Below are 115,343 nucleotides of genomic sequence, written 5' to 3' on the forward strand. Positions count from 1 at the left end.
CTCCCGGCACCTCCACTCGGCTTCATTTGAGTTTACGAAAATGAAGCCTAACACGGCGAAGTTCAGTTTACTGAACGAAGCCGGAATTTCTAATAATTCTAATCCCCCAAATTTCGGCGAAGTACAACTCATTAATGTTTTATTATGTTTATATATTACAAAGTATCAAATACCCCGAACATTATTATGTCGGTTGTACTTTAGATATTAATCGCCGCCTAAAGAAACATAACGAAGGCGGATCGGTATACACTTCCAATTACAAGCCATGGAAATTGAACACTGCTATTGCATTTAATGATAAACATAAAGCCTATCGTTTTGAGAAATATCTAAAGAGTCATTCAGGTAGAGCTTTTTCAAAAAAACATTTTTAGAACAGTCTTGCAACAATAAAGGTTTTGTTTCTATATGTAGAGCAGTTTCAAGATTCTTCTTCCCGCTTTGCTGGATTCAGATTAACAAACCGCCTGTCATTCTGATGAAAATCAGAATCTGCGTATCATAGCACATCACACAATTAAATTCCGGCATTCACCCGAACGACAAGGGCCCTGTCATCCCGATGTAAATCGGGATCTGCGCAGAAAAGAAATGAATGCAGAAAAGAAATGAATTAAGTTCAGATTCCGGATCCACGCAAGGCGGGGTCCGGAATGACAAGCGCAATGTCATTCTGAGAAGTTCCGATAGTTAATTGAAGCATAACCTTCAAGGTTGATGAGCCGTCTGATTAATCATAATTAATAACACAGGGATTTTTAATCTTGAGTCGATTAGAATTCATTTAAAGCTATATAAAGCTCGCTGCCGCTTAATTAATCATGCTGATTCAAAACAGTCGAATATTCTGTCGGCTTGTTCTTACTTAGCAGATTCCTTATTAAAATTTATATTACAATCATTGTTTAAAAATATTTTCAATATCAGGATAATAAGAAAAAATGTGGCTTTTGATTTTTCTTGAATAATCTCTAATTCTTAAATAGCTTTGAGTGTAATGCGTTCAACCTTGAGCGAAGCGTTCAGTTTGACAATGAACGCTCCTCTGGTCTATCACCGTAAGCTTCCCCCAAGGTTTTCTCTTTCTATTTACTATTCCTGATCTGCTTCTGTTAATATTCTTATGCTCCATCGATTTGTTTCTAAACAAGGAGTAATGCCATGAAAAAACTAAAACTGATTATGCTTAAATTTTTAATCGCAATTATGTCCTTTGTTATTTGTTGTTCTGATGATTGTTATGCTCAGCCAAGGATCGGTGATTGGACAATCCCGTGCGGATTCGGACAATTCGTAATTAAAGTGGGATGCAATGGAACTTGTATTACCGATATCATCTATACCTGGTCAAATTTTCACTGCGATGGAATTACTTTGGTCTCTGGCTCAATTCATAGCATAAGAACTGGAGGTTGGACCATCACAAATAATTCATTTACTATTCAGACTTCTGTTAATCCCGGTACTATGACAATTAATGGTACTTTTAATCAGAATGGAAATGAGGTATCAGGTAATTATAGTTTTAATGTATTTGGTACAATTTGTTCCGGTAACTGGGGCCCAATTGCATCAGAAGTCGAAGATACCAATTATGATATCCCTGCTTATTTTATCCTGTCTCAAAATTATCCGAATCCTTTTAATACTATTACGTCAATTAAATACGCTTTACCGGTTGAAAGTAGTGTCAGAATTTCTATCTATAATATTTTGGGAGAGAATCTGATAACTTTGATTGACGGAATTCAACCGTCAGGCAACTATAAAGTTAGCTGGGATGCGTCTAAAATATCTTCCGGAATTTATTTTTATAGAATTGCGGCTATACCACTAAACGGCAGGAATTCTTTTACTGAGGTAAAAAAAATGATTTTGCTTAAATAGAATTCAAAAAGAATAAGAACGGTAGTTTTTGCCGTCTTAACCAAATTCTATTTCATAACTATCAGCCCCTGGGCTGTAACCCGGATCAGTCCACTGGTGACAAATAATCCCTATTCGCCGCAGTACAATATCACATCCGATTGCTAATTTCTTACCATACTCCCCGCAATCTCTTCAATCAGTGTCCGCTTTGCCAATCCAAACTCTTTTACTTGGTGAGTGAGATATTCAAGAGTTCATACTTTGTCGGATTGTGCAAGGATGCCTCAATTATTTCTTATAAAAACTCGATTGCGTCTTTTTATTAATTGCGTTATTTTCAATTTGAAACTCGCTGGCTTTCACTAAATATTGAGGGCTCGCCCCTTGAAAGACCTTAAAGTTAAGATCAAACGCCAGACGGAAATACTCGGACTGGTCCTCGCCAATCATAACGGAACGGTAAAACAGTTTTTACTCAACAATATAAAATCGGTTGAACAGTTAGATAAGAAGTTTAAGCCGGTTACTCAGAAGCAGATTGATCAGATATTCAGCACGTCGTTTAAGTACTGGCTGGGAGATGAAAGGTATAAAGTGAAACTTAAGTTTTCCCCCCTGGCCCGACAGAATAAAACCGAAAAAGCTTATGGAGATGGAGAAAGTAACCGAAGAACCTGATGGCTCGATGATCTATGAAACAGTAGTGAACTCGCTTAACGAAATCGCTTCGTGGATTGTAAGCAGGGGAGAATGTGTCGTTGTGCTAGAACCAGAGAAACTAAAAACGATGGTAATTAAAATTGCTAAGGACGTTCTTAAAAATTATTTTAATAGTGATTTATAATTTATGGTAGGGAAAAATATTTAGATATGAATTATGATAGATAAAGAGAACTATCTGAAAGGGATATTTGCACAAAATTCATTACTCCGGCACTGAAGAATTCGGGCTGGAATGTCAAAACACAAATTCGTGAAGAAGTCTCTTATACTGCCGGGAAAATTCATTTCCAAGGCAAAATCATCCAGAGGGGAAAACAAAAACGGGTAGATTATTTACTCTATATTAAACCGCACCTTCCCATTGCAATAATTGAAGCAAAAGATAATAATCATTCCATCTCTGCAGGAATCCAGCAGGCACTCGATTATTCGAATGATCTGGACATCCCGTTTGTTTACTCATCAAACGGCGACGGCTTCATCGAACACGATAAAACACGGCCTGACAATATTGAGACCGAATTAAGCCTAGATAATTTCCCCTCCCCCGACCTTCTATGGGAAAGATATTGTAAATGGAAAAACATTGATTCGAAAGCCGAAGAAGTCATTTCACTCGACTATCATTATGTCTCTGATAAAAAACCCAGGTATTATCAGCAGGTTGCCATTAACAGAACAGTTAATGCAATACTCAACGGAGAGAATAGAATTCTTCTTGTCATGGCTACCGGAACGGGGAAAACGTTTACGGCATTTCAAATAATCTGGAAACTCTGGAAATCAGGAATTAAAAAAAGAATTCTTTTCCTTGCCGACAGAAATATTCTGGTAGATCAAACGATGACGAATGATTTTAAGTCATTCGGCGATAAGATGAAGAAGATAACTAACAGATCTATCGACAAATCTTATGAAATCTACTTAGCTCTTTATCAGGCTGTAACAGGCACAGAAGAATGGAAAAACATTTACCGCCAGTTCTCAAAAGATTTTTTCGATTTAATTGTAGTTGACGAATGCCATCGCGGGAGCGCCGCCGAAGATTCACAATGGAGAGAAGTATTAGATTATTTTGAGAGCGCAACTCATATCGGTATGACGGCAACTCCTAAAGAAACCAAATACGTCTCTAACATAGATTACTTTGGAAAGCCGGTTTATATTTATTCACTAAAGCAGGGAATAGAGGACGGATTCCTAGCACCTTATAAAGTAATCAGGACATATATTGATAAAGATCTTTCAGGATGGAAACCGCCTGAAGGTAAATTGGATAAGTACGGCAAGGAAATAGAACAGAGACTATTTAATCTAAAAGATTATGACAGAAATCTTGTTATTGATCCCCGAACCGAACTAGTTGCAATGCGTATAACGGAATATCTTAAAGCAACCGACAGGTTCAATAAAACGATTGTGTTCTGCGAGGATATAGATCACGCTGATAGAATGAGGCACGCACTTGTTAAGGAGAATCCTGATCTTGTAATAGAAAACTCAAAATATGTTATGAAAATTACCGGGGACGACCAGATTGGCAAAGCCGAACTGGATAATTTCATAGACCCTGCCGAAAAGTACCCTGTAATTGCGACAACATCCAAACTAATGAGTACCGGCGTTGATGCGCAGACCTGCAAACTAATTGTGCTTGATAAAAGAATAAACTCCTTAACCGAGTTCAAACAGATCATCGGGAGGGGGACACGAGTAAGAGAGGATTTTGACAAATTCTATTTCACCATAATCGATTTTAGGGACGCTACCAGATTATTTTATGACCCAAAATTCGATGGCGAACCAGTCCAGATTTATGAACCAAAGCCTGAGGAGCCGATTACTCCGTCCGATGGAACAACGCCCGGTGGTGGTTCCGGAATTATAATCCCGGGCGGTGAAACTCCGCCAAGGATTAGAACTACCAAGTATTATGTTAATGATGTTCCGGTTAGCATTGTTGGCGAAAGAGTTCAATATTACGATAAGGAGAAAGGTTTAGTCACTCTCTCATTAAAGGATTTCAGCGGAGACATTTTAAGAAAAAAATTCAGATCCCTCGATGAATTCTTAAATATCTGGACGAAAGCTGACCGTAAGGAAGTATTAATTGCTGAATTAGTTGAACAGGGTGTTTTCATTGAACATTTGAGAGAGCAAGTAGGAAGGGAGATGGATGAGTTCGATTTGATTTGTCATGTCGCATTCAGCGCGCCTCCATTATCCAGAAAAGAAAGAGCTAACAATGTTAAAAAGCGGAATTATTTTTCAAAATATGGCGAGCAGGCAAGAAAGGTCCTGGAAGCCATTCTTGAAAAATACTCTGAAGAAGGAATAACCGTTGTTGATGACGCCAGGGACAACAGCAGAATTGTTGACTTTTTGAAACTTCCCCCAATCTCACAGATCGCTTTGCCTTTGCAGATTATAAATGAGTTTGGCGGTAAAGAAAATTATCTTTATGCAATTAAAGAACTTGAAAACCAGATTTACCAATAGTTGAGATCATTGAATCAATTTCCAACTTGAGTATTGATTATAAATGAATTACCGTGTAAGAGAATATCTAATTGATTTAGCTGCCAAAGAGAAGATAATTTATTATCAGCAGCTTTCAGATGCCTGCGGATTAGGGCTTGATATGCAAGCATCAGAGTGGGACAGAGCCGAGATAGGAAGAATACTTGGTGAAGTTTCGATTTATGAACACGAAAATGGAAGACCATTGATTAGCGCCATAGTTTTAAGTAAGGGCTCGCTGTATGAAGGGGATGGATTCTATAAGTTAGGTGAGGAATTAGGCTTTGGTCCGTGGAAATATTTGCGAGATGGCGACTTCGCTATAAAGCAAATGAAAGCTTGCTATGAATTCTGGAAAAACAAAGAAAATTATTCAAAATATAGAAACATAACCTATGTCTAACCTAACCACACTCGTTAAATCGATCCAGGATATTATGCGGCAGGATGCCGGTGTTGATGGGGATGCACAGCGTATCTCTCAGCTTGCCTGGATGATCTTCCTTAAAATATTTGATGATAAAGAAAAGGAATATGAATTAGCTGATGAAAACTATGAATCACCAATCCCAAATAAACTTCGTTGGAGAAATTGGGCTGCTGATGAAGAAGGTATCACAGGCGATGAGCTTCTTGAGTTTATCAATAACAAGTTATTCAAATCACTAAAGGATCTTAAAGTTACTCCCGATTCTGACCCAAAAGGTTTTATGGTTAAGGCATTGTTTGAGGATTCATACAACTATATGAAATCCGGAACGCTGATAAGGCAGGTTGTAAACAAAATAAACCAGGTTGATTTTAATAATCTTAAAGAACGGCACATCTTTAATGAGATATACGAGCAGATATTAAAAGATTTGCAAAGTGCGGGTAACGCAGGCGAATATTACACTCCTCGTGCTGTAACTCAGTTTATGGCTGATATGATAAATCCGCAGCTTGGCGAAGTTGTGTTTGATCCTGCCTGCGGAACAGGCGGATTCTTAACTTCTGCTCTTGAGAATATGCGTAAGCAAATGAAAACTCCTGAAGACTGGCAGACAATTCAAAACTCAATAAGAGGAGTTGAGAAAAAACCACTCCCTCACTTGCTGGGAGTTACAAATCTCATTCTGCACGATATTGAAGTTCCTGCAATCACTCACGGAAATTCTCTTACACGTCCTTTAAGAGATTACACCGATGCGGATAGAGTTGATATTGTTCTGACAAACCCTCCTTTTGGAGGAACTGAGGAGCCGGGAATTGAAAATAACTTTCCTGCAAATTACAGGACAAGAGAAACAGCGGATTTATTTCTATTGCTTATCACCCAGTTGTTAAAAGAAAATGGAAGAGCAGCATTAGTATTGCCCGATGGTTTTCTTTTTGGTGAAGGTGCAAAAACAAGAATTAAAGAACGTCTCTTTGAAAAATGTAATCTTCATACAATTGTGCGTTTGCCGAATGGCGTGTTTAATCCCTATACAGGTATAAGAACAAATCTTTTGTTTTTTACTAAAGGAGAACCCACCGAAGAAGTCTGGTATTATGAAATGCAGTATCCTCCCGGAGTAAAAAGCTATAACAAAACCAAACCGATACACATAAGAGAGTTTGATGTTGTTAAAAAATGGTGGGGTAAGGATACCAAAGCAGGAAGAAAGAAAAGAGAAGAAAACCAGTTTGCCTGGAAGGTTAGTGCTGAGGATATAATTGCAAACAACTATAACCTTGATATAAAAAATCCGAATACAGTTGAAGAAGATCACGGCGATCCGGAAGAGATTTTGCAGAAGTATAATGCTGTTGAAAATGAGATAGCTGAATTAAGAGAGAAGTTAAAGAACGAACTTAAGGAAGCATTATCCTGATATGAATTTACTTTTTGAAAATCTTGAAAAACTGATTGATGCACCAAACGGAATTGAAAAAGCCCGTGAATTGATTTTACAACTTGCAGTTCAAGGAAAACTTGTTAGGCAAGATCCAAGCGATGAACCTGCCTCAGAATTATTAAAGAAGATAAGGAAAGAAAAAGAAAAACTCATTGCTGAAGGTAAGATTAAAAAGCAAAATGGTCTTTCTTCAATTGATATAGAAGAATATCCCTTCAAATTACCTAAAGGATGGTTGTTTGAGAGAATTGGTAATATTTTCTTTACAACAAGTGGAGGAACTCCAAGTCGAGGTAATTTTTCATACTGGAATGGAGATATTCCCTGGTTAAAGTCTGGCGAACTTGAAGATAATATGAATATATCAAAGACAGAAGAGTTCATTACTGAGGAAGGATTAAAAAATTCATCAGCTAAGTTATTTGAAAAAGGAAGTGTAGTTATTGCTCTATATGGAGCAACTGCTGGAAAGGTTGGTATACTGGGAATTGACACCACTACTAACCAAGCAGTTTGTAATTTTTATAGAACTTCTTATGTCCTAAATACATATCTGTTTTATTTTCTAAAAGCCAATCGCTCTAAAATTATTGCTGAATGTTTTGGAGGAGCACAACCGAATATCAGTCAGGATTATGTTAAGAAAATAATCTTTTCACTTCCACCACTCAACGAACAAAAACGCATAGTAGAAAAAGTAAATAGCTTAATGACTCTGCTGGCTGAGCTTGAAGAAAAAAGAGAACGCAGAAACCAGAAAAGAATAAAACTAAACAATGCCTCACTCGAAAAACTACTAACTTCCAAAGATGATAAAGAACTTAAAACAAACTGGAAACGAATAGAAGAAAACTTCAGCACACTTTACTCAGTCCCTGAGAATGTAGAAAAACTAAAGCAGGCAATACTCCAGCTTGCAGTTCAAGGTAAGTTAGTTAAACAAGATCCAAACGATGAATCCGCCTCAGAATTATTAAAGAAGATAAAAAAAGAAAAAGAAAAACTCATTGCTGAAGGCAAAATCAAAAAACAGAAAGAACTTCCTCCAATTAAAGATGAGGAAAAACCATTTGATTTGTCGAAAGGATGGGAGTGGGTAAGGCTTGGTGAAGCAACTAATTATGGCATTAGTTTGAAAGCTGAAGGTTATGAATTAAATGATAAAACTTGGGTGTTAGAACTTGAGGACATTGAGAAAATCACGTCAAGAATTTTACAAAAGGTGAGATTCAGTGATAAAAAGTTTAAGAGCACAAAAAATTATTTTCAAAAAGGCGATGTAATTTATGCCAAACTAAGACCATATCTTGATAAAGTAATTGTAGCTGATGAAGATGGTGTTTGCACTACTGAGATGATACCAATTCGAGGGTATAGTGATATTGATCCTTACTATTTAAGACTTGTATTAAAATCATCCTACTTTGTTGAGTATGCAACAAACTCAACCCACGGAATGAATTTGCCAAGATTAGGCACTGATAAAGCAAGAATGGCTCTGATACCAATTACATCATTGAAAGAACAAAAACGAATCGTAGAAAAAGTAAATGAATTAATGAGTTTGTGTAACGCCCTCGAAGAAAAACTAACTAAAAAGGAAGCAGAAGCAGAGAGGTTGGTTGGTGCGGTGGTGAATAGTATTTTTAATAATTAGGCAAAATATGACCGATGAAGAACTCATATTATTGTTAAAAGAGCTCACTGCATATCCTGAAGAATTAACCTGGCTTGAGTTCAAGAAAAATAAAGGCAGCATTTCGAACGATGAAATTGGAGAATACATTTCCGGAATATCTAACAGTGCGACGATAGCTGGTAAATCATTTGGCTTTCTAATATGGGGTATTGAAAATGAGACTCAAAAATGGATTGGGACAAATTATTATTTTTCTAAGGCTAAACAAGGCAATCAAAACTTAGAACTATGGCTTAAAAATTTATTAAGGCCAAAATTAAACTTTGAGGCGTTTGAATTAGACTATGATAAAAGGCATTTCGTAATTATAAGAATACCAGCCGCTGTTGGAGAGCCGACAAACTTTAAGAACATACCTTATATACGAATTGGCAACAATAAAACTGATTTAAGAAATCATACTCAGTTACTAAAACAAATATATAATTCAGGGGAGGATTGGTCTTCTAAAATAATTGATAGAGCAACTATTGACGATCTTGATTATGTTGCTCTTAAATTAGCAAGGCAAAAATTTATTGAGAAACATAAAAACACCACTTTAGAACGAGAAATAATTTCGTGGGATAATACAACATTTTTGAATAAAGCTAAACTCACAATTGATAGTAAAATTACTAGAACCGCACTGTTGCTTCTTGGTAAACCAGAAAGTTCGCATTATTTGTTGCCAGCACTTACACAAATTACCTGGAGGCTGGAGACAGAAGAAAAGGCATATCAACATTTTGAGATTCCATTTTTGATTTCCACTACTCAAGTACTAAATAGAATTAGGAATATTAAATACAAGTTTTTCCCTGATAATGAGCTATTAGCAACTGAAGTTAATAAATATGAAACAAGAGTAATATTAGAAGCACTTCATAATTGTATCGCTCATCAGGACTATTCATTAAATCAGAGAATAATTGTAACCGAAAAAATTGATCGGCTCGTATTTAAAAATGGGGGTAATTTTTTTGAGGGTAGACCGGAGGATTATACGAGCGGAGATAAAACTCCAGCTAAATATCGAAATCCTTGGCTTTCTCATGCTATGGTAAATCTAAACATGATTGACACTTTAGGTTATGGTATTTACACCATGTATTTGGAACAGCGCAAAAGATTTTTTCCTTTACCTGATTATGATTTATCGAATCCAGACGCAGTTAAGCTCACTGTTTATGGACACGTAATTGAGGAAAATTATTCCAAGCTACTTATGCAAAGAAACGATCTCAGCCTGGAAAAAATTATATTATTAGACAGACTACAAAAAAAATATCCTATTACAGAAGATGCATTAACTCAATTAAAAAGAGATGGACTAGTTGAAGGTCGTAAACCAAACTATTTTATTTCCTCCTTCCTTGCATCATCATCAGAAGAAAAAGTCTCATATATAAAGCATAAAGCTTTCGATGACGAGCATTATCGAAAAATGATAATTGCTTATCTTGGAAAATTCAAAAAGGGAAAAAGAAAAGATTTTGAGGATCTTTTACTTGATAAACTTTCTGATGTTTTGACTTATCAACAAAAAAAGGACAAAGTGAAGAATTTGTTGCAATCATTAAGGCTTTCAGGTCAAATTTCTCTTGATGGTTCAAACTGGAAATTGAAATAGACGTTTTTAGACATTCTTAGACGTTTTTTAGACGTTTTTTAGACGTTTATTTAGACATCTACGAATAGGATTAAACCATGAAAAACCAACAAAAATTAGTTTTACAGCATTTAGAAAACATTTCCTGGAAAGTTTTAGAAGAATACCCAGGTATTATACGAACTATGATAAAAGGGAAGTGGGGAGTCTATGCACTATACAGAAAAGATAAACTCTATTATGTTGGTCTTGCAAATAATCTTATGGGCAGATTGAAAAACCATCTAAAAGATCGCCACCATAACCGCTGGGACCGCTTTAGTGTTTACTTAACTATAAAATCCTCGCACATCAAAGAATTGGAATCCTTGCTTATTCGCGTAACAAATCCACCGGGTAATAGATTAAAAGGCAAGTTCATAAAATCAATTGGATTGAGATCCGAACTTAATTCAAAAATGATCGCTTTTGATGCAAATAGAAGAGCTGGTTTAATCGGGGGTCTTGTTGAACAAAAATGGCAGAAGACCGTTGCAAAGAAAGCCGGGGGTAATAGATCTCTAGCCGGTGTATTCACAAAGCGTATCAAATTAAAAGCTAGGTATAAAGATGTAACTTATTTTGCCACTCTCCGCAAAGATGGAAAAATCAGTCATAAAAACCGAGTTTACGAATCTCCAACTATGGCAGCAAAAATAGTAACCAGAAGAAAAACAATTAGTGGTTGGCATTTTTGGAAATATAAAGACGCAAAAGGTAAATGGGTAAGATTAATAAGTTTGAAGAAGTAATAGGTTTTAGAGGACGGCCTTTATGAAAGTTAAGTACTTTTTGACTTTTAATTAATGATGTGCCTTTCTAAAAATAAAATATTCTCAAGAGGGCCAAATGAAACTCTTCTTTATAAGCGGGAATATTGGTTCAATATTATCATTTCTTTTTTCCATCTATCAATTTAGCAGCCCGGAAAGTAAAAACTGGTTAATGGTTAGTTTATTAATATGGGCTCTCTTAACAATTCTTTTCTGGGTCTATTTCTATTTCCGCCCTAATAATCCAATGGCCAAAAAGTTGAATGAAAATTTAGACTTTTCCGGTTCATACATAGATAAATCCGGGAATTCAATGGATATTGTTGAGGGTTATGTTAAAGTTGATACTGTAGGCTGGGGCGCTACTGTTACACTTCCTCCGTTTCAAGAGGCCCCTAATGTTTCTATTCTCTCTAAGAAAGGTAGTGCTGTGAGAGAGAAACCGAAGGTATTTGATGTTACATCTGATTCCTTTAGAGTATCAATAAACAGTTCTGAACAAAGCGGCGAATGGCGGTGGAGAGTGAGAGGAATTTTATTGGAATCTAACAACAAAAATAAATAGTAATAATAAAGTTTTATAAGGTGAAGGATTTAGTTGCGCGGCGGAACGAAACATCATTATTGCCGTATAATATTCCCAGCCCTACCGCAAAACTCTATTTAATTGAACCCTCATTAATAAATAACCTTATAAGCTGCGATCTGCTCTTTACACCGGTCTTCTGGAAAATATTATAGATATGGTTTTTTACCGTATGCCCGGAAATAAATAATTGTTCTTCAATCTCCTTATTGCTCTTCCCGTTTATTATCATCTCAATTACTTCTTTCTCTCTTAGAGATATATTATATCTATTAAAAATCTCCTCGGATGACCTTGTAATTATTCCCGTATTACTTTTATCGCCGGAATAAAGGATCAGGAACCGCTTAAGGCAGACTAGAAAAACCAGATTCAGGTAGAATCCGTTCAGTACAGATATTAAATGTCCTCCCTCCCCCGGAAGAAAGATTGTTATTGTATCAATAAATGCAAAAGAGAAAAAGAGAATGCCGAATTTGAAGACCGGATTGCTTTTCCCGTCAACCTGTCTTTTCGATTCCGCAAGAAGATAAATTGATAAACAAAGAAATATTACCGTAACTGTTTTATTTGTCGCCGAAAACAAATCAAGAAGAAATCTCTTATTCCCGTTCTCAAAAAAAGAATAAGTGCCGGCTGAGTAGAAAAGAATCCAGAGGATTACAATTAACCCGAATGAGTATTTAATAAATTTATTGACCTCTTTTTTAATCAGCCGGTGTATTACATCTGTTATTAAAAATAATTCCGTAAAATAGATTGTGTATCCGGCAAGACCCATAAGCACTATTACAGCCAAATAAGTATTCCAGTCGGCTAAAGAGCTTACATTTTTTAATATGTATTGAGATATAAAACTCAAAAGCATTGCGGAATTGTAGAGAATAATAAAGAGGATGAATCCTTTTAATTCCGGCAGGGGGTAGGTCCTGTAGGCGGAAACTGAATGTATAATTGCTGCTGACCCGGCTGCAACGCAAATTACCAATGCAATTACTGTTAAATGATCCACATCAATCCGTCCGGTTTCAATAGTTATCTTTAATTCAAAAGCGGGGTTAATTTCCCCTTCCTTTTATTTACCGCATTTTTATTCTAAAAACATGCATCTGATAACCAGCTCTGTAAAATTAGGACTTTTTTCCTATATGAAATGAAGCAACATTAATTTTTTTCCCTTCGTCAAATAACCCGGAACAATAAAAATTTTTATTCACCCAGAATGGAGGAATCATTATGCGCAGAACTTATCTATCCATTGCAGTTATTGTGTTTGCGTTTCTAAGTCTCTATTGTCAGAAGAAAGAGGTGTCTCCGGCTGCACCGCAGCCCCTTATTATTGAAGAAAGTCAGCAGGTTACGGATTACGACGGAAATGTTTATAAAACAGTTAAAATCGGGAATCAAGTATGGATGGCTGAAAATCTGAAGAGTAAACATTATAGCGACGGTTCACCTATTGAGTGGTTCGCCTATAATAATGACACAGCCAACGTTCCGGTTTATGGAAGATTATATGCCTGGGCCGCAGCTATGAGGAGTGCGTCAAGTTCAAATACTAATCCAAGCCGGGTTCAGGGCGCTGCGCCATCCGGATGGCATATCCCCAGCGATGCCGAATGGCAGGTATTAATTGATAATCTTGGGGGAAATTCCGCCGCAGGAGGAAAACTCAAAGAGAGCGGTACAGCTCATTGGAAAGATCCGAATACCGGCGCTACTAACGAAAGTAAACTTTCTATTCTTCCCTCCGGCTGGTTCGATTTCACAGGTGAATTCAGAAAACTTGGCGAGTGGGTCTTTATGAGAACTTCAACCTCGCCCGGTTCTTTTTCGGTTTACTGCAGAGTTTTTAAGTTCGATCTCGCCTCTGCAAATAGGGGTGATCTCCACCCAAATGATGCAATTCCAATACGATGCGTGAAAGACTGAAGACAAGAAGAAATTTTTTTGCAAAGCGGTATTAAAGATATGCCCAATGTTATTCGGTATTTCTATTAGATAGATTAAAAAAAGCGGGGAAAAAATGAAGTTAATTAAATCAATTTTAATGGTGTTTGCATTTGTTGCATTTCAAATCACTGTTCTTTCTCAGAACAAAGAGGGAATAATTGCTTTTAGAAATGTCAACCTCATTACAATGACTTCTGAGAAAGTAATTGCTAACCAAACTGTTCTGGTTAACGGAAATAAAATTTATAAGATTGGCGGCAGCAAAGAAATCTCCATTCCGGAAGGTTCAGTTATTATTGATGGAACCGGAAAGTATTTATTACCTGGTTTGGCAGATATGCACATTCATTTTGGGGCAAGTGAATGGGAAAGCTCTGATGCAAATCTTTATCTGGCAAATGGAGTAACAACTGTCAGGGATCTTACTCAGGGTTCTACCGTAAGCAGTATCAAAAAATGGTCTGAAGAATTTAATTCGAAAAAAAGAATAGGTCCTGCTATTTATAATGCCTGGACAATTTGGGGTTTTGAATCAAATATTTTTGAAACCATACCTCTAATAAAATCTAACGGATATAATTGCTTAAAGGTAAATAGCTTTTTATCGCTAAAAGATTTTTTTGATGTAATTAAAAAAGCAAGAGAAATGGGTATATATACACTTGGACATATTGCGCTGCCTGTTAGCATTGACGATGTTATTTCATCTGGTTTGAATGAGTTATCGCATGTGGAGGTACTTCCTCTAGCGCTGGTGAATAACAATCGTTACGATAGCATTCCTAAGAATGAACGGGGCTCCGAAATGGTTAAGGCAATGTTCGCGTTGTTAGAACCTGCGTATAATGATAAATCGGGAAGAGAGCTTGATAAGATAAAGAATATGCTCGGTAATGAAATTGCCAAATTCAAAGGAAAGGATGTTACTATAACTACAACACTTGTCTGCGATGAATCTGTCGCTCTTCAATATACCAATCTTCAAAAAATTGAATCACGGCCGGACAGCAAGTATATCCCAATTAAATTTTGGGATGATTTGAAAAATGGAAGAGAGAAAAACTCATTTTTCAGAGGGAAAGAATGGGCCGCGCAAATGTTTTATGATCTTGTCAAATATTCTATCGGAGAGATTAAAAGAAACGGAATAAAAATTGTTGCGGGTACAGATGCCGGTCCCTTCTTTATGGGTATTGTTCCCGGCTTTTCATTACTCGATGAATTAAAACTCATTGTAGAATCCGGTTATACCCCTTTTGAAGCATTATCTGCATCTACAAAAGATGCTTCCAAAGTAATTGAAAGGATGACCGGCAGGGATGAGTTTGGAACTGTTGAAGCGGGTAAAAGAGCGGATCTTATTCTGCTTCAAAATAATCCGCTCGAAAATATCGATAACATCCGTAATCCGCTGGGAGTTATGACTGCGGGCGTCTGGCTTGATAAAAATGAGTTGGCACGGCTGCTGGATGTTAAGAAAAAATCTATTGTAACGGTATTAAGGGATGTCTGGAAAAATTATGGCAGTGTCGATTCTGTTATTGCAGCCTATAAAAAATTGCGCGACGGGAATAAATATAATGAATACTTTATAAGCGCAAACTCTTTAACATCTATTGGATATGATCTGAAAAAACTTGGTAGAAATGAAGATGCGTTAATAATATTCAAATTGAACGCAGAGGAATATCCTTACAATCCAAATTCATTTGATTGTCTCGGCGAAATTTATTTGGAGATGGGCGACAGGCAGAAAGCAGTTGAATATTATCAACAGGCTCTTAAGAAGGATCCCTCTTTCGATAGCTCTATTAAAGCACTAAAGGAGTTAGGCAGATAGACTAACCACCTTCAAGGCTGCTGTTACATTCAAGATTCCGGAACCCCGCAAGGCGGGGTCCGGAATGACAAACCGCCTGTCATTCTGATGCAATTATGTAACTGATTGCAAGTGAACAGATATTATTCCTCAATTAATTTAATATCAATATTATTTACTTTCTTATTTAATATTTTTAATTTGTTTGCCGTATAGTATAGTTAAACAAAACTGCCGACAAATAATAAGCTTTACTAATGCAGAATCGTATTAAAGCTATTCTCATTCCTTTCTATTTAATTATAAGCATAACGATTGAAGCCCAGCAGCAAAGAGCGATTGATCCAAGTATTTACATAGATCAGCTTCACAAAAAAAATAATATAAATGTTGAAAGTCCTCCCCCCGGAGTAAATTCATTAAAAAAAGCGGGAGGATGGAATTTTAGGATGGGAGATAAAAAAAACCTGTGGACCGCGGATTTATCGACCGGGCAATATTACCAGGTAGAAACAACTTGCCGGGGAATTGGAAATTATTGTTATGTATTTGTAGAAGATGCGGTATGGGGTATAAGGGTTGATCAGGCATCAATCGAAAATATAATTGCAACGTTTGAAAAATCAACACCGGCAAATAGCAACAAAGGAATTTATCAGACCAATGTTGAAGCATTCGGCAGTCCGCCGGATGTAGATAATGATCCTAAGATAATAATTTGTATTCTGGATATAAGAGATAACTATTCACCGGGTAATGCTTATATAGCAGGTTACTATGATTCGGCAAATCAATTTAATTATTCCACAAGCAATAATTGTGAAATGTATTATATGGATTGCGACCCGGCAATTTTAACCAATCAGAACAGCTTCAGAACTATCTGCAGCACTATGGCGCATGAATTCCAGCACATGATAATGTTTAATTACCATGGAATAATAAATCAGGGTAGGCAGCAGACATTTTTTAATGAAGGTTCATCGCTTGCTGCAGAGGTTATTAATGGATATCCTGTTTATGAACAGAATTCATTATTCAATCTCAATTCAAACCGTTCACTTCTTTTATGGAATCCGAATAATAATCTGAATGATGTTTTATTCGATTACTCCAGAGCTGCGAGATTTTTTCTTTACTTAAAAGAACAATTCGGTATATCGCTATTCAAACACTTTGTACAGGCACCGGTTACCGGGATTGATGCTTTTGATCAATATGCGCTACCGGCTATCGCGACAAACAGACGGTTTAATGATATTGTTGAGGACTGGTACATTGCAAATTATCTTAATGACAGGAGTATAAATTCACGCTGGGGTTATAACAGCGATAACAGTTTTTCTAATGTAAGTTCTTCTATAATCCAATTTGATCCAAATATCCAGACTGCTGCGGGCTCAGTTTACAAATTAGCAGCGCAATATATTACTTATACTCAGGCAAACAATTTTAATATTACTTTTTCAAATACGGCAAATCCTTCGATTAGAATTAAAGTAATAAAAAAAGGAAAAGCGGGTAAGGAGGTTAACGATGTTGCCTTGAACGGGCCGGTCAGCTTTCCGGATTTCGGCGAGGATTATTCGTCATTAACTTTTGTAGTATATCATAATAACGGATCAGAAAATTCATCAGGACCATTTACTTACAACTACTCCTCGAGCGGAACTTTAATAAGTGCCGGTACATTCTCCAAAATAAGTAATATGACAATTAACAGACAGAATTTTGGTCTAACGGTTCTTAATAATTTTGAAGTATTACTTTCCGGCGGAGTTGAGATGAAGGGGAGTCCGCCCAATATGACATCCCAGTATACATATACTGGTGAGTTATTCAACCAGGAGACAAATACATTTTCATCTTTAGCCGGACAGATGATCACTACTCATGGTACTCAAGCAACAAAACTATTTAATGGAAAGGTTTATTTAATCGGGGGACAAAGAAAAGAAGAACTTTATGATCCTGTTAAGAGAACATTTGAGGAATTACCGCAGCCAAACAGCAGAAATCTTAATATCGGTTCCGATGCATTGTTATTGCCGGACGGAGATGTACTTATCCTCGGTTCAAAGTCATATTTCGTTTCAGGAAATCCTACAGATGATTCACTAAGATTGGTAAATAATTATATTTATTCAACTGCGAATAACAGTCTGGAATTAACCGGCGATTTTATAACTGGTGGTTCGGGTTTTTCTTCCGTATTACTTCCTAATGGTGAAGTATTAATTACAGGTGGACAAATTGATACGTGGTATTTCAATGGAAGCTACTGGTTAACTAGGACTGTCTGGCTTGATGATGCAGAAATCTATAATCCGGAGAAAAAGGAATTCAGAAGTGCAGGAAAAATGAATTCGAAAAGGAGCAGTCATACTTCCAGTCTATTACCGAATGGGAAAGTGCTTATTACCGGCGGTTATTATGGTAATACACTGACACGAATAGCAGAAATCTATGATCCGGAGACTAATACGTTTACTAGGACGGGCGACATTAATACAGGAAGATACGGTCATGAATCAGTTTTATTACCAAGCGGTGGTATAATGATAATTGGCGGCGACAGGGGAAATGGAAATCCGACCAATATAAATGAAATATTCGATCCGGCTGCTAATACATTCACAATAAGTTCATCACTTTCGGAACAGAGGGCTTTTCCTCAAGCTGTGACTCTTCCAAATGGAAATGTGCTTGTAGCTTCGGGATATACCGACAGAAATAGCTCAACAGTTCAATACGCGGAATTATTCATACCGAACAATTTTTTATTGGGTAAACCTGGTCAACCGAATTTAAATTTACCGATTGATAATGCTGCCGGACAAGAGAATAATCTATTATTCACCTGGAATATTTGTCCTGGTGCAGTTTATTACAGGTTGCAGATATCGAGAAGTGAGGATTTTTCACAGGTTGTTTTAGATACTACAGAGATTCCCATAATCGGAATAAAAATAAAAAATCTGCCTTCGGGAGAAAGATTATTCTGGCGGGTAAAATCAATTAACAGTAACGGTGAAAGCAACTGGTCGCCATTGCGAAGTGTTTTAATTAAAGATGTAATCCCGCAGATTGTTACGCTCAGCTATCCTAAGAATAATTCAACCAAAAATAAAACCGGAATTGAATTGAGCTGGGGATTGCAGATAAATTCAACATATCATTTACAGGTTTCGACTGATATTTCATTTAGTAGCCTAATAATAAATGATTCATCCTTAACTAAATCGGTTTACAACGGATTATTTTCCGAAGGAACAAAATATTTCTGGCGAGTAAGAGGATGGAGCAGAGCAGGATACGGAATTTGGAGCAGCATATGGAATTTTACAACTGACCTAAATGCCCCATCAAATTTATTGCTTCAAAGATCCGGAATAAGGGAATTAAAATTGACCTGGTTAAATAACTCGTCTAATTGCGAAGGATTTATTATTGAAAGAAAAACCGGGAATTCATCGAGCTTCCAGATAATAGCAGGAAGTGTTAATGCGGCGACTTTAATCTATTATGATAATAATGTTGAGCAGGGGAACAGTTATACATACCGGATAAAAGCATACCGGCTTTCAGTTGAATCGGACTATTGTAAGGAAGAATCGATCTTGCTCGTTGGAGTTGAGAATAAAAATATTCCTCTGGAGTATTGCTTATTTCAGAATTATCCCAATCCATTTAATCCCTCTACAACATTAAAGTTTGAGCTGCCTGCAGAAAGTAGGATTGTGATAACAATTTACAATTTATTAGGAGAAAAAACTGCAGAGCTTATTGATGAAATTAAACCTCCCGGTTATTATTCAATTTTCTGGAATGCAGATAATTTTTCTTCGGGAATTTATTTCTATCAAATTAAAGCGGTGCCTACAAACGGTGAGAAATTATTTCAACAAACTAGAAAGATGATTTTGATCAGGTAATGTTCCTGAAATTCCCGGGTCATTTTAAAACCGAAAGGGATTTAAAAATATATTATAGTATTTCCTGTTGCTACACAGCTTACTAAAACGCAGTGCTTATGGCAGAGTATCTGAACTTTTTCGGGATCAGTCTAACCTGGACGTTATTAGATGCAATTCTTGTCCTGGTCGGTTTTACATTTCTATTCAACAAGCAAAGTTTTCTTCAGACGTTTATCGGTCTTTTAAGAATCATGGCGTCAATTTTCTACAGTCCCATTATTTACTTTAAAAAACTATATTAAATCTTTTAGTACTACTTGCCGAATAATTTCTTAGCGGCTACCTAACATTGTCCTGATCAGGATGATTGACTACCCGTCATTCTTAGAGATTTAGTCCGGGGTAAAAGGTTGAAGAATCTAAAAAGTATCAATTCTTAATTCTCTTTTAAAAGAGGATTCTTCATCCCGCTTTGCGGGATTCAGAATTACAAACCGCCTGTCATTCTGAGGAGTCCCGATAGAATCGGGACGGCGAAGAATCTAATAATGGAATTATTTATACTCCTTTAATTACCGCAACAAAAGGTCCATCAAAGCATCTTATATGTTAGAAATTTGCAATTCTTTGGAAGAAAGGATTGAGAAAACCTGATCTTAGAATTGATCTACATATAGTTTCTGCTGCTCCGCTCTTGTTACTTTTAATCTTCAGCAATCTATCATTTGCCTGCGCAGATAATAGAATTGACTCCTTAAACCAGCTTATTACTTATAAAAGACTAAATCCCGGAACAATGCTGGTTGCTCTCGGCTACGATGCGGTAACCGCTGTATCAACCGGTAAGGGAATCGTTCTAATTGATTCCGGAATATCATCCTCCCTTGCAAAGGAATACCGGAAAATAATCCGGAAAGAATTCGGACCCGTTAACTTTGTATACCTGATTAATACACATTCTCATCCCGATCACACCGGCGGAAACTCTGCTTTCCCTGAATCTGTAATTATTGCCCACATAAACTGTGAATCCGAAATGCTGGAATACCGGAAAGAACCTGAAAAAGTAAAGAATGGGTTGTTAAGGACTATTGATCAGTTCAATAAACAGCTTAAATCTTCCGGCTTGAATAAAGATGAACTGGATGAGGCTAAAAAACAATTGATCCGTTATCAATCCGCGCTGGATGATTTCAATCGGCACTCCGGAATTATTTATCCCCACAAAACTTTTAGTGATCAAATCAACTTAAGTGTGGACGATTTATCCTTCAGCTTGATCTATTTCGGCGAAGCACATTCTAAAAGTGACATAATCATACATCTGCCGGAATTGAAGCTTCTCTTTACGGGGGATCTCTTCTCGCGTTATGGAAGACCCCACTTCGATTTTGATAAAGTGAAAAAATCTGAACGGTGGGAAAAAGTAAAAAAGTGGCTGCTGGATAGGAAATCCGGAATAGAGCAGATTATCACCGGACACGGCGAAGTTTTATCCGTTGATGATCTCATTGCGTTTATCAATTACTGAAAAAGATTTGAGGGAAAAATGCCGGGAAAAATTATTTCTCTTTTCATCTTCATTATCGTATCTCCATTCTCTGTTCTGGCACAGAATGGAACAGCAGATTCGAAAACAGATCTCATTCCTTTCCAGCTTATCAACAATAAAACAATTCTCCCCGTAAAAGTGGGGGACTCAAGGGAATTAAGAATTATTCTCGATAGCGGAATGGGCTGGGATGGTTTAATAATTATGAATCCGGGATTGAGAGATTCCATTAAATTAATCAATCCTCAGGAGGCAAATCTGGGGGGTGCCGGCTCCGGAAATTCTCAGCCGGCTTTTGTCTCCGATTCAATGAGTTTCATCATAAGTAAAACGGAATTTCAGAACCAGCGGATTGTTGTGCTGACAAGTGATCATTACAAAGGATTTAAGAATGACGGCGTGATCGGATATTCATTATTAGGGCATTACTTGATGGAGATCGACTATGATAATATGACAATTTCTCTATATCCTCCGGGCCGTAAAACAATTGACAATTCATGGACTGAAATTCCGGTTACTTTCAATGAAAGGAATATTCCGTGTATTGACGTTCTAGTATCGATTGAAGGTGAAACTCCGGTTCCTCTTAACTGCTATATCGACTATGCTTCTTCGGAATCAATTGAATTGCTTATGAAACCCGGTCAGAAATTTACGCTCCCGTTTTCAACGGAGGAATATTATCTGGGGAGGGGTCTTAGCGGGGATATTTATGGCAGGCGCGGTAAAATATCTAAGGTTGTTTTAGGCCCGTATGAAATAAAGAATCTCTTTGCCGCCTTCGCTCCGGCTGAAGTCCGTTCCAAACAAAGAGGAGCCGATGCGGTCGTAGCCAATAATCTTCTTCGCAGGTTTAACCTGATATTTGATTACTCTAATAAAAAATTCTTCATAAAACCGAACAGTCACTTTAACGGGCAATTTTAAATGCGGGGATTAAAATGAAAAAATTATTATTTCTCTTGGTTATTGCTTTATCATTATCTGCGGTAACACGCATTAAAGCTCAGGAAATATTCGATGCTGTTAAAAACAAAGATCTGAATCTTGTTAAACAGATTATTGATAAAGAATCTTCAGTTGTAAATCAAAAAGATAAAACCGGCAATACACCTTTGCACGGTGCGGCAATAATTGGTTCAGTTCCAATTTCAGAATTTCTGCTTTCAAGGGGTGCTGATATAAATGCAACCAACACAATGCAAAGCACTCCTCTCCATACGGCAATTGAGAATAAACAGGATGATGTCGCTAAGTTTTTGATAGAAAAAGGAGCCAACCTTAATATTAAAGGGAGGGGAGGTAATACACCGCTCCATGCAGCGGCATATAGTAACCGGAAAGAATTAGCTGAGTTGTTAATATATAGAGGCGCCGATCTTGAAATTAGAAATGAACAAAACTATACTCCGCTTGCTGCTTTAACCCGTTCAACCCGTAATTATGAGGTCGCTGAGGTCTTTGTGAGAAGAGGCGCAAATATAAATGCTCCATGGACAGATGGAGCTACTCCTTTAAATTATGCCGCAATGTACAGTGATGATAGGGTGATTAATCTGCTGTTGGACAATAATGCGGATCTGGATACAACTGACGATAATTTAAAATACACTCTTTTCTCAACAGCAAGTAAAGGCCACGTTCGTTTGCTGAAAAAAATTCTTGATAAATGCGGTGATCGGATATTTGCAAATGAGGCAATAAATAAAACTATTATGCGGAATGCAATTGTAAGCGGATCCTTAGAGTTTGTTAAACTGCTCCTGTCAAAAAATATTCCATTGGATATTTCTGCAAGCATTACAGGTGCAACACCACTCCACAGCATTGCTTCTAATTCAAACGCCCTGGAGATGATGGAGTATCTGGCACAGAATGGAGCCGATATCAATGCAAGAACTAATGATGGACGCTCTGCTTATAATATTGCTGAAGCAAATGGTAATAAAGCGGCATTATCACTTATTCTTAAACTTGGGGGAAATTCTGATCCGCAACAATTTCCTGTTCTATCCGGACCTTATCTTGGCCAGACTCCGCCCGGTAATCAGCTTAAACAATTTGCACCTGGAATTGTCTATGCGAACCATTCAACTGTTTCTGTATCGCCGGATGGAACTGAACTCTACTGGGGAAATGGTTACTCGATTCTATTCTCTAAACTTGAAAATGGTTTTTGGACTAAACCCGATTATGTCTCTTTCAGTGGAAAAAATGAAGCGATGTTTTATGATGATGTCCCGTTCGTTTCTCCTGATAATAAAAAATTATTCTTTACTTCTAAGAGGCCGGTAGATTCTCAAAGGGCCAATTCTAATAAAGAGAATATCTGGTTTGTTGAAAGAACTCCTTCAGGATGGTCTCAACCAAATCCGGTTGGTCCTGAGGTCAATGCTCTTGGGTTGCATTGGCAGGTTTCAGTTTCAAACTCGGGTACGCTGTTTTTCAGCGGATCAGATCAGACAAGTTTCGGCAACAGTGATATTTATTACTCCAGGTTTCAGAATGGTCAATACACAAAACCTGTCAATCTCGGATCTGTAATAAATACCGTAGAAGGCGAATCTATGCCTTACATCGCACCGGATGAATCGTATCTGATTTTTTACAGAGTGGTGCTTCAAAGACCATATCTTTATATAAGCTTCAAATCGAAAACTGGAGAATGGCTGCAGCCTAAGAAAGTTGAATTGCCCGCTTATAATTGTGGAATTGTTTCTCCGGATGGAAAATATTTTTTCTGTGATAATAGATGGGTCTCTGCAATATTTATTGATCAGCTTAGACCGAAAGAGTAGTATCCGGTAAATAAAAAAGGGGGATTCAAATGAAGTATATTTTTAGCCGTTTATGTCTGTTGTGCTTTTATTTTACTTTTTTACCTGATTCCAAAGTTTCAGGAATCCCGATAAATGTGTTTGATGTAATCAAAGTCCATTCATCGTTATCATCAGAAAAGTTATGGCCCGGATTTGATATTAAGAAGATTCCCGTTGCAATTTATGATAGTGCTGATACATACCTTTTCTTCGCCGAAAACCCGCCGGAAGGTTTTTTACAATCTGATACTAACCCGGGCGTATTTATTTATAAAGGACAACATCCCCTGGTAAGAGGTAACTCAATTGTTAAATTTGGTGCAACTTGGGTCGCTACTAGTGTGCTTAGTCAGTTTTCCCGAAGGACGCAGGAAAAGTATTCTGCCAGGGATCTGGCCGGAATTATCATTCATGAACAGTTTCATATTTTCCAGCGGACAAGGCATAACACTTGGCGGGCAAATGACGGTGTACTTTTATTTTATCCGCAGGAGTCAAGCGAATCATTATTCCTTCGCCGGATTGAAAAAGAAGCCTTCAAACGAGCTGTAACCTCTAATTCAGAATCAGAAATGGTTGCCTGGGCTCTCCTTGGTCTTGAACATAGAAAAAAACGTCTTGAAATCCTCGGTCATCAATATGTAATCTATGAGAAAGAACTGCAGCGGACTGAAGGGCTCTCAGATTATATTGAGAAAAAAGCCCGTGACCTCGATCCGCTCAATGCATCGAATATCACCAATGGCATTGCTCCGGCTGGTGTTAGAGATCTGGGTTATGTCGAAGGTCGGTGGATTGCCTTTATACTTGATAGGCTTAACGATGAATGGAAAATAAAATTGGAGGAAAAAGAGAATCTCTTTCTTGAAGAAATATTAAGTGATGAAATTGCAAAATTTTCACCGCACCCAATAAATTTTACCCCCGCTGAAATAGAGCAGATAAAAAACAAGGCAGAAAAAGACCTTTTGGAATGGGGAAAGAAAACAAATGATGAAATCAACGGGTACAAGAATTCCCCGGGATATTCTTTTACCATTATTTCGAATCAAGACCCTTTCGCCATCAGGATATTTGAGCCTCTTGAAATTGTAATTCTGCCTGATGGTTCTGTTTATCACCGGCTTATCTTCTCGGCTCAAAATGGTTCCGGTAGTTTTAGATTTATGAATCACTCATGTATAACCTTTTTCGACAATTCATACAGGTTAACTAAAGTTGAATTGAAGGGTCTTAATACATTGCCGCAAATTCTGGAAGACCAGAAGAAATTAATTCTTAAGTCTGAAAACATAACGTTAGAGTTGAAGTACCTGGATATCAAATTAATAAATAACAATTATAATGTTTTGTTGTGATGAAGAAATCATGAAATTATTATCAATAAGTAAATGGAATTGTTCCCGCTTCAGTCAAATATTATTATTAATTAATATTTCGGTTCTTGAGCGGACTAAGCAAAAAACTTAAAAGAAAAATGAAAGAAACATAGAATTGAAAAAAATAATATTAATCGGCTCTTTGATAATGGCAATGACTATGGCGGTCCATCCTCAGGATATTTTTGATGCTGTTATTATGAATGACTCTGTTGCCATTGAAAATATCCTCGCATCGAAACCGTTCTCTATAAACCAGAAAAACAATATGGGACTAACTCCGCTTGCCTACTCAGTATTAGTGAGAAACAATAGAGCTGCTGAAATTCTGTTAAAGAAAGGAGCGTTAGTTAATACCGGTGAAAATAATCTGCGCTTTCCGGTTCATTATGCAAATTGGAACAGCGATACAGAATTATTTGAACTACTTCTTAAGTATGGAGCAATTATTGATACACGGGCAATTGGAGGCGCAACACCTCTTATCCATTCTTCTCTTAATAACAACTTTGAGATGTCTAAATTCTTGATTGAAAAAGGGGCAGTTATAAATATTCAATGCAACGCACTTACGTCTCCTCTTTATTTTGCAACGTTCAATAACAATCTCGCCTATATGGAATATCTTATTAAAGCCGGAACAGAAATTGACATGCCCGATTTCCTTTACAGAACGCCTCTGTATATTGCTGTAAGAGATGGATATAAAAAATCCGCTGAATTATTATTGAGTAACGGCGCCGATATAAGCTGGAGAGACAATTTTAAAAAACGGTCACTGCTTCATTTAGCCGCTATTGAAGGCCATGCTGAAATTGTTTCAATGTTGATTGAAAAAGGAATGAATGTTAATGAAAAAGATGAAAGCGGTTTTACTCCAATTGATTACGCTTATAAATATGGCAATATGAATACTGTTCAATTATTACAAAGTAAAGGCGGAAAAACTAATAAAATATCCGCAGCATCTTCTGTCGATAAATTGTTCTCGATGGAATACCAAAATGGTTGTGCGGAGCTTGTCAAACTCCAAAATGGTTCGTGGGGTATAATCACAAATTCTTCCTTCTTCATTTTAGGTTATTCGGAAATTGGATTTGAAGCTGATGATAAATCAATATTAAATGGTTATATAAGCGATGATCTTTTCAAGTATAATAAAAAGATTTATAGCATCGATCACAGCTATCACCCTCAAATAGCAAGATATTCGTTTGAAGCCTCAAATCCATTATATTCTTTTCAGAAAGCCGGAAAAGAGATCTCCTTCATTTTTAACTTGCGCAATGATAGAAAATATGAAGTGTTGGATATAAAAAACGTTTTCTTCCCTAAACCAAATAATACTGTAAATGTGAACGGAGCAGTCGTAACTTCGCTCTCTTCTTTTGGTGGAAATATGTGTTATATAATTGAAGTTGACGGATTAACTATAGTATGGCTTACCGGAATTTGCGATAATTATCAAACTGCTAAAAAGGATAATCAAATTATCAAGGAATTGGTTTCGAGAAAAATTCAACCGGATATTTTGCTTCTTGGAAGTCCGGAAGGATTGGGTCCCGAAATAGCTCACGGAATTCGAGAGACATACATCGAAGCCGCAAATCTTGAACCCCTTGCGGTCGTAGCTTTTGGGCACGAAGGACTTGAACGGAAAATAAAATATCAATTACAGCGCAAGAAAGTCGGAACGGATAATTTTATTTGTGCTGAATACCCGGGCGATAGATTTAAGATTGGCATTAAGTGATAAAAGATGGTTTTATAAATCCAAGGAAAGATCAAAATGAAAAAATTATTTTCTGCTGTAATTGTTGCTTTTTTATTATCTGCAATAACAAACATTAAAGCTCAGGAAATATTTGATGCTGTTAAGAACAACGATCTCAACAAGGTTAAATTATTAATCGAAAAAGAACCTGATCTTCTTAATGCAAGAGATCCGAATGAGCAAACTCCTTTACATTATGCTGCCCAAAAATCAAACCTCGCCGTAATTAAACTACTGGTCGAGCACGGGGCGGCAGTTGATATTAAAAATAAAATGGGATTAACTCCTTTCTATTATGCCGCCTCTTCAGGAAAAAAAGAAATAATTAACTATCTCCTGGCTAATGGAGCCAACAAGAAAGATCTGGAATTAAAAAATCCCTGGGGCAGAACACCCCTCTGCGCCGTTTCTAGAGACGGTGGAAATGCTGAAACAATTAAAACCTTGATCGAACTAGGTGCCGATATCAATACGAAGGATAATTCAGGGTGGTCTCCAATTCAGCTTGCCGCTTGGCGCCCGTATGAAGATATAGTCAATATTCTTCTTGAGGCAGGAGCCGACCTGGAAATCGGTAAGGATGAAGGGAAGCGGCTTTTCAGTAATGCGGTAGCGTTTGGATTGGAAAATTTATTTGAGAATATGATCAGTCTCGGTTTCCCGATTGATATTAATAATTCTGATACAAAACCGTTAATTCTTTCTGCGGCCGGTGGAGGCTCCAAAAGAATTACAGAATTCTTAATCAATAAAGGTCTCGATGTTAATTATAGGAATATTTATGGATGGGCTCCCATTCATCGGGCCGCTGAACAGGGACATAAAGAAATAATTTCATTGTTGATTCAAAATGGTGCCGGTATAAATATCAGAAATATGCTCGGACAATCGGCATATAATATCGCTGTTGAAAGAGAAGACCCGGAATTAGCCGATTACTTGAAATCTTTGAATGCGGTAACTTCAGAACCGGAATTTCCGGTTATCGAAGGTAAATACCTTGGACATGCGCCTCCTGGAAATATACCTGCACCATTCGGATCAGGAATTATTTTTCACCGGTATAATCCGCATTCTACTGTAGCCGTTTCTCCGGATGGTGACGAAATATTCTGGAATCCGATGATTAATCCACGTGGCGGCGGTTATTCTTTTGGGTATTTGGTTTCGACAAAACTGGAAAATGGCGTCTGGACTTATCCTGAAAAAGTTCCTTTTTCGGAAAAAGAGTACAGAGACGATCATCCTGTCTTCTCTTATGACGGCAATAAATTATTTTTTGCCTCTATCAGACCGGTTGATAAATCAAATTCTCCCGAAAATCAAAAACGAATCTGGTATGTTGAAAAAAATCAAAACGGGTGGAGCAGTCCCAAACTTTTCAAAGAACAGCCCTTGCCGGAATCGGCTTCGGAAATGTTTTTCACTTTCTCGTTTGATAGAGAGGGGAACTATTATTCAATGGACGGTCGCGATATTTTTTGCGCCAGGTTTAAAAACGGTAAATATCTCCCTCCCGAAAAGCTGGGTAAGAATATTAATACCGGTGAGTTGATTGGCGCGCCTTATATCTCCCCGGATGGTACGTACCTCCTCTATTACAAAGGAAAACCATTTGTGAGTTTTAAGAAAAAAGATGGCAGTTGGTCAGACGGTATTGAAATCGAGAAAAAATTTGGAAGGAGTCTAAATTATTCATTCAGCGGAGAATACATTTTCATGGGATTTGGAAATAATTCGTGGGTGAGTAATAAGATCATAGAAGAGTTGAGACCGATTAAATAATAATTATCTCATAGGAAATTTTACAATGAAAAAACTAATCATCGTTAGCTTAATGTTGATTATAGCAACTGTAAATAATGCACAGCAAATTGATTTCTCTAAACTAGTTGGGAAGTATTTAGGCCAGCAAGAACCTGGTGCTGCTCCTGAATTGTTTGCATCTGGATTGGTAAGCACCCCCGGTGGTGTTCATGGTAATATTGTTTTTACATCTGATTTTTCAGAAGCTGCCTGGAATCCAAATTACAAGGTGAATGGAAAAGAATTAATATATATTATGAAATATCAGAATGGCAGATGGGAACAGCCCGTTGAATTTTATCTAAAGGAGGGTTTTAATTACTCTGAACCTTTCTACTCTTATGATGGGAAAAAGCTCTACTTTCTTTCCGGAGAAATTGGATCATCGGGAAATGCTGTAAATGAAAAAATATATTTTGTTGAAAGAAAAGGTGAAGGATGGAGTGACCCGGAACTTTTAAGTCATAACATTCCCGCTCTCCATTGGCAATTCTCCTTTGATACAGAGAATAATCTATACTTTGGTGGCAAGAGCGATGACAAAAAGGGAGAAATTTTCTTTTCTAAATACAATAATGGAGATTACTCTTTACCTGAAAAACTTTCTTCAGCAGTTAATTCCGGTGCTTCTGAATTCTCACCATTTATTTATCCCGATAATTCATATTTAGTTTTCACTAGAATGCTTGAAAAAGAAAAGGCTCCACCTCAGATGAACCTCTTTGTCAGTTTTAGAAATGCAAATGGAACCTGGACTGCAGCACAAAACTTAACTGAAAAAATTGGATCTCCTGTTCAATCTCCCATTGTTATGATGTCGGCAGCTCGTATAACCCCCGATGGCAAATATTTGTTTTTCTGTTTCTTTAATGGTAAAGGTCATATGGTTTATTGGGTCTCATCAAAAATAATTCAAGAATTGAGACCGAAAGAATAAAAATTATATCATGGGAAATCTTAAAATGAAAAAACTAATTCTTTCCGGATTGTTACTAGCTTCAACTGGATTGTTTAATGCACAGGAAAATGATTTTCCAAAACTCACCGGTCCGTATTTGGGACAGAAACCGCCAGGGTTAACACCTGAAATTTTTGCTCCAGGTATTATTTCAACACCAAGTGCATGGGAGGCAGCAATAACTTTTTCACCCGACGGGAAAGAAATTTTCTTTACCCGCCGAGAGGATATTCAAGGTAACGAGAATCGAATAATGTATATTGCTTACACAGATGGTAAGTGGACAACTCCCAAGCCACCATCGTTTGCAAAGAATATCATTGAGTACGAAACCTTCATTTCACCTGATAGAAAAAAAATATTCTACAATTCAGATAGGGCAAAGCCTTCTGGCAGTAACTCCGTTGGAGAAATCTGGTACTCGGAAAAAACACCAAGTGGATGGAGTGAAGGGAAATACCTCACAGAAACTATTAATAAGGGTTGGATTATGTTTGTAACTGCATCAATGAACAATAATTTATACTTCACCGCAGGATTTAATAGAAAATTCGGAATTTATAAATCCGTATTTAAAGATGGAAAATACCAGGAACCGGAATATCTCCCGGACGAAATAAATTATTTGCGCGGGGCCCATCCGTTTATTTCGCCTGATGAAAGTTATTTAATATTTGATGCCCAGCCTGAAGGGATGGGTAAATCTGAATTATTTATCAGCTTTAAGGATAAAAATGGAAAATGGATGAAAGCTGAAAAATTTGATAAATCTATCAATCAAACATTCTCAGAGAATATACCGAATGTATCGCCGGATGGTAAATACTTTTTCTTTCACAGGAATAATGATATCTACTGGGTATCTGCTAAAATTATTGAAGATCTGAAACCGAAGGAATAATATGAAAAACTTTATAAGAATATTTTTTTTCATTCTTAATAGTGCTGCTGTCATTTATTCTCAAACTGCGGCAGCCGCTAATATGAGTAAAAGTGATAGCTTGCGTAACGAAGGTGAAATTCTTCAAGCCATCGCAGAATGCAGAAAAGTCTATCTGCAGAATCCCGGCAATCAGCCTAATATTTATAACTATGCCCGATTTTTATCTATCAATAAGCAAATTGATAGCTGCTTCAAGTACTTAAATATTGCGGTAGATATTGATACTTCAATTTCACCTTTGATTGAGCCCGACTTCCTGTCTGCTAGAGAAAGTGAACAATGGAATGATTTTGAAAATAGATTGATCTCAAATCTGAATATTAAATTCAGAAATGCGGTTAAAGATATCGATTACGCAAAATTACTCTGGAAATTGAGAGCTTTTGACCAGGCTTATTTTCTTGAGACTGAAATTGCCGGTAGAAAACTGGGTTTCAAATCTTCAGTTGTTGAAGCATTATGGAAATTGAAATTCATGATCCAGGAAAAAAGCCAGAAAGAACTTGTAGAATGGATTGATAAAAAAGGCTGGCCAAGAATAATAAATGTTGGTAGAGAGGCTGCATTTACCGCCTGGCTTGTTATTATGCATTCCAATAGCAAACTTCAGAAAAAATATTTGCCGGTAATAAAAAAAATATGCGAAGAGAACGAACTCCCCTGGGCAAGATATGCTTCAATTTATGATAGATCCCAATTCAATGACAATAAACCTCAAAAGTATGGAACACATATCTCCTATAATGAAAAAACCGGAAGTATGGAGCTTTATAAACTCGAAAATGAATCGATGGTCAATGTCTGGAGAAAAGAAGTTGGTTTGCAGCCTCTGGAGGAATATCTGAAACAGAATAATATTCCTTATACGCCCGGAACTATTAATCGTTAATAAATGGAAAATTCTCTTTTACCCGAACTTTAAATATTCTGCCGAGGATCGATCAATTGCTGGCTGATCAATAATGATTAAAATTGTTTGTTGATTCTCCGGCTATTAAGCCAAACTCCAAGATTTATTCTACGCGCATTCAATTTAACACGGTTCTCGAATTTTTTTCCCGTTAAGTATCCGGCTCAAAACCACTCGTAAAAGTCAAATTACAAAACATCAGAACTGATAAGAAATAAGCGCAATTTTGATATTATCGGCCAAATTAAAGGCTTTACTAATTTGTAAAAACCGTGCCAATCTATAATTTTCATTGCTTTCAGAACTATATTAAGTTAAATTTGAAACCGAAATGAGGCAGATTTACTTCACAAAACTGAGCGGCGCAGGGAACGATTTTATCCTTATCGATTCGAAATTAAACTCTGATTTTAGCCTAAATTCTCAATTAATTGCCCGGTTTTGCGATCGCAGGAACGGTATCGGAGCCGACGGACTTATTGTTATCTCGGATCCGCCCGGCAAAAGCTTCGGTATGACTTATTACAATGCGGACGGCACAACAGGAAGTCTCTGTGCTAACGGTGCCAGATGTTCTTTACAGTATGCTTTCATTACCGGCAGGACTACGATAGGGCCCGCTGATTTTAATTCCAATGGAATTGATTATTCAGGAGAGGTCTTTCCGGACGGGAATGTCAGGTTTTACCTGAAAAATCCGGTTGGTTTTAAAAGTAGATTTAAAATTAAGGCGGGCGGACAGTTAATAAACGCGTCCTATATTAATACCGGTTCGCCGCACGTAGTGATTAAGATTTCTGATGTTCTCCGGGATCCCGGAAATCCGGCGTCAAATAATTATACGATTCAGGATTTCCCTGTATTTCAGTTGGGAAGGGAGATCAGGTTTTCTAAAGATTTTGCGCCTGATGGTACTAATGTTAATTTTATTGCGCGCGACGGTAACCTGATAAGGATCCGTAGTTATGAAAGAGGTGTTGAAGATGAAACTCTTTCTTGCGGAACCGGTGCCGTAGCATCTGCGCTGATTTCTTTTTTTAATGATAATGTTATGCCGCCTGTAAACCTGATCCCGCAAAGCGGTGATCTTCTAAAGGTGGAGTTTGAACCGTTAGGAAATGAATTCAAAAATATTTCACTAACCGGTCCGGCGAAAATTGTGTACAAAGGTGAAATTACAATTTAATTGAGGAGATAAATGAGTAGAGTAATTTTTTCGATTCGTTACCATGTCTTTCCGGAAAGAAGACAGGAATACCTTGATGTTATAAGAGAGTTGAAAAATATCATTAAAGCCGATGGATTGGAAAGCTATTCCGTTTATGAACAGAAAAATAAACCGAATAATTTTGAGGAAATCTATCTGTTTAAATCCGAAGAGGCATTCGAGAATTTTGACGATAATCAGGACGAAAGAATTGATATCCTTATGACAAAACTTTCTGATATGATAAAAGAGCAGACAACTCAATATACAACTTCGCTCGAGGTAAATAACTGAATATCTGTTCGCTAATATTCGAAATATTATCCCGCCCATTTACGACGGTGTAAAATGTACGAATTAGTCGGCGCTATTCACATCCATTCCCTCTTTTCAGATGGTTCTGGTGAAATTAAGGAGATTACCGGCTTTGCTAACGAAGCCGGCCTCGATTATATCATCTTGACCGATCATAATACTCTGCGTGCACTTCACGAAGGGTACGAAGGATGGCACGGCAAAACTCTTCTCCTTGTCGGCTGCGAAATAAATGATAAGGAAAATAAGAACCACCTCCTTGCTCTCAATGTAAATGAAGCTTATTCCACACGACTGCCAGCAAAAGAATATACCCGGCTTGTTAAAGAGAGCGGCGGACTCGGATTTCTTGCTCACCCGCATGAAGTAAGAAACTCTATGAAAGAACATCCCCCTTATCCATGGATTGAATGGGATACAGAGGATTTCACCGGCATGGAAATCTGGAACCATATGTCCGAATGGATGGAAGGACTTACCGAACAGAATAAGTATAACTATTTCATTCATCCGTTAAGATCAATTATTACTCCGCCGGCAGAAACGTTACGTGTATGGGATCAATTGAATCAGACTAGAAGAGTCGTCGGTATCGGCGGTGTGGACGCGCACGCTCATAAAATCAACCTGCTCGGCTTTTTCGAAGTTGAGGTTTTCCCTTACAAAGTTCTTTTCAAATCGATTAGAACCCACCTTCTGGTCGATAGCAAATTGGAACCTTCGGATAATCCCGATGATTTTTTAAGAGCTAAAAAGGAAGTCTATAGTGCGTTAAAAAACGGCAGATGCTATTTCTCTAATTACTATCACGGCGACGCAACCGGATTCCGCTTTTTTGCGGAGGACGGATCCAGAATTTATCAGATGGGGGATGCTCCTCCTCTTTCCGGTAAACTGAAATTAAGAGTTATTCTGCCGGATACGAGCGCTACTATCAGATTGATTAAAAACGGGGAGACAGTTTCTACTACCGACGGATTTGACATGGAATATCAGGTAAAGGAAAAAGGCGCTTACAGGGTGGAAATGCACCTGAACGGAAACGCCTGGATTTTTTCAAATCATATTAGAATTGGACTGTAATATTTACTAAATTTCGCCCCTAATTTTAGAGGAAAATCCAAAAGAGGTTATTGTGTTAACTAAGAAAAAAAGAATTTCTAAGAAAGAAATGAAAGAGGATAAACTGGTTACCTCCTACTACAGCGCTTATAATTACTTTGTAGAAAACCAGGCTAAAATTTTAATTGGTCTTGGTGCCATTGCACTTGTTGTTGTTGCGGTTATTCTTTTCTCGAATAAAAAATCGAATGATAATTTAACCGCTGCCGCTCAGCTCTCCAAAATTATTCCGGTATTCGAAGCGGGTCAGTATCAGGAAGCCGTAGACGGGCAGCCTTCTTCAAATATTGCCGGTCTGAAGACTATTGTTGATGATTTTGGTAGTACCGAAAACGGTGAAGTTGCTAAAATCTATCTAGCTCATGCATATACATTCCTTAATAAATGGGAAGAAGCTTACAATTACTACAGCGACTACAGCGGATCGAACACTATATTCAAATCGACCGCGCAAGCCGGCGAAGCTGCTTATTACGAAACTAAAGAGGATTATAAAGAAGCTGCAAACCTTTACAAAAAAGCAGCTCAGAATTCCGAAACTAATCCTTCCAATGCCGAGTATCTTCTTAAAGCGGGAATCAATTTTATTAAACTTGGTAATAAGGCAGAAGCCGAATCTATATTCAAAGAGATTAAAGAAAAATATAAAACCTCTCCTGTTGTTCAGGAAATTGAACGGTATCTTATTCAGCTGAATGGTTAATTAAAAAGTAATTTTCCGGTATATGTTTTATTGCCGTCTACATTATTATTAATATGATAGGAATTTGAATTAATGGCAGATACTTCCGATTTAAGAAATGGATTAATAATCAGATTCAAGAACGAACCTTTCCTCGTCACTGAGTTCCAGCACGTAAAACCCGGTAAGGGAGGCGCTTTCGTTAGAACTACTCTTAAAAATATGAAAACCGGTAAAGTGCTCGATAATACTTTCCGCTCCGGTGAGTCCCTCGACGTTATTCAAATTGAAAGAAGAAAATACCAGTACCTATATAAAGACGCTGAATTTTTTGTCCTTATGGATAATGAAACTTTCGACCAGATCAATGTTCCCGCTGAAGTACTGGGCGATGGACAGATCTATCTGAAAGAAGGGGACGAAATTCAGATTATCTACGACGATACGGAAAAAATTATTTCGGCCGAAATCCCGATGTTTGTTAATCTAAAAGTAGTTGAAACCGAACCGGGATATAAAGGGGATACCGCAACAAACGTTCTAAAACCGGCACGGCTCGAAACCGGTGCCCAGATAAGTGTTCCTCTTTTTGTCAATGAAGGAGATTTATTAAAAGTGGATACCAGAACCGGTGTCTACGTCGAACGAGTTAAAAACTAATTTCAGAAGAGCATGGATATAAACCTACTTAAAAAGCTCATCAAAATGGTTGAGCAAAGCGAAGTCACCGAATTTACTGTTCAGGAAGGTGATCTTAAAGTAAAAATTTCCAAAAACTCAAAAGGTTCTTCTCATGTAAATCTTCAGCCGGTTGTTGAATATTCCCGTCCGGTTTCTCCTTCTCTGCCGCAGCCGTCTGAACCTGCCCCCGCTTCAACTGCGGTTGAATCTAAATCGAATTTACATGAGGTTAAATCGCCGATTGTAGGTACCTTCTACAGGGCTCCCGCTCCGGATGCCGATCCTTATGTTCAGGTTGGCGACGTTGTCTCGCCCGGCACTGTCCTCTGTATTGTTGAGGCTATGAAATTGATGAATGAGATTGAATGCGACATGAGCGGCAGAATTGTTAAGATCCTTGTTGAGAATGCCACTCCGGTCGAATATAATCAGCCCTTGTTCCTTATTGAAAGAACCTAGTGATATCCAACTTTTGAGAGGTTATTTTGTTCAAAAAAATTCTTATCGCCAATCGGGGTGAGATAGCACTTAGAATAATCCGGACCTGCAAAGAACTCGGTATCAAAACCGTTGCTGTCTATTCGGAAGCCGATCGCGATTCGCTACATGCGGTCTTTGCCGACGAGGCAGTCTGTATTGGACCCGCTAAAAGCTCCGATAGTTATCTTAAAATTCCGAGCATCCTTTCTGCTGCAATGATTACAGGTGCAGATGCAATTCATCCAGGGTACGGATTCCTTGCGGAAAATGCCGACTTCAGTGAAATATGCGCGGACTCTAATATTAAGTTCATCGGCCCTTCTCCGGATTCGATCAGGAAGATGGGGGATAAGTCCTTTGCTAAAGACACAATGAGAAAAGTCGGCGTACCTGTTGTTCCCGGTAGCGAGGGCATTATTAAAAGTATTGATGAAGCAAAAAAGATCGCTTCAGAAGTCGGGTATCCCGTTATGCTTAAAGCTTCCGCAGGCGGCGGCGGTAAAGGTATGAGGATTGTCTGGGAGGAAAAAGACCTCGAAAAATTATTCCAGACCGCCTCTAACGAAGCCGATGCCGCGTTTGGTGTGCCTGACCTTTACCTCGAAAAATTTATTGAGAATCCGCGTCACGTCGAAATTCAGGTGGTAGGCGATCAGTTCGGAAATGTTTATCATTACGGTGAACGCGATTGCACAATTCAGAGAAGACACCAGAAACTTATAGAAGAATCACCGTCCCCGGTTGCATCGGCCGATCTTAGGAACAAGATGGGTGATGCCGCTCTGCTCGGTGCCAAAGCCGTTAATTATGAGGGCGCCGGCACGATTGAATTCCTGGTCGATAAATACCTCAATTTTTATTTTATTGAAATGAATACTCGTATTCAGGTTGAACATCCCGTTACGGAAATGGTTCAGAATCTCGATCTTATTAAGCAGCAGATTCTCGTTGCCGCCGGCCAGAGGATTCAGAATCTTCCGCAGGAACCGCGCGGTCACGCTATTGAATTCAGAATCAATGCCGAGGATCCTGATAATAATTTCAGACCCTCACCAGGTAAAATTGAATATCTCCATTTCCCCGGAGGTTTCGGAGTACGTGTCGATTCACATGCTTATAACGATTATATTATACCGCCCAATTATGATTCTTTGATTGCTAAACTGATTGTATGGGGTACCGACAGGCCTCATGCTATTGTAAGGGCAAGAAGAGCATTCGAGGAATTTAAAATTGAAGGGATTAAAACTACGATTCCGTTCCATAGAAAAGTTCTTGATCATCCGATATTCATCGACGGTAATTTTGATACCGCGTTTATAGATCAACATTTAAATAAATTGTAGAGGACATATGAATATTCCAGCAAATTTGAAGTACACCAAAGATCATGAGTGGATCAAGGTTGAAGGAAATACCGGATTCATCGGTATTACGGATTTTGCACAGGGTGAACTGGGCGATATAGTTTATATCGATATTAATCCCGACCTCTCTGAAATTAAATCCGGAGAATCCTTCGGCACTATTGAAGCCGTTAAAACAGTTAGCGATATGTATGCGCCTGTGGACGGAAAAGTTTTGGAAGTGAATAAAAGCCTTAATGAAAATCCCCAGCTTCTTAATTCGGATCCTTACGGCGAAGGATGGATCATCAAAATTGAATTATCTAATCCCGGTCAGTTGAATGATCTCCTTACACCCGAAGCTTATCAGACTCAGCTCGGGCAGTAATACTAAAATTGTAAACATTGAGCAAAACCCTTTTAAGGGTTTTGCTCTTTTAAACCGATCCTTTTAGAATGAAACATCCGCAGAAAATTTTAATTCTCGATTTCGGCTCACAGTATACTCAGCTTATTGCGCGCAGAATCCGTGAAAGCAAAGTCTATTCTGAAATCCACCCTCATAATTATCCGGTTTCAAAAATAATAGATGAAAAACCCGCCGGCATAATCCTCTCTGGCGGTCCGATGAGCGTTTATGATCCCGGTTCACCCCGTATTCCGGATCAGCTCTTTGAACTCGGTATTCCGGTTCTCGGACTCTGCTACGGATTACAATTGATAGCTCAAACAAATAACGGGAAAGTTGAACCGGCCGCTAATAGGGAGTATGGAAAAGCCCATATCGAACTACTTGGCAGCGACCCGCTTCTTGATTCCGTAGAAAATAATTCAATCGTCTGGATGAGTCACGGGGATTACATTACAAAACTTCCCGATGGTTTCAGGGTCTCGGCTAAAACCGAAAATTCTCCTATCTGCGCTATTTCCAACCCGGATAAAAAAATATTTGGATTGCAGTTTCATCCCGAGGTTGCTCATACGGCCGATGGGGCAATAATTATTAATAATTTCCTCTTTAATATTTGTAATTGCAAAGCCGACTGGACCTCAGAAAATTTTATTCATTCGGCAATTGATGAGATAAAAAATAAAGTTGGAAATAAAAAGGCAATCTGTGCCCTCAGCGGAGGAGTCGATTCCTCTGTTGCTGCTATACTTGTTCATAAAGCCCTCGCAGGTAATCTGATATGTATTCATGTTGACACAGGAATGATGCGAAAAAATGAAAGCTCCAATATCATTCAAATGTTCAAGGATCATTATCACCTCAATTTGATTCACATAGATTCTTCAGATCTTTTTTTATCACGCCTTAAAGGTATTTCCGATCCGGAAAAGAAAAGAAAAATAATAGGCAATACATTTATTGAAGTATTTGAAAAAGAAGCTGCGGAATTTAAAGATGCTGAGTATTTAATCCAGGGCACTCTATACCCGGATGTTATTGAATCAGTCTCCGTGAAGGGAGCTTCGGCTACTATTAAGACTCACCACAACGTTGGCGGTCTGCCGGAAAAGATGAACCTTAAATTGATTGAACCGTTCCGCGAGCTTTTTAAAGATGAGGTGAGGGAAATTGGTAAAGAACTTGGGCTTCCCGGCCGTTTTTTACAGAGGCATCCTTTCCCGGGTCCCGGACTTGCTGTTAGGGTACTTGGAGAGATTACTCCGGAAAGACTTAATATTCTCCGTGAGGCAGACGATATCTTTATTAATGAACTCCTTGCTTTTGGTGTCTATGATAAGATCTGGCAGGCCTTCGCTGTTCTTCTTCCGGTTCAATCCGTCGGTGTTATGGGCGATGCCCGTACCTATGAAAATGTATTAGCATTAAGAGCTGTTACTTCTAGCGACGGTATGACAGCAGATTGGTACCGTTTCGATCATTCTTTATTAGAAAATATATCAAATAAAATTACCCGTTCAGTTAGGGGAATTAACAGAGTTGTATACGATATAAGTTCTAAACCGCCCTCCACTATCGAATGGGAATAAAATATTTGATGGGAGGTAATTATCCTGAAGGTAAAAGAACTTCCTTTAGACGACAGGCCGCGTGAAAAGCTTGCCCTGCGTGGTCCGCAGAGTTTATCCGATGCTGAACTTATTGCCATCCTTTTAAGAACCGGAATTAAAGGGAGGAATGTTCTTCAATTAGCACAGGACCTTATAAAAAAATATGGTAACCTGAGTCTGCTGGCAACTCAGAATGTCTCTTCGCTTAAAACAAATCCAGGTATTAAAAAGGATAAAGCCGTTACTCTTGTTGCCGCTTTTGAACTGAGCAGAAGAGCCGATTCGGAAAAAAAATGGCTCTCAAATAAAAAAATCTCCTCTCCCTCCGATATCGCTGAAATATTTATTCCTTTGTTGAGAGACGAGGTTAAAGAAACTTTTATTGTAGTCTGCCTTAATTCCGCCAATAAAATAATCAGATACGAAAAAATCAGCGTTGGAAGTCTTAGTTCCAGCATCGTTCACCCAAGAGAGGTTTTTAAAGTTGCAATAGAAAATAATTCTGCTAATATAATTCTGATTCATAATCATCCGAGCGGTAATCCGGAACCGAGCAGCGAGGATATCAATTTAACAAAGAAAATGACTGATGCCGGTAAACTGATGGATATACAGGTCTTCGACCATATTATTATTGCCGGGAACAATTTTACGAGCATGGTTGAAAAAAGGGTAATTTAATTGGCAATATGAACGATTTCTTCGGTTTTTAATTCATTTACATAAAAAAATTATTATATTTTGCAGCAATAAATTGAATTCACCTAATTATAAAGGAGGTCGATTATGGTAAAAGTAAAGAGAATGCTTGGCACCGGGCTCGCGGTCGCTTTATTTATTGGTATGCTTGGTGTTACAGGTTGCAGCGGCATCTCCAAAGAACAGGTTGCCGAATTGGAAGCCCTGCGTTCCGAAGTTAAAGCTTTGGAAAAAGAAGTAAATTCTTTGAAGAGTGAAAAAGCTGCTCTTGAAAGAGAAATTGCAGAAAAAAATGCAAAACTTGATGAATGTGCAAAACAAAAAGCAGAAACCAAAAAAAATCTTGAAAAATTAGGCTTATAATCAGCCGGTTTAATCCAAAGGAGGAAATAATGAAAGTTTACAAATATCTTTATGCTTTAACTTTGGTTCTGCTTCTATCTGTTATTACTGTCGCTCAGGAGAATAGAACCGAAGATATGACAAAAGAAGAATGGCAGAATGAGATCAATCGTTTAACGGATCAGAAAGTTGCCCTTACTACCGAACTGAATACATTGAAAACCGAAATCGCTGGCCTTAAAGCTACTCGCGATAAAATGCAGACTTACGATGATTGCATGAACGAACTCTATGCTATGGTTGGCGCTACTAAAGCTGATGTGGATAATTTCAGAAATCAGCTGAATGCCCTTACTAAGAAAATTGACGGCAGAGAAGCTCCTAAAGCCGATCGTCAGGCCGAACTCGATGCCATGAAGAAAAATAAAATCTCCGCTCTGCCTGAATTCTTCGATAAAGTTCATAACCAGCTGCAGAGAAAATTAGATGCCTGGGAAGAAGCTCCTAAAGAAATTAATTACACTGTGGTTAAAGGAGACCATCTCTGGGGTATCTCTAAGAAAAAAGAACATTACGATAATCCCTTCGCATGGCCTATTATTTATAGAGCTAACAGGGACCAGATTAAGAATCCTGACCTGATCTATCCGAAACAGATCTTCAAGATTCCTAATCTGACTGAAGAGGAAAAATCCAAATACGATAAAATCAGAAGAAATTATAAACCGGCTCCACCTGCACAGACTGCTCAATAATCTGCCGGCGTTTTGCAATTATGAATTTGTTTAATTGAATAAAGCCCTTTTCATAAATCGAAAAGGGCTTTTTCTATCCGGAGGATCTTACGCAAACTGAAAAACTTGTTAGACTGGAAAATGTTAATCTGCTACTACTGCTTGGTTACAACGATTCCAATCTGAAACCTCTTACAGATCGCTTCTCTGCTAATGTTACTGTTCGGGGCGATAATGTTATAATCCAGGGTGTTAAAGAGGAAGTGGAATCTGTCGAGAAGGTTTTGAAGGAAATGGTCTACGTCCTCAACACTACCGGCAAACTTCAATCCAAGGATGTTGAAACTATTATTGACCTGACCGTTCAGGGAAAAGAGATTATTAATAATGATGAATATGAGAATATAGTATTATACTCCAAGAAAGATGCGATAAAAGCTAAAACATCAAATCAGATTGAATATATAAAAGAGGTCAGGGAGAACGATATCTGCTTTGCTATCGGTCCTGCCGGAACAGGAAAAACCTTTCTCGCTGTCGCATTCGCTGTCGCTGCATTGAAAAAAAATATAGTTAAGAAGATTGTCCTCGCACGTCCTGCTGTTGAGGCGGGGGAGAGTCTCGGATTCCTTCCCGGCGATTTCAGGGAGAAAATTGATCCCTATCTGCGCCCTCTATACGATGCTCTCGAGGAAATGCTCCCGTCCGAACAGCTCCGGAATTATATTGAAAAGGGAATTATAGAAATAGTGCCGCTTGCGTATATGCGCGGCAGAACACTTAATAATGCATATGTAATTCTGGATGAGGCTCAAAACGCCACCGGGATGCAGATGAAAATGTTCCTTACCCGACTCGGTCCCAATTCTAAAGCAATTATTACCGGCGATATTACACAGATCGATCTCCCTACTTATTCACAGAGCGGATTGGTTCAGGTAAAGGAAATTCTGAAGCACGTTGACGGTGTCGGATTTGTCTACTTCGATAAAGGCGATGTCGTAAGGCATAAACTCGTCAAAGATATTATTGATGCTTACGAGAAACATTATAATGATAACGGTGCGGTTAAGGAGAAGAAAAAATCGACCTGAAATAATCTGTTATTGAACGGACTTCCTTCCTTTACTCTCTTCCCAGAATTTATCCATCTCTTCCAATGTACTCTCGGTCATTTTCCTGCCAGATTCTTTTATCTTCTTTTCAACATATGAAAACCTGGAAATGAATTTCTCGTTTGTGAATCGAAGTGCGTTCTCGGGATTTATTCCCAGAAATCTTGCGTAATTTGTCAGTGCGAAGAAAAGATCCCCGAGCTCCTCTTCCAATTTCACTTTATCTCCGCTCCTTTCCATCTCGTGCATCTCATCCATCTCTTCAATTACTTTTTTCCATACGTCCGATTTATTATCCCAGTCGAATCCGACTTTTGATGCTTTCTCCTGAAGGCGGTAGGCTCTTGCCAGACTCGGTAAATTCTTCGGGACTCCTTCAAGAACGGATTCTCTTCCCTCAGATAACTTTATCTCCTCCCAGTTCTTTACAATTTCATCTGTCCCGTTTACTTTTACGTCACCGAATACATGCGGATGCCTTCTTATCAGTTTATCTTTAATCGAATCAATAACATCATTTATTTCGAATTTATTCATTTCTTCCGCCATTACTGAATGGAACAGTATGTGAAGAAGTAGATCTCCGAGTTCGGATTTCATCTCGTCATAATTTTTAAGATCTATTGCTTCTATCAATTCGTAAGTCTCTTCTATTGTAGCGCCTTTGATTGAATCGTGCGTCTGTTCCCTGTCCCAGGGGCAATCTTTTCTAAGTCTTTTCATTATATCCGCGAGTTCCTGAAACTTCTGGCCTGTCATCTCTTATCCTTTTTTTTGTTTGTAAAAATAGCAGAATGATGTCGCAATACAAATAGAGATCCGGCTCAAATTTGGTATATTTGCATCAAACAATTGCGGAGAATTTATGATCGAAGAAAAAATTAAAGGATTAATCGGTCACGACCTTCCGAACGCTCCAAAACCTCTTGCTGCTTATGTCCCGGCAATTCAGTCGGGTAATCTGGTTATGACAGCAGGACAGCTGCCGTTCAAGGAAGGGAAACTTATTCATGAAGGTAAAGTAGGTTATGACGTTTCTGAAGAGAAGGGGATTGAGTGTGCGAGGCAGTCGGCTATTAATTGTCTCTCGGCTGTTAAATCCGTTATCCATGATCTCGATAAAATTGAAAAAATAGTTAAACTCACTGTATTTGTCAGTTCTGCAATCGGATTTCACGCCCAGCCCAAAATAGCTAACGGTGCTTCCGAATTGATGGTCGAGATTTTCGGCGATGCTGGTAAACATGCCCGTAGTGCCGTCGGTGTGAGCGAATTACCGATGAATGCACCTGTTGAAATTGAAATGACGGTTCAGCTTAAATAGAATGCTGATTTGACTTGATACTTGTTTCAGGAAGTTCTAAAATTGCACAGGTCTATCGGGAGAAACCTTTTCTCCCGGTAGATTGTTAAACCGGAAAAATCGGATTGGACATGAAAAAACTGACTTTAATATTTCTTCTTACCGTCACTACTTCTATGGTTGCCCAGTTCAGGGAGGACCTTAATAAGCCGGTCGATGTTAAAAGCGGAATATTGAGTAATGAATCGGGAAATTTTCTGGGTATCTTCAATCCGAATAATTTTAAGATGAGTCATACTTTCGATCTCTCATTCCAGTCATTCGGTGCCGGAAATCTGGCTCTTACTACCTATACCAACAGCATGTTCTATAAATTCAACGATCAGCTGAATATTCAGGCCGATGTCAGCCTTGTAAATTCACCTCATAATTCTTTTGATAAGAACTTCGCAAAACAGATAAACGGATTTTACCTGAGCCGCGCTCAGCTCAATTATAAACCTTCGGAAAACATGAATATCATTCTCCAGTACAGAAATATTCCGGCCGGTTATTACTCACCGTACATGTACGGCTATCCTTCCTATTACCGCTCCTACTGGTATGAAGATATGTGGGATGAGAAAGAGAGATAGAATTTTATTAAATTCCCTCCCAAATATTTCCCTGTATATTAGTTCTGAGTGAATTGGAAAAGAATAATTCTAAGAAATCTGCAAAGAGACCCGTTGATTTAACGAACTCAACTAACAATCTTTTTCTTAATATTGCCATATTTGTTCTGTTTGCGGTAATTCTCTTCATGCTCTATTCGATCTATTTAAAAGTTACCAAACCGGGCGGAAATGATTCGGGTGTTACAAATAATCAGCAGGCGGCAGAGATTATTCAGGTTGAAGTGCTCAATGGCTGCGGTGTGGGAGGAATTGCCGATAGGTTCACAGATTATCTCCGGAACAACAGATTCGATGTTGTTAATATGGGAAATTACATCCGCTTCGATATGGATGAGACGATTATAATCGACCGCACTGGCAACAAAGCAAATGCACTTGCGGTTGCTGCTTCGCTAGGCGTTAAAAAAGAGAATGTTATTCAACAGCTGAATGACGATTATTTCCTGGATGTCTCGATAGTTATCGGACGCGATTATTATACTTTACAACCACTTAAATGAGGTAAATGTGACTTCATTAAACTTTGCAAAACTGATTGCCGAATTGGTTAAAAATAAAAAAGGTTACGATATTAAACTCCTTGACCTCAGAAAACTCTCATCCATCGCCGATTTTTTTGTTATCTGCTCGGCCGATTCTGAACGTCAGGTTAAAGCTATTGCCGACGAAGTGGACGACAAACTCTCCGAACAGCGTATAAAATGCTCTAACCGTGAGGGCTACGAAACTATGAACTGGATCCTGCTCGATTATTTCGACGTAATTCTTCATGTCTTCAAATCCGAAGCCAGAAACTACTATAATCTCGAAAAATTCTGGGGTGACGCACCTGTCATTGAGGTTAAGGATGAAGAGGTCCCGGTAAAATCTCCTAAAACGAAAACTAAAAAATCTGTTACGGAGCGTTAATTGAAAAAATACTTATCGGAAATATTCCTGGAAGCTTCCTCACGACTGGAATACCTTAAAGATGCTGAATTGATTTTTACTATTCCGAATCAGCAGAATTATGGCGACTATTCAATCAATATCGCTCTTATACTTTCGAAAAAATTGAAAAAAAGCCCGCGCGATGTAGCGGGTGAAATTATCAATAATCTTAATTACGACAGATCAATAATTGAGAAGATAGAAATTGCCGGTCCCGGCTTTATAAATTTTTTCTTCTCTCCAGCATATGTACCGCAAATTTTAAACAGAGTACTTTCTGAAAAAGAAAATTTCGGGAAATCTTCTAAATATTCCGGCTATAAAGCCCTTGTAGAGTTCGTCTCTGCCAATCCCACAGGACCATTAACTGTTGGTCACGGCAGGAATGCCGTTATCGGCGATACTGTTGCCAATATGCTGAGCTGGATCGGTTATGATGTTGATAGAGAATATTATTTTAATAACGCCGGACGGCAGATGCGTGTTCTCGGCGATTCTGTTAGACTCCGTTATCTTGAAGCGCTCGGTAATAAAATTGAATTTCCCGAGGATTATTACCAGGGAGAATATATTAAAGAGATTGCCCTGAATCTTCACTCGGAATCCGGCGATTCACTTGTGAATGAGGATGCTGAAGGAATTTTTAAGAAGAGAGCCGAACAGGAGATCTTTGCCGATATAAACAAAACCCTGTCGAATCTTGGAATCGGTTTCCAGAAGTATTATAACGAACATACTCTCTATGAGGAAGGAAGAATTAATTCTCTTCTCGACCTTTTCAGTAGAAAGGATTTATCTTACACTAAAGACGGTGCTACGTGGCTTAAACTCTCCGATCTCGGCAATGAGGCCGATAAGGTAATTGTAAAATCGACCGGGGAGCCTACATACCGACTTCCTGATATTGCATATCATATAACAAAATTTGAACGCGGTTACGATCTTATGGTCGACCTGTTCGGATCGGACCATACTGCAACTTATCCGGATGTTCTTGCGGGACTCAAAGCGTTGGGATATGATTCCGGAAAAGTAAAAGTACTGATCCATCAGTTTGTTACTATTATGCAGAAAGGGGAGATTGTTAAAATGTCGACCCGGAAAGCAAACTATATAACCCTTGACGAACTGACCGGTGAAGTAGGAACCGATGTTGTCCGGTATTTCTTTATCATGCGCAGCATGAGCAGTCATCTTAATTTCGATCTCGACCTGGCGAAAAAACAGTCCGATGAAAACCCTGTTTTCTACCTTCAGTACGCTCATGCAAGAATAGCTTCTATATTGAGGATGGCCGCTGAAGAGAATCTTAATTACTCGCTTGAGAACCTGAACCTTCTCACAATGCCTGAAGAACAGAATCTTCTTAAGAAACTTTATGAATTTCCTGATGAAGTTCTCTATTCATCCGAGAATTTTGAACCGCATAAAATCTCCTCCTATCTGGAAGAACTTGCCTCTCTGTTTCATAAATTTTATACGGTATGCAGAATTATCGGAAGTGAGACGAAACTGGCTGAAGCGAGACTTTCATTGATTGTGGCTGTAAAACATGTTATCAGGAACGGGCTTTCGATTCTCGGCGTTAGTGCACCGGAGAAAATGTAGTATCAATCTGCAACTGCGACGGATAAAGCGAATATCTCAGCGGCGCCGTTCTCTTTCAACACACTTCCGCATTCCGAGATAGTTGCCCCGGTAGTTATCACGTCATCTACAAGAATAATATTTTTCCCGGCTATTTTTTTATTGCCCGATACCGTAAATGCGCTGCGGATGTTGTCCTTTCTCTCTTCAAGAGTGAGTTCTGTTTGTGTTTCCGTGAATCTTTTCCGTTTGATTACAGATTCTTCAACCGGAATTTTTGTTACAGAACTGATTCCTTTCGCAATATAATAGGATTGATTATAACCTCTTTCCGCTTTCTTTAATCTGTGCAGAGGCACGGGAATCAAAAGATCACCATCCCAGCTTTTTATCTCCTCCTTTAATAACGTGCCAGACATTTTACCCAGAAATATTCCAATTCTAAAATTCTCCATGTATTTAAGTGAGTGAATAAGATGCTGAAGCGGTTTCTCTTTTTCAAAAACAAATGCTGAAATAAATCCTGAAATTATTTTACCGGATTCAAATTTCCTGTTGAATTCTAATTCAATTCTTTTACTGTCCGCTCTCTGGATAAGATTGCAGCATGGTTCGCAGATATAAATGGTATCCGGATTTAGTTTGCAGTTGCACGAAAGACAGAATCTGGGGAGGAAAAAATCAAATAAGTGATTAAATAAAAACATCCACTTCTATGTTATCCCTTTTGAATTTAGAAACTCGCCAACTTTTTTATCGCTTAACTGGAGATGATTGAAAAACCATCTTTTAAGCCCGTCGATCTGCTCCATATCCACCATGGTCTTATCATCATTTTTTATTTTATCGAAACGGCTGACCCATTGATTGTAAAACCGGTCGTGTTCAAGTTTGTGAGAAATATAGCCGGGAAAATGATACTGCTTCATATACCCTTCTTCCGTCTCAAAATGCTTCTCAATTTCTTCAATCAGTAACTTCAGGTGATCAATAAACGTGGCTCTTTTTCCGGCAGTAAAATCCGAGTGGACTTTATTGATTATAAAGGCAATTTCACTATGCTGCTTGTCAATAGATGCGATGTTTACTTTCTCTTCTTCTGTAAAATCAACGAACGGCATAATCTATCTCTTGTTTGTTATAACATTCCTGCACGTTTCCGTAAAAACCACTCAAGGGCAAATAAACAAATTATTATTACCATAATCCACTCATTCGTCCACAATGAATATTCATGGTAAACCGGTTTCTCCGATTTTGTTGCGGAGTTTATATTTCTTAACCTTTCAAAAAGTCCCTCATAACTGCTGATAGAGTAATATTCTCCGCCTGAAACATCTGCCAGATTTTTTAATAAGTTAGTATTCATCTTTGTGTTTAGTAATTCAGTTTCACCCGTGCTTACGCTGAATCTTCCTCTGTTACTTTTAACATCTACTCCGTCGTAAATTGCATTCCCATCGAATGTATAATCTCCGTCCTCGTTTAATTCTAAAGAACCCCTGTAAACTCCATTATTGATTCTGGTTAATGTAATATCCGAATCAAAACTGCCGCGTTTAACTCCCAGCTTAATTTCGGCCGAGTTAACCGGTGAAAATGTCTGGTCGTATAATTCTGCTGTAAATTCAGCACGTTCACCCCTTGAATAAACTTTCTTATCTGTCCTGATCGTGAACTGGTCCTTTGTACCCGTTATATTCAGCCATTTGATTATGTCATTGAAAAAACCCTGTAAAAAGAGGGGATTGTCATTGGCCATTCCTAATTGCCAGCGCCATATTTCGCCTGCTAAAAATGCTATTGATCTGTAACCGGCAATATTTCTGGCAACCATCAGCGGAGAATTAGTTTGAACTGTTCTTATAATAGAATTAAGAAGTATTTCACTTCCGTCCCTGGCAATAATTTCCGAAGCGGTTCTGGAAACGGGGGCAAGTGTTCGCCACAAGTTCTGCCTCGATGATAATCCCGAAAAAATCTGATTGAAATTTTCCGCTATTAATTCTGGCTGAACCGGAATTCTCTCTTCAATGATCTTTCTGATTGTAAACGGAAGATCCTTCTCGTACTGCTTCAATTTTGATATGTCCGTATCCGGAGTTACAATTATTAAAAACGGTTTTTTAATTTGAATAGATGAAAAGATTTTTTGGCTTAACTCTGCAGGTGTATTTCTTGAGGGGAAATCGACAAGTACAAGGATATCCGCCGAATCGATCACAGACAGATTTAATCTTGCCCAGAACTTAGCAGGACCAACCTGAACTATTTTATTAACCGACAAATTTTTATTAGCATTTAATATTGTGCTGATGGCGGAAAGATCGGGTGAGGGGCTTCCTGCAACCAATGCGATATTGACTTTATTTTTCAATACGTTCAGAAAAAACGTTCTTGTGTTGTTTGCGGTATTCGATTCCTCCGCCATTCCGGATGCTGTAACCCTGATTTTCTTTTCACCGGGCGTTTCAGGATTATAATCGAAACTGATTCTGTTTAATCCGTCCTGTGAAAGCTGAATCTCTTTCGATTGTATGAGCCGGTCATCCTCATACAATGAGAGCCTTGTTTTCCCGTCCGCGTATCCCTCGTTAATTAAAGCTGCTTCAATAACCGTCCCGGTTCCGGAATATATAAACTGATTATATGAAACGTCTTTCACTATAAGATCTTTTGACGATGTAGTATCGCCGATACCGATAGTAAAGAGAGGCAAAGCTGTTTTTTCAGCTTCGTAAACCGGCTCATTTCCGTCCGATACTATACCGTCGCTTGCAACAATAACCGATCCTCTTTTCACTTTAAGTGAATCGATCAGTTTAAAGATCTTATGAAAATTCGTAAGTGGTTCTTTGAAATTGATATCCGATCCTTTCTCTGCATCATACACAACGGGTTTAATGCCGAACAGATAACTCTTCAGGTTTGTACCATACTCATTCCTTATTTCATCTGCCAATATTTTTAATTGCACTGATCTGATTAGACTATCCTTAACAGAGAGGGAAGCCGAATTGTCGATAAAAAGAAAATTGACCGGTTCCTCTTTCTCATTATATTTTATGGAAATCCTCGGCTCTAGAATTAAAAGAAGTAACAGGATAATAATGAGGGACCTGATCAGGAATAGAAATGTTCTTGCAAAAAGTGAGACGGCGGGAATTGTGAATCTGTAAATGTACCAGGAATAGACGATCAGTAGAATTACGGCAATCAGAATAAATACTGGACCAGAGTTGAACGTGATATTAAAGCTGTCTATTCCTTCCATCTAATGCTACTTCATCAGGTTTTCTATTTTCCAGTCTTGCATCGAGTCGTACGTAGGGTAATCAGTAAGGTCGAAATGTATCGGTGTAATTGAGACATAATTCTTTTTTATAACAAACTGATCGGAGTCTGCTTTTTCATCGGTTTCCATCAGGCTGCCTGTAAGCCAGTAATATTTCTTGCCGTATGGATCGATCCGTTCTTCATAGACATCGTCCCATTTGGATTTTCCCTGCTTCGTAATCATTATACCTGCAATTTCCTCTTCGGGAAGATTCGGAACGTTAACATTAAGGAGTGTTCCGTTCGGAAGTCCCTTTTCTAATACAAGCTTTGCAAGTTTTGCAGCTACCTTTGCTGAATAACCGAAATCCTTGGAATCGTGACTTGTCTGTGAGATAGCGATTGCCGGGAGGTCCATAATCGCGGCTTCCCTTGCTGCCGAAACAGTGCCTGAATAAATTATATTTATTGCAGTATTAGAGCCGTTATTAATGCCCGAGAGAACTATATCCGGTTTAGTCTTAAGAATATTCCGGATCCCGATCTTAAGGCAATCAGCCGGAGTACCGTCTATTGCATATCCGAAGAAATCGCCGTTTTTATAGTATTCAGTAATTCTAAGTGGAATTTTCATTGTTATCGCATGTCCTACAGCGCTCTGCTCGGTCCGGGGAGCTATTACCGTAACATCTCCAATCTTCTTCATCTCCTTAGCTAATGCCGCTATCCCGGGGGAATCAATTCCGTCGTCGTTTGATATCAGTATTTTCAATTTTTCATCCTTAATGAATTATAATACACAGAATTAGGAAGTAAATATAATCAAATTACCCGGAACCAAATCGGGTTAAATATTGAAAGAACTTTATGATTGGAAGAGTAGTAATATTAAATATCCCTCAATCTTGTCCCGGAAAAATCTTAATTTGTCTGTGTAAAAATTGAATAGTGATGAAAACCGGTATAATGGTCCTCATATTTTCTCTGTTTGCGCTCACTGTTTCCAATGCTCAGGTGGATTCAACAGCATATGGCGATATCGATATTTTTGTTATCGATTCTTATATATCGCCGGAAGAGCCATTCAAATTTTCTCTCTCTTTTTTTACAAGCGATAGTGTTAAATCAAAAGTATCAATTCTAAAGGATGGCGAATACATTGTCTCGGAGGATTATGCGGAAAATCATAAAATTGAGATTGCTGTCAATCAATCCATTATCAAATTCAGAGTCATTAAATATTTTATTTTTGTCCGGGATAAATCAGGTAAGGAATCAAGGAGTCAGTTATATGAAGTCGAAATCCCGGGAACAATAATAGTAGCCGATCAGAATCAATCGGGACTTCTGCAGATCTGCTGTTTCGGCGGAATCATTTTCGGATTGCCTTCGCCAACACTTGTATTTAAAGACGGTGGAAAGTATTTCAGTCTGACAAAGGAAATACCCCTCTTTTCATTTTATTCCGGCGGTTACAATTATCCGTCCGGATATATCGGAATCGATTACGCTCATATCTTCAATTCCGACAGGAGAAATTTTGCCAGGGTCGGGTATAAACAAATATTCCAGGTCGGTTTCATCGAGTATCTCTCAACAGGATTGAATTTTTTTACTGATTTCAGCGGATATAACGGAGTAAGCCCCGAGTTTTCTGCAGGACTTTTTAAGATTCAGAACGTATTTACTTTTTTTGCGCGTTACCGTTATAATTTCCAGTTGAAGAGCGGCGGAACGGAGTTTCATGAATTTTCGATCGGACTCTACTCTAATTTCTTTTCGCTTAATCTCTAAAAAAAGTGACTGCGGTTGTGTCTTAGAATTGACTCAATAATAATTTTCAATTTTGACTTAAACGGAATTGATGGAGAATAAAGAAAATATAATTTCTGTAAGTGAGTTGACCGGTCAGATCAAGGTCATACTTGAAGAAGAATTCGGAGATATCTCCGTTATAGGTGAGATATCGAATTTTAAAGCTCACATATCCGGCCATTGGTATTTTACATTGAAGGACTCCAACGCTCAGATAAGCTGCACAATGTGGAAAGGGGTGAATAATTATGTATTCTTCACTCCGCAGGATGGAATCAAAGTAATTATACGGGGACGGATAACTGTTTATCCGCCAAGAGGCAATTACCAGATTGATGTCCGTTCTATGAAACCGGCCGGTGTTGGTGAATTACAGGCTGCATTCGAAAAGCTGAAACAGAAACTTGCTGACGAAGGATTATTCGATGAAAAATATAAAAAGCCGATACCGAAATTTCCCCGTAAAATCGGTGTTGTAACCGCGATAGATGGAGCTGCTTTTCAGGATATGAAAAATATCGCTTCCAGAAGGTATCCTCTTGCCGAGTTAATAATTGCATCATGTAAAGTACAGGGTGAAGGCGCGGCCGCGGAAATTGCTCAAAGCATCAGACTTCTTAATAACCGCAAAGATATCGATTTGATGATTGTCGGCAGGGGAGGAGGTTCACTTGAGGACCTCTGGGCATTTAATGAGGAAATAGTAGCCCGTGCAATTTTTAATTCCGGAATTCCAGTTATAAGCGGTGTGGGTCATGAAATCGATTTTACTATTTCTGATTTTGCTGCGGATCTTAGAGCGCCTACACCTTCGGCTGCAATGGAATTGGCAACTCCGAATAAAGATGAACTCTTTGCCTTTATAGACGAATTTTCCTATTATTTCACGCAAAAAATCACAGAAATAATCTCTGATCTGAAAGAAGATGTTCGAAGCACGATCTCCTCTTACGGTTTCAGGTATCCTCAGGATTTCATTAAAAATCAAATTCAATTTCTGGATAATTTGGTTTACCGTTTTCAAAATCTATATGATAACAGGTTCTTGAACTTGAAGAATAAACTTCTATTACTGGGAAGTAAGTTGGAAGCATATAATGTTAAAGCTACACTTAAAAGAGGATTTGCTATTGTCAGGCAGCAGGGAAATATCATCCCGCGTAAAAAGAATTTTGAAATCAATAAATCATCGGAAATTGAATTTTTCGACGGTGAGGTGAAAATTTAATATGTCTAAGAAAAAAGAAACATCTTTCGAAAATTCCCTTCAAAGATTACAGGAAATATCCGACCTCCTGGAAAAAGGTGAGGTTGGTCTTGAAGAATCGATTAAATTATATGAAGAGGGAATTAATTTGGCTAAAATTTGTTATGGTACATTAAAGGATGCCGAATTGAAGGTTACCGAAATTAAAAAACAACTTGAATCGGGATTACAGGAATAAATTTTAAGAGGAATAAACGTGGAATTAGATAAGTCCAAATACAAAGTTCTGTTTGATATCGATTCTCCTGCAGATATCAGGAAATTAGCGCTACCCGAATTAAAAACTCTCTGCTCCGAAATTAGAGAGTATATGGTGGATGTAATTTCCCAGATAGGAGGACACTTCGGTGGCGGCCTTGGAACAGTAGAACTAACTGTTGCTCTTCATCGCGTTTTCAATACTCCGGATGATCAGATTGTATGGGATACCGGACACCAGGCCTATCCACATAAAATTGTTACCGGAAGACGCGATCAGCTGGGAACTATCAGACGATTGAACGGAATTAGCGGATTTCTAAAACGCTCTGAGAGCGAATACGACTCATTCGGTGCTGGTCATGCTTCAACATCTATTTCTGCCGCTCTTGGAATGGCCGTTGCAAGCGATATAAATAAATCGAATAAAAAAGTTGTTGCTGTAATAGGCGACGGCGCTATGACCGGAGGTATGGCCTACGAAGCGATGAATAATTCCGGCATGCTTAAAAGCAACCTTATAGTTGTTCTGAATGATAACCAGATGTCTATTGCCCCGAATGTATGGCAGGTATCCAAATATTTTACCGAAATGATTTCGCATCCCGAATACAACAGATTCAAAGGTGCTATATGGGATCTCACTGGAAAGCTCGATAACTTCGGCGACCGTATCCGCAAAGTCGCTGTTAGAGTTGAACACGGTATTAAAGCTATTGTAACACCGGGAATGCTTTTCGAAGCTCTCGGATTCCGGTACTTCGGTCCGGTGAATGGCCACAACATAAATCAACTGGTAAAACTGTTTGAACAGGTAAGAGAATTAAACGGGCCTATACTGGTTCATGTTTTAAGTGAAAAAGGAAAAGGATATAAACCTGCCGAAGGACACTCTCAAAGACTTCACGCTTCTACTCCGTTTGATAAAATTACCGGTCAGGCAATTAAAAAAGGAAGTGCGCCTCAGTCGTATACATCCATTTTCGGGAATGCTCTCGTTGAAGTTGCAAAGAATAATCCCAAAGTAATCGGAATAACTGCGGCTATGCCGGATGGTACCGGTCTCGATATCCTCCAGAAAGAATTGCCGGATCGTTATTATGATGTAGGAATAGCTGAAGAGCATGCTGTTACGTTCGCTGCGGGTATGGCTACACAGGGAATTATCCCTGTTGTTGCTATCTATTCTACTTTCCTTCAGAGAGGATTCGACCAGATAATTCACGATGTGGCATTACAAAAGCTTCATGTGGTTTTCGTTCTCGATAGAGCCGGCCTTGTCGGTGCCGATGGCCCTACTCATCACGGTACATTCGACCTTTCTTATCTCCGTATGATACCGGGTATGATTATTATGTCTCCTAAAGACGAAGCTGAATTGCGTGACATGCTCTATACTGCGGTTAATTATAAAAAAGGTCCGGTTGCTATCAGGTATCCTCGCGGATCTGCTCTCGGTGTCCCTTTAAAAGACGGATTTGAAGAATTACAACTGGCTAAGAGTGAGCTGATAAAAAGCGGCGAGGATATTGCAATCCTTGCTGTAGGAAATATGGTTGAGTATGCCGGGAAAGCTGCTCAGCTGCTTATTGAAAAGGAGATTAGTCCGGAAATAATTAATATGAGATTTGTAAAACCTCTTGATACGGAACGTCTGGATGAAATTGCTTCACGATTCGATAAAATAATAACAATTGAAGAGAATAGTATTGTCGGAGGCTTCGGTTCTGCTATTGCAGAATATTTCACTGATAAGAACTTTAAAAACAATATTCTTAGAATCGGATTACCCGATTACTTCATCGATCATGGAACACAGGAAGAGCTTCATAAAATAATCGGAATTGATCCGGAAGGAATTTCTCTGAAGATCAGGGAATTTTGTAATAATCTCGGTACTAAAAAAGAGGTGCTAACCTGATGGAAAAGACCAAAGTTGGTGTTATCGGATTAGGGGGTATTGCACAGCTGGTTCACCTTCCAATAATTTCCCGGCTCGAAACCGTTAAGCTCGTGTCTGTTGCAGAGATTAATAAGAACAAGCTTAAGACCGCAGGTGAAAAATATTCCGGTGTCCGTCCATACGCAGATTATAAAGAAATGATTGTGAATGAGGATCTGGACGCGGTTATAATCTCAACACCGACCGATACTCACGAGGAAATTGCTCTGGCCTGCCTTGAAAGTAAAAAAAATGTTTTAATTGAAAAACCGGTTGCCAGAAATTTCAGAGAAGCCAAAGAAATTGCTCAGGCTGCAAAAAAAGTTAAAAAAGTTGCAATGGTTGGGATGAACTCGCGCTTCCGGCCGGATACTATGCTCTTGCGTAGTATTATAAACAGTGGTGAACTCGGTGATCTTTTTTATATAAATTGCAGCTGGCTCAGACGGAAGAGCAGTGCACAAAAATGGTTTGTTAATAAAAACCTCTCCGGCGGCGGGGTTATAATCGATCTCGGTATTGTAATACTCGATCTTGCCCTCTGGATGATGGGCCAGGATCAGATTCATTCGGTCTCAGTTCAGAAATTCGACCATACTAAAGATAAAATAGAAGACTCGGCAATCGGTATGATCCGGTTCCAGGACGGGAAAGTGATAAACTTTGAAGTTAGCTGGGAACTCTATTCAAGTACAGATAGCTTCAACCTTACTGTCCATGGTACTAAAGGTACAGCGTGCATTAATCCGCTCCGCATTTTTAAGAAAACGGAATCGAGTCATATCGACTATTCACCGAATAAGAATTCAAATATTCAGAATCTGTTCCGTAAATCGTATGAAAACGAATTGAGGCATTTTATAGGTGCTGTTAGAGAAGGTGCACCGGTTATCTCTTCAGTTGACGAATCATTAACAAGAATGAAATTACTGGAAGCTCTCTACAAATCAGCAGAACATCAGAAGGAAATAAAACTCTAAGCAATGAAAATATTACTGGTAGACGACGAAAAGGACATTGTTGAATTTCTTGAGTATAATCTTCAGCAGGAAGGCTTCGAAGTTATCTCGGCTTATGACGGGCAGGAAGCTATTGAAAAATTGAAACACAAGCCCGACCTGATCATACTGGACATATTGATGCCTAAGATGGATGGTTTCGAAACCTGTCAGAAAATACGCGGTCTAAGCGAATTCAAAAATGTCCCTGTAATTTTTTTAACCGCCAAATCGGCCGAAGTTGATGAGATTAAAGGCCTGAATCTCGGTGCCGATGATTTTATACGGAAACCAATCTCTCCCAAAAAATTAATAGCACGCGTTAAATCCAATCTCCGCAAAAGTGATTCATCCTCATTGGATAAGAGATTCGAACGTGAGATTAGCATTGGCCCGTTACTCATTAATCGGGAAAATTATACGGTCAGTCTTGAAGGCAAATTAATAATTCTTCCGCGAAAGGAATTTGAAATCCTGGCTTTCCTGGCGGCCAATCCCGGCAAAGTTTATCATCGCGATAAAATACTCTCCGATGTTTGGGGCAAAGATATTTATGTAGTTGAAAGAACGGTTGATGTGCATATCAGGAAGATAAGGGAAAAATTAGGTAAGCATTCCAATTTAATAGAAACAATTAAAGGAGTAGGTTATCGTTTCAAGAATCTGGAGTGAGATAGTAAAATCCCTTTCTTTCTCATGGATGTATGCCCCGGTGATTATCCTGCTCGATCTTTTATTCCTTCTGGCTTTTTCAATTTTAAATGATTTTGAACCGGATGCTTTTTTAATCTCGGTTCTTTTTTCATCCCTTTTAACTTTTCTCATTCTTTTGACAATCGGCTCTAAAAGAAAAAATGAACTGACCAAAATCAGAAACATAATTAAAGGGATCAGAGAAAATTCTTATTCAAATACTGACGAAATTAAATTGGGAAAACACCTAGTTGAATTGGAAAATGAAATTAGAGAGATGTTTTTTAGAACAAAGAATGATATCTCAAATCTGAAAAAGCTTGAACAGGTTCGTACCGAGTTCCTCGGAAATGTCTCGCATGAATTGCGTACACCTATTTTTGCAATTCAGGGTTTTTTAGAAACACTGTTGGACGGTGCTATGTACGATAATAAAGTCAACCGCACCTTTCTTCAGAAAGCGAATCAGCATACTCATAACCTCAACAATCTTTTAAATGATCTGATCGATATTTCAATGATTGAATCCGGACAGATGAGAATGAGTTTCAGATACTTTGATACAAACGAATTTATGTCAGGTATAATTTCCGAGATGAAACCTCTTGCCGATAGTAAAAAGATTAGTCTGGTCTTTAACCGTGACCCCGGCAATGCAAAGCTTTTCGGGGATAAGGAAAAAATAAAACAGGTAATGGTCAACCTGATTATGAATGCAATTAAATATACGGAAAAAGGTCAGGTTGAAATTGGAGTTGTTGATGAGGGTAAAAGAGGAAAAATCTATGTTAAGGATACCGGTATTGGAATCTCTGATTCCGACCTGAGCAGAATATTTGAAAGATTTTACAGAGTTGATAGAGACAGATCCCGCCAACAGGGCGGTACCGGACTCGGACTGGCCATTTCCAAGCATATTATCGAAGCTCACGGTGCCAAAATTGATGTAAAGAGCAGATTAGGGGAAGGCAGCACTTTCACATTTTCACTTAAAAAGTAATTTTTTGTTGGATTTTTGAAGGTTATTCTTATGTTTATTTACTCCAAATGCTTTTATTGACTTCAATCTGTTCAATTCCTATATTTACCGCTCAAATTTTGACTAATTGGAGGTATTGATGTTTGCTGTTGTAGATATTGCCGGGCAACAGTTCAAGGTAACCGAAAACAAGAAGTATTATGTTCCCAGACTTGAAGCAGCACCCGATTCGGAAATAGTATTCGACAATGTTTTATTATTAAGCGATGATAAAACTACTAAAATAGGTACTCCCTCTGTTAAAGGAGCTAAAGTACACGCAAAAGTTCTCGAGCATCTTAAAGATGATAAAGTAATTGTTTTCAAGAAGAAAAGAATTATTTCTTATAAACGTACAAGAGGACACAGACAATTTTTAACAAGAATAGAAGTAACTAAGATATCTTAGTTGCCGGAGGATTATAAATGGCACATAAAAAAGGTCAAGGTTCATCACGTAATGGTAGGGACAGTAATCCCCAATATCTTGGTGTAAAAGCTTATGGCGGCGAAAAAGTCTCTGCCGGTTCTATTCTGGTCAGACAGAAGGGAACCAACTTTCATCCCGGAAAAAATGTAAAGAAAGCCGGCGATCATTCATTATTTGCTATTGTTGATGGATTTGTAAAATTCGAAAGGAAGAAGAACGACAGAAAATTCATCAGCGTTTACGAAACGAACGCATAAGTCTTAAGTATAAAAAAACCCTCCTGCTCGGGAGGGTTTTTTGTTTTAAATGTTTTGCAAAATCAAAAACCGAGTCTTTCCATATCTGCAACAAGTTCTTTGACGGCTTTAACAGAATTATCCATCAAACTCTTCTCTTCGTCATTAAGTGTAAGTTCAATTATCTTTTCAGCACCGCCTGATCCAAGGACTGCCGGAACACCAACGTAATAGCCATTTATCCCGAATTCACCGTTCAAAAACGCGCAGGTTGGTAATACGCGTTTCTCATCGTAGATAATTGCTTCTGCCATAGCAATTGCAGCTGATGCCGGTGAATAAAAAGCGGATCCGGTTTTAAGTAGCTTAACAACTTCTCCTCCGGCCATTTTTGTTCTGTTTACCATAGCATCCATTACTTCTTTGGCTTTAGCTTTATCGTTGTATTTTCTTTCAAGAAGCTCCATTACCGGTATACCGTTTATATTTGCGTATCTGACAAGCGGAACCATTGTATCGCCATGTCCGCCAAGTACCAGTGCGTTTACGTCTTTTACTGATACTCCCAATTCCCATGCAATAAATGTTGAGAACCTGGATGAATCGAGAACGCCTGCCTGTCCGATTACTTTATTTGTCGCGAAGCCGGTAACCTTCTGGCACAATGTAACCATCGCGTCAAGTGGGTTGGAGATTACAATGATAATCGAATTAGGTGCATACTTTTTAACATTCTCTGCGACCGTCTGCATTATCTTTGCATTTGTAACTAGCAGATCATCACGGCTCATTCCGGGCTTGCGGGGTAAGCCTGCCGTAATAATAACTAGATCCGATCCTTCAATATCCTTATAATCATTTGTCCCTTTCACTGCCACATCAAACTGGTCGATACGGGAAGCTTCTGCAATATCCAGTCCTTTCCCCTGAGGAAGGTCTTCAACTATATCATATAATACTACGTCACCCAGTTGTTTCATTGCAATCAATTGAGTGAGTACGCCGCCAATTTGTCCTCCGCCGATTAAGGCAATCTTTTTTCTTGACATAATTTCTCCACTTGTTTTATTAAAAAGATTTTCAGATAAAATATAGGAAGATTAATCTAAAATGACACAAAGAAAATTTGTTAATTCTACGGTTTGTCTTTTATTTATTCGCTTAAGGAGATGGTTAGAATTGTCTCTGTTCCCTCAGGTGTAAATCTGTAACTGAGGTTATCAAGAAATGATTTCATGATATGTATTCCTCTGCCGCTGTCTTTCAGGATGTTCTCGGGTTTGGTTGGGTCGGGTACTTTTGCGAGATCAAACCCGTTCCCTTGGTCCTTAATTATTATTGTCATCTTTTCTGAATCGATGTTGACGGTAATTTTTACTTTTTTATCGGAATTATTTTTGTTGCCATGTACAATACTGTTAGAAACAGCTTCTGAGAATGAAAGGGAGAGATTATTAAATTTATCCTCCGGTAATCCTGCCTCTTGAGCTATATTTATTATGAAATGATCCAATTCGGGTAATAAATCGGCATCACTTGAAACTTCCTTTATGTAAGTTTTATCTGGCAAGATTGACTCCATAATATTACAGTGAAAAATATAATTAGATTATTAATGGTGCAATATTTTTGGTGACAGAGATCAAATTTATATTAAAACCTGTAGATCAATTTCAGGTTAAATGAAATCATCTCTCTTCTTGTGTTATCGGCATTTATAAATTCATACCATCCGTAAGTTCTAAATGACAATGATCCGCTTAAATCGATGCTAATTTCTGTTGCAGGTCCAATGCTTTCGTACTCAGATATTTTTTTCTTCTCTTTACCATTCAATATATCAAATGTTGTCAAAGAAAAAAACCTCACCCCGATACCTATGTTAATTCCCGGCAGTTCATAGAAGATTTTCGGCTCTGTATAGATTTCATTTAGATATCTCTGCGGTTTACTTGTAAAAGAGGACCAGCTGAAATCTCCCTGCTCGGACTGTTTTAAATAACCTGTCATGAATAACCGGAAGTTTTTATAAGGTATATAGTTGGTTGAATCCCTGAATACAAACTGCCTGAACGAATAACTTCTGAAATTCGGATTCAGTTCTTCGTAATCGAATACTGTATAATTAGCCATAACTTCAGCCGAATTCGAAGATGTCAATTTCCCTGATGTAAATGTGCCTCCCGAAGCCAGTTTCAGTATCCTTTTAATATTATTATTTGAACTACGTGCGGAGAAAATGTAAACTGTTTTATTCAAACTTCCTTCTAAGTTTATAAACGCTTTAAAATATGGATTAAAAATTCTTTCGTATTGTATACGTCCTATACTAAGCAGCTCATCGCGGTCATCAAAATTTAAGGAACTCGGAGTATCGTATACCAGCTTTCTGTGAAATACACTGATCTGAAAAAGGTCGCTGTCCGTCAGTTTCCATAAACCTGATAGCGAGACAATAGCCAGTTTTGATGAGTTGTTTTTCTGAGCCTCGTTTAACTCACGCTCATTAATTATTATCGGACTTAAACCATCAATTTTTCTCGGCTGATGTTTTTCATCTCTTTCGGAGAATGAGAACCTGAAAGCCAGATTAAGATCTTCTGTTCTGTATTCGGCAGAAGTAGCGAATTCAAGCCGGAACTCCTGAATACGTGAATCGAATGCTGTTGAAGAAGGATTCTTAATGCTTGCGTACCTCGTTATTCTTTCAATGTCCCGCCATACTACTTTTGTGTATGCGTCGATTGATAGGGGGGAGTCGGATGGCAGAAATCTTATTCTGTCCTGTATTAAATAATTTGTTTCAAGCCGGCTCTGAATGTTATTATCAATACCGAATTCGTCAATAGTGGGTTGGTCTGCAGCAAAATAAAAGTCCTTTCGCTGATGTGCAAATAAAGCTGATATAGTGTTGCTGAAATTAAGATCAATGTCGCTCTTAATGTCTACATTCATATATCTGAAAGTGTTTTTTCTGGGAGAGATGTCCTCGTTCTGAAATTTTAATAATGAGGAGATTTCAAAATCGCCCATAATCATTTGATCGAGCCCGGCTTCCGTACCGTATAGAAATCCATTATCCTTTTCACCTATCTGATTGTTGTTTGAAAATCCTCCGTATGGTGTGATCTCTATATTTGAAGAAGGCTTAAACTTCACAAAAGCTGAAGAGTTTAATATGGATGTTTTATTTATAGCTACCTGTCTGTCGTCGGAGAAAATAGTACTATTCAGAAGTAGACCGAATTTGAGCAGACTTGAAATATCGTACTGACCGAATAACCAGAGATATTGCTCATCTTTAATATTATTGTTTACGCTCTTAATAATTGTTGAATTAAAATTTTCGTTAATCCCAAAGAATAAACGGTCGTTTGTGTAGAAATGTCTGAGCCGCGTAGAAAAATTATAGGTATTAAGCTGCTTGTCTAGATTTATGTTAAAGTCTTTTATTGAAAATGCTTTTAAAGAATAGTGAAGACTATCCCTCTCCATCTGAGCTGTTAATGCGACAGGAAAAATTAAGAGAAGGAGATATGTCCAGATTTTAGACAAATTTGATTGCGCTTTGTGATGAGTTAATAAAACAATTTATTAATAACTTCTCCTAAAAGCACCTAAATATTAATCGTTTCTCCCGGCACCGGAATAGTAACGTCATTAAAACCTAGACTATGTAAACCGGATTTGAATAACTCCTGCTGATCCATTTCGCCGTGAACCAGAAAAATATTCTGCATACGACTTTTATCCAGTTGTGAACAATATCCGAGTAATTCGTGCCGGTCGGCATGTGCACTGAAAGAATCCATCGTTATTACTTCGGCGTTAAGCTTATACTCATCCCCGAATATATTTACGGTCTCCTGCCTGTCAATTATCTTCCTTCCGAGTGTATTAACAGCAGAATAACCCACCATCAAAATTATATTTGCGGGATTTTCGATATTATTCGCGAGATGGTGCTGAATTCGCCCTGCCTCACACATTCCGGAACTGGAAATAATAATGCACGGTCCGGCAGCATCATTCAATTTCTTCGAGTCCTCTACTGAGGTAATATATTTCAGCTTATTAAAACCGAACGGATCCTCATTTTGAATAAGAAATCTGCTGGTTTCCAGATCAAAGCATTCGGGATGTTGTCTGAATATTTCTGTGGCATTAACTGCAAGAGGACTGTCTACAAAGACCGGTATTCTTTCAGCTTTTTTAGATTCAAATATTCTGTTCAGAGCATAAACAATTTCCTGAGTCCGCCCAACGCTGAAAGCAGGAATAATTAATTTAGATTTCCTCTCAATTCCTCTGGATACAACCGAAGCCAAATTATCCTCCGCATTTTCCGGATTGTCGTGATCTCTTCCGCCGTATGTACTTTCGCAAATAAAGTATTCGGGGTTGGGAATTTTTTCAGGGTCTCTCAAAATCGGCAGGTTCGGTCTCCCTAGATCTCCTGAAAAGCTGAGGTTTGTAATTGTTCCGTTCTCCTTGATCGATAGAAATACAATAGATGAACCGAGTATATGGCCGGCGTCGTAAAATGTCAGTTTTATCCCGGGTCTTATTTCAACCTGGTGGTGATAGTTAACCCCGACAAACTGGCTCAGGGCTTTTATTACATCTTCCTGGTCATATAATAATTCAAAAGGATTCTGTTTCTTTTTCTTCCTCCTTTTATTGACAAACTCAACATCTTTTTCCTGGACATGTGCGCTGTCTTTAAGCATAATTGTGCATAAATCGTAGGTGGCGAAAGTTGAAAAGATTTCCCCTTTAAATCCGTTTTTCACCAGTGTAGGAATATTCCCGGCATGATCGATGTGGGCATGAGAAAGTATTACGAAATCAATTTCCGCCGGTTCAAAATATTCGAATCGACGGTTAATCTCGAATGCTTCTTTCCTCTTACCCTGGTATAAACCGCAATCGAGAAGAAAAGTTGAATTGGTTGTCCGGATCAGGTGCATTGATCCTGTAACTGTTCTTGCGGCTCCTATGAATTGTATTTCCATTTGTTGGTCCCTCCGAGGAAACGGTTCACTAATAAATTCAGTATCAACAATTTACGAATAATCATACTGGCAGGTTGTTAGGACCGGATTATTCGATACTTTTTGTATCCGAAGTAGATTTCACGGGCGGCGGTCTTTATTACGGTTGCGGCAGGTACTGCAAGCAGCATTCCGAAAATTCCAAGCGCTTTGCTTCCGATTAAAATTAATATGATAATTACTAATGGGTGAAGGTCGGTATTCTTCGAGAAAATGTTCGGTTGAATAAAACCGTTGTCAAGCGTATATACTATAATAAAGAGCAGCAATATGTTCGGCAGCATCGCAAAATTTCCAAATTGAATTATGGATATTACAATTGCGGGAATTCCTCCAATTACTGGCCCGAAGTAGGGAATTAAATGTCCAACTCCTGCTATAAATCCAATTGATGCGGCATTCTCTATTCCTAATAGAGCAAGTCCCACTCCACTCATAAGTCCTACTAGAAATGCGTCAAGTATCCATCCTCTCACAAATCTGCTTAATTGATTGGAGATTTTACGGATTACCGAATAGGAGACTTCGAAATATTTATTCGGCATTATATTTACAATTCCCTTTATTATCCTTGTATTATCCTTAAGCAGAAAAAAAGTCATGAATGGCACAATTACAAGTATCGCAATAATTGAGACTAAACTGTAAAGAATATTGCTCAGATTATTTACCCAGCCGTAAATTATATTCTGTATGAATGTTATTATGCGGTCAGCAAAATTAACAGAATTCAGAAACGGGAAAAAAGATTTAAGAGTTTCTTCCAGATCTTTAATAACCGACTCCATATTTTGCGGTGTGAGCGCGATTCCGAGTGAATTGAATTGATTTACAATCTTAGGCATTAAAAACGACAGGGCGCTGAAAATAAGCAATCCTGATAATACAAAAACCGCAAGAACAGAAACGAAGCGGGGCAGACCTCTCCTCTCAAGAAAATCAACTACAGGATTGAATATCATCGCAATCAATAATGATACTACAAGCATTGCGATTATTTCGGCCAGTAGAAATGATAAATAAATAAATATTACCAGACAGACGATAATCAGTGTAATATTTTTAAGTAAACCGAATTGTTTTTCCGATAAGGTCATCGTTCCAGCCAATTTGCCGTTCTAATATTCCTAATTATTGATAAATAATCAATCTAATTTCGATACGGGTCTATTTCTTACGGTTATCAAAAGGAAAGAATTGTCTATATTTACCGGGTAATTTTCAATAAATATGGTAAAAAAATGGCTGATATTAAACTGCTTAATCAGATTAGAGAAAAAGCTTCTCAAAGGAGAAAAACAATTGTTCTGCCCGAATCTCACGATGAAAGAGTTCTACGCGCAGCTGAAATCCTTACAAAAGAAAAAGTTGCATCTATTATTACTTTAGGGAATGAAGAAAAAATCAGAGCCGATGCGCAGAAATTTGGAATCGACCTTCAGGGTGTAAGAATAATCGATCCGGAAAAGTCCGATAAACTGAGCGACTTTTCAAACATTTTTTACAATAAGAGAAAACACAAAGGTGTAACAATCGAACAGGCGAGAGATACAATAAAACGCGATCTCTTCTTTGCCGGTATGATGGTAACTGAAGGTTTGGCTGACGGTAGCGTTGCCGGTTCGTTTGCCACAACAGCCGATGTTACAAGAGCTGCTATTTTCTGTGTCGGACTGAAAGAAGGTATTTCTATTCTTTCGAGCTTCTTTCTGATGGCATATCCCGACAAAGTTTACAGCTTTGCTGATTGCGCCGTAAATCCGAATCCTGACGCATCACAGCTGGCAGACATCGCAATCTCTACAGCCGATAATCACAGAAAACTTACCGGGGAAGAACCTTTCATAGCCATGCTCTCCTTTTCAACGAAAGGAAGCGCAGAACATGAACTTATCGATAAGGTTCGACAGGCTACTAAATTTATAAAAGAAAGAAGACCCGATCTTAAAGTTGATGGTGAACTTCAGTTTGATGCTGCCATTGTTGAAAGCGTTGGTAAAAAGAAAGCACCCGGAAGTGATGTAGCCGGCAGAGCAAATATTCTTGTCTTCCCCGATCTTAATTCGGGAAACATCGGTTATAAAATTGCTCAAAGACTGGGTAAAGCCGAAGCGGTTGGTCCGGTTAACCAGGGAGTTAAAAAACCGTTTTTCGACCTGAGCCGCGGATGCAGCGTTGAAGATATTGTAAATACCGCCGCAATTGCCTGCCTAATGGCTGATTAAAATTCCAACTTATAAGGGCGGTTTCAACCGCCCTTTGTTTTGAACTTATCCTCCTTTTTTTCAGTTTGTAAATAAAATAAATGGAGTACCAATGAAAATCTCAAATTCGATATTTGTGATAATAATGATCCTGTTTTTTTCTTCAAAAGCTCATTCTGCAGCTGAACCATCAATCAATAAAGGAGATAATGTGAAAGGGAATATTTACGATCTAATTGTAAAAGATATGGACGGAAAAAATGTGAAATTATCCGACTTCACCGGTAAAGTATTATTGATAGTTAATGTTGCCAGTAAATGCGGCTATACTCCTCAATATGAAGGTTTACAAAAAATCTATGAAAAGTATAAAGAGAAGGGATTTGAAATACTGGCTTTCCCATGCAATGATTTTAAAGGTCAGGAACCCGGTACCAATGAGGAAATAAAGGAATTCTGTACCTCAACATATGGTGTCAGTTTTAAATTGTTTGATAAAATAAAAGTTCTTGGTGATGACAGAGAACCACTATACCAGCGTTTGATTAATTCCGAATCAGTTGAAAAAGGTGACGTAAAATGGAATTTCGAAAAGTTCTTAATCTCTAAAGACGGTGAAATTGTCGGCCGTTTCAGAAGTAAGGTTAAGCCTGAAAGTGATGAATTAACTTCTGAGATTGAAAAATATCTTTCTAAATAAAATTCTTGAAGGGACGTTTCTTCCAAACGTCCCTTAGTTTTTTTTATTCATCTTCAACTTCAATTTTTACAGTATCGTCTCTTTTTAATTTCGGACGTTCGAACATAACTGTCATCTCTTTATATCTTTCAGAGAGTGAATAATCGACTTGATCCCAGGTAAAACGCCAGGTCCAGTTTCCTCCGAGTGTTGAGGGCACGTTCATTCTTGCTTCGTTCCCCAGATTTAATATATCCTGCATCGGAATTACAACAATATTAGATACAGAAGAGTATGACCGTTTTATTAATTCAAATACAATATCGTTACCGTAATAGTTAAGATATCTTTGTGCCCATTCATAAACCCCGGAATTCTTTTTCTTTTCCGATTCAAAAAATCCCCTTGTCGTTTCATTGTCATGAGAACCGGTATGAATTACGCAATTCGGAATATGATTGTGAGGCAGAAACTTCTTCTCCATATTTTCACCGAATGCGAACTGAAGAATTTTAATTCCAGGAAATTGAAACTTATCCCGGAGTTCTTCGACTGATGGAGTAATAACACCAAGGTCTTCGGCAATTATAGGGAGTTCTCCAAGGTTGTTCTTGATTGTCGAAAAGAGTTTCTCACCGGGTGCTTTTACCCATCTTCCTTTTATTGCTGTTTCTGCATCTCCTGGAATCTCCCAGTAGGCATCAAATCCACGGAAATGATCGATACGGATAATATCAACAAGCTCTAGCAATTTTGAGATTCTTCTTTGCCACCAATGGAAATTATCTTTCTCCATCACTTTCCATCTGTATAACGGATTGCCCCATAACTGTCCGGTTGCGCTGAAATAATCCGGCGGAACGCCTGCTTTAAATTCCAGTGATCCGTCTTCTTTAACTGTAAATTGATCTCTGTTCGACCAGAGGTCGGCGCTGTCGTATGCAATGAAAATCGGAAGGTCGCCGATTACTTTAATTCCTGAATTGTGAACATATTCTTTCAGATTTCTCCATTGTCTGTCGAAAATGAATTGAACAAATTTGAAATACTTTACTTCCGCGGATAATTTTTGTTTCCACTTTTCAACCGCGTCACCTTTTCTGAATGCGATTGAATTATCCCATTGCGACCAGACAACTCCATTATGAAATTCTTTCGCCGCCATAAAAAGCGAAAAATCATCCAACCAGTAATTATTCTTTTCGGAGAACTGATTAAATTCCTCATCGAATTTGTTTTCTATACTTAAGAATTTTGCAAAACTTTTTTTAAGCATTTCAGTTTTATAGTCTATAAGATTCCCGAAATCGATTTTGTGAGAATTGAAATGTGGCGTGTGATCGATGTCGGATTTTTCAAGAAGGCCATCGCGGTATAATAATTCCGGACTGATTAAAAGTGGATTTCCAGCAAATGCGGAAAATGATTGATATGGGGAGTCACCGTATCCCGTAGGTCCGAGAGGGAAAACCTGCCATAAAGTTTGTCCGGCGCTCTTCATAAAATCAACAAATGAATATGCTTCCGGACCAAGATCTCCGATTCCAAATCTGCCAGGTAGTGATGTCGGGTGTAACAGAATTCCTGCCGAGCGTTCTATTTTCATTTTTCACCAATAATTGTGACTTAAATTCCTGTAATAAAATTAGTGAAAAAAACAATATTTTCTTCCAAGTTTTATTTAGTATATTGTTGACGGATGATTGATTAAACAATTGAGCAATTTTTAAAAATATTTTTATCTGATTGCTTCAAAAAAAAAAAATAGTTATGTTGCTCACCCCTTCACATAGTTCATTTTAAAATATTTACATAAAATAATTAACAGTTTTTGTCCGCCGGGACTTAAGACTGAAAGGTTGGAGATTTAAATGAAGATTACTCGTCTATTTACCGTGTCCGGTAAGGATCCGCTTGATTCTTTAGAATTTGTTAAACGAACTTCTGAAATAAAAAATCCTGACGGCTCAATTGTTTTCAGGATGGAAGATGTTGTAGTTCCTAAAGAATGGTCGCAGGTTGCAACCGATGTTTTAGCTCAAAAGTATTTTAGAAAAGCAGGTGTTCCCAGACTCCTACGCAAAATAAAAGAAGATAATGTTCCTAAATGGCTTCAGCCTTCTGCTGCAGATACTAAAACTTTAGAAGAGCTTCCTGAAAAAGACCGGTTCGGATCCGAAACAGATGCCAGGCAGGTTTTTCACCGCCTCGCAGGAACATGGACATACTGGGGATGGAAAGCCGGATACTTCGATACTGAAGAGGATGCAAAAGCTTTTTACGACGAGCATATGTTTATGCTTGCCTCCCAGTTTTCTGCACCAAATTCCCCTCAATGGTTTAATACAGGTTTAAATTGGGCTTATGGTATAAACGGTCCCGCTCAGGGACATTATTATGTTGATTACAAAACCGGTGTTCTTACTTTCTCGGAAGATGCTTACACACATCCTCAGCCGCATGCATGTTTTATTCAGTCAATTGGTGACGATCTTGTTAACGAAGGCGGAATCATGGATCTCTGGGTTCGTGAAGCCCGCTTATTTAAATACGGTTCCGGAACAGGTACTAATTTTTCGAATATCAGAGGTAATAATGAACCTTTGAGCGGAGGCGGAAAATCCTCCGGCCTTATGTCTTTTCTGAAGATAGGGGACCGGTCGGCAGGTGCAATCAAATCAGGAGGTACTACAAGACGTGCAGCTAAAATGGTAACTCTCGATATCGATCATCCGGATATAGATGAATATATAAATTGGAAAGTTGTTGAGGAACAGAAAGTTGCTGCGCTTGTTTCCGGAAGCAGACTTTGCAACCTTCATCTCAATAATATAATTAAAGCATGCTACGCCGAGCATCCTGAAAATGACCGTTTTAATAAACGGACAAATATGCACCTGAGAAAAGCGATTCTTGAAGCAAGGAAGGTGAACGTTCCTGAAAATTATATCGAACGTGTTATAAAACTCGCAAAACTCGGATTTAAATCGATCGAATTTCCTGTCTACGATACAGATTGGAATTCTGAGGCTTATGCAACAGTCTCTGGCCAGAATTCCAATAACTCCGTGAGAGTAACAAATGAATTTATGCAGGCTGTATTGAACGACAGCGATTGGAATCTCTACTGGAGAATTGAAAAAGCAAAATCCGAAAAGGAAAATAGAAAACCGAAAGCCTGCAAAACTCTTCCGGCTAAAAAACTCTGGGATGATATCGCCTTTGCCGCATGGTCCTGTGCCGATCCGGGTTTGCAGTTTGATACTACAATTAATGAATGGCATACCTGCAGGGCAAGCGGTCCAATCCGCGCTTCGAATCCATGCAGCGAATATATGTTCCTTGATGATACTGCTTGCAACCTCGCATCATTGAATCTTGTCTGCTTCTATAACGACGATTCACAGGAATTCAACATCGAAGCATACAGGCACGCCACCCGGCTCTGGACTATTGTTCTTGAAATTAGTGTCCTGATGGCTCAGTATCCCAGCAAAGAGATTGCTCAGAAAAGTTATGAGTACAGAACTCTCGGATTAGGTTATGCTAACCTCGGTTCTCTTTTAATGCGCCAGGGAATTCCTTACGACAGCAAAGAGGCCTACGCAATTTGCGGCGCATTGACAGCAATTATGCATATGAGATCTTATGCTACGTCTGCAGAGATGGCTAAAGAACTTCAGCCATTCCCTAAGTATGAAGAGAATAAAGAACATATGCTCAAGGTGATTCGCAATCATAGAAGAGCCGCGTATAATGTTCCAAAAGAGGAATATGAAGGGTTGTCGATCTATCCGATGGGTATCAACCCGGAATATTGTCCTTCGGACCTGCTCGAAGCTGCTCACGAAGACGCTGACCTGGCTCTTGAACTAGGTGAGCAACACGGATTCCGGAATGCACAGGTTACTGTAATCGCTCCTACTGGTACAATCGGGCTAGTTATGGATTGCGATACCACAGGAATTGAGCCGGATTTCTCACTTGTTAAATTTAAAAAGCTCGCCGGCGGCGGATATTTTAAGATAATTAATCAGTCGATTCCACCTGCACTTAAGAAGATCGGGTACAATGAAGATCAGATAAAAGAAATTGTTAAGTATGCAAAAGGTGCCGGAACACTCGTTGGATGTCCCTATATAAATCATGAATCTCTCAGAGCTAAGGGTTTTACTGATGATGTTCTAAATAAGATTGAAGCCATACTTCCATCTGTATTTGAATTGAGTTTCGCATTCAATAAGTATACTATCGGTGAAAAATTTCTGAAAGGTAATCTTGGTTTCTCCGATGAACAGATTAATGATTTTGGTTTCGATCTGCTTTCCGAACTCGGATTCTCTAAAGAGGAGATCTCTTCGGCTAATGATTACGTTTGCGGTACTATGACTGTCGAAGGCGCTCCGTTCCTAAAACACGAACACTATCCAGTATTCGACTGCGCAAATAAGTGCGGAAAGAAAGGAACACGGTTCATTAAATCCGACGCCCATATTTTCATGATGGCGGCTGCTCAACCTTTCATCTCGGGCGCTATCTCCAAGACTATTAATCTTCCTAACAATGCTTCCATCGAAGATATTAAATATGCCTACTACCAGTCATGGAAACTTGGTGTTAAAGCTAACGCCCTTTATAGAGACGGTTCTAAACTTTCTCAGCCGCTTAATTCTATGACCGAAGAGGAAATTGAGGATCTGATTGAGCGTAAAGAGGAAAACGACATTGTTAAAATTGCAGAAAGAATTATTCATAGATATATCGCCAAGAGAAGAAGATTGCCCGACAGACGTACAGGTTATACTCAGAAAGTAAAAATTAATGGTCAGTCGGTTTATATCAGAACCGGTGAGTATGATAACGGTCAGCTCGGTGAAATATTCATCGATATGCACAAAGAGGGGGCCGCTTTCCGTAGCCTTCTTAACTGCTTTGCGATTTCGATATCACTCGGATTGCAGCACGGAGTTCCTCTTGAAGAATTTGTTGATGCCTTTGTGTTTACGAGGTTTGAACCGAGCGGAGTCGTCTCCGGCCATAAGCGGATTAAAATGGCAACTTCCGTGATCGATTATATATTCAGGGAACTCGCTGTTACCTACCTTAACAGAAACGATCTCTCCCACGTTGAAGATGACGAAATGCCGATAAAAGGAGAATACCGTTCTGTTGTTGAACCCGATTTCGAATCGGAAGAGATTGTAAGCGAAAAAACAATAGAACTGGATCAGCACAGAGTTAATGATGAAATTATGAACGAAAACGAATCTGTTAAAGCTAAGATTAAAATGATTACTCTGAATGATCCTGTAGCCAAAGCACGGGAAAGAGGCTACACGGGCGACATCTGCCCGGAATGCCAGAGTATGACTATGGTGAGGAATGGAACCTGCCTCAAATGCACAACCTGCGGTGCTACTACCGGCTGCAGTTAATTGCAATCTCTAATGAGCTTTTTATGAAAAGGGACTAAAGCATAGTCCCTTTTTCATTATATTTGCATCATGATTTCATTGACTTTTAGGGACAAAAGGGATAGCTTTTCACCCTTAATTTTAAGCGATGATCGCAGAAAATCTTAAGATTGTTGAGGATAGGATTGAGGAAATCTGCCTGAAATCGGGCAGAAATCGCTCTGAAATCAGGTTAATCGGGGTTAGTAAAACCCAGCCGGTTCAAGTGATTAATGAAGCGATCGAAGCCGGAATTAAAGACCTGGGAGAAAATAAAGCTCAGGAATTGAGAGACAAATCTGATCTTATCCAGGCCGACATAAGCTGGCATTTTATTGGTCATCTTCAATCGAATAAAGTTAAATTTGTTATTAAATCGGCACGTTATATTCATTCTGTCGATTCTGTGAAACTGGCCGATGAAATAAATAGAAAAGCTGAATCGATAAATAAAATTCAGAATGTTCTTTTGGAAATCAATACATCAAGCGAAGCTTCAAAGTTCGGTCTGAAAAATGAAGATGAAATTTTCGAAACCGCAAGGTTCTGTCAAAATTCCCGGAATTTGAAACTCGCAGGCTTGATGACAATGGCTCCCTATACGGACGATAAAGATATTTTGAGAAAATGTTTTGTTTCATTGCGTTTGTTAAAAGATAATCTGAACACTGCCGGTTTCGATCTTACTGAATTATCGATGGGTATGACAAACGATTATGAAATTGCAATTGAAGAGGGTGCAACTATGATCAGGATCGGCACTGCAATTTTCGGTGAAAGAAATTATAAATAATATCTGATACTGCTTAAGAGAATTATTAAATAAATATGGAATGAAATGAAATTCACTCCGTTTGGTATTAAGAATCAGGAATTCAATAAATCGGTAAGGGGCTACGATCGCGATGAAGTCCGGGCTTTCCTCGAAAAATTATCCGATGAATTCGAACGCCTTCAGCAGGAAAATGAAAAGCTGAAAGCAGAAATTGAACGGAATGAAGATCAGATCAAGGAATTCAGAAAAATAGAAAAGAATCTTCAGACTGCAATGCTTAGTGCTACGGAGTCGACTACCAAAGCTGTCGACTCGGCTAAAAAACAGACTGCTCTTATGGTAAAAGAGGCAGAGCTGAAAGCAGCACAGATGATTGAGAAAGCGCGGGAAAATGCCAGTTCAATACGCGATGCTGTCCTGAAACTCAGGGAGGAAAAAAAACTTCTTGTCTCCCGTATTAAAGCTATGATCGATTCTCAGGCAAGCCTTCTTGAGTTCAATGTTGATAATATCGAAACAAAAAAAGTTAAGAAGAAGGAAGTGCCGAAAGAGAATCTTAAGAGATCTGATCAGAGTGAAATTGATGTCGACGATATCCTGGAGAAATTACTATGAGCATATTGCTGGAGAAAATTAACGAAACCCTGAAAGTTATCCGTTCAAAAACTTCTAAAGAATATCCGGTCGGAATTATTCTCGGCACCGGATTGGGCGGATTGGTAAAAGAGATTGATATCGATGTGGAAATCGATTATTCAGAACTACCTCATTTCCCGCTCTCAACCGTTGAATCCCATCAGGGCAAACTGATCTTCGGAAAAATAAACGGTAAAGATGTTATAGCCATGCAGGGACGGTTTCATTACTACGAAGGTTATACTATGCAGCAGATTACATACCCTGTAAGAGTATTGAAATTTCTAGGTGTTAATACTCTTCTTGTCTCGAATGCGTGCGGTGGTATGAATCCTCTTTACAAAAGAGGAGACCTGATGCTCATTGTTGATCATATTAATCTGCTCGGAGATAATCCTCTCATCGGGAAAAATGAAGACCGGTTCGGTCCAAGATTTCCGGATATGAGCGAGCCGTACGATCTGGGGATGATTCAACTAGCTGAAAATATAGCACTCAAAAATGAAATCAGAGTTCAGAAAGGGGTTTATGTTGCAGTACCGGGCCCTAACCTCGAAACAAAAGCTGAATACCGGTTCTTAAGAGCTATTGGAGCCGATGTGGTCGGTATGTCTACTGTCCCGGAGAATATTGTTGCCAACCATTCCGGAATGAAGGTCCTCGGCATCAGTATTGTAACCGACGAGTGTTTCCCGGATTCTCTGAAACCCGTTGATGTTAAGGAGATTATTGCCACTGCAATGGAGACTGAACCTAAAATGACTTTGATTATGAAAGAGGTAATAAAAGCACTATGATACAGAGGAAACCGATCTATTATGCGACGGCAGGATTGCTTGCTGTAATAATTTTTGCGTCGAATTTTTTAAGCACCGACCTCTTCAAGGCAGGTTACCAGAATTTTTCTGTCTGGTTTGTCCTGTCTGTCTTTTCATTTGCGTGCGGCTGGCTTATGAATAAAACTCTCGGATACAATCACGGCGGTAAAGTAATTTTCGCTGTCATTGTGTCTTCATCGTTTATCAGCGTACTTCTGGTTTCTATCTTCAACGAATATTTCGGATTGAGTGCTTTGCTCGTCGAAAATATGATCCTCTATATACTTAGAAATATTACACTTGGGTCCATGGCATTTTTCGGTATGGTTGTATGCGAATTACTTATTCTTCAGAGAGAAGGTGATTCCAGTAAGACTAAATTGGAAGAGGTTAGAAGACTGATGGCTAACACCCAGCATGAAGCCAAATTAATAATTGAAGATGCAAGGCTTAAATCCGAACAGATGCTGTATGAAACTCAGCAGACCATTGATGATATGATCGATAGAAAAAATCTGATCGAGATAAGGCTTAAAGAGTTTATTTCGGCTGAAAGAGAGTTAATTAAGAAGTATGAAGCGGAAGAGGATTGATTTTTTTTACTGTTCGGGCAATCCAATTCTTATTCCCGCATTAATAGAAATAATTATAAAAAATCTAAATAAATAACCATAATTCATTTATAGAGACCTGTGATGTTTAAACAGCTTGGCGAAAAAATCAACTATCCTGAGATTGAAGAAGGAATTTTAAAATTCTGGCAGGATCATCAAATTTTTGAAAAAAGTATTTCATCCAGGGATGAAAGTAAACCCTTTACATTTTACGAGGGACCTCCTACGGTTAACGGCCGGCCGGGTATTCATCACGTAATGGCCAGAACTTTGAAGGATCTTGTCTGCAGATATAAAACATTGCAGGGTTTCAGAGTTCATAGAAAAGCCGGCTGGGATACTCACGGTCTTCCGATTGAAATCGCTCTCGAAAAAGACCTTGGCTTTACACAAAAGTCGGATATTGAGAAATTCGGCGTTGCCGAATTCAATAAGAAAGCTAAAGACCTCGTCTATCATCATATCGAGATGAAAGAAGGCTGGCGTACTTTAACTGAAAGAATGGGATACTGGATAAACCTCGACGATCCTTATATCACCTGTACTAATGATTACATCGAGTCCGTCTGGTGGGCACTGTCAGAATATTTTAAGAAAGGTTTGATTTACAAAGGCTTTAAAATTGTTCCGCAATGCCCCCACTGCGAGACACCTCTTTCTTCTCATGAACTTGCTCTCGGTTATGATGATGTTCAGGATCCGAGTGTCTATGTAAAATTCAAATTGAAAGACGAAGATGCTTCTATACTTGTATGGACTACAACACCCTGGACTTTAATTTCTAATGTCGCCCTCGCTGTAGGACCGGATATAGATTACGCCAAAATCAACCATGAGAAACATGGAGTCCTTTATTTAGCAAAAGCAAGACTGGCAGTAATTAAAGAGGATTATACAATTCTTAGCGAGTTGAAAGGCTTGGATCTGCTCGGCAGGAATTATGAACCGCTTTTCTCTTACATCCCGGTTGAAAAAAGAGCCTGGTATGTTGTTTCCGGTGATTTTGTAAGTACCGAAGATGGTACAGGTGTGGTACATATTGCCCCTGCGTTCGGAGCCGACGACTATGAAGTTTCAAAAAAGTTTGACCTACCATTCCTTCAGCCTGTAACTAAGAGCGGACGTTTTACCGAACAGATTACGGATTTCGCTGGAAGGCTTGTTAAGACCATTCAGTTCGAAACGAAAGAGGAAAAAGGGGCCGATCCGGACATTATCAGAAATCTTAAGGAAAGAGGATTGCTCTACAAGGCGACCAATGATTATCTCCATTCCTATCCTCATTGCTGGAGGTGCGATAATCCGCTTATCTATTATGCGCGCGACAGCTGGTATATTAGAACTACAGATGTTGCTAAAAGGATGATTGAACTTAACAATACAATTAACTGGGCTCCTCCTGAAGTCGGCTCTGGAAGATTCGGCAACTGGCTGGAAGAGAATAAGGACTGGTCTCTTTCCCGTGACCGTTACTGGGGAACCCCGCTTCCAATATGGCTTAACGAAGATGGAGAAATGATCTGTATCGGTTCAATCAATGAATTGAAAGAAGGATATGTTGAGCGCAGCGGGAATAAGATATTTGTTAAAGATCTCCCGGCTGAAGAAATTGATCTTCATAAACCTTTTGTTGATGATGTTAAATTCGAGAAAGATGGCAAAGTATATAAACGGACTCCCGAATTGATCGATGTCTGGTTCGACAGCGGCGCAATGCCGTTTGCTCAATTCCATTATCCGTTTGAAAATCAGGAGCTGTTTAAAAATAATTATCCCTGCGACTTTATTTGCGAGGGAATCGATCAGACCCGCGGATGGTTCTATACACTCCATGCTATCGGTACTATGCTTTTTGATTCTGTGACCTTCAAGAACCTTATCGTTAATGAATTGATTCTGGATAAGGAAGGACAGAAAATGTCCAAGAGCAAAGGAAATACCGTCGATCCTTTTATTCTATTCGATAAATACGGTGCCGATGCGACTCGCTGGTATCTTGTAACTACCAGCCCTCCCTGGAAACCTACATTGTTCGATGAGGAAGGAATTGTTGAAGTACAGAGGAAATTCTTCGGTACTCTTCTTAATACTTATTCGTTCTTTACATTATATGCTAACATCGACAGGTTCGATCACTCAGAACCTCTGGTCCCGTATGAAGAACGACCTGAAATTGACCGGTGGATTATCTCGAAGCTTAGCTCCCTTGTTAAAGAATATGAAGAATTGATGAACCAGTATGATGTTACAAAAGCTGCCCGTCAGATCTCTAATTTTACAATCGATCAGCTTTCAAACTGGTACGTAAGAAGAAGCCGCCGGCGTTTCTGGAAATCGGAAATAAATAAAAATAAACTTTCGGCTTATCAGACGTTGTACGAGTGCCTCGTTACAATTGCGAAAATTTCTTCTCCGTTCATCCCGTTTGTTGCCGAGGAATTGTATCAGAGCCTTAACAGCCAAACTAAACTCGAAAAATCCGAATCGGTTCACCTTGCTCGGTTCCCGCAGCCTTCATTTATTGATCTTCAGCTCGAAGAGAAAATGGATGTTGCTCAGCGTGTTGTTTATCTGACCCGTTCAATGAGGGCAAAACACAATCTTAAGGTCCGTCAACCTCTCAAGAAAATTATGGTTGTGGTTGATAAGGACAGACGGGAAGCGCTTGAGAAAATGAAGGATGTGGTTCTGGAAGAAATTAATGTCAAAGAAATGATCTCTCTTGAGGATGATTCGGGCATTGTTAACAAATCTGCAAAACCTAACTTCAAAGTAGTAGGACCCAAATACGGAAAACTCGTTAAGGCGCTTACATCTGCGATCAAAGACCTCGACAAAAGGGCAATCGATACCCTAGACAAAACCGGAGAGTACGAATTGCAGATTCAAGGAGAATCTGTCAAAATATCTCGTGAGGATGTTGAGATATTAAGTCACGAAATTGAAGGGTGGCTTGTTGAGAGCGGGGAGGGTGTTACAGTAGCAATAGATACAGAGTTAACAGAGGATCTTATAGCTGAAGGTTATGCCCGTGAGTTTGTTAATCGTGTTCAGAATATGAGGAAGGATTCAGGCCTCGACGTTATAGACAGAATAAATCTCTATGCAAAAGGAGACGAAAAATTACTTGCGTATATTAATAACTTTTCTGAGTATATTGCGAATGAAGTTCTGGCAGAGAATATTAAAATAAATGAGGAAATTGAGGGTTATTCACAGGAATGGAAAATCGGTGATTATGATTGTTCTATTACAATAGTTAAAGTAAAATTTTAATTTTGGGAGGCATTATGGCAAAAAAAGTCGATAAAAAGAAAACTGCTAAAACCCCTGTAAAGAAAAAAACTGTTAAGAAATCTACTCCTAAACCTAAGGTGAAAAAGCAGGTAAAAGTTAAAAAAGCTGTTAAAGTTAAAGCTCCGGCTAAAAAACCTGTTAAATCTTCAGCATCAAGATCAAAACACGTCGAAGTTATTTCCCCGACAAAAAAAGTAAGAAAAATTCAGGGGTATTCTAAAAAAGATCTGGAAGAATTCAGGAAAGTGATTATTGAAAAACGAACTGAAATTATCGATCAGCTTCAGGCACTTAAAGATCAAATGATGGACCCTACTACCGGTCAGTATGTTAATGAGAATTCTCCTTATTCGCTCCATATGGCTGAACAGGGTACCGATGCTATGGAAAGAGAAAAACTCTACCTATGGGCCCAAAGGGAAAATAAATTTTTGGGATATCTTGATGATGCCCTCCAGAGAATCGAAAACGGTACTTATGGTATCTGTATTGAGTGTATTGATGAACCGCAGTATTTATGTCCAACCTGCCCTTTGATACCAAAGGATCGATTGATGGCAGTTCCTCATACACAGCATTGCCTGCAGGTTAAACAGAAAATGAAAGCTTAATCCGGTCTTTCTGGAAGTGAGAATATTTTGAAAGTACTATATACAACACTGATTATTGTTGTAGCTGACCAGCTGACAAAGTTTTTTGTGAAAGGCGGTACAATACCGCTTCTCAATCTCCGCGTTGATGGAATGTATTACGGGCAGAGCCATGAAGTATGGGGAGATTTTTTTAAAATAACTTTTGTCGAAAATCCCGGACTTGCATTCGGCATCGATGTAAACGATACATCAAAACTTTTCCTTTCGCTATTTTCATTGCTTGCAAGTATTGGAATCTTTTATTACCTATATAAATCACGGGATCAGAAACTGGTAATCCGGTTTGCTCTGGCTCTTGTTCTCGGAGGAGCCATCGGAAATCTGATCGACAGAACATTATACGGAGTCTTTTACGGTTATGCCCCGGTGTTTTATGGAAGGGTAGTCGATTTTTTTAACGTCGACTTTTTTGATTTTACCATTTTCGGAAAGACATTCGATAGGTGGCCTATTTTCAACATCGCGGATGCATCGGTTACTATCGGTGTTGTCCTGCTTTTGATTTTCCATAAAACTCTTCCGGAAGGGAAAAAAGAGGTGGAGAATCAGCTGACTCCAGATTCCGAGATGAAACTTAATGATGATGCTGTGATTAATAATTCCGCAGAATTAGAATTGGCGGAAAATTCGGGAAAAGATGGCCAGGATAATATCAGAAAAGAAGATTAGGATCCTTCTCCCCGAAGGTAAAAAGAAAGAAAGAATCGATACTTACCTTACAAACTCAGTTGAAAATGCCACGCGCTCTCGAATTCAAAAACTGATTAAAGCAAACCTGGTTACTGTTGACGGTAAAATAGTAAAACCGAATTTTATTGTTACACCCGGGCAGCTTATTGAACTAACCATCCCGATGACACCCCGCCCGGAAGAGACTGAACCTGAGGATATTCCACTTAATATAGTTTTCGAGGACGATTACCTAATTATCGTAAATAAACCGCCTGGAATGGTTGCTCATCCATCCCTGGGTAACTATTCAGGAACTCTTGTAAATGCGCTTCTTCACCATACTCAGAAATTGAGCAGGTTGAATCAGCCCGGTCGGCCCGGAATTGTCCACAGGATTGATAAGGATACAAGCGGATTACTTCTTATTGCAAAAGATGAATGGACTCATGCTCAATTAGCACGACAATTTGCCAATCATTCAATCGATAGGGAATATTGGGCTGTATGCTGGGGATTGTTTAAAGATAGAAAAGGGGAAATAATCGGAAATATTACCAGGAGCAATAAGGACCGTAAACTTTTTACTGTAAGCAGGACCGAAGGTAAATATGCTCATACATTTTACGAAGTTATTGAAGAATTTGAATTCGCATCGCTGGTTAAATTAAAATTGAAAACAGGAAGAACTCACCAGATCCGGGTTCATATGACTCACATTAAACATCCGATATTCGGCGATCCTTCCTACGGCGGAAGAAAAATTGTTTACGGCTCTGAATTTTCTAAAATGAAAAGTCGTGTTGAAAATTTATTGCAGATAATTTCCCGCCAGGCGCTTCACGCAAAAACACTGGGTTTTATCCATCCCCACACAAAAGAAAAAGTTTTCTTCGATTCAAATCTTCCGGATGATATCTCTGACCTGATTAATAAACTGAGAGACTGAAAAAATCGGCTATTCTGTTTTCCCTGTATCCATTCTTTCTGATTGCGCTATTTTACTCAATTTTAATTCCCAGTTCTCCTGAAATAATATTGAACAGCTCCCGTTCATCCAGCAATTTACTCTTCATCAGTGCTTTTATAAATGGTATCTTGTTTTTATGTGCGTAATTCACCAATTCCTGAATAGTATCATAACCGAATGTTGTAATTAAGGAAGCTGCGATTGCTGAACTGTTAATTAAATTCAGCTTGCACCTTTCAATATTTGCTGTGATCCCCTGAATGCAATTTTTAGTCAGGTTATTAATTGAATCTCTGAGAAGCAGTATCGATTTTAAAAATAAGTGACCGAGCATCGGTATGAATGGATTTAACTCAAGATTTCCGCTGCCGGCAAGGTTGGAAATAACAACATCATGACCCTTAACCAATTCACATATTTGAATAGTGTTTTCAAGTATTACGGGATTTACCTTCCCGGGCATGATTGTAGAACCCGATTGCTTGGGCGGAATATTAATTTCACCTATTCCGCCTGCAGGTCCGCTCGATAGAAATCTTAAATCGTTACAGATTTTTAATACGGAGACAGCACCCGCTTTAATTATTCCGTGTGCTTCAACAAACATATCCAGATTCTGTGTTGCATCTATGAGATTATCACTTTTTTCGATAGGGAGTTTGGTTATCTTTTTCAATATACTGTTTACATTTAGAACATATTCTTTTGTTGCGGAAATTGAATTGCCTACGGCCGTGCCTCCAAGATTAACTGAATGGAGTCTCTCCTCCGAAATGTAAATCCGCTGTCTTTCCCGAGCAATTGCCTGTGCATAAGCGCCAAATTCCTGACCGAGTGTAATTGGAACTGCGTCCTGTAATTGTGTTCGGCCAAGTTTAATTACATTTTTAAATTCTTCTTCTTTCGCATGCAGAGCATTCTGAAGTGATTCAAAAGAATCTGAAAGCTGCCGAAGCAGGTAGATCGATGCAACCTTTAGAGAAGTCGGAAAAGTATCGTTTGTAGACTGGCTCATGTTTACATCGTCGAGCGGATTGATTGAATCATATTCACCCGGCTTTTTACCGAGAAGAAGCAATGCTTCATTAGTGATTACTTCATTGAGGTTCATATTAAGTGAAGTGCCCGCTCCTCCCTGAAAAGGGTCGACAGGAATTTTACGGTAAATCTCATACGAACTATTTGATATTGCATTTTCGGTTTCTTTCAGGAGATTACGAATAGCTTCTTCAACAGCTTCAAATTTTTCTTTGAATAGTAATCCGCATTTATAATTCGTTTCTGCGGCAGCTAGTTTTACCTGCAGATAAGCCTTAATCAGATATGGATTAATCCTCTCGCCGGTTGGCGGAAAATTGTTAAGACTCCGGAACGTGTTTGTACCGTAAAGAATGTCTTCTGCCATTTCAACTTCACCCTGTGTATCCTTTTCAATTCTCATTTATCCTTTTCCCGCTTTTTAGCTTTGTAAAAATAAAACACTTTTGATCAAATAATAAAAAAAGACCCCCGGAATCCGGGGGCCTTTTCAGAATTCTATAAGTAATAAGAATTACTTGAGCAGAAGCATCTTGTTTACTTTAACAAAATTATCTGCTTCAATTCTATATAAGTAAATGCCGGATGCGAGGTGTCTTGCGTTGAATTCAAACGTATGACTTCCTGCGCTCAGATAATTGTTAACTAGGGTTCTTACTTCTTTTCCTAATGCGTCATAGATGGTTACTCTTACATTGGATGCTTTCGGAATAGCGAACTTAATATTTGTTGTCGGGTTGAATGGATTCGGATAGTTCTGGAATAATGCATATTCGGTTGGAACGATTTCATCCTGCTCAACTGAAGTAGCTAAACCGAGAGATGCCATAGCGCCCTTTAATGCTGTTACAATGTATTTAGGATTGTGGATACCATAGCTGTGATCATAGTAGGCTGTTCTTGCATTCCAGTAAGCTTTTCTGATAGCTGGTGACCATGATGTTGCTGGAACCGGAGGGATAGTTGTTGTACCAACTTGACGGGCGACTTCTTCATAAATTTTATCGATCATGCCGTGTACTTCATCCTGAAGTCCTTCGTTAACGCCGTCATTATCATGATCCAGAGACCCGTTTAACATAAAGGTTACATCTGCAAATGAAAGTCCGAGTGATCCGCCGTGACATGGCATACAGGATTCCATATTAGATTTGCCGTCAGGATATGTCACTGCGAAAGAGTGTCCGCCTACCAGAGCAACCTGACCATTTGCAACCGGTGTTGCAACACCATACATGTGACAGGCTACACATGATCCATGTGCTTGTGTAATACCGAAGTGATTTGAACTGGCCAGTTTTACACCGCCTAATTCAAACATATTATTTCCTACTAGCATATCACCCTGAGCACCATAGTGAGGACCAAACCGAGAATTTAGCGTCGCTGCAGCTGCAGCAGCATTTGCTTCAGATCTTGACTGATGGCAGTTGAAGCATATTGCGCCGTTACCTGCATTTGCCTGGTTTATTGTAATAGTTGTATTGTTGGGTGCAAGTAGGTTTGCTGTAACTTTTCTTAATTGATGAGGATTAGTTGCATTATGCGGATCGTGGCATCCTGCACAGGTAATAGGATTGTATGAAACATCAAAATAAGGATCTGAAGTTGATACATTATCAACATATTGTTTAAATCCAGAACCGGTGTGGCATCTTACACAGCCTTCTCTGCCCGGACCGCTCTCGTCAACAACACCGGCATGAACTGATGCGTCAAACTGTTCCGGAAGAAGATGGTGAGTTCCTGAATCATGGCAGTATGCGCAAACATCAGGATTATAGGTAGCTACCATTCTGAAATCTGTTGTAGCCCCTAAGTGGGTTGAACCCGGTCCATGACACGATTCGCACTGAACATTTGCTCTGAGCATTGCGTCCGGGAATTGTGCAACTAATGTTGCTGTCATACCCGGTGCGAGAACTGTCGGGAATGTGAATGGGAAATCGTCGAATCCGTCATTTGCTGCCGTTGTATTGTGACCTGTAGAATGGCAGGAAATACAGTTAGCGCCGAAATGATCACTGCCTTGTCCTTCAAATTCTTCTGTAAGTGTAGTTGCGTGACCGGTATTTGACCACTCAGTAACATAACTTGGGTGACAGGTCTGGCAGTTTACATTTTTGTTTACTCCGTCAACAAATGTATTTGTATAACCGAGATATTTTGCGGAATTAAATCCGACTGTTGCGCTGTATGCGCCGGAAGTTGCCTTTAATTCATAGGCACCGACTTTGTCAGGTTTAAATGTAACTACAACCGTGTTGTCATCAACTACATGCACTGTTGTACCAACTGCGGCAGTTGAACCTAATGGTCTTCTTGTAATAGACCAGGTAACTGTTCCAATTGCCTGACCGGTTAGAACCGCTTTAAAATACATCTGACTATTAACGCCGACATTCTTTAATCCCGTAAAAGCAGAAGTGTAAATATCGGTTGTCGATCTTGCTACATCTCTTGGTGAAACACCAAATGGTTCAACAGTAAAAGAGATTGGTGTGGTTTGAGAATAGAGAGATGAACAAAATAGAACAAATAACAGAAGAGTGGTAAGTTTTCGAATCATAATCATGCCTCCATTAAAGAGTATTTTGTTAAGTATTTAAGAATCATTTTAATGATAAAAAGATTTCTAACTTTATTTACCGATTTCGGTGTCTAATATAAAAATATTAATAAAGATGTCAAAGTCTAAATTAGAGATTCCATAGTAAAAAATCTTTTTATCTGAAATTAATTGCGGCAATATTCATTCCAATCCAAATTTGAATAAACTCCCAGCTATTCGTATATTTTTTCCTAAATTCTGGAAGAAAAATGCTTATTTATAATACCTTTTCTAAAACTAAAGAAGAATTCATCCCTTTAACTCCTCCGGAGGTGACTTTCTATGTCTGCGGGCCGACTGTCTATGACTATTTCCATATCGGCAATGCTAGATCTTTTATAATGGCTGATATTTTCCGGAGATATCTTGAATACAAAGGTTTTAATGTTAAATTCGTTATGAACCTTACTGATGTGGACGATAGAATTATTAAGAAGTCGATTGATCAGAAAAAACCTTCTGCTGAAATTTCAAATTTTTATATTGATGCCTTTTTAGAAGACATTGAAAAATTAAGAGTAAAACCTGCTTCGGTTTTCCCGAAAGCCACTCAGCATATTCCGGAAATGATAAGCATCATAAAAGAATTAATTGAGAATGGAAAGGCTTACAATGTTGATGGCAATGTTTTTTATGATGTCTCTAAATTCCCTGATTACGGAAAACTGAGCGGTAAGAATCTTGAAGAACTTACGGCAGGTGCCAGGGTGGAAATAAATGAAACAAAAAAGAATCCGCTCGATTTTGCCCTCTGGAAAAAAGCAAAAGAAGGAGAACCATTTTGGGAGAGCCCCTGGGGAAATGGCAGACCCGGCTGGCATATAGAATGTTCTGCGATGAGCTCAAAACATCTTGGCGAAACTATTGATATCCATGCAGGTGGTAACGATCTTATTTTTCCGCATCATGAGAATGAAATTGCTCAGAGCGAGGGCGCTCATGGACATAAATTTGTAAAGTATTGGATCCACTTCGGATTTCTGAATATCAATGAAGAGAAAATGTCTAAATCCTTAGGCAATTTTTTAACGGCTAGAGAAATACTGAAAAAATATTCAGCCGAAGCTATCCGTCTTTTCTTTACTCAAACCTATTATGGCGGCCCTCTCAATTTCAGTTTTGAACTTCTTGCCGCTGCTGAAAAAGGTGTGGAAAAAATTAAGAACCTTGCGGAGAAAATTGAAGAGGAAATTAAGAAAGATAATAATGTCGGTATCCTCCCCGAGTTCGATCTGAAATACTATTATGATGAATTTGCAAAAGTAATGGACGACGATCTGAATACCTCTCAGGCTGTTGCTCTTATTTTTGACCTTGTACGTAATGCCAATAAAATTATCTCAGATTATGAAAATATTAATGTTTCTTTTTATCAAGATCTGAAACAGTTTCTTACCCGCACAGCCCAGGAAGTATTCGGGATAGTGCATTTTAATGAAATTACCCGTCCTGAATCCTTGGGCATTGATCATAAATTAATCGAACTTCTTCTCGAACTTCGGATTAAACTTAAAAAAGAGAAGAATTTTATTCTGGCAGACCTGATTCGCGATGAATTAAATAAACTCGGAATAGAATTAAAAGACGGCAAAGAAGGTACTTCATATAAAATAAAATGATTTCTATATTGTCGTGTCATTTGAAATAATTATGAATTCACGGGAAAGAAAATGAAAATAAAATTTTTAGCTGTATTTATTATTATAAGTGCTTCCGGAATACTCGCTCAAGGTTCAAGCGGAACCGATGCAAAATATGAATATAGAAATCTGATTGATCTGCCTACAGCCGGGATTGTTGAAAAAGGATTTGTCGGAGTTTCGATCGATGTGATGCCCCTTGGCGTAGTTGTCTCTAAAATTGAAGTCGGTGTTTTCGAAAATTTCAGCTTTGGTATTTCGTACGGCGGTAACAATATTATTGGAAGAGGCAAGATAACAGGATATAAACTGCCGGGGATAAATCTAAGGGCTCGAATTTTTAATGAGTCGGAAACGCTTCCCGCAATCACACTCGGATTCGATTCACAGGGCAAAGGTGAATTCAATAAAACTTTGAACCGTTATGAAATTAAATCTCCCGGTTTTTTTGCTGTAGCTTCAAAGAATTTCGATTTCTACGGTTATTTCAGCATTCACGGTCTTATCAATTATTCACTTGAACGGGATGATAACGATAAAGACCTGAACCTTGGATTCGGATTTGAAAAAACTCTTGGATCCAAACTATCTATTGTCGGTGAATACGACTTTGCAATAAATGACAATACAAACAATTCGATCGGAGAGGGGACGGGATATTTAAATCTTGGCATCCGTTGGTCTATAGGTGACGGATTGACTCTGGGATTAAATCTCAGGGACCTGCTCGATAATAAAAAAATCTCAGGTTCCAGAGCTGATAGGGGAATTTTTGTTGAATACATTAAAGCCATCTTCTAAAAATGTAGAAAATCCTAAACAATCCTGTCTAATTTATTATACATCTCTACATCTAGTTACCCGCTTTTGTCCTATTATCTAAGTTTTATAAGGCATATTTTTTGCATAACTAAAAATGATTTATCCATGGGTGGTTGATATGAAAACATTAAAATTTTTAATCGTACTGCTTCCTCTCTTATCTTTTGGAGGATGTTACACACAACTTGCTCTTCGTGATTCAGACGACAGAGATTATTACGAGGATGAATACGCTTACGAGGACGAAGTAGCCGATACACTGGATAACGAAGAATATGTTGAAGATCAGGGAGTATATGAGGACGATTATTACTATGAGCGCAACCGTTCATACCGACGATTCTACCTCGGTTATTATCCCTCATCCAGTTTCTACTTTGGAATTGGCAGATATTACGATCCTTTCTGGTACGATTGGTATTGCTGCGATTATGGATACTGGCCATGGAATCACTATTCTTATTCATACTATCCGGGATATTTCTATAATCGGTATTATGGTTGGTGGGTGAATAACTGGTCTTGGAATAATCCTTATTATTGGAATAATTATGGTAACTATAATTACCCCAATAATTATAACTTTAAATATCGAACAGCTTATACTAAACTTCGTGATTCCGGCGATCGGAGCGGCGATAGAACAAGTTCCTTGAGAGACCGTAATAGTAGCCGTTCAAGTTCTTATACGGACCGTGATGGATCGATTCGAACCAGAGATGTGGATCTCAATAGATCAAGCGTTTCTAGAAGCAGGGAGAAAACAACAGGTAACTCGAGAGTTTCTAAGGAATCCGCTGCAAGCAGGAGAGAATCACCTTCTGCTGTAAAAGAAAGTACGTCAAGAAGGCCTTCGAGCAGCAGTAAGTCGGAAAGAGTTTCTCCGCCTCCTTCAAGAGAAAGGAGTTCAAGCAGGAAAGAATCGGCCGACCGCAGCAGAAGCGGATCGTATGACTCTGGAAGATCGGGTCGTTCTACACCGTCTTATTCACCTCCCAGCAGTTCTAGATCTTCGTCACCGTCTTACAGTCCGCCGTCACGTTCCGGTTCGGAGAATTCTTCGAGATCCGGTTCAGAAAGTTCGTCGAGATCCGGCAGTTCATCAAGTTCCGGTAGCAGTTCCAGGTCTGATAGCGGAAGAAGATAACATGATTTCAAAAATTCAAAAACTTCGGATTTAATTCTGGGGGAATTATGAAAAAAATAAAAATGTCTTTTGGTTTGTTCTCACTACTCTTGTTCTCTGCTATAAATATTAACGCGCAGAATTTCAATGATGCTCTCAGGTTATCGGATACGGATATTTTAACCAATGCCCGGTCGCTTGGTATGGGCAATGCATATATTTCTATAAGCAATGATTTCACGGCCTCTCTTTTTAATCCTGCCGGATTTGCTCTGATAAGGAAAATGGAATTCTCCGGAGTACTCAATTATAATTCTTTTAAGAATGATGCTCAGCTTTTTAGTAGAAATACTCTTTACTCCAGCAGCAAAACCGATTTCAGTCAGTTCGGATTTGCATTCCCTCTTCCTACTTCGCGCGGAAGTATGGTCCTTGCTTTCGGTTATAATAAGTATAAAGATTTTAACCGGGCTATGAAATTCAGCGGATTTAATTCCGGCTCAAATTCCATGATACAAAACTTAACCTATGATAATGATGATATTTCGTATGAAATCGGTCTAAGTTACAAGGTTTATGATTCTAACAATAAATTTCTCTACTACGATACTTTTATCAACGGTAATCTTCAGCAGAGCGGAACAATAATCCAGGAGGGCGGTCTTGATAGCTGGCTCTTTTCCGGTGCTGTCGAGATTCAGAAAAACATCTTCGTAGGAGCTACCATCAATATTATAAACGGAGATTTTAAAAGAAACCGCGAATACCTGGAGGAAGATCTGAACAATAATTATCCATCATCAATTCTGCTCGATCCGAATGATCCCCAGACTGCCGATTTCAGGTCATTCTATTTTAACGATATAATCAGATGGGATATTTCCGGATGGAATGCAACTCTCGGCTTATTAGCAAAAATGGATTATAATGTTAATGTAGGTGCTACAATTAAACTTCCAAAATCACTTACCGTTAAAGAGATTTATTTTGTAGATGCAGATGCACACTTCGGAACAGGGCAGATGTATATACTCGATCCTCCGATTGAAAACAGGTTGGAGTATACAGTTCAGACCCTGTGGGAATTCGGAGTTGGTGCTTCTTATTCAGTTCAGGGAATGACAGTCAGTTTCGATGCAAATTTTATCGATTATTCTCGAATGAAATTTTCTGAGGGATTTGATTTCCGCTCCCGTGAAGATAAAAATTCCGAAATAATTGATCTGATGAAAAGTGTTATAAATCTTAATGCCGGCGTTGAATATTTATTGCCTTTTACTGGAATTACTTTAAGAGGCGGTTTCATTTATATGCCGTCTCCGTTCAAGGATGATTCCTCAGAATTTGATAAGAAATTCTTTACGGCAGGAATTGGATTCTCAAGCGGCTCAAAATTCCATTTTGACTTAGGATATGCTCATGGCTGGTGGAAAGATATCGGAGATAATTACGGTTCTAACCTTTCCAGGACTTTTCAATCTATTACGAAAGACAATTTAATATTCGGTGTTAAATACTATTTCTAAATTCTTTACCTCCGCTCCCTGATTGACAACCCCCGAAAAGCACCTTATTTTTTAAGGTGCTTTTTTTATGGAGGAATCATAAAAGCCAGAATATTCAAAATCGAGAGCAAGGATTATTACCTGCTTGATGAATCGGATAATGAAATAAGAACTTCTTTACGCGGAAAGTTTAAAAAGGAATTCGGCTTCAAATCAGATAAGCTCTATAAACTTGATATCGCTGCTGTTGGGGACATAGTTGAGTATGAATTGAATAATGATGGATCCGGCGTAATCAACAAAATTCTGCCGAGAAAAAATTATCTCTCAAGGAAAGTGCCAAAATTGAAAGGTGCCGGAACCCGCGGCGAAAGACTTGAACAGATAATCGCAGCCAACATAGACAACCTTATTGTTGTTGCGAGCTGGAAGAATCCTGAATTTAACAATAGATTACTCGACCGCCTCATTCTTGCAGGTGAAAGCTCGCATGTTAATGTTAAAATTATTATCAATAAGTCCGATCTTAAAGAACCCTGTCAGGCCAAATTCTGGATCGATCTCTATACTGAAATCGGTTACCCCGTTTTCGAAACAAGCGTCAAGCAGGATTCGGGTCTCGTTAATGTAAAATCTGCCCTTGCAGGATCTGTCAGCCTTCTATGGGGACAATCGGGCGTAGGGAAATCTTCTCTCCTCAATCGAATCTATCCTCACCTCAATTTTAAGACAGGAGAGATCAGTTCCTCAACTTCTAAAGGAAAACATACTACCGTTACTTCAGTCCTTAAAAAAATTGAGGAGGATACTTTTATAATCGATACACCCGGAATACGCGAAATTGATCCTTACGGAATCAGGAAAGAGGATGTTGGCCATTTCTTTGTCGATTTCCTCCCTTATCTGAATGATTGCAGATTTAATACATGCACACACCATCATGAACCCGGATGTGCTGTAATTGATTCTGTAGAAAAAGGGATTATAAACCCCGAAAGGTACAGAAGCTATCTAAATATTCTTGATACTATTGAAGACGATATGAATTTTTAGAGTCCGGCGACCTTTCTCTTCATCTGTTCAATGAATTGTGTAACGACAATGTCCGGAACACCGTCTTTGTGTTTCGATTGAAGCCGCATGTCGCACTGGTCGTTGATATAATCGATCAGGTAAAAACGGTGGGATTTTGTAAGTGCGATTTCTGTAGAGAAATAATCGATCTTAGCGATTCTTGCAATACCCTGTGTAATTTTTATCATCCTTTGCAGTTTGTATTTCGCTATCTGTTCTTTTGTTAATACTTTGTATAGATGAGTCTGGTCATCCCACCACGTGGGAATTACTTTCCCGAATGCCCAGAATATCCTGAACCAGGCCCGCTTATGATCGATCCTTACGGGATCGATTTTCTGCTGTATAAGATATTTTTCGGTATGTCCTTTCTTCCTTTCATCTTGAATCTGTTCAATTGAAGTACCGTCCTTTACTACACCTTGTCCGCCGCCTGAAAAAATCGACGGTTTAATTATAAACGGAATCTTTATTGTCCTAAGATCATTCCCGGTAATAAATAATCTTTCATCTTTATCCCATGGTTCAACAATAAAAGTCTCAGGCAGGTTAAAACCTTTTCTGAGAAGTTTTTTGTGGAAATAAGATTTGTCAGTTACTTTCCGTGTAACCTTATGCGGATTAATTAAATAACATTTCCGGCGCAGCAGCAGCTTGGTTATGATATTGAATTCGGGGTCTTCATCCGAAGCCCGGTCTAAATATGCCTTGAAAGATAATTTCCTCTGGCGCAACAAAGTGGCTACCTCGTGAATATTCACTTTATAAATAATAAAAGTCTTCAGGCCGCTCTTCTGAAAGATCTTTTCGGTAAGTTCGATAAATTCCTTATCGTACTGCCAGGTATATGATATTGCCAGATCGAATTTGTACATTTCTCAGGAAAAATTTTTGTGAAAATAGGTAAACCTTGTTTAGCTAGCAATCTTTTGCCTTGTTAATCAAAACGTTATAGTTTATTTTTTCGTTCAAATTAAAGGATTTTATGAACCTTAAACCACTCTTTTTATTGATGATAATTATTAGCGCCGGGTGCTCCTCAAATTCCGTTAAGGTGGCCGGTACTGCTGATAAAGAGAGTAAATCAATTATTACTTCTACCGGCAAGATAGCACAGGAGAAATTTATTAACGGTTCGATGCTGGAGCTTAAAGGTGAATATGAGTCGGCTATTAATGAGTATCTCGATGCATTGAAATACGATCCTCAAGCGGGTATTCACTTTGCAATTGCTAAAAATTATTACAAGTTAAATAAACTCTCATCTGCAATTCAGCATTCGCGCAGAGCGGTTCAGCTCGATTCAACGAATTCTGAATATCTCTATCTGCTTGCTTCAATCTACTCGTCGTCCCGCCTCGATGATTCTTCGATGGTTGTTTACGAGAAAATTATTGCGCGCGATTCTTCGAATTACCCGGCATTCTATCAACTCGCGCTGCTAAATGAAAAGAACAGACCTACTTACGCCCTCTCTATTTATAATAAACTTGTCGGTCTGCTCGGACCGGAATGGAATCTGCTTATACGTATTATCGATCTTAACGAGCGCCTCGGCAATATTGATGAAACTATCAGCACATTTGAAGAACTTCTGAATCTTAATCCGTCCGATCTCCGGCTTCAGAAAGTTCTTATTGAATCATATCTGAAAACTAAAAAGTACGATAAAGCTCATAAGCTGATTGATGAAAGTCTTATCAGTTTTCCGGACGACCTTAATTTGTATGAAATGAAAGGTGCCGCATATATCCAGACCGAAGAGTGGAAGAACGCATTCGATCAGTACAGCAGATTACTCCGGAGTGAAGAAATCGGATATGAAAATAAATTGGGTATCGGAACAATATTTCTTAACGCTGTCGAAAAAAATTCTATTAATCTTAATTACGCGAAAGAGATATTTGTACGGCTGAACAGGGATACTACTGACTGGCAGTTAAACGCATATCTCGGTGAAATTGAAATCCGTCTTAAGAATGATTCTCTTGCCATCGATTACTTTAAAAAAGCTACGGAACTGGCTGAATGGAATAATCAACTCTGGATCCGACTGGGAGGCACACTGTTCGATAACGGAAAGTACCAGCTCGTTGTTGATCTGCTAAAAAAAGGTGTTCAAAGCTTTCCGAACGACTTTGCTATAAATCTTATCTACGGTCTTGCACTTTCCCAGCAGGGAAATCATCGTTCTGCTAAAGAGTATCTCGGCAAAGCTGTTAAAATCAATCCGAATGATATAACAGTTCTTACTGCATACGGATATACTCTGAATCAGCTGAAGGAGGATGATGAAGCTCTTGTTTATCTGAACAAAGCAATGATCTTCAGCCCTAATGATATTCAGGTGATTGGAATGACGGCATTAATCTATGAATCAAAAGGGGAGTATTCAAAATCCGATTCCCTTTATTCACTTGCGATGTCGCTCGATCCAGGGAATGCGCTGATTCTTAATAACTATGCGTATTCACTTGCTGAAAGAGGTGTAAGAATTGACGAGGCACTTGAATGGAGCAGCAATGCCGTTAACATTGAACCCGAAAATCCTTCGTATCTCGATACACTTGGCTGGATCTATTTCCGGCTGAATGATTTTGAAAAAGCCAGGTCGTATATTGAAAAATCGCTTAAATATGAAAATAATAGCGGTACTGTACTGGATCATCTGGGCGATGTTTATTATAAACTGGGTGATAAACCTAAAGCGCTTGAATTCTGGAAGAAAGCTCTTGATGTTGAACCCAATAATAATAAGTTCAAAGAGAAAATTGAGAAAGGTGAATTGTGAAAAAATATATTCCGTTGCTTATTGTTACCGCATTCGTTTTTATTGCCGGGGGATGCGCTCCCTCCCGACAGGTTTCTGACGAAAGGATAATCTCTTCGGACAGGTTGATTAAGAAACTTGAAGCCAACAGAAGAAAAGTTAAAACTTTCCGGGGCACCGGAACCCTTAATATCTTTTCACCCGAATTAAATGCCGGAAGCAGTTTCGAAGTAATTTTAAAAAAACCCGATTCACTTAAGGTTTCTTTTTATGGCCCGTTCGGAATTGACCTTGCGCATGCCTTAATTACTCCTCAGGATTTCCAGTTTTACGATGTAATTAATAACAATCTCTACCACGGCAAGATGCGTGACGGTATTATGAGGCAGATTCTCAAAGTCGATTTCTCGTTTGATGAACTGATCGATGCCCTTGCCGGAAGCGTTAATCTGACTGATAAACTTAGAATTGAACCGGACCGCTTCGAAGCAGACGGTAATCTCTACCGGCTTACATATCTTGATTCTCTAAAGAAAATTGAAAAAGTCTATACTGTAAGAGCCGATGATTTAGCTATCAGCGAAAATGTCCTTAAACAATTCAACGGAAATATCCTGGTGGAAGGGAAGTACTCTCGTTTTAAAACTTACGAGGATGTTCCTATTCCGCAGGAAATTATTCTTAACGACATCGTGAACAAACAGCGGCTGAAAGTGGAATACAGGAAGATTGAGATTAACCGGAATGATGTTGACCTGTTAATAGATATCCCAACAGATGTGAAAATTCGAGAATGGTAAGCGATTGCAAGAAAATAGTATCTGCGCTTTTCTTACTATCAATTCCGTTACTTATGTATGCTCAGACTGCCGACAGCATACAGCAGAAGAACCTTGAACTGACGAATATAAAAAATGAAATTTCCCGCCTCGAAAACGAACTGAGAAGCAAATCTAAAACCGAAAAGGAATCTCTACAGTCCCTGGAAAACATTAACCGCCAGAAACTACTTCTTAATAAACTTGTCAATAATCTTGTTACCGAAGAAAAAAATAAATCGCAGGAAATAGAAGAAACCTTAAAACTGATTGGTTCTGTTGAAAATAGAATTAAGGTTCTTAAAGAAAAATACAGCAACTATGTCGTCTGGGTTTATAAAAACAGGGGACTTTCTCTCTTCCGCTTTCTTCTTAATACCGATTCTTTTAATCAGACTATTAAACGATACAGGTACCTCCGCTACATTTCGCAGCAGAATAAAATAACACTAAACCAGCTTGGTAAAAGCAGGGATGAGCTGAATCTCCTCGCGTCCCAGCTCGAAAAGGAGCGATCAGAAAAGGAAAACCTTGTTGCTTTAAAACAAAATGAACAGAAAGTCCTCTCGGATCGCGAGTCGGAAAGGAAAGATCTGATCAAAACTCTTAAGCAGGATCAGAAGATGATCACTTCCGAGATCGAATCGAAAAGAAAAGCTGAAATACTGATTAAGAATATAATAGCCCGTCTTATCGAAGAGGAACGTGAAAGGAAAGCAAAGCTTCTGGCCAGGAAACAGGGCGAAAGTATTTCCCCGCCAAAATATAATTACAGCAATTTCCAGAATTTTGCGGAACTCAAAGGAATTCTTACCTGGCCTGTTTCGGGCGGTAAGGTTGTCCGCAAATTCGGTGAGAATAAGAACGAACGGCTTAAAACGGTTACCCTCAATTACGGAATCGATATATCAGTGAAAGGGGAGCAGAACGTATTTGCAGTTGCCGAAGGGGTCGTCTCGGCTATCGATTGGATCCCCGGCTACGGATCCATCGTTATTCTAACTCACCGCGATGAATATAGAACAGTCTATGGACACATTTCTAATATTTCAGTTCAGGAAGGAGATAAAATTTCTGCAGGAACGCTTATCGGCAGCGTGAATGAAAGTCTGGAAGGCAATATCCTCCATTTCGAAATCTGGAACGAAAGAAATTACCAGAATCCTGAAATCTGGTTGGCCAGGAAGTAAATTTCTAACCTGATTACTCTTATCCGTTTAATTTTCTCTAAAATCGTTTCCCAATTTATTAATCCACTTTGCAAAGGCGTTTATAATTCCCATGAAAATACCCGGGTATTTATTCTCTTAAAAATATTATCTATTGGAATTTAAAAAACTATATTATTAATTTAAGCTATGTAAAATGAACTGATATTTAATAAATCCTTACTGAAGAAATTTGGCAGACTAGATTTTTATCAGTTCATGGGGGAAAGAAATTTGTACCACAGGCAATGTACAATCTTCAGTTTTACTTCTCGTTTTATTACAACCGATTCAGATTCTGATCTGTTAATTCCATTAGGTATCTATTTAATAAGATAAAATCTACTATGCCTGGTAAATCAGCCGGAAGAAACTATATCTACCTTCTGGTTCTGGTCCTGTTAAATGTGATGATCTACATCCCTGTAATCCTGAAAATTCCCGGTTATATAATGGATGATTATCATCTCTTTACAGTAATTAGCAGTAATCAGTACAATCCATTTGATATCACAAAATACTCGCAGTTTTTTCTCTCACTCCGGCCGGTTACATATCTTAGTCTGTGGCTCGACTTTAATTTATTCGGTGATAACTCTATTGCAATTAAACTATCGGGATTAATATTGCACACTTTTCTCGTAATCTCGATCTATTTCCTTTTCAATTTGCTGACGCAATTCTTGAAAATCAATATCTCAAAAACGACAATTACAGTCTTGTGTATTATATTTTCCATCCACCTGGATAGTCTTACCTGGATCTATTGGATCAGCAACCGGACTGAGTCCCTGATGCTGCTTTTCTATGTCTGGTCCGCAATCTGTTTTTTACTCTATTTCAAAAATGAAAAAAAGTATCTCCTGTTCTTTTCTTTCCTCTTTTACATCCTATCGATTTTATCGAAACAGAGTTCACTCCATCTCCCTTTTCTCCTTCTAATTGGTTCAATATATCAAATGAGGCAAAAGGGAAATTCGGAATTCAAACTTTACCTATTCTATGTTTTCTTAATATTTATCTTAATTCTATTCTCATCACTTAACTATTTTATATATAGCGATTATCAGAACCTACTGGGTAATCTCTGGAAAAAACCATTTTCTTTCTTCGGAATTCTTCTTCATCTGATTTTCCCTCTCTTCTCAGGCAATATTTATAACTATTTCCTTTTAAATAAAGAGATTGCTGCTTTTATCTTTATCCCGGCGTCAATTCTATTATTTGTTTTTGTTGTGATAAGAAAAAATCTCCGGAAGAAATTTATTCTTCTGTTAATAATAACAGTCATAATTATATACCCGAGAATTTTCGCGACAGGCGGCAGTAGATTAAACGGTATTCTTCTCTTATGGCTCCTTGTTCTACTTATGTACCTGTTTTCGAAAATGAAATCAGTACGGATGATTTGTTTAGTGACCGGTTTACTGATTCTGTCTTATTCAATTTCTTTCTTGATCAGGACACAAAGTTTAGAAACGATATTTGTGCATGAAAAGAAAAATTTCGGTGAACTTGTTGACTTAATTCAATCATGTAGTGGACAAAATTTTATTTTATGTTCCGATTCGAATGATATAATTCCGTATAAGTATTATTATTATATTCACAGTTCAGTTGGTCTTGTAAATAGTATAATCACTTCACCTGTATTTTACGAATTAGTACTTGTAAATCATGATCTCTCCCTATTTAATAAAAAAATAATTGACTGCAGAAAAAAAGGGGATTACTATGAAATTACTTCCTACGATCCTCTGATCTATCTTCTCATTAATCCTTATAATCCAGACTTCGTACGTTACCGCATAATTGAAAAAGAATCGAGCAGGTCTGGACGTGGATTCAGCCGGATTCTTCTCGATATTCCCCAAATAATTGAAAAAGATACGGATCAGGTTCTCTATTTCGATGGCCTGAAATGGAAGGAATTGAAATGATCACTGTATTAATGCCCGCGTTCAATAACGGACGTTTTATAGTTCAAGCGGTTCGAAGCATTCTGAATCAGTCATTCACCAATTATGAGTTGATGATTATAGACGATGGTTCAGAAGATGATACAGAATCTTTGATTAATTATATCAATGATCCGCGAATCAAATACATAAGAAAGGAACATACCGGTCTTATGGATAGCATCAATTACGGGTTTGAAAAATCTTCTAATGAAATTATAACCCGTATGGACGCAGACGATCTGGCTCATCCTCTCAGGCTGCAAAAGCAGATGGATTTTTTTAAAAGTCATCCTGATATCGATCTCCTCTCGTCCTGGTATGCTGTTTTTAAAAACGATAGAATCCGTTATGTCGTAAACAGAAGTATTTATGATGAGGAGATAAAAAAATATCTGGCCCTCTATTCGGATATTTGTCATCCATCAATAATGTTCCGAAAATCGAAATTTCTGAAACTCGGCGGATTCAAAGTTGATGCCCGTTATGATATTGTCGGCGATTATTTTATCTGGCTTAAATATAAATCTCATCTAAAATTCTATAACCTTCCTCAAGTTCTTTATTTCTACCGGGAAAGGGAAGATTCAGGCAGCAACTTGAATAAATTACAGAACTATAAAATGATCTATGAAATTCAATCTTCTTACTACGGAGAAGATCTGTCAGATCAGTTTGGTCTAACCGATAAACAGGCACTCATTGTCAGGGGCTGGCGGGAGTTCCTTTATGGAGATCCCCAAAAATCACTGAATTACTGGAAGCGCTCCGATTCAGATTTGCTCATTTCACCTTCCGTTTTCCCGGCAGCTATTCTGTCTAGACTTCCGGATTTTTTTGTTAATAAAATTAAGGGGAGAAGGATTCCAGAACGGCTGAAATATTTTACTAAATGTATTCTTCCTGAGTACAGACGGGTAAACCGGGATTTTCAATCAATATTAAAGGCGGTATCGGATGTTTGAAATTGCTCTTACTTCAATTGAATCGATTCCTGTCAACGAAAATTCTAAACAGGCATTTCTCTATGCAGACTTTAATGTAATAAATAAAATCTACACTGATGGTATTTCCGGGAATAATCACGGACTCCTTTTTTATCCCGACTCAACTGCTGTATTTATAGCAGTAAATCTTTTATACGGAGGAGGGAAGAAAAGAATTGTAAGCACCGACCTACTCAATAAATTATTAATTGAGTCGGCAGAGAAGAAATGCAGGATATTCTTTTTCGGGAATTCTTCAGAAGTGCTAATGAAAATGACTCCGCGGCTCACACAGAAATATCCATCGATAAATATCTGCGGTGTTTCAAATGGATATTCATTTGATGATGATACGCTTATTAACCTTATAAACTCTTCAGGGACTGAAATTCTGTTTGTCGGGTTGGGAGCGGGGAAGCAGGAGAAATGGATTGTTGATAATTATTCACGGTTAAACTGCCGGCTTATCGTATCGTGCGGCGGCTGGTTCCGGTATCTTGCCGGTACAAAAAAACGCGCCCCTCAGTTTCTGAGCAATATTTATCTCGAATGGCTCTTCAGACTGTTATCTGAATTCCGATCGATCTGGAAAAGATACCTTTTCGGTCTTCCTCTTTTTTACTATAGGATAATTAAAGGAAAAATTAAACTGGTACTGAAATGAAGTATAAGCCCATTACGGTGCTAATGGTGGTCAAGAACGGTCTTCCGTTCCTTGCTGATGCTGTAAATTCAATTCTCGCACAGTCCTATACAGATTTTTACCTTCTGATCGTTGATGATCATTCCACCGATGCTTCCGTTGAATACCTTAAATCGATTAGTGACGGGAGACTATATGTAATGAAGAATCGTGGTAATGGAATTTCCCAAGCGCTTAATACTGGATTGAATTCCGCCGAATCAAAATATTGTGCAATTATGGATGCGGATGATATTTCTCATCCCCTGCGAATTGAGAAACAATTCAGCTTCCTTGAGGAAAATCCCGACTATGTTTTAACCGGGACATCATTGCGTTATATCGGTTCGGATATATCCAGCCGCAGTTGGGACGTTGATCTACCGTCAGAACATTACCTATTGGCAAATGCGCTTGCAAAAGGATTCTATGTTATTTCTCATCCTACGATAATGGTGAGGACTTCAGCAATGAAAGTGATTAATGGTTACAATAATGATTTGAAATATAATATCGACCTGGATCTTTATTTAAGGCTGATTGAGCACGGACGTTTCACAAATCTAGATGGTATCAGAACATCAGTCCGGCTCCACGAAAACAGTTTTACTCATTTAAACCTTCAACCGATTGTTAAACAGAATTATCTCTATTCAAGAAAAAAAGAACAGAATTATAACAACGCCGATAAATTAATCATTACACTCAAATACTATTCGGCATTTAATTATCGAAAGGGTCTTCTAAAATTCCTGAGTGGACATTGGATTACATGGTCATGGAACCTGTTTCTTGCCGCATTATTCGATATGCCGAGAGCATTCTTTCATCTGAAAAATAAATATCATATAAAATGAACAGAATAGTTTTATTGGGTAATCTGGTTTTACTCCTTTTTATTAATAGTGCTGATCTATTATCCCAGCATCGGGACACGGAATTGAATAACTGGTTCGAATCCGGTAAACCTCATTTAAAGATCGGTGTGGCTGCGGATGGGATTTACAGGGTTAGCTATGAAGACCTTCTGCAATACGGATTTAATATAACCGCTACCGATCCTCATAATCTCATTCTTTTTAAATCCGGATTTAAAATCCCAATATTCGTAAGCGGAAAAGAAGACGGCCGGTTCGATCCGGAAGACTTTATCGAATTTGTCGGCCTGCGGAATATGGGCGGCAGTCACCACAAAATTAATGATTCACAAAAACCGTATAATGAATATCTGGGAAGATATACCGATACAACCGTTTACTGGCTTTCATGGCGTGAGAATGATAATTCGGTGATTGAAAATGCAACGCTTAATAATTCCACTGCCGATACTGTATTAACATCATATTATGAAACACTCCACTATGAAAGAAATGTTGCGCTTGATTTTTCTTCGCCGGACCTTGTTACAAAAGATTTTCCTTTCTGGACAGGGAACAAGACCTGGATTGAAAGCCTATTAAATCCCGGAACGAAAAACTATAACTTCGCAGTCAAGAACCTTGTCCCGGGAAAGAACGCTTTCGTCTCCTGCAAACTCTTTGATTATGCATCCGACTTCCAAAGTAATTCTCATCTTCTGGCAATTGGATTGAACAGTAGCTCTCTCCTTGATTCAACAAGTCTGGACCGTTATGAACAGGCAGTTCTGAATGCTGAAATCGGCCCGGCGTTTATTCAGGAAGGTAATAATACAGTGAAGATTAGATCCTTTCCTACTTCTGCATCATTAAATGTTTGTGCAATCGATTGGGTCGAGCTGAAATATCCAAAGCTGCTTTCAATTGATGATGGCCTTCTCAAATTCTCATTCCTCTCGCCCTTAAATAATAAACTGTGTGAAATCAGGATTTCAGGAATAATATCGGAAATCAACTCGATCTGGAAATACGGAACTAAAATCCGCAGGTACTTACCTCCCGTGAATGGAAATATGATTTCTATTATCGATACTGTTTCAAATACTGACCTCTTTTTTATTTCCGGCGAAGACCGCATTAAGAAACCAAAATATTACTATTCACGAAATCAATTATCACTCATGTCCGACACCGCATCTACGGAATACCTGATAATCACTCATAAGAAGTTCTTAAATAAAGCGCGGGAGTATGGGGATTTTATTTCTTCCAGTTATAGTTTGAGATCCCGGACCGTTGATATTGAGGATATCTATGATGAATTCTCTTATGGCCTGTTTAATCCGGAATCGGTCAGGGATTTCCTGAAATTCCTCTCGGACTTCCGGCATAATCCGAAATTGAAATATCTGCTGCTGATCGGCGGTGCTACTTATGATTATCACGGAAATAAAGCCGCTTATCAGGGGGCGCCTCGGTTTTATAATTACGTTCCCTCATTCGGCTCTCCGGTAAGCGATACATGGTTTGTCATTTTCGATTCCTCCAATACAGTAATTCCCGATATCAGTATCGGAAGGCTTCCTGTAACTACGAATGAGGAGCTTGACTGGTATTACCAGAAACATAAAGAATATTTAGATCAGCCGTTTGATGCATGGAATAAAAGAGTAATATTTTTCTCGGGGGGAACCGGAAATGTCCAATCGCAAATTGATGCCTTGAAAAATATTAACGATTTTATAATCAAAAACTATGTTACTCCCAAACCATTTGCGGGTATATTCACACACTTCTATAAAACGATTAATCCAGTAAATAATTTCGGCCCTTACACGCCTGAAAAGATTTCCAATGTTATCGACAGCGGCGGGGTCTTTATATCCTACCTGGGACACAGCGGTACTCAAACCTGGGATAACTCAATTACGGATCCGATGCAGCTTCAGAATAAAGTTGACCGGTATCCGCTAATTACCGATTTCGGCTGCTCAACCTCAAGGTTCGCGGAACCGGATGTTATTTCATTTTCTCAGACATTTGTAAATAGGGGCCAGGCAATTGCCTATATTGCAAATTCCTCGCTTGGATTTACATCAACGTCATACACGTTTCCCCAAATATTTTATAAGAAGCTATTAGCTGATTCGGTTCATACTATTGGTGATGCACACCGTATAGCTAAAATGGAATTAGTTGCGAAATATGGTTCATCGGGAGTATATCAATTGTTTGCGTTAACCAATACGTTGATTGGCGATCCGGTAATCAGTCTGAAATTTCCATCTAAACCTAACCTGAAAATTTCTCAATCTGATATTAGAATATTGGATAATAACTTTTCGGACAGTCAGGACAGTCTAAGGATAAAAATCAGTATTAGTAATTATGGTTTATCGAATGATGCTTCATATAAAATCCTGATTCAGGATCACTATAATAGCTCTTTAAATTATTCTAAAGATTTCAGGAGGATTATTCCCGACTACGAGGATTCCATCTTTTTCAAAATTCCTGTAAAGGATATGAATGGAGAGCACCGTATATCAGTTAGTCTGGATACGGAAGGGGCGGTTAATGAAATCTATGAGAATGATAACATTGCCTATTTCGATTTCATTTTACCAAGCGGTTCTGTTAAATACCTGATCTCTTCAAACGCTGAGAATTATGTTAAGAATCCTTTAAGAATTTTATCGCCGACAGCGTCGAATACAACTTCTTCGTATGTTCTGCAAGTTGCAGACAATCGGAAATTTATTAATCCTGTTGATTACAGTATAATGCTCGATACAATAAAAACTGATTTCTTTCTGGATAACATTTTCAGGAATAAAAGACTATGGCTACGCGCCAAATCATATACGGACGATTCAAGCAGCACTGCTATAACTTTTAAATTATCGGACAAAAACAGTTTCTCACTATTTGATTCACTGAGTTTTTTGAATCAATACGTAAAGAATATGACTGTCGGTGATGCTCTCACACTCGATTCGAACTACGTCCGGTTCAGGCTCCTTTCTGCCGGATTGAATGACGGGAATACGGCACTGATTCTAAAGGACGGACAAAATTTTATCCCCGAAAATACATTGCGAGGTCATCACGTAGCGGTGTTTAAAGGCAGCAGTTTTAAGTACGCTGATTACAAACGTTTTGATCTCTATGGCGGTGGTGCTGCGGTTACAAACGAGTATATTAAATTCCTCGATACACTCTCCTCGGATTGTATTGTTGCTTTTACGGTGTCCGACGAAGGGACAGTCAGTTCTGCTGCACTGAGAAACAAAATCAAAGAATACGGCAGTAAATATATCGATAACGTTTCGTTCAGAAGCTCATGGGTAATGCTGGGGCGTAAAGGTGCAGCAACCGGGACTGTCCCGGAGAAATATTCGAAACAATATCAGGGAAGAGTTGAGGCGGACACTGTTATCCTTTCCGATTACCGTTCGGGTGAATTGTTAACCAATATAATTGGCCCCGCAGCTAAATGGGAAAAATTGAATCTTGGTTTGAGCGGTACTACAAATCTTTTAAATCTGGCTGTACTTGGAAACGGCTTAACGAATTACGATACCTTGTTTACCACGGCCGATCGGAAGACTACTTACGACTTATCTTCTATTGATCATGTGAAATATCCGTATCTTAAAGTGATTCTTAAATTGTCATCAGAGAACATTAATGATATAGTAAAAATTGATTCGCTGATAATTGATTACCGTAAACCACCCGAGCTTGTTATAAGTAATTACACCTCTTATGTTTCAAGTGATACTCTCACACAGGGAGAAACTGTTTCATTAAACTATACTATTTACAATGTGGGGGAGACAACCGCGCAAAAGGTGAAAGTCGTTCTGCAGCTCTTTAAGTCGGACGGAGTTAAAATATCGGAAAATGTGATAACAGTTGATTCAATTATAACGGATAACAGAAGAAATTATTCTTTCAGTTACAATACCGGCAGTCTGAGCGGTTCATTTTATATTATCATTAATGCCGATCCTGACAGATCCTTGAATGAAATTTATACTGATAATAATTATTTATCCGTTCCGTTTTTTGTGAGGGGGGATGAAAGTATTCCGGTTGTTCAGGTTAAATTTGACGATGCCGATATTTACGACGGGGACTACATCTCGTCTAGTCCTGATATCAGAATAAGTATAAACAATGGTTCTTTAATGCCACTGTCAGATACTTCTTCTGTTGAAATATATCTAAACAACCAGCGGATCTATTTTAATAACAATGCAGATATAATCAATTACAGTTTTTCCAGTACGAATCCCAAAATGATAATTGATTATAAACCTTTCCTTGAGGATGGCGAATATTTATTTAAGGTGGTTGCAAGAAATCCGGTTAACAGTTCTATCGAAAGGACTACCGTTCAAAAGAAATTTTTAGTATTTAATGAATCCCGATTGCTGCATGTCTATAACTATCCTAATCCGTTCAGCGATATGACCTATTTCACTTTCAAGCTCACCCGTATTCCTGATCAGCTGAAGATCAGGATTTACACTCTTACCGGCCGTTTAATAAAAGAGATTTCGGCTGAATCTGCTCAGCTTAAATATGATCTAAACCTGATTGAGTGGGACGGCAGGGACCAGGACGGTTCATTAGTAGGTAATGGAGTTTATATTTACAAAATTGTTTTAAAAAGCGGTACAGAACAAATTACCGCAACGCAAAAGCTTTCTGTCGTAAGATAGTACGATTCATGAAGAGAAGCATCATTTCAAAATGATCAGTTTTCTTACATTTCTGAATGAACCGCTTGATAATTGATATAAGTATACTCCGCTCGGAAGGCCGCTTCCGTCAAAAGTTATATCATAATATCCGGGTGATTTAAATTCATTTACAAGAAGCTTAACTTCTCTGCCGAGCAGGTCGAAGACGCTTAATTTAACATGTCCGGCGTTCTTTATTTTGTACTTAATGGTTGTTGACGGGTTGAATGGATTCGGATAATTCTGGAATAAGTAATAGTCATCAGTCATCCTATCCTCACCGGCGGATGTTATTGGGGGCGGAAGAGAAGGGGATGGATATTTCCAGATTCCGTTAGTACCTGTTCCTGCAAATACGGCATCGCTTGTGAACAGGATCGAGTAGATTGGCCGGCCGAAAGAAACAGTTGATCTTAGCCAGCGTGAACCGTCGTTATTCAGGAAATAGACGCCGCTGTAGGTTGTTGCGTATACCTGATTGTTCGAAATGGAAATCGAATAAATACCTGTACCTAAAATACCGGTATTGAACTCAGACCAGGTTTCTCCATCGTTGCTGGAAATATACATCCCCCCGTAACTACCGAGATACAATTTCCCGTTCAGTTTTGCTATCGAAGTTGTATATGTATTTCGTAATCCGTTATTTATACTGCGCCATTGATTGCCGTCGCCGTTTGAAATGTAAACTCCTCCGTCCGTGCAGGCGAAAAGATTCTGACCGTCGGAATAGATGTACATTATGTTCAGATTCTCCAATCCGTTGTTCAGTGCTGTCCAGCCGGAATTTATTCCGGTCAGTTTATAAACTCCCAGATTTGTTCCGGCGTAGATTGATCCATTAATATTTATAACGGAATGAACCTCTCTGCCACCCGGATTTCCGTTCACTTCTGTCCATGAGCTGCCTTCGTCAGGAGAATAAAATACTCCGAGCATTGTACCTGCAATTAAAATATTATCCAGCAGGGCAATTGAATTAACGTTCGACCAGACATCCCCGACTCTAATCGATTCCCAGTCCTCGCCTCTGTTTTCAGACTTCAACATTCCCCAGCTTGTACCGGCATATAGATTACCATTCAGCTCGGCAAGAGCATTTACATTTTCAAATCGCTGTTCAGATCTCGTTATACACCAGTTCTTCCCGTTTTGTGTTAATAAATAGAGCCCTTCGAAAGTGCCAATGAAAAGTATTTCATCTTTAAAAATAAACGACCGGCAGCCCGGTGTAAGGGCATTCTGACTCCAGGTTTTTCCATTATCCGGTGAAAATCTGACACCGCTGTTTTCAGTAAAAAAAATATTGTTCCTTAGATTTATTACTTTGTCCGCATACGAACCTATATCTATATGCTGCCAGGTATTCCCATTGTCAGGTGAATAATAAATTCCGTAACCGGTACCTACGTAGATCCGGGAATTATCAACGTAGAGGTCATATATTCCATAACTGTATCCGTTGTTTTTAATCTCCGTCCATGTAGTCCCTTCATCGGAGGTAAAGAATAAACCTGACATTCCTCCAGCGTACAATCCGTTCGCATTAACACAGAGAACGTAAGCGAATAGATTTTGTGTCTGCGGGATATTTAACTTCTGCCAGCCTGCCCCTTCACTATCGGATTTATATATGCCGTTATTCGATGCGGCATAAATTATATTCCCTTTAATTACAATATCTTTTATACGGGAAATGCTGAATCCGGTATTTGCCTCAACCCAGGTTTTACCGTAATCGCTGGACCTGAAAAATCCTTTGCCTTCTGTTCCGGCAATGAAATAATTCTCTGTTACAGCTAAAGCTGTAACATATGGAGTTGTCAGTCCGTTGTTAATAAACTCCCATGTTTTACCGTAGTCTTTTGAAAGGGCGGCGCCTTTAAGATTTATACTTGCGAGAATTAATGAATCCTTTATTACCATATCCTGAATGAATTCAAAAAACGGTTCTCCGAAGGAAGGAAGGCTAAGTTTATTCCATTGACCCGAAATTGAATTGAATGTGAAGACCAGGAAAAGAAGAATAATTATTTTCATTATACGACTATCTGTTATAAGCGCAGTAACAACTGCTCAAATTTAAGGCAATTCTAAATAAAAGACTATATTCAAATACGGCGACATATTTCGTCCACTTAATTTGTAATCGTATAATATTCATACTCCTTTTCACAATATGCTTTTTAAATTTTTTTTCTTATTTCACTTATCCTCTTTTCCCTTCTCATTTTTCTTTGAAAGCTCCTTGTTCTCTTTCGTAATTTCCATCTGGTTTCTAACGAGATAACTTCCCTGGCTGATAGCCATCAGAAATACCAGTTCTTCCGGAACGCTCCACAGCATACCCTCAACAGAGCTTTTATAAACAAACAGTATAATCGCGGCAATAGTCCAGAATAGGTATTGTGCTTTGGCCATCGAAGGGTATTCCTTAGTCTCAATCGTTATATTAATTACCGAAGCCAGCCCGGAAAAATATCCTCCCCTGATCGTATCCCTGCTGATATCCCGCCCCAGGCTTTTATTCAGGTCTTTCATCAGATGTGACTGGTAATGCCCGGCCGCACCGGATACAACCGAGAGACCCATCAGCACAATCAGGGAATCGGGTATATCGGGTACGTCGAGATGCATCAGTCCGAACATAAATACCATGGCTCCAACGGAAATAGTCCACATGGCCATCTGCATTAAGGAGAGGGAGATCTTGCCGTCGTATGTCCGTATTACATCGAGCGGCCTCTTCTTGCGAATCCATTCGAACGAGAAAATTATGAACGTCATTACAATCAGAAAAATAATTGTGTAGAAGATTCCGCCGGAACGGTTACCGATGTAAATTTCCGACTCGCTTATGACCCTGGAATATTGACTGTCGGTTTTGCTCTCTTCAGAATTTTTTTTGATGTTCCACCGCATAACCGGGAGGACACGCATTCCGGCGTCGTAAAACGGCATCTCTATACCACTAAGGTCGAATATCATCATTGTCCCCTGAACAGTAACGGGTATTCCGGAAATGATTTGAGTTATCGTCTGACCGGACGCTACCTGGTATGGTTTGAATGGATGCGAGCTGTTAAGCACATCGCCGAATTTCTCACGGGTTCGCTGAAAGATACCGATCAGATACAACTCCGGCTCCATCTCCGCGGTAATATTGGCATTGGCAATAAATACTTTTACAGGATGGGAGCGGAGCTGTCCGTCGTTCATCATAAGAACCGGTCTGCTTCCGTTCTCTTCTGCAAGGTTGAAAAGTGAAGGCATGAGAAAAAATATCAGTGCTAAAGAAATATTTTTCATGTGAACTCCCAGAATATTTAAATAACTGCAAATCCGATTGCGGAATTAACCGTATCCTTGATAACAGAAACAGCAGCGTTAATTGCTCTCTGAACAGTTAAAATTCCCAATCCTTCAATAGTGAGTAGAACATTCTGAATAGCATTTTTGTGAAGTTCGGTTAGAAGCTGTGCCCGTTCAACCGAAATCTTCCCGGCTAATAACAGCTTGCCTATATCCTCGAGTGAAAGAGTAAATTTTTTGAATTCTGTTTCCGCATACGATTTTACTTCATCCCATCCGGAAACGATCTCCTTTTCCGCAGCGCCGAGCATCTGCGGGACCAGATTAGAAAAATCAAAAGCCATCTCTAAACTCCTTTAGATAAAAATTAATCACCTCTTTTTTTTGCAATCTCCAGTTTTAGAATTGCTTCAATCGCCTGATTGAATGCACCCCGGATTATCGGAATTTCCTCTTTTATGATGCCTTCCGGACTCTTGTGAGCCTTTTCAAGAATGTCTAGCTGGTTCGATATGTTGATCAGCTGGGTAACCTGTAACTCGTTAAGTGGCCGGGTTTTTGCTCTCAACTGGAGTGAAGCCAGCTCGGTTCGGATATCATCATAGTATTTTTCAAAATTGCTATATGCCGCTTTGCTGCTGCCTATTGCTTTATCAATTTTTATAAGCAGGGACTCAATCTGTTTGTGAAGCGAAACTACTGCTTCATCTGTCTGCCGGTCGTAATCGCTTATCAATTTTAAAGTACAGGCACCGAATTGAAGTATAAAAAGTAGAACCATGGCCGTTCTAAAAATTAAAACTCCCGATGATCTCTTTGTCTTCACTTTCCCTCCCGATTTCTGTTGTCTGATAATTGACTATTCCATTAAAAGAAGATTGAAATACCAAGAAGAATATTATGCGAGTAAAATGAATATTCGATTTTTACTGGTTGACCGTAATATGAATTAAGTTCCTCCTCATAACTGTATATCTGCATTCTGTACTCGGTTCTAAAAGCTATACTTTCAGTAAGCAGAATCTTTAAGCCCGCCCCGGCATTAAATTGGTGCACGGAATAAGTACGGTTGGAAAACGGAATAAGAGTATTGAAGTAGGGTACAGAATTGCCGATCCCGATTCCTCCAAGTATAAAAGGAATAATTTCATTCTCATCTTTCAGAAGATTTAAAAGCAGGTTTGCATTCAGACTGTACATCAGATCGGAATTTTCGACTATTGAAAGCTGCAGCTCGGGTTCCAGTTCTAAACCTTTGTATACAAAATACCCGAGTCGTCCGTGCAAAAGAAAATAGTAATTCATTTCCCCGTCGTATGAACCGCTATATCCGCCCGTAGTTTTCGAGTTCCCCTTCGCTCCTCCTAATGTGGCAGAGACCGATAGTTCAATATTATTACCGCTGACCTGTGCGTCAACTGAAATGTTGAGAAGAATAATTAATGAAAATGGGATTAATATTTTCATACATCCTCCGGCTGAATAAAAACATGAACAATTTATTTTGGTAAATACAGAATTAGACCGGATAAGTAATTGAGGAAATACTAACCGAGAGATTTAGTTATAAATTACCCTCTTTCTGGATGCTCAAATTTGTGAGTTTATTATTTCAGCGGAGGAGGGGGGTACCCCGCTAAGACGTCAGAAATCTAACTTATTGGAATTTAAATTTCAAGCTGAAAAACCAGTTGAATTACTCTCAGGTAATCTATATTAATCGCGTAAAACTTTAATAAATTTCAGGGGATGGAGCATTTAATAAAATCTACGAACTCATCAACATTATAAAACTTGTAATCCGGATTGCATTCCCTGCACCTGTTCCTTGAATACTCATCCCATAGAACTAGCGCGCATTTAACCCCCGCACTTTCGGATGCCATTACATCGTGAATTGCGTCTCCGATCATTAGAACACGGCCAGGATCGAGGCTGTACTTCTCAACAAACTTTATTATTCCCTCCGGTGCCGGTTTGTGCTCTTCAACATCATCGCCGCTTAATATTAAATCAAAATGATCGTAGAGCCCGATCGACTTCAATGTAATAGTTGCAGAGTCGCGTCCTTTTCCGGTAAATATTCCGAGGGGAATCGCCTTCTCTTTTATATATCCTATTACTTCATTCATTCCGGGGAATATATCGGCCATTTCCGAGTGGTTCGATTCGTAAAAATCGAAATAATCCTTTCTTGCTTTTTCGTAATCGCCTTTCATCCATTCTTTCAATATCACATCCTCTGTAGGACCGAAGAGAGCAACGATTTCCTCGTTTGTCAAACGCTTATTCAGATACTTTTCCGCAACATGATTGAAACTTGCGAAGATCAGTTCGTGAGTTTCAGCGAGTGTACCGTCTACATCGAATATGATACCGTCGAAGAGTCTCAATTTTTCTCCATTGAAAATATTATCACGCGCCCGTTATAGTCCGATGCCAAATATCTGCTGTTTCCGATTTGCTTGAGCGATTTGAATGGGACGTGACCGGAATGATAAAGGAGCTCGCTCCTTGTTCCGTTCAAGGTCCGTAAAATTTTTCCGTTCTCTGTAAAGATCAGATTGCCGTTATCCTGAAGGATTCCGCCACCAGGTCCGGTAAAAGTTTCACTCTGCTTGTATTCTTTGATAATCTTGCCGTTCTCAGAATTGAGCTGGTATATTATCGAATTCCTTCCTTTTACATAAATGGTCTTCCCGTTCGATGAAGCAGATATACTGTCGAAAAGATTCAGCTTATCGCTCATCCATTCCAGTTTACCAAGCATCAGGTCGATTGCATATAAGATACCTGCGGAAGAAATAACATAGACTCTTTTTCCGTCGCTAACTATCTGCGATCCTGAAAAGTCTGTATCGGCTTTCTCTTTCCATCGCCAGATCATCAGTCCGTTCCGCGCATCGATAGAATAAATAAATCCGTCGTTACCCGTGAAAAGAATTTTATTACCTGCACTAACGGGATCTGATCTTATCATGCCGTTAGTATTGTAGACCCAGTATTCCTGAAGAGTTTCAAGATCGTAGCAGTAGATTCTGCCAGAGGCAGTACCGAAAACAATTGCAGCTTTGGATTCTGTAAGTTTAGGAATCATTAAAATCCTTGTCCCGCTGTAATCAATCACCTCCAGACCGGTGGTAATCAGTTCCTCGAATCCTATTGTCTGTATCTGCTCGCCTGAAATAGCGCTTAATGTAAGCAGGTCACCCTGCAATGTGGCAATAGCAAGTATTCTATCTTTAATTACGGGCGTTCCTACTATCTCTCCGAATGTATTATAATCCCATAAAAAATTTCCGGTCGAATCGTGGCAGGTGATAAGACCGTTCTTCTGTGTGGAATAAACTTTTCCGTTCCAGTAAATGGGGATTGAATAGGAGAGGTTATTTAATTCTATCCCGCACAATAAAGTGATCTTGTTTTGAACCGGTACAATCTGCGGTGGCAATTCTTTCTCAATCTGGATCGATTTATCGATCGCGATTTGTGATTTCTGTTTCGAATCTTTTACGATTATTGAGTCGCGGGAAAGTTTGAAGATAAATGCTTCGCTGTTCTTTTCATAGTCGAACGGAGGGAGGTCGATAATATTAGTACCGAGCAGGTTTCTCTGGATGAATCTAGGTCTGTTACCGTTAATTATCAGTTTCAGATTCTTCTGCTGCAGCAAAGTATAAACGCTCTGCCAGTTGTATACCGATTCGAATTCTACAGGGGAGAAAAAATAAACCTCTTTTTGCAATCCCGCTATCTCAAGAATTTCATAAAGCCAGTTTATACTTCCTGAATGGTAATAGCTTATTTCCCGGTAAGGGAGGGTAGGATTAATACCGATATAAATGAAATCGCCGCCGTCGATTGCAAAATTATCCCCTTCGTAAAAATTCATGAACCATTCCCATCCCTCTGCGTCGCGAGTATCGGAAGCGTAAGGGAGGAATAGATAGTTGGTTTTCATGCTGTCCAGATAAGTGGAGAGTGATTCAAATTCCTTTTTTGACCCCGAGGATGTTATCTGTCCTGTTAAAACTAGGAACTCATTCATGGGATCGGAATGGAATCTGCTTATCATAGAATCGATCGATACCCTGCTTGCGGAGGGTGAGTATTTCAGATTTGATACAACTCCAAACCTCGCACTCTGTGCGGATAAAGTAATCGACGTAAATACTGTAAGGAGGTAAATTAATTTTTTCATTTTTGCATTTTAGTGTCAGGTCAAATTTAGTAAAAATAACAGAGACATTGAATTTGTAAAAACAGTTAGATATTATTTAGCAAAAGGTTATTGTTGTTTTTATCTAAACTGTGAGTTAGGTTGTAAAAGTGACTTTGCGGTTTTTTGTACTGTGATTATCTATAAAGAGAGCGGGTAACCTGGATGAAAATCGGATTTATTAGCGACATACATGAAGATATCTTTAGCCTTGAAAGGGCTCTCAAATTGTTATCTAATGAAAAATGTGATTCGGTTATTTGCCTCGGTGATATCGTAGGATTTACTTTGCCGTTTTACCGTTACATTGAATCTAGGAATGCAGAGGAATCTGTCCGGCTCGTAATGGAGAATTGTTCGAAAGTTGTTGTTGGTAATCATGATTTATATGCAATTAAAAAAGTGCCTAATTATCAATCCGGTTTTGATTACGGGGATAACTGGTATCAGCTTGACTATGAAATTCGTGCCGCGAAGTCACGTAATAGGATCTGGCTTTATGAGGATAATGAAATAAAATCTTTTCTTAGCGATACTTCAAAAGAGTTTCTTGATTCTCTCTGTGAAGTTGAAATACTGGAATTCGGAGATAGTCGAATACTTCTCTCACATTTTTGCTATCCGGATTTTTCAGGATCTGCGATTTTTTTCCCCGGAGAAGTATTTCACCTTGAAAAGCATTTTCAGTTCATGAATGAAAAGAAATGCGGGATAAGTATCTCCGGTCATGGTCATCCGGAAGGAGTGATAATGGTTACTGAAGAAAGGTTTGAGTCACTCAAATTCGGTCAGAATAAACTTAACGATGGTGTTCAATGGATTGTCGTTCCCTGTGTCGCACGGACTACAAGGGAGAATGGGATTCTTATCCTTGACACTTCTTGCATGGAATTCCGTTCAATATCGCTCAAATCTTATTTTCAATAATAGTAATGGGGATGAAACTGATAATTGTATGAATTTACTTAAAAAAACATCCGGTAAGATTTCATATGCAAGGACACTTCTGCCCACTCTCTTAACAATTATTCTTTTCATAATTGCAATTTTTATTGTGGTTATTCCTCAATTCGAAAATATAATACTCGACAGAAAGCGTGAGATGATAAGAGAACTTACTAATTCAACAGTAAGTATGATTAACAGGTGGCATCAAATCCAGTTAAACGGATTGATTTCTGAAACCGAGGCAAAGAGAAATGCCGTTGATCTCATTAAAAATCTCCGTTACGGTGAGGAACTCAAAGACTATTTCTGGGTTACAGATCTGCATCCACGAATGGTTGTGCATCCGTACAGACCCGATCTGGACGGAAACGACTTAACTGATTTCGAAGACCTTAAAGACAAAAAACTCTTTGTTGAAATGGTTGAAGCAGTTAAGAATTCCGGTGAAGGATTTGTCGATTATATGTGGCAGTGGAAAGATGATTCAACCAAAGTGGTGCCTAAACTCTCTTATGTTAAGAAATTTGAACCGTGGAACTGGGTTATAGGTACCGGAATTTATATTGAAGATGTAAAAATGGAAATCAGCCGGCTCGAACAGAAGATATTAACAATTTCGATAATTATTACAATCCTTAGTTCCATTTTACTCTCATACATAGCCTTTCATAATCTTAAAAATGAAAAACTAAGAAAAAAAGCTGAGGATGATCTTAAAGAATCTAGAGAAAAATACCGTGTTCTTGTTGAAGCCTCCGGTGAAGGGTTAATTATGATCCTGGATAATAAACAGACTTTCTATAACAGGACTTTTTATGCAATGTTAGGATACTCGGATACTGAAGAAGGTTTTGATCTTTTAAGGATCTTTAAAACTATGCCTGACTCAAAAGTATTCGACTTCTCATTCCTGCAAAGAAAAACTACGGATCAGGTTTTTAACGAGCAGATTGAAACAAAGTTAATCAAAAAGGACGGGGAACTGATAAATGTACTTCTGAGTATTTCTCCGATCTCTTTTTTGAATAACAATGGTATAGTTATAAATATTAAAGACCTTACTCTTCATGAGGAAATGAAAGAAGCTCTCGACTATACTAAAGAAAAGTACGTCTTTCTAACCAACCAGATCTCTGTGGGGGTTTTCAGGGCAACCCCGGATAATAAGGTAGGTCTGGTAGAAATTAACAATGCACTTAAAAATCTTTTAAATTTCAGTGAGGAAGAGGATCTTACCGGAAAATCACTTTTCGAATTTATATATAATGATGAAGACAAATCCTTATTCCTCGAAGAACTGAATAGAGAAGGATTTATTAAAAACAGAATTATTAAGCTTAAGAATGAAAAAGGTAAGTTATTAACCGCTTCTATCTCCGCCGCACTGGTAAAAGGAACAAATAACGAATACCGGTTTATTGACGGTATTATTCAGGATATCTCTGAACAACATCGGTCCAATAAGGAAAGAGAAAAAATTATATCCGACCTTCAATCGTCCGTTGTTATTCTAAGTCAGAGAATTACTCAATGCATCAAAAATATTCCTGTCTGTAAACCGGAATCATCGGTTTTGGAAGCAGCGGAAATTATGACAAACAGTCGAAGCAGAGCTATTATTGTTAAGGGAACTGATGAGGTGGAAAAAGGAATTATTACCGATCAGGATATTAGAGAAAAGGTTGTTTCTGCCGGGTATAATTTTAATCTACCTGTAAGTGCAGTAATGAATACTACTGTTTATTCTGTTCAGTCCAACGCAACTGTCTATGATGCACTTTTTATTTTGCATGAACACCAGACTAATCATTTAATCGTAAAAGATGCTGCCGGCAGAATTCAAGGTGTAATAGATTCAGATGACCTGTTAAATGTTTCTTATCCGCAGTTCCTGTTTTTTAAAGAGAATATTGAAAATGAAGTCGATTTTAAGAAACTTTCTGACTATAGGAACCGGCTTATACGTTTAATTTCCAGTTTAATCAGGAGCAATGTAGATATCCGGAGTTCAACTAAAATGATTTCCCTGGTTGCTGATTCTATCAGCCGGAGGGTTATTACAGGGGCAATTAATGAGATTGGAATCCCTCCCTGCAAGTTTACTTTTATTTCAATGGGAAGCGAAGGAAGGGAGGAACAGACCTTACTTACAGACCAGGACAATGCAATTGTATATGAAGACCCTCCCGAGCATTTATCAGCTGAAACTCACAATTACTTTTTAAGGCTTGGTGAAAAGATTTCTGATTATCTTAATTCAGCAGGATACAGCTTCTGCAAGGGACAAATAATGGCTAGCAATCCGAAATGGTGTCAGCCATTATCTGTATGGAAAAAATATTTTACGAGATGGATCACAGAAGCTGGTCCGCAGGACCTCCTTGATCTTAAAATCTTTTTCGATTTCAGATTTGTTTACGGAGATAATGAATTATCTTCACAGCTTAAGAAACATGTAAACCGGCTTGTAAACAGCAGCAGCAATTTCTTTCTTTTCCTGTCGGATAGTCTAATACACTCTGAACTTCCAGACAATGTCCTGAAGTTAAAAGCACCTGTAGATTTAAA

97 protein-coding genes and 1 pseudogene (1 of these 98 running past the window's edge) are annotated in these 115,343 nt (G+C 38.6%); 76 read left to right on the plus strand and 22 right to left on the minus strand.

Annotated elements, in window-relative coordinates; all coding sequences use genetic code 11:
* Window positions 1-1,164: 1,164 nt before the first annotated feature.
* The 10 genes and pseudogenes from PLZ15_07090 (at window position 1,165) to PLZ15_07135 (ending at window position 11,662) form a co-directional block, all read left to right on the plus strand.
* The gene (locus tag PLZ15_07090; protein ID HOI29514.1) at window positions 1,165-1,890 is read left to right on the plus strand and encodes a T9SS type A sorting domain-containing protein; all 726 of its coding nucleotides are present in this window, start codon (window positions 1,165-1,167) and stop codon (window positions 1,888-1,890) included.
* A gap of 366 nt (window positions 1,891-2,256) precedes the next feature.
* The gene (locus tag PLZ15_07095; GenBank protein HOI29515.1) at window positions 2,257-2,550 is read left to right on the plus strand and encodes a hypothetical protein; all 294 of its coding nucleotides are present in this window, start codon (window positions 2,257-2,259) and stop codon (window positions 2,548-2,550) included.
* 228 nt (window positions 2,551-2,778) lie between these two features.
* Window positions 2,779-3,816, plus strand: a pseudogene (locus PLZ15_07100) (DEAD/DEAH box helicase family protein).
* 147 nt (window positions 3,817-3,963) lie between these two features.
* The gene (locus tag PLZ15_07105) at window positions 3,964-5,094 is read left to right on the plus strand and encodes a type I restriction-modification enzyme R subunit C-terminal domain-containing protein (protein HOI29516.1); all 1,131 of its coding nucleotides are present in this window, start codon (window positions 3,964-3,966) and stop codon (window positions 5,092-5,094) included.
* Window positions 5,095-5,137: 43 nt separating this feature from the next.
* Entirely contained in the window at window positions 5,138-5,518 is a 381-nt protein-coding gene (locus PLZ15_07110; GenBank protein ID HOI29517.1) for a hypothetical protein, read from the plus strand.
* A complete protein-coding gene (locus tag PLZ15_07115; protein ID HOI29518.1) occupies window positions 5,511-6,971 on the plus strand; it encodes a class I SAM-dependent DNA methyltransferase in 1,461 nt (486 codons plus the stop codon). Before PLZ15_07110 ends, PLZ15_07115 begins: the two co-directional genes overlap by 8 nt.
* Window position 6,972: 1 nt before the next feature.
* Window positions 6,973-8,652, plus strand: coding sequence for a restriction endonuclease subunit S (locus PLZ15_07120; GenBank protein ID HOI29519.1), 1,680 nt, complete (start codon window positions 6,973-6,975; stop codon window positions 8,650-8,652).
* A 7-nt stretch (window positions 8,653-8,659) separates the two neighbouring features.
* On the plus strand, window positions 8,660-10,306 hold the full coding sequence (locus PLZ15_07125; GenBank protein HOI29520.1) for a putative DNA binding domain-containing protein: 1,647 nt from the start codon (window positions 8,660-8,662) through the stop codon (window positions 10,304-10,306).
* Between the two features lie 77 nt (window positions 10,307-10,383).
* A complete protein-coding gene (locus PLZ15_07130; GenBank protein HOI29521.1) occupies window positions 10,384-11,076 on the plus strand; it encodes a GIY-YIG nuclease family protein in 693 nt (230 codons plus the stop codon).
* Between the two features lie 97 nt (window positions 11,077-11,173).
* Window positions 11,174-11,662, plus strand: a complete 489-nt coding sequence (locus tag PLZ15_07135; GenBank protein HOI29522.1) for a hypothetical protein — start codon at window positions 11,174-11,176, stop codon at window positions 11,660-11,662.
* 94 nt (window positions 11,663-11,756) lie between these two features.
* On the opposite strand, the gene PLZ15_07140 is transcribed toward PLZ15_07135, so the two are convergent.
* Entirely contained in the window at window positions 11,757-12,695 is a 939-nt protein-coding gene (locus PLZ15_07140) for a helix-turn-helix transcriptional regulator (protein HOI29523.1), read from the minus strand.
* A 224-nt stretch (window positions 12,696-12,919) separates the two neighbouring features.
* On the opposite strand from PLZ15_07140, the gene PLZ15_07145 reads away from it, so the two are divergent.
* The 26 genes from PLZ15_07145 to PLZ15_07270 all read left to right on the plus strand — a co-directional run bounded on the left by PLZ15_07145 (window position 12,920) and on the right by PLZ15_07270 (window position 42,237).
* A complete protein-coding gene (locus tag PLZ15_07145; GenBank protein ID HOI29524.1) occupies window positions 12,920-13,615 on the plus strand; it encodes a fibrobacter succinogenes major paralogous domain-containing protein in 696 nt (231 codons plus the stop codon).
* A 94-nt stretch (window positions 13,616-13,709) separates the two neighbouring features.
* On the plus strand, window positions 13,710-15,476 hold the full coding sequence (locus tag PLZ15_07150; protein ID HOI29525.1) for an amidohydrolase family protein: 1,767 nt from the start codon (window positions 13,710-13,712) through the stop codon (window positions 15,474-15,476).
* A 236-nt stretch (window positions 15,477-15,712) separates the two neighbouring features.
* A complete protein-coding gene (locus PLZ15_07155) occupies window positions 15,713-19,390 on the plus strand; it encodes a kelch repeat-containing protein (GenBank protein ID HOI29526.1) in 3,678 nt (1,225 codons plus the stop codon).
* A 98-nt stretch (window positions 19,391-19,488) separates the two neighbouring features.
* Window positions 19,489-19,674, plus strand: a complete 186-nt coding sequence (locus PLZ15_07160; GenBank protein ID HOI29527.1) for a hypothetical protein — start codon at window positions 19,489-19,491, stop codon at window positions 19,672-19,674.
* 338 nt (window positions 19,675-20,012) lie between these two features.
* Window positions 20,013-20,903, plus strand: a complete 891-nt coding sequence (locus tag PLZ15_07165) for an MBL fold metallo-hydrolase (GenBank protein HOI29528.1) — start codon at window positions 20,013-20,015, stop codon at window positions 20,901-20,903.
* Between the two features lie 18 nt (window positions 20,904-20,921).
* The gene (locus tag PLZ15_07170; GenBank protein HOI29529.1) at window positions 20,922-21,854 is read left to right on the plus strand and encodes a hypothetical protein; all 933 of its coding nucleotides are present in this window, start codon (window positions 20,922-20,924) and stop codon (window positions 21,852-21,854) included.
* Window positions 21,855-21,868: 14 nt separating this feature from the next.
* A complete protein-coding gene (locus PLZ15_07175; GenBank protein ID HOI29530.1) occupies window positions 21,869-23,725 on the plus strand; it encodes an ankyrin repeat domain-containing protein in 1,857 nt (618 codons plus the stop codon).
* 29 nt (window positions 23,726-23,754) lie between these two features.
* Complete coding sequence (locus PLZ15_07180; protein ID HOI29531.1) at window positions 23,755-25,104, plus strand: hypothetical protein; 1,350 nt, start codon at window positions 23,755-23,757, stop codon at window positions 25,102-25,104.
* Window positions 25,105-25,240: 136 nt separating this feature from the next.
* The gene (locus tag PLZ15_07185; protein HOI29532.1) at window positions 25,241-26,878 is read left to right on the plus strand and encodes an ankyrin repeat domain-containing protein; all 1,638 of its coding nucleotides are present in this window, start codon (window positions 25,241-25,243) and stop codon (window positions 26,876-26,878) included.
* A gap of 36 nt (window positions 26,879-26,914) precedes the next feature.
* Window positions 26,915-28,684: an ankyrin repeat domain-containing protein gene (locus tag PLZ15_07190; protein HOI29533.1), complete on the plus strand. Its 1,770-nt coding sequence runs from the start codon at window positions 26,915-26,917 to the stop codon at window positions 28,682-28,684.
* A gap of 25 nt (window positions 28,685-28,709) precedes the next feature.
* Window positions 28,710-29,642 carry a hypothetical protein gene (locus PLZ15_07195; GenBank protein HOI29534.1) on the plus strand — a complete coding sequence of 311 codons (933 nt, stop codon included), beginning with the start codon at window positions 28,710-28,712 and terminating at the stop codon, window positions 29,640-29,642.
* Window positions 29,643-29,667: 25 nt separating this feature from the next.
* A complete protein-coding gene (locus PLZ15_07200) occupies window positions 29,668-30,564 on the plus strand; it encodes a hypothetical protein (GenBank protein HOI29535.1) in 897 nt (298 codons plus the stop codon).
* A gap of 1 nt (window position 30,565) precedes the next feature.
* Complete coding sequence (locus PLZ15_07205) at window positions 30,566-31,495, plus strand: hypothetical protein (protein ID HOI29536.1); 930 nt, start codon at window positions 30,566-30,568, stop codon at window positions 31,493-31,495.
* A gap of 352 nt (window positions 31,496-31,847) precedes the next feature.
* Window positions 31,848-32,702: a diaminopimelate epimerase gene (dapF, locus tag PLZ15_07210; protein HOI29537.1), complete on the plus strand. Its 855-nt coding sequence runs from the start codon at window positions 31,848-31,850 to the stop codon at window positions 32,700-32,702.
* Between the two features lie 12 nt (window positions 32,703-32,714).
* Window positions 32,715-33,017, plus strand: coding sequence for an antibiotic biosynthesis monooxygenase (locus PLZ15_07215; protein ID HOI29538.1), 303 nt, complete (start codon window positions 32,715-32,717; stop codon window positions 33,015-33,017).
* 54 nt (window positions 33,018-33,071) lie between these two features.
* Complete coding sequence (locus PLZ15_07220; protein ID HOI29539.1) at window positions 33,072-34,121, plus strand: PHP domain-containing protein; 1,050 nt, start codon at window positions 33,072-33,074, stop codon at window positions 34,119-34,121.
* 52 nt (window positions 34,122-34,173) lie between these two features.
* Window positions 34,174-34,863: a hypothetical protein gene (locus PLZ15_07225; GenBank protein ID HOI29540.1), complete on the plus strand. Its 690-nt coding sequence runs from the start codon at window positions 34,174-34,176 to the stop codon at window positions 34,861-34,863.
* 72 nt (window positions 34,864-34,935) lie between these two features.
* Window positions 34,936-35,502 carry an elongation factor P gene (gene efp, locus PLZ15_07230; protein HOI29541.1) on the plus strand — a complete coding sequence of 189 codons (567 nt, stop codon included), beginning with the start codon at window positions 34,936-34,938 and terminating at the stop codon, window positions 35,500-35,502.
* A 12-nt stretch (window positions 35,503-35,514) separates the two neighbouring features.
* Window positions 35,515-35,982 carry an acetyl-CoA carboxylase biotin carboxyl carrier protein gene (gene accB / locus PLZ15_07235; GenBank protein HOI29542.1) on the plus strand — a complete coding sequence of 156 codons (468 nt, stop codon included), beginning with the start codon at window positions 35,515-35,517 and terminating at the stop codon, window positions 35,980-35,982.
* 26 nt (window positions 35,983-36,008) lie between these two features.
* Window positions 36,009-37,349, plus strand: coding sequence for an acetyl-CoA carboxylase biotin carboxylase subunit (gene accC / locus PLZ15_07240; protein ID HOI29543.1), 1,341 nt, complete (start codon window positions 36,009-36,011; stop codon window positions 37,347-37,349).
* Window positions 37,350-37,356: 7 nt separating this feature from the next.
* Window positions 37,357-37,737 carry a glycine cleavage system protein GcvH gene (gcvH, locus tag PLZ15_07245; GenBank protein ID HOI29544.1) on the plus strand — a complete coding sequence of 127 codons (381 nt, stop codon included), beginning with the start codon at window positions 37,357-37,359 and terminating at the stop codon, window positions 37,735-37,737.
* Window positions 37,738-37,805: 68 nt separating this feature from the next.
* Window positions 37,806-39,347: a glutamine-hydrolyzing GMP synthase gene (gene guaA / locus PLZ15_07250; GenBank protein ID HOI29545.1), complete on the plus strand. Its 1,542-nt coding sequence runs from the start codon at window positions 37,806-37,808 to the stop codon at window positions 39,345-39,347.
* A 24-nt stretch (window positions 39,348-39,371) separates the two neighbouring features.
* Window positions 39,372-40,049, plus strand: coding sequence for a DNA repair protein RadC (gene radC, locus PLZ15_07255; protein ID HOI29546.1), 678 nt, complete (start codon window positions 39,372-39,374; stop codon window positions 40,047-40,049).
* Between the two features lie 105 nt (window positions 40,050-40,154).
* Window positions 40,155-40,430 (plus strand): hypothetical protein, encoded by a 276-nt coding sequence (locus PLZ15_07260; GenBank protein HOI29547.1) that lies wholly within the window; start codon window positions 40,155-40,157, stop codon window positions 40,428-40,430.
* 29 nt (window positions 40,431-40,459) lie between these two features.
* Window positions 40,460-41,164, plus strand: coding sequence for a LysM peptidoglycan-binding domain-containing protein (locus tag PLZ15_07265; protein ID HOI29548.1), 705 nt, complete (start codon window positions 40,460-40,462; stop codon window positions 41,162-41,164).
* Window positions 41,165-41,406: 242 nt separating this feature from the next.
* Window positions 41,407-42,237 carry a PhoH family protein gene (locus PLZ15_07270; protein HOI29549.1) on the plus strand — a complete coding sequence of 277 codons (831 nt, stop codon included), beginning with the start codon at window positions 41,407-41,409 and terminating at the stop codon, window positions 42,235-42,237.
* 9 nt (window positions 42,238-42,246) lie between these two features.
* On the opposite strand, the gene mazG is transcribed toward PLZ15_07270, so the two are convergent.
* Window positions 42,247-43,017, minus strand: a complete 771-nt coding sequence (mazG, locus tag PLZ15_07275) for a nucleoside triphosphate pyrophosphohydrolase (protein ID HOI29550.1) — start codon at window positions 43,015-43,017, stop codon at window positions 42,247-42,249.
* Between the two features lie 106 nt (window positions 43,018-43,123).
* Here mazG and PLZ15_07280 point away from each other — a divergent pair, with 106 nt between their 5' ends.
* The 5 genes from PLZ15_07280 to argS all read left to right on the plus strand — a co-directional run bounded on the left by PLZ15_07280 (window position 43,124) and on the right by argS (window position 46,776).
* A complete protein-coding gene (locus PLZ15_07280; GenBank protein ID HOI29551.1) occupies window positions 43,124-43,582 on the plus strand; it encodes a RidA family protein in 459 nt (152 codons plus the stop codon).
* A gap of 110 nt (window positions 43,583-43,692) precedes the next feature.
* A complete protein-coding gene (locus PLZ15_07285) occupies window positions 43,693-44,196 on the plus strand; it encodes a hypothetical protein (GenBank protein ID HOI29552.1) in 504 nt (167 codons plus the stop codon).
* 53 nt (window positions 44,197-44,249) lie between these two features.
* Window positions 44,250-44,738 carry a LytR C-terminal domain-containing protein gene (locus PLZ15_07290; GenBank protein ID HOI29553.1) on the plus strand — a complete coding sequence of 163 codons (489 nt, stop codon included), beginning with the start codon at window positions 44,250-44,252 and terminating at the stop codon, window positions 44,736-44,738.
* A 7-nt stretch (window positions 44,739-44,745) separates the two neighbouring features.
* The gene (gene rsfS, locus PLZ15_07295) at window positions 44,746-45,147 is read left to right on the plus strand and encodes a ribosome silencing factor (GenBank protein ID HOI29554.1); all 402 of its coding nucleotides are present in this window, start codon (window positions 44,746-44,748) and stop codon (window positions 45,145-45,147) included.
* Entirely contained in the window at window positions 45,148-46,776 is a 1,629-nt protein-coding gene (gene argS, locus PLZ15_07300) for an arginine--tRNA ligase (GenBank protein ID HOI29555.1), read from the plus strand.
* 2 nt (window positions 46,777-46,778) lie between these two features.
* On the opposite strand, the gene PLZ15_07305 is transcribed toward argS, so the two are convergent.
* From PLZ15_07305 to surE, 4 genes are read right to left on the minus strand one after another with little or no spacing between them, the layout of a single operon-like run.
* Window positions 46,779-47,462, minus strand: coding sequence for a ComF family protein (locus PLZ15_07305; protein HOI29556.1), 684 nt, complete (start codon window positions 47,460-47,462; stop codon window positions 46,779-46,781).
* Between the two features lie 6 nt (window positions 47,463-47,468).
* A complete protein-coding gene (locus PLZ15_07310; GenBank protein HOI29557.1) occupies window positions 47,469-47,876 on the minus strand; it encodes a bacteriohemerythrin in 408 nt (135 codons plus the stop codon).
* 17 nt (window positions 47,877-47,893) lie between these two features.
* Window positions 47,894-50,029, minus strand: coding sequence for a hypothetical protein (locus tag PLZ15_07315; GenBank protein ID HOI29558.1), 2,136 nt, complete (start codon window positions 50,027-50,029; stop codon window positions 47,894-47,896).
* 6 nt (window positions 50,030-50,035) lie between these two features.
* Window positions 50,036-50,803 carry a 5'/3'-nucleotidase SurE gene (surE, locus tag PLZ15_07320; GenBank protein ID HOI29559.1) on the minus strand — a complete coding sequence of 256 codons (768 nt, stop codon included), beginning with the start codon at window positions 50,801-50,803 and terminating at the stop codon, window positions 50,036-50,038.
* A 179-nt stretch (window positions 50,804-50,982) separates the two neighbouring features.
* Here surE and PLZ15_07325 point away from each other — a divergent pair, with 179 nt between their 5' ends.
* The 9 genes from PLZ15_07325 (at window position 50,983) to rpmA (ending at window position 58,649) form a co-directional block, all read left to right on the plus strand.
* Window positions 50,983-51,825, plus strand: coding sequence for a hypothetical protein (locus tag PLZ15_07325; protein HOI29560.1), 843 nt, complete (start codon window positions 50,983-50,985; stop codon window positions 51,823-51,825).
* Between the two features lie 70 nt (window positions 51,826-51,895).
* Window positions 51,896-53,074, plus strand: a complete 1,179-nt coding sequence (gene xseA / locus PLZ15_07330) for an exodeoxyribonuclease VII large subunit (protein ID HOI29561.1) — start codon at window positions 51,896-51,898, stop codon at window positions 53,072-53,074.
* A gap of 1 nt (window position 53,075) precedes the next feature.
* The gene (locus PLZ15_07335; protein ID HOI29562.1) at window positions 53,076-53,291 is read left to right on the plus strand and encodes an exodeoxyribonuclease VII small subunit; all 216 of its coding nucleotides are present in this window, start codon (window positions 53,076-53,078) and stop codon (window positions 53,289-53,291) included.
* Window positions 53,292-53,309: 18 nt separating this feature from the next.
* Window positions 53,310-55,232, plus strand: a complete 1,923-nt coding sequence (dxs, locus tag PLZ15_07340) for a 1-deoxy-D-xylulose-5-phosphate synthase (protein ID HOI29563.1) — start codon at window positions 53,310-53,312, stop codon at window positions 55,230-55,232.
* Window positions 55,232-56,233, plus strand: a complete 1,002-nt coding sequence (locus PLZ15_07345) for a Gfo/Idh/MocA family oxidoreductase (protein HOI29564.1) — start codon at window positions 55,232-55,234, stop codon at window positions 56,231-56,233. Before dxs ends, PLZ15_07345 begins: the two co-directional genes overlap by 1 nt.
* A 3-nt stretch (window positions 56,234-56,236) precedes the next feature.
* The gene (locus PLZ15_07350; GenBank protein HOI29565.1) at window positions 56,237-56,923 is read left to right on the plus strand and encodes a response regulator transcription factor; all 687 of its coding nucleotides are present in this window, start codon (window positions 56,237-56,239) and stop codon (window positions 56,921-56,923) included.
* Window positions 56,924-56,963: 40 nt separating this feature from the next.
* Complete coding sequence (locus tag PLZ15_07355) at window positions 56,964-57,944, plus strand: ATP-binding protein (GenBank protein ID HOI29566.1); 981 nt, start codon at window positions 56,964-56,966, stop codon at window positions 57,942-57,944.
* Window positions 57,945-58,062: 118 nt separating this feature from the next.
* Window positions 58,063-58,371 carry a 50S ribosomal protein L21 gene (rplU, locus tag PLZ15_07360; GenBank protein ID HOI29567.1) on the plus strand — a complete coding sequence of 103 codons (309 nt, stop codon included), beginning with the start codon at window positions 58,063-58,065 and terminating at the stop codon, window positions 58,369-58,371.
* 17 nt (window positions 58,372-58,388) lie between these two features.
* On the plus strand, window positions 58,389-58,649 hold the full coding sequence (gene rpmA, locus PLZ15_07365) for a 50S ribosomal protein L27 (GenBank protein HOI29568.1): 261 nt from the start codon (window positions 58,389-58,391) through the stop codon (window positions 58,647-58,649).
* Window positions 58,650-58,711: 62 nt separating this feature from the next.
* On the opposite strand, the gene mdh is transcribed toward rpmA, so the two are convergent.
* The 5 genes from mdh to PLZ15_07390 all read right to left on the minus strand — a co-directional run bounded on the left by mdh (window position 58,712) and on the right by PLZ15_07390 (window position 64,779).
* The gene (gene mdh / locus PLZ15_07370; GenBank protein ID HOI29569.1) at window positions 58,712-59,677 is read right to left on the minus strand and encodes a malate dehydrogenase; all 966 of its coding nucleotides are present in this window, start codon (window positions 59,675-59,677) and stop codon (window positions 58,712-58,714) included.
* Between the two features lie 104 nt (window positions 59,678-59,781).
* Entirely contained in the window at window positions 59,782-60,198 is a 417-nt protein-coding gene (locus tag PLZ15_07375) for an ATP-binding protein (protein ID HOI29570.1), read from the minus strand.
* 83 nt (window positions 60,199-60,281) lie between these two features.
* Entirely contained in the window at window positions 60,282-62,183 is a 1,902-nt protein-coding gene (locus PLZ15_07380) for a hypothetical protein (protein ID HOI29571.1), read from the minus strand.
* A gap of 62 nt (window positions 62,184-62,245) precedes the next feature.
* A complete protein-coding gene (locus PLZ15_07385; protein HOI29572.1) occupies window positions 62,246-63,643 on the minus strand; it encodes an MBL fold metallo-hydrolase in 1,398 nt (465 codons plus the stop codon).
* A gap of 77 nt (window positions 63,644-63,720) precedes the next feature.
* Entirely contained in the window at window positions 63,721-64,779 is a 1,059-nt protein-coding gene (locus PLZ15_07390) for an AI-2E family transporter (protein HOI29573.1), read from the minus strand.
* A gap of 144 nt (window positions 64,780-64,923) precedes the next feature.
* On the opposite strand from PLZ15_07390, the gene pta reads away from it, so the two are divergent.
* Both pta and PLZ15_07400 read left to right on the plus strand, forming a co-directional pair.
* The gene (gene pta, locus PLZ15_07395; GenBank protein HOI29574.1) at window positions 64,924-65,907 is read left to right on the plus strand and encodes a phosphate acetyltransferase; all 984 of its coding nucleotides are present in this window, start codon (window positions 64,924-64,926) and stop codon (window positions 65,905-65,907) included.
* Between the two features lie 91 nt (window positions 65,908-65,998).
* The gene (locus PLZ15_07400) at window positions 65,999-66,586 is read left to right on the plus strand and encodes a glutathione peroxidase (protein HOI29575.1); all 588 of its coding nucleotides are present in this window, start codon (window positions 65,999-66,001) and stop codon (window positions 66,584-66,586) included.
* Window positions 66,587-66,629: 43 nt separating this feature from the next.
* Here the strand turns inward: PLZ15_07400 and malQ are convergent, their stop codons facing one another.
* Window positions 66,630-68,171 (minus strand): 4-alpha-glucanotransferase, encoded by a 1,542-nt coding sequence (malQ, locus tag PLZ15_07405; GenBank protein ID HOI29576.1) that lies wholly within the window; start codon window positions 68,169-68,171, stop codon window positions 66,630-66,632.
* A gap of 265 nt (window positions 68,172-68,436) precedes the next feature.
* Between malQ and PLZ15_07410 the strand changes: the two genes are divergently transcribed.
* The 9 genes from PLZ15_07410 (at window position 68,437) to PLZ15_07450 (ending at window position 80,429) form a co-directional block, all read left to right on the plus strand.
* A complete protein-coding gene (locus PLZ15_07410; protein HOI29577.1) occupies window positions 68,437-72,000 on the plus strand; it encodes a vitamin B12-dependent ribonucleotide reductase in 3,564 nt (1,187 codons plus the stop codon).
* Window positions 72,001-72,127: 127 nt separating this feature from the next.
* A complete protein-coding gene (locus PLZ15_07415; GenBank protein HOI29578.1) occupies window positions 72,128-72,811 on the plus strand; it encodes a YggS family pyridoxal phosphate-dependent enzyme in 684 nt (227 codons plus the stop codon).
* A gap of 45 nt (window positions 72,812-72,856) precedes the next feature.
* A complete protein-coding gene (locus PLZ15_07420) occupies window positions 72,857-73,408 on the plus strand; it encodes a DivIVA domain-containing protein (GenBank protein ID HOI29579.1) in 552 nt (183 codons plus the stop codon).
* Window positions 73,405-74,226 carry a purine-nucleoside phosphorylase gene (locus PLZ15_07425; GenBank protein ID HOI29580.1) on the plus strand — a complete coding sequence of 274 codons (822 nt, stop codon included), beginning with the start codon at window positions 73,405-73,407 and terminating at the stop codon, window positions 74,224-74,226. The genes PLZ15_07420 and PLZ15_07425 overlap by 4 nt, the downstream gene beginning before the upstream one ends.
* Entirely contained in the window at window positions 74,223-74,840 is a 618-nt protein-coding gene (locus tag PLZ15_07430; GenBank protein HOI29581.1) for a hypothetical protein, read from the plus strand. The genes PLZ15_07425 and PLZ15_07430 overlap by 4 nt, the downstream gene beginning before the upstream one ends.
* 102 nt (window positions 74,841-74,942) lie before the next feature.
* Window positions 74,943-78,137, plus strand: coding sequence for an isoleucine--tRNA ligase (ileS, locus tag PLZ15_07435; GenBank protein ID HOI29582.1), 3,195 nt, complete (start codon window positions 74,943-74,945; stop codon window positions 78,135-78,137).
* A 14-nt stretch (window positions 78,138-78,151) separates the two neighbouring features.
* A complete protein-coding gene (locus PLZ15_07440) occupies window positions 78,152-78,769 on the plus strand; it encodes a conjugal transfer protein TraR (protein HOI29583.1) in 618 nt (205 codons plus the stop codon).
* 27 nt (window positions 78,770-78,796) lie between these two features.
* Window positions 78,797-79,480 (plus strand): signal peptidase II, encoded by a 684-nt coding sequence (lspA, locus tag PLZ15_07445; protein HOI29584.1) that lies wholly within the window; start codon window positions 78,797-78,799, stop codon window positions 79,478-79,480.
* Window positions 79,449-80,429, plus strand: a complete 981-nt coding sequence (locus PLZ15_07450; GenBank protein HOI29585.1) for an RluA family pseudouridine synthase — start codon at window positions 79,449-79,451, stop codon at window positions 80,427-80,429. Before lspA ends, PLZ15_07450 begins: the two co-directional genes overlap by 32 nt.
* A 52-nt stretch (window positions 80,430-80,481) precedes the next feature.
* Here the strand turns inward: PLZ15_07450 and PLZ15_07455 are convergent, their stop codons facing one another.
* Together PLZ15_07455 and PLZ15_07460 are read right to left on the minus strand one after the other, a co-directional pair.
* Window positions 80,482-81,891, minus strand: coding sequence for an aspartate ammonia-lyase (locus PLZ15_07455; protein HOI29586.1), 1,410 nt, complete (start codon window positions 81,889-81,891; stop codon window positions 80,482-80,484).
* 111 nt (window positions 81,892-82,002) lie between these two features.
* Window positions 82,003-84,057 carry a T9SS type A sorting domain-containing protein gene (locus PLZ15_07460; GenBank protein ID HOI29587.1) on the minus strand — a complete coding sequence of 685 codons (2,055 nt, stop codon included), beginning with the start codon at window positions 84,055-84,057 and terminating at the stop codon, window positions 82,003-82,005.
* A 251-nt stretch (window positions 84,058-84,308) separates the two neighbouring features.
* Between PLZ15_07460 and cysS the strand changes: the two genes are divergently transcribed.
* The 5 genes from cysS (at window position 84,309) to rsgA (ending at window position 90,245) form a co-directional block, all read left to right on the plus strand.
* Window positions 84,309-85,718 carry a cysteine--tRNA ligase gene (cysS, locus tag PLZ15_07465; GenBank protein ID HOI29588.1) on the plus strand — a complete coding sequence of 470 codons (1,410 nt, stop codon included), beginning with the start codon at window positions 84,309-84,311 and terminating at the stop codon, window positions 85,716-85,718.
* 51 nt (window positions 85,719-85,769) lie between these two features.
* Window positions 85,770-86,540 carry a hypothetical protein gene (locus PLZ15_07470; GenBank protein ID HOI29589.1) on the plus strand — a complete coding sequence of 257 codons (771 nt, stop codon included), beginning with the start codon at window positions 85,770-85,772 and terminating at the stop codon, window positions 86,538-86,540.
* A 139-nt stretch (window positions 86,541-86,679) separates the two neighbouring features.
* Window positions 86,680-87,708: a hypothetical protein gene (locus PLZ15_07475; GenBank protein HOI29590.1), complete on the plus strand. Its 1,029-nt coding sequence runs from the start codon at window positions 86,680-86,682 to the stop codon at window positions 87,706-87,708.
* A gap of 47 nt (window positions 87,709-87,755) precedes the next feature.
* On the plus strand, window positions 87,756-89,213 hold the full coding sequence (locus PLZ15_07480) for a hypothetical protein (protein ID HOI29591.1): 1,458 nt from the start codon (window positions 87,756-87,758) through the stop codon (window positions 89,211-89,213).
* 120 nt (window positions 89,214-89,333) lie between these two features.
* Entirely contained in the window at window positions 89,334-90,245 is a 912-nt protein-coding gene (rsgA, locus tag PLZ15_07485; protein ID HOI29592.1) for a ribosome small subunit-dependent GTPase A, read from the plus strand.
* Here the strand turns inward: rsgA and PLZ15_07490 are convergent.
* On the minus strand, window positions 90,242-91,141 hold the full coding sequence (locus PLZ15_07490; protein ID HOI29593.1) for a hypothetical protein: 900 nt from the start codon (window positions 91,139-91,141) through the stop codon (window positions 90,242-90,244). The genes rsgA and PLZ15_07490 overlap by 4 nt on opposite strands.
* Before the next feature lie 110 nt (window positions 91,142-91,251).
* Here PLZ15_07490 and PLZ15_07495 point away from each other — a divergent pair, with 110 nt between their 5' ends.
* The 8 genes from PLZ15_07495 (at window position 91,252) to PLZ15_07530 (ending at window position 104,275) form a co-directional block, all read left to right on the plus strand.
* Complete coding sequence (locus PLZ15_07495) at window positions 91,252-93,057, plus strand: tetratricopeptide repeat protein (GenBank protein HOI29594.1); 1,806 nt, start codon at window positions 91,252-91,254, stop codon at window positions 93,055-93,057.
* Window positions 93,054-93,836 (plus strand): DUF4292 domain-containing protein, encoded by a 783-nt coding sequence (locus PLZ15_07500; protein ID HOI29595.1) that lies wholly within the window; start codon window positions 93,054-93,056, stop codon window positions 93,834-93,836. The genes PLZ15_07495 and PLZ15_07500 overlap by 4 nt, the downstream gene beginning before the upstream one ends.
* Window positions 93,830-95,044 (plus strand): peptidoglycan DD-metalloendopeptidase family protein, encoded by a 1,215-nt coding sequence (locus PLZ15_07505; protein HOI29596.1) that lies wholly within the window; start codon window positions 93,830-93,832, stop codon window positions 95,042-95,044. Before PLZ15_07500 ends, PLZ15_07505 begins: the two co-directional genes overlap by 7 nt.
* Window positions 95,045-95,409: 365 nt before the next feature.
* Window positions 95,410-97,002 carry a hypothetical protein gene (locus PLZ15_07510; GenBank protein ID HOI29597.1) on the plus strand — a complete coding sequence of 531 codons (1,593 nt, stop codon included), beginning with the start codon at window positions 95,410-95,412 and terminating at the stop codon, window positions 97,000-97,002.
* A complete protein-coding gene (locus PLZ15_07515) occupies window positions 96,999-97,985 on the plus strand; it encodes a glycosyltransferase (GenBank protein ID HOI29598.1) in 987 nt (328 codons plus the stop codon). The genes PLZ15_07510 and PLZ15_07515 overlap by 4 nt, the downstream gene beginning before the upstream one ends.
* Window positions 97,978-98,670 carry a WecB/TagA/CpsF family glycosyltransferase gene (locus PLZ15_07520; protein HOI29599.1) on the plus strand — a complete coding sequence of 231 codons (693 nt, stop codon included), beginning with the start codon at window positions 97,978-97,980 and terminating at the stop codon, window positions 98,668-98,670. The genes PLZ15_07515 and PLZ15_07520 overlap by 8 nt, the downstream gene beginning before the upstream one ends.
* Window positions 98,667-99,545 (plus strand): glycosyltransferase, encoded by an 879-nt coding sequence (locus PLZ15_07525; protein HOI29600.1) that lies wholly within the window; start codon window positions 98,667-98,669, stop codon window positions 99,543-99,545. Before PLZ15_07520 ends, PLZ15_07525 begins: the two co-directional genes overlap by 4 nt.
* The gene (locus PLZ15_07530; protein ID HOI29601.1) at window positions 99,542-104,275 is read left to right on the plus strand and encodes a C25 family cysteine peptidase; all 4,734 of its coding nucleotides are present in this window, start codon (window positions 99,542-99,544) and stop codon (window positions 104,273-104,275) included. The genes PLZ15_07525 and PLZ15_07530 overlap by 4 nt, the downstream gene beginning before the upstream one ends.
* 21 nt (window positions 104,276-104,296) lie before the next feature.
* Here the strand turns inward: PLZ15_07530 and PLZ15_07535 are convergent, their stop codons facing one another.
* The 7 genes from PLZ15_07535 to PLZ15_07565 form a co-directional block, all read right to left on the minus strand.
* Window positions 104,297-106,336, minus strand: a complete 2,040-nt coding sequence (locus PLZ15_07535) for a T9SS type A sorting domain-containing protein (protein ID HOI29602.1) — start codon at window positions 106,334-106,336, stop codon at window positions 104,297-104,299.
* Window positions 106,337-106,501: 165 nt separating this feature from the next.
* Window positions 106,502-107,605, minus strand: a complete 1,104-nt coding sequence (locus PLZ15_07540; protein HOI29603.1) for a hypothetical protein — start codon at window positions 107,603-107,605, stop codon at window positions 106,502-106,504.
* Between the two features lie 17 nt (window positions 107,606-107,622).
* Entirely contained in the window at window positions 107,623-107,952 is a 330-nt protein-coding gene (locus PLZ15_07545) for a hypothetical protein (protein HOI29604.1), read from the minus strand.
* Window positions 107,953-107,975: 23 nt separating this feature from the next.
* On the minus strand, window positions 107,976-108,434 hold the full coding sequence (locus PLZ15_07550) for a hypothetical protein (GenBank protein HOI29605.1): 459 nt from the start codon (window positions 108,432-108,434) through the stop codon (window positions 107,976-107,978).
* A 41-nt stretch (window positions 108,435-108,475) separates the two neighbouring features.
* Window positions 108,476-109,075 (minus strand): hypothetical protein, encoded by a 600-nt coding sequence (locus PLZ15_07555; GenBank protein ID HOI29606.1) that lies wholly within the window; start codon window positions 109,073-109,075, stop codon window positions 108,476-108,478.
* Window positions 109,076-109,350: 275 nt separating this feature from the next.
* The gene (locus tag PLZ15_07560) at window positions 109,351-110,001 is read right to left on the minus strand and encodes an HAD family hydrolase (GenBank protein ID HOI29607.1); all 651 of its coding nucleotides are present in this window, start codon (window positions 109,999-110,001) and stop codon (window positions 109,351-109,353) included.
* Entirely contained in the window at window positions 109,998-111,809 is a 1,812-nt protein-coding gene (locus PLZ15_07565; protein HOI29608.1) for a PQQ-binding-like beta-propeller repeat protein, read from the minus strand. The genes PLZ15_07560 and PLZ15_07565 overlap by 4 nt, the downstream gene beginning before the upstream one ends.
* A 183-nt stretch (window positions 111,810-111,992) precedes the next feature.
* On the opposite strand from PLZ15_07565, the gene PLZ15_07570 reads away from it, so the two are divergent.
* Window positions 111,993-112,754: a metallophosphoesterase family protein gene (locus PLZ15_07570; GenBank protein HOI29609.1), complete on the plus strand. Its 762-nt coding sequence runs from the start codon at window positions 111,993-111,995 to the stop codon at window positions 112,752-112,754.
* Window positions 112,755-112,782: 28 nt separating this feature from the next.
* Window positions 112,783-115,343, plus strand: partial view of a DUF294 nucleotidyltransferase-like domain-containing protein gene (locus tag PLZ15_07575; protein ID HOI29610.1) — the 5' portion only. Its footprint extends 337 nt past the window's final position; only the first 2,561 of its 2,898 coding nucleotides appear in the window; it begins with the start codon at window positions 112,783-112,785; the stop codon falls past the right edge of the window.

This window comes from Melioribacteraceae bacterium (assembly GCA_035362835.1).
Taxonomy (GTDB): domain Bacteria; phylum Bacteroidota; class Ignavibacteria; order Ignavibacteriales; family Melioribacteraceae; genus DSXH01.

What these genes read in the sequence shown, in the direction of transcription:
- PLZ15_07090 (HOI29514.1), top strand. Translation starts at nt 1,165, where the DNA reads ATGAAAAAACTAAAACTGATTATGCTTAAATTTTTAATCGCAATTATG.
- PLZ15_07105 (HOI29516.1), top strand. Translation starts at nt 3,964, where the DNA reads ATGCGTATAACGGAATATCTTAAAGCAACCGACAGGTTCAATAAAACG.
- PLZ15_07110 (HOI29517.1), top strand. Translation starts at nt 5,138, where the DNA reads ATGAATTACCGTGTAAGAGAATATCTAATTGATTTAGCTGCCAAAGAG.
- PLZ15_07115 (HOI29518.1), top strand. Translation starts at nt 5,511, where the DNA reads ATGTCTAACCTAACCACACTCGTTAAATCGATCCAGGATATTATGCGG.
- PLZ15_07120 (HOI29519.1), top strand. Translation starts at nt 6,973, where the DNA reads ATGAATTTACTTTTTGAAAATCTTGAAAAACTGATTGATGCACCAAAC.
- PLZ15_07125 (HOI29520.1), top strand. Translation starts at nt 8,660, where the DNA reads ATGACCGATGAAGAACTCATATTATTGTTAAAAGAGCTCACTGCATAT.
- PLZ15_07130 (HOI29521.1), top strand. Translation starts at nt 10,384, where the DNA reads ATGAAAAACCAACAAAAATTAGTTTTACAGCATTTAGAAAACATTTCC.
- PLZ15_07135 (HOI29522.1), top strand. Translation starts at nt 11,174, where the DNA reads ATGAAACTCTTCTTTATAAGCGGGAATATTGGTTCAATATTATCATTT.
- PLZ15_07145 (HOI29524.1), top strand. Translation starts at nt 12,920, where the DNA reads ATGCGCAGAACTTATCTATCCATTGCAGTTATTGTGTTTGCGTTTCTA.
- PLZ15_07150 (HOI29525.1), top strand. Translation starts at nt 13,710, where the DNA reads ATGAAGTTAATTAAATCAATTTTAATGGTGTTTGCATTTGTTGCATTT.
- PLZ15_07155 (HOI29526.1), top strand. Translation starts at nt 15,713, where the DNA reads ATGCAGAATCGTATTAAAGCTATTCTCATTCCTTTCTATTTAATTATA.
- PLZ15_07160 (HOI29527.1), top strand. Translation starts at nt 19,489, where the DNA reads ATGGCAGAGTATCTGAACTTTTTCGGGATCAGTCTAACCTGGACGTTA.
- PLZ15_07170 (HOI29529.1), top strand. Translation starts at nt 20,922, where the DNA reads ATGCCGGGAAAAATTATTTCTCTTTTCATCTTCATTATCGTATCTCCA.
- PLZ15_07175 (HOI29530.1), top strand. Translation starts at nt 21,869, where the DNA reads ATGAAAAAATTATTATTTCTCTTGGTTATTGCTTTATCATTATCTGCG.
- PLZ15_07180 (HOI29531.1), top strand. Translation starts at nt 23,755, where the DNA reads ATGAAGTATATTTTTAGCCGTTTATGTCTGTTGTGCTTTTATTTTACT.
- PLZ15_07190 (HOI29533.1), top strand. Translation starts at nt 26,915, where the DNA reads ATGAAAAAATTATTTTCTGCTGTAATTGTTGCTTTTTTATTATCTGCA.
- PLZ15_07195 (HOI29534.1), top strand. Translation starts at nt 28,710, where the DNA reads ATGAAAAAACTAATCATCGTTAGCTTAATGTTGATTATAGCAACTGTA.
- PLZ15_07200 (HOI29535.1), top strand. Translation starts at nt 29,668, where the DNA reads ATGAAAAAACTAATTCTTTCCGGATTGTTACTAGCTTCAACTGGATTG.
- PLZ15_07205 (HOI29536.1), top strand. Translation starts at nt 30,566, where the DNA reads ATGAAAAACTTTATAAGAATATTTTTTTTCATTCTTAATAGTGCTGCT.
- dapF (HOI29537.1), top strand. Translation starts at nt 31,848, where the DNA reads ATGAGGCAGATTTACTTCACAAAACTGAGCGGCGCAGGGAACGATTTT.
- PLZ15_07215 (HOI29538.1), top strand. Translation starts at nt 32,715, where the DNA reads ATGAGTAGAGTAATTTTTTCGATTCGTTACCATGTCTTTCCGGAAAGA.
- PLZ15_07220 (HOI29539.1), top strand. Translation starts at nt 33,072, where the DNA reads ATGTACGAATTAGTCGGCGCTATTCACATCCATTCCCTCTTTTCAGAT.
- efp (HOI29541.1), top strand. Translation starts at nt 34,936, where the DNA reads ATGGCAGATACTTCCGATTTAAGAAATGGATTAATAATCAGATTCAAG.
- accB (HOI29542.1), top strand. Translation starts at nt 35,515, where the DNA reads ATGGATATAAACCTACTTAAAAAGCTCATCAAAATGGTTGAGCAAAGC.
- gcvH (HOI29544.1), top strand. Translation starts at nt 37,357, where the DNA reads ATGAATATTCCAGCAAATTTGAAGTACACCAAAGATCATGAGTGGATC.
- guaA (HOI29545.1), top strand. Translation starts at nt 37,806, where the DNA reads ATGAAACATCCGCAGAAAATTTTAATTCTCGATTTCGGCTCACAGTAT.
- PLZ15_07260 (HOI29547.1), top strand. Translation starts at nt 40,155, where the DNA reads ATGGTAAAAGTAAAGAGAATGCTTGGCACCGGGCTCGCGGTCGCTTTA.
- PLZ15_07265 (HOI29548.1), top strand. Translation starts at nt 40,460, where the DNA reads ATGAAAGTTTACAAATATCTTTATGCTTTAACTTTGGTTCTGCTTCTA.
- mazG (HOI29550.1), bottom strand. Translation starts at nt 43,017, where the DNA reads ATGACAGGCCAGAAGTTTCAGGAACTCGCGGATATAATGAAAAGACTT.
- PLZ15_07280 (HOI29551.1), top strand. Translation starts at nt 43,124, where the DNA reads ATGATCGAAGAAAAAATTAAAGGATTAATCGGTCACGACCTTCCGAAC.
- PLZ15_07285 (HOI29552.1), top strand. Translation starts at nt 43,693, where the DNA reads ATGAAAAAACTGACTTTAATATTTCTTCTTACCGTCACTACTTCTATG.
- PLZ15_07305 (HOI29556.1), bottom strand. Translation starts at nt 47,462, where the DNA reads ATGTTTTTATTTAATCACTTATTTGATTTTTTCCTCCCCAGATTCTGT.
- PLZ15_07310 (HOI29557.1), bottom strand. Translation starts at nt 47,876, where the DNA reads ATGCCGTTCGTTGATTTTACAGAAGAAGAGAAAGTAAACATCGCATCT.
- PLZ15_07315 (HOI29558.1), bottom strand. Translation starts at nt 50,029, where the DNA reads ATGGAAGGAATAGACAGCTTTAATATCACGTTCAACTCTGGTCCAGTA.
- PLZ15_07325 (HOI29560.1), top strand. Translation starts at nt 50,983, where the DNA reads ATGAAAACCGGTATAATGGTCCTCATATTTTCTCTGTTTGCGCTCACT.
- xseA (HOI29561.1), top strand. Translation starts at nt 51,896, where the DNA reads ATGGAGAATAAAGAAAATATAATTTCTGTAAGTGAGTTGACCGGTCAG.
- PLZ15_07335 (HOI29562.1), top strand. Translation starts at nt 53,076, where the DNA reads ATGTCTAAGAAAAAAGAAACATCTTTCGAAAATTCCCTTCAAAGATTA.
- PLZ15_07345 (HOI29564.1), top strand. Translation starts at nt 55,232, where the DNA reads ATGGAAAAGACCAAAGTTGGTGTTATCGGATTAGGGGGTATTGCACAG.
- PLZ15_07350 (HOI29565.1), top strand. Translation starts at nt 56,237, where the DNA reads ATGAAAATATTACTGGTAGACGACGAAAAGGACATTGTTGAATTTCTT.
- rplU (HOI29567.1), top strand. Translation starts at nt 58,063, where the DNA reads ATGTTTGCTGTTGTAGATATTGCCGGGCAACAGTTCAAGGTAACCGAA.
- rpmA (HOI29568.1), top strand. Translation starts at nt 58,389, where the DNA reads ATGGCACATAAAAAAGGTCAAGGTTCATCACGTAATGGTAGGGACAGT.
- mdh (HOI29569.1), bottom strand. Translation starts at nt 59,677, where the DNA reads ATGTCAAGAAAAAAGATTGCCTTAATCGGCGGAGGACAAATTGGCGGC.
- PLZ15_07385 (HOI29572.1), bottom strand. Translation starts at nt 63,643, where the DNA reads ATGGAAATACAATTCATAGGAGCCGCAAGAACAGTTACAGGATCAATG.
- PLZ15_07390 (HOI29573.1), bottom strand. Translation starts at nt 64,779, where the DNA reads ATGACCTTATCGGAAAAACAATTCGGTTTACTTAAAAATATTACACTG.
- pta (HOI29574.1), top strand. Translation starts at nt 64,924, where the DNA reads ATGGCTGATATTAAACTGCTTAATCAGATTAGAGAAAAAGCTTCTCAA.
- PLZ15_07400 (HOI29575.1), top strand. Translation starts at nt 65,999, where the DNA reads ATGAAAATCTCAAATTCGATATTTGTGATAATAATGATCCTGTTTTTT.
- malQ (HOI29576.1), bottom strand. Translation starts at nt 68,171, where the DNA reads ATGAAAATAGAACGCTCGGCAGGAATTCTGTTACACCCGACATCACTA.
- PLZ15_07410 (HOI29577.1), top strand. Translation starts at nt 68,437, where the DNA reads ATGAAGATTACTCGTCTATTTACCGTGTCCGGTAAGGATCCGCTTGAT.
- PLZ15_07415 (HOI29578.1), top strand. Translation starts at nt 72,128, where the DNA reads ATGATCGCAGAAAATCTTAAGATTGTTGAGGATAGGATTGAGGAAATC.
- PLZ15_07420 (HOI29579.1), top strand. Translation starts at nt 72,857, where the DNA reads ATGAAATTCACTCCGTTTGGTATTAAGAATCAGGAATTCAATAAATCG.
- PLZ15_07425 (HOI29580.1), top strand. Translation starts at nt 73,405, where the DNA reads ATGAGCATATTGCTGGAGAAAATTAACGAAACCCTGAAAGTTATCCGT.
- PLZ15_07430 (HOI29581.1), top strand. Translation starts at nt 74,223, where the DNA reads ATGATACAGAGGAAACCGATCTATTATGCGACGGCAGGATTGCTTGCT.
- ileS (HOI29582.1), top strand. Translation starts at nt 74,943, where the DNA reads ATGTTTAAACAGCTTGGCGAAAAAATCAACTATCCTGAGATTGAAGAA.
- PLZ15_07440 (HOI29583.1), top strand. Translation starts at nt 78,152, where the DNA reads ATGGCAAAAAAAGTCGATAAAAAGAAAACTGCTAAAACCCCTGTAAAG.
- PLZ15_07450 (HOI29585.1), top strand. Translation starts at nt 79,449, where the DNA reads ATGGCCAGGATAATATCAGAAAAGAAGATTAGGATCCTTCTCCCCGAA.
- PLZ15_07455 (HOI29586.1), bottom strand. Translation starts at nt 81,891, where the DNA reads ATGAGAATTGAAAAGGATACACAGGGTGAAGTTGAAATGGCAGAAGAC.
- PLZ15_07460 (HOI29587.1), bottom strand. Translation starts at nt 84,057, where the DNA reads ATGATTCGAAAACTTACCACTCTTCTGTTATTTGTTCTATTTTGTTCA.
- cysS (HOI29588.1), top strand. Translation starts at nt 84,309, where the DNA reads ATGCTTATTTATAATACCTTTTCTAAAACTAAAGAAGAATTCATCCCT.
- PLZ15_07470 (HOI29589.1), top strand. Translation starts at nt 85,770, where the DNA reads ATGAAAATAAAATTTTTAGCTGTATTTATTATTATAAGTGCTTCCGGA.
- PLZ15_07475 (HOI29590.1), top strand. Translation starts at nt 86,680, where the DNA reads ATGAAAACATTAAAATTTTTAATCGTACTGCTTCCTCTCTTATCTTTT.
- PLZ15_07480 (HOI29591.1), top strand. Translation starts at nt 87,756, where the DNA reads ATGAAAAAAATAAAAATGTCTTTTGGTTTGTTCTCACTACTCTTGTTC.
- PLZ15_07490 (HOI29593.1), bottom strand. Translation starts at nt 91,141, where the DNA reads ATGTACAAATTCGATCTGGCAATATCATATACCTGGCAGTACGATAAG.
- PLZ15_07495 (HOI29594.1), top strand. Translation starts at nt 91,252, where the DNA reads ATGAACCTTAAACCACTCTTTTTATTGATGATAATTATTAGCGCCGGG.
- PLZ15_07505 (HOI29596.1), top strand. Translation starts at nt 93,830, where the DNA reads ATGGTAAGCGATTGCAAGAAAATAGTATCTGCGCTTTTCTTACTATCA.
- PLZ15_07510 (HOI29597.1), top strand. Translation starts at nt 95,410, where the DNA reads ATGCCTGGTAAATCAGCCGGAAGAAACTATATCTACCTTCTGGTTCTG.
- PLZ15_07515 (HOI29598.1), top strand. Translation starts at nt 96,999, where the DNA reads ATGATCACTGTATTAATGCCCGCGTTCAATAACGGACGTTTTATAGTT.
- PLZ15_07520 (HOI29599.1), top strand. Translation starts at nt 97,978, where the DNA reads ATGTTTGAAATTGCTCTTACTTCAATTGAATCGATTCCTGTCAACGAA.
- PLZ15_07525 (HOI29600.1), top strand. Translation starts at nt 98,667, where the DNA reads ATGAAGTATAAGCCCATTACGGTGCTAATGGTGGTCAAGAACGGTCTT.
- PLZ15_07530 (HOI29601.1), top strand. Translation starts at nt 99,542, where the DNA reads ATGAACAGAATAGTTTTATTGGGTAATCTGGTTTTACTCCTTTTTATT.
- PLZ15_07535 (HOI29602.1), bottom strand. Translation starts at nt 106,336, where the DNA reads ATGAAAATAATTATTCTTCTTTTCCTGGTCTTCACATTCAATTCAATT.
- PLZ15_07540 (HOI29603.1), bottom strand. Translation starts at nt 107,605, where the DNA reads ATGAAAAATATTTCTTTAGCACTGATATTTTTTCTCATGCCTTCACTT.
- PLZ15_07545 (HOI29604.1), bottom strand. Translation starts at nt 107,952, where the DNA reads ATGGCTTTTGATTTTTCTAATCTGGTCCCGCAGATGCTCGGCGCTGCG.
- PLZ15_07555 (HOI29606.1), bottom strand. Translation starts at nt 109,075, where the DNA reads ATGAAAATATTAATCCCATTTTCATTAATTATTCTTCTCAACATTTCA.
- PLZ15_07565 (HOI29608.1), bottom strand. Translation starts at nt 111,809, where the DNA reads ATGAAAAAATTAATTTACCTCCTTACAGTATTTACGTCGATTACTTTA.
- PLZ15_07570 (HOI29609.1), top strand. Translation starts at nt 111,993, where the DNA reads ATGAAAATCGGATTTATTAGCGACATACATGAAGATATCTTTAGCCTT.